Origin of the sequence: Veillonella sp. AF36-20BH (genome assembly GCF_003602765.1) — a bacterium.
GTDB classification, from domain to species: domain Bacteria; phylum Bacillota; class Negativicutes; order Veillonellales; family Veillonellaceae; genus Veillonella; species Veillonella hominis.
In genome coordinates, this window is the sequence record NZ_QTLR01000004.1 from 57672 (window position 1) to 173014 (window position 115343).

Below are 115343 nucleotides of genomic sequence, written 5' to 3' on the forward strand. Positions count from 1 at the left end.
GGCGAAGGTTTGGGTAATAAATTCCTTAGCCATATCCGCCAAGTAGATGCGATTGCACAAGTTATTCGTTGTTTCGATGACCCTAACATCACTCACGTTTCTGGCTCTATTGATCCAATTCGCGACATCGAAATCATTAATACTGAGCTCTGCCTTGCAGACCTTGAGTCCGTAGAAAAACGCAAACAACGTATTGAAAAAATTGCTAAATCTGGCGACAAAGATGCGCGTGCTGAATTACCATTGTTAGAACGCATCATCGAAGGTCTTGGCGAAGCGAAACCTGTTCGTGCACAAGGTCTTGAAGAAGAAGAATTGGAAATGATTAAAGAGTTAACATTGCTTACAGCAAAACCATCTCTTTATGTAGCCAATATTTCTGAAGATGAAGTATCTGATTACTCTTCCAACGAATATGTAAAACGTGTAGAGGAATATGCGAAAAACGAAGGCGCTGGCATCGTTGTTGTGTCCGCTCGTATCGAATCTGAAATTGCAGAGTTATCCGATGAAGAGTCCGCTGCATTCCTTGAAGATCTTGGTCTTGAAGAATCTGGCTTAACAAAACTTATCAAAGCAAGTTATGCCCTCTTAGGTCTTATCAATTACTTCACAGCTGGTGAAATGGAAGCTCGTGCTTGGACAATTGTAAACGGCACAAAAGCGCCTCAAGCGGCTGGTAAAATTCACTCGGATATTGAAAAAGGCTTTATCCGCGCTGAAATTGTCTCCTTCGATGATCTACAAGCTTGCGGCAGCCAAAATGCGGCTAAAGAAAAAGGCCTTGTACGCCTTGAAGGTAAAGACTACGTTATGAAAGATGGAGACGTAACCCACTTCCGCTTTAACGTATAAACAAACTTATATAACAAAAACCAGTAAATCTCAGGATTTACTGGTTTTTTTATTACTAATTATAGCCTTTGTATAATATTATTTATCGTCTTTATGAAGAACATTTTTGACGCCACTAATCGCACCATCTACAGCATCTTTAACATCTTCAGCTGCTTTTTTGAGATCTTCAGCAACATCATGTGCAGCGTCTTTAACTTTTGCAGCTGTATTTTCTACAGCACCTTCTGCTTCCAATTTTTTGTCCCCAGTCAATTTACCTGCATTTTCTTTTAATGCACCTTTAGCTTGGTTTAATTTATCTTCTAATGCCATAATTATGATCCTTTCATGTAAAATCCTTTTAGCTATTTAGCTATATTTTTACAAATAAATTGCAATCATTTCTTCCCGAAGAAAAACGAAACAACAGCAACAACAATTACAGCACCAAGAACAGAAGGAATTAATGCCATGCCAGCTAAGCTAGGACCCCATGTGCCAAATATTGCTTGACCCACAGACGAACCAACTAAACCAGCAACAACATTGGCAATAACGCCCATTGCTCCACCTTTGTTAGTGATGGCTCCTGCCAGAAAACCGATAAAACCACCAACAATAATTGACCATAACATACGATCACTCCTTCCTATTTAATCAATATATTTATAATATCCTACCAAATTATACGGGCTTTATAAATATTATAAATAATCTGTATATTTATAATATAACATTCATTTCTAAAGATTAAATGAAGAAATTCGATATAGTTATAAAAGTCGCAATCGATTAAACTACTGTAACAATTTCATCCATTGTGCGACGTGTTTTATTGCGATGCGGTTCTTCATCGCGATAACCAAAAGCAGCCATAACGGCAATACCAAAATGTTTTGTATCAAAGAGCCCTAGTTCATCACCTAAAAAAGCTGTCATCTTATCTTGATTAAAGCCTTCCAATGCACAGGAATCAAGGCCTTCATAAGCAGCCATAGTCATCATATTAGCCATTACAATATACGCTTGCTTAGAAGACCAATCAAAGGCAGCACGATCAGACTCAAATGTTTTATAGTCTTCAGTTGTGAACTGAGCATATTTTTCTTTATAAATAGCATCGACTTCAGCAGGTAATTGTTTCACCTCTTCTTGAATGTAGCGTACATAAGGGGAATCAAATTCCAAATCCACCTTTTTACGTGTTAAGAACACTACGAAATGACTCGCTTCAAGACCAGCTTGAATACCCCAACCATAAGCTTTCATCTTTTCACGGATTTCAGGATTTTGAATAACTAATAATTGGTAAGCTTCAAAACCTAAAGAGGTGGGAGACAAGCGCGCCGCTGTTAAGATACCTTGCCAATCTTCATCAGAAATTTTTTTAGCGCTATCAAATTTCTTACATGCGTAACGATATGTCATAGCATATTCTAAATCTTTACGATCAAATTTAGGGGCTGTTAATTTTACATTTTCTATTTCATATTTACTCATATATACCTCCATAATTAATATCTGTAATTGATAAAATATATCATGTTTCTATAGTACCACACTCATCGTTCAAGTTATATGAAGATGGACACTAAAGTAAAAAAAGCCTAGACAACGTCTAGACTTTATACGGTACGGCTAGCTCTCCTTTTTCATACCAAAAGAAGCCAGACATACTAATTTTATGTTCTTTTAAAATGGTCTTTACTTGATCCACTATACTTGAGTCTATTGCAATAGATAAACCGCACATATCGTAAAGTTCTGGGGGTGTGGCCATCAACTGATGAGGCACATCTAACTCGGTTAATACTTTATCCGCTTTATCACCAAAATAATAGGATGTAAAAACGACAAGTAATTTTTTATTTTCCAATGCCTCACCTCCTACCAAAGTAGATACGATTAAATGTCTTTCATCTCAATGATTCATTCTAGAAATAAGAAATCTACTTTAAATCAGTAGCTCTAAATCGATATATCAAAATAAAATACTAATATTATAGCTTAACAATATTATCTCCAAGGATTGCATCTGTAATAGCGTACATATTAGTAATACTGCCTACGCCCAGCTTATCTTTTACACCGAAATAATCAAGACAAATGCCACAGGCTGCAATTTCTACACCAAGCTCAGCTAATTTCTTGATATTTTCCAAATGAACCGAATCATTGACTACCATCTTAACACTGCTATTGATGAAATAAATCTTAGAAGGCTTTACGTCAGCTTCAAGCATACATACCCAGAAGGTTTTCATCAAATTTCGGCCAAGCTCTTCACTACCTTCACCAAGATAATCCTTCGTCATCAAAATGACGCGATTTCCATAGTTCATAGGTTCACAACTTACTTCCGTTACCGAATTTGCATTTGGTGTCATAGTAAGATAAAAATCCTTGCCATCTTGGCGAATACCTACACCATAACCACGAGACTTACCAAACTTCTCTACATTATCGCGGCTCACTTCATTATCTACAATTGTAATAATAACAGCATTTGGATTCGCATCACTTACCTTCTTAGTTTCAATAACAGGTTTTGGACACAAGCTACCGCGCACATCTACCGTTAATTCCTTTGTATTGCTCATCATACACCTCTATATACATTATATAATTTGTGAAAGTATCAGCTATCAGCTATCAGCTAATAATAATTTAATTAAATATCTATCCTCAATAGTATAGACCTGATTTTTATAATTTTATTCTGTAACGCGTACCGCTAAACCACTGAAGCTTTCAACAGTACCCACAATAGCAGCACAGTCAATACCCGCCTTATGAAAGGCCTGAACAAGCGGCTCACCTTCGCTAGCAGGAACAGAGAATAGTAACCCACCAGAGGTTTGAGGATCAAATACAATATCCGACCATATAGGATCCAAGTCCTCATCAACTTGTACTTCAGTTATAGCCTTGCGATTACCATAAGATGCAGCCGGAATTAACCCCATTTGAGCCGCCTCGATGACATCATCAAAAAGAGGGATGTCGTAAACTTTAATATGAATCGTCACATTAGAAGCACTCGCCATTTCTACGGAGTGTCCCATGAGGCTAAAGCCTGTAACATCTGTACAAGCATGAACTGTAAAGTTATGCGCCACCTCAGCCGCTACACGATTTAAAGTACTCATACTAGTGACGGCCTGTTCCGTGCCTACAGGGAATAAATCTGCTTTCAACGCATTATTCATAATACCTGTACCAATGCGTTTTGTTAGCACCAACACGTCCCCTACTTGAGCACCTTTATTTTTCCAAATCTGATGGGGATTTACTTGACCAGTCACAGACATCCCAAAGATAGGTTCCTTATTTTCAATGCTGTGTCCACCTACGATGGCTGCACCAGCCTCGGCTACAATCGAACCAGCCCCATTTAACACATCCGTCAAAACACCTTGCTCGACGAGAGGAACCGGAAAGCCTACGATATTCATCGCTGTTAAAGGAGTTCCACCCATAGCATACACATCGCTTAGCGCATTAGCAGCTGCAATTTTACCGAATAAACCAGGATCATTAACCATAGGTGTAAAGAAATCTAAGGTTTGCACCAATGCAAAGGTATCCGAGATTTGATATACACCTGCATCATCGGCACCAGTCATATCTGCGAGAACATGTTCGTTAGTAACGGGTGTTACAGCTTTCAGCACACGGTTTAATATATGAGGCCCAATCTTACACGCGCAGCCTCCACTTGTCACATAATCAGTAAGTCGTACCATAATCCCTCCTTACTCATTTTCCGGCAATCGAGAGATGATTTTCTTAACAGCCTTTTCAAATTTAGGGCGCGGCATCAAGAGTTGATGACCACATCCATTACATACGATGAGAAAGTCTGTACCAATTCGCTTAACTTCCCACTCATCACTGCCGCAAGGATGTGATTTTTTCATCTTCACTACATCGCCTACGTAATATCTAACAAATGCCATAGCGCCTCCTTTAACTTCTGTCAATATTTATATATTTATTATACATAAAATAGTTGATTCTATAAATATATCCTGATTCTATAGTTCAATCGTCTATTACATAACCATAAAATTTTCGCCCTAAATATATAATGTACAGATTTGATATGTCTGCTGTTCTTATAATTAAAACCATAACACAAGAAAAATAGTATTATATAATCACCAAAAGATCACAAAAATGTTTATCTTAATCATTATATTTTATAGGGAAATATTAGTGCATCTAAAGAAATCAACATTAATAACTAAACAATAATGATTTTTCATTTAGTTATCATTCTCAATATCAAAATAAAGATTTTTTATAAATCCCATACTATTCAATCTTTATAAACCCACATTTTTACTACATTGATAATATTTATCATTTAGAAAATTTTCGAAATAAATTTTACAAAAAGACTTGCATTTCTCATTTAATATGTTACAATATAGTCAACAATGATTATTCGTTAAGTATACGGATAACACATTGTATATAAAACTGTTAAGACGGCAAGTGCCGAAACACACAAATAAGTAAGTACTATTTTAAGAGTTAAGCAAGTGTCTATTTAATCTAAGAATAAGTTTTCTTACTAAGGCGAAGTCGCCCTCGAAATTGATAGAATAAGTATTCTATTCCATTGCATTCACAACCAAGTGGTTATGAATATATACGTTAAGTAACAATTTTGAAAATTATCGTAAGTACAAAGGAGTATTAAAATGGCAGAATTAAAAGGTTCTAACACTGAAAAAAATCTTCAAGCAGCATTTGCTGGCGAATCCCAAGCATTCCAAAAATATACATTCTACGCTAGTGCAGCTCGTAAAGCTGGCATGAACGAAATCGCTGACTATTTCGAAGAAACAGCTCACAACGAATCTGCACATGCTAAATTGTGGTTCAAAGCTCTTCATGGTGGCGATATTTCCGCTGATATCGAAGCTAACCTTCGCGATGCAGCAGCTGGTGAAAACTACGAACATACTACAATGTACAAAGAATTCGCTGACGAAGCTGAAAAAGAAGGCTTTGCTAAAATCGCTTTCCAAATGCGCGAAGTTGGTAAAATCGAAGCTCGTCATGAAGCTCGTTACCTTGCATTAGCAGCTCAAGTATCCGGTAACAAAGTATTCCACAATGACGAACCAGTAGCTTGGATCTGTGCTAACTGCGGTTACGTACACGTTGGTGAAGAAGCTCCAAAAGTTTGCCCTGTATGTGCACACCCACAAGCTTTCTTCCACCGTTTCGTTGAATCCATCTAATCTATAAGTACGACACTAACTAGATTAATAACCTGTAAGTACAGATTTTAATAAAACTATACCTGTAAGTACAATCTAAACTTACAGTAAGTACTGACAACTTCCTTAACAAAAAGACGATGACATTTGTCATCGTCTTTTTTTGCATTCTTTTGCTAGATTTTTATTTTATCTACTAAATTTTTAAATTCTTCTGCTGCTTCATATGGATCATCTGCATGAGCAATAGCAGATATTACGGCTACTCCACTGGCACCAGCTTGCAAAACAGGCGTTGCGTTAGCTAACGTAATCCCACCTATACCAACACAAGGTAATGTTAAGCCTTCTGCTCGTAACTCAGTAATACAATCTGGTCCGCATGGCTCTTGTGCATCAGGTTTGCTACTTGTAGCATACATAGGACCTACACCGACACAATCTGCATACACTACATCAGTCTTATGAAGTTCCTCCACAGAATGAATGGATATACCAACAACCTTATTTCCTACAAGATTACGAACGTCTTCTAAACGCATATCCTCTTGTCCTACGTGAACACCATCAGCATTAACAGCCACTGCTAAGTCTACATCGTCATTAATAATATAAAGCACATTATACATAGCACAAATTTCTTTTAACTGCTGAGCTAATTCTAGTTTCTGTTGTCCTTCTAATGTTCCTATGCCCTTCTCTCTAAACTGAAAGCATGTAACGCCACCCCGACAAGCAGCTTCAACAGTGTCCAATAAATGTCTTTCATTAAATCCTACATCCTGTGTACCACTAATAAAATATACCTTTAATTGATCAGGTACAACTACGGGGCGTATTCGATTTTTAGATAAAAGCATCGCATCATCGAATTCATATAAGGCATCCATAAATGCCACACTAAAGATGCCAGGTTTTACACCGCTCACCTTAACCGCACTTTCACCAGCAAGTCCATAGTAAGCCAGTGCATACGCAAGAAACTCACCGATAGACAGGTTATCCATAAATGGATAATAGGAACTAAAGAATGCAGCTAAGACAGCTCCTAATAAACAGCCGGTCCCTGTTACCGCTGTCATGATTGAGTGACCATGAGGAACTGCAAATACGCGAGTTCCATCAGAAACGTAGTCCTCTTCCCCCGTTGCGACGACAGGACAGTTAATTTGGCGTGCAAGACGATACGTTATAATTGCGCTATCCTCAACTTGTTCTCCATCTACACCCTTACCCGAAAGAGAACTATCAATCTTATGATTTGTATTAAGAGCATCATAGATGGCTTTAATTTCACTTTGGTTCCCTCGTAGCAACGAAATAGCACCAGTTTTAATCAAGTCTAAAACAACAGATAATCGATAAGCCCCGGCGTGACAACCCACAGGGTCTAGTATAATGGGTACCTCATGAGCCTTCGCTAATTTAACAGCCTCTTTGTAATAAGTAACCTTATCTGGTGTAACGGTCCCAATATTGATGAGCAGTGCAGAAGCATGAACGATAAGGTCTTTTAAGTCTTCGCTACACTCACTCATCACGGGTGATGCACCGATGGCTAGCAAACCGTTAGCTGTAAAGGTCCGCACCACATCATTGGTAATACAAATAACAAGAGGATTTTTTTTGCGTAGAGACTCTAATATATTCAGTTCGGACCAATTTGAACCATTTATATTTGGATTGTTGTAGGTCATATAACTATCTCCTCTAGTCATTTTTCAAAAGTTCATCCATCGTTTGAGGGCCATTTACCAATAACCCATAAGCCATATGATTAACAGGTCCACAGCCATTTCCAAGTGCTGGATTATGCTTAATCGCAAGGGAAATATAGTTCTTTGCAATGCCAATTGCATCCATTACATCACGCCCTTTGGCGAGCTCTGCCGTAATAACCGCCGAGAAGGTGCAACCCGTACCGTGAGTATGAACAGTATCATATTTAGGACTTGTCCACGTACGCACATCTCCATCTTTGGTGAAAGCATAATCCGTAGCATCATCTCCAATATGGCCGCCTTTTATAATAACCACTCGAGGTCCTAATTCATGTAAAATACGCTTAGCTGCTGTTGTAATGTCACTTTCACAAGAGATAGACATATCCGCTAACACCTCTGCCTCGCTACGATTAGGTGTAATAACTGTAGCGACCGGAATGAGTTTAGATTTTAAGAAATCGACGGCCTCATCCGATACAAGTCGATCACCGCTGGTGGCAATCATAACTGGATCCATCACATAAGGGATGTTCTTACTCACATAAGGATAGATGAGATCCATCATCTCCGGTAAAGCAATCATACCTGTCTTAACGGCTTGAGGAAGAATATCTGAATATACATCGTGTAACTGTTTTTCTATGCTTTCTAGCGATAGGTGTTCTACGTGGTGAACCCCTGTTGTATTTTGGGCTACTACGGAGGTAACCACTGCCATACCATATACATGGCGGCTTTGGAATGATTTTAGATCGGCCATAATGCCAGCGCCACCACTAGGGTCGGTACCGGCAATTGTTAATGCTGTATGTAGTTTCATTATGCCTCCTTATGTAACAAATTACGTCGAGATAAGATTTGTAATACCACGAAGCCAATACAAGCTCCGCTAATAGAACTCATGGAGAAAGAGGTAATCAAGGTCAACAAGGCCAATGGTTTGCCTAGTAGAAAGTTAGCAATTGGATAGCTAATAAAAGCCCCGAGAATACCTGTACCTATGATTTCTCCTAGAGCCGCCGCCCATATGGAATTGTATTTCTTATATAAATAAGCAGATAACCAAGCCCCAATCATGCTACCAGGAAAGGCTAGCGGAGAGCCTAGTGCTAGTACATTACGTAAGCAAGAGGTACTAAAGGCGGCGCCTACGGAGAATCTCGCCCCAACTATAACGGCTAAGATCACATTTATCATATGTTGAAATGGAAAAATTCGGGCCGGGCCAATGGGAATCGACGTAGTCGATAAGACGACACCTAAGGCTACACATATACTAGCAATAATCAGTTTTTTCATAATACCTCCAACTAAATAAAAAATGAGACCACCTCAAATGGAATGGTCTCGTAATAGTTTGGTATTATGTTTCATTCCACTTCCCTACGCCAGTATTATCTGGATCAGGTCTAGGGTTTTGAATGATCAATCTCAGCAAAAGCACCCCTAGTGGCCATATATTTTTATACTCTAGTTATAACATCATTATACAATCTATGCAACAAAAGAATTGACGGTTCTCCCACCACCTCGTATAATGAAGCCATAACGGGGTGCTCACACGAGTGGGCTGAGAGTAAGCTAATGCTTTAACCCATAACCTGATTTGGATAATGCCAACGTAGGGAACATAGAGGATTAAAAGCCGAGTTCCCATGAGCTCGGCTTTTTCTATGACTTCCTGGCAAGGAGGACGTATGAAAGATACACACATTACACAACCACAGTTCGCCATGATATGGTTTGGTGCCGCCCTATCTATAGCGGAGATTATGACCGGCACCTATCTGGCACCCTTAGGCCTCACTCAAGGACTATATGCCATCATCTTAGGCCATATCATCGGCGGTATTCTGCTCTTTGGAGCAGGACTCATCGGTGGCCGTTTGCGGCAAGGCAGTATGAACACGACAGCCTTTAGCTTTGGTCCCTTAGGGGCAAAGGGCTTTGCCTTTTTAAATATGATCCAACTAATCGGTTGGACTAGTATCATGATTTACGATGCTATGCTTGCCTTACAAGAGCTGGCGCCCCTATCTCCTATGATTTGGACTATTGCTATTGGGGCGCTCGTCATTTTATGGCTCTTCATCGGTCTCCACAATACAGGCTATATTCAAGCTATCGTATCTGTTTTATTACTAGGCCTCACACTCTACATGGGAGTTCACATGATTTCTCAATGGCCTAGTGACAGTAGCTTCATGACTAATGGCAATATGAGCTTTATAGCAGCCCTTGAGCTATCAATCGCTATGCCACTGTCTTGGCTACCTCTCATCAGTGATTATACTCGTGAAAGCAAAAGCCCTTTCTCCGCATCACTAACAAGTGCTACCATCTACACCGTAACGAGTGTCGCCATGTACACCTTGGGCCTTAGCGCGGCGATCTTCGGCGGTGGGGACTCTATCATTACTATTATGATGAACGCAGGCCTTGGTCTTGCAGGACTCATCGTCATTATCTTCTCCACTGTAACTACGACCTTCATGGACGCTTACTCAGCTGGCGTATCTAGTACGACTATCTATAATGGAGCATCTAGTAAAGGCGTAGCTGTTATCGTAACCATTGTCGGCGCCATTGCAGCCATCCTATATCCGATGGACGATATTACAGAATTCCTATATCTCATCGGATCCGTCTTTGCTCCAATGATTGCCATCTTGTTGGCAGACTATTTTGTCAATCGCCAACAAGTGCAAACGCTATCGGCTTATCTAGTTCGCGGGTTGATTTGGGCTATAGCCGTAGGTTTATACCATTATATGTTGCATAGTGAAAGCTCCATAGGTGCAACACTACCAGCCTTTACAATAGCATTTATCGTAACATCCATCGTTGGATTCATAAGTAAAACTGCTAACACCTTACTATAAGCCCATCTTCACAGGTCCAGTGCCGATTTCCAACCATTTCGGCTTCGCTTTCATCATGGGTAACCCATACACATGGCACATCCCATTCGCGAATAATGGAAACAAGATCCTCTCGAACATGCTTACGTAAATTCCAGTCTAGTGCAGATAATGGTTCATCAAGAAGCAAGATGGTTGGTTTAGAGTAAAGAGCACGCCCCAATGCAACGCGTTGCTGCTCACCACCAGACAAGCTACCTGCTTTCGTTTTACGATATTTCTCAAGGCCTAAGCGTTTTAATAAGCTGTCACACATCTCTGACGTGCCTCGTTTACTATAGGTAATATTATGTTCCACCGATAAATGTGGAAATACGATATTACCTTGTGGCATATAGCCAACTTGACGTTCTTGAGCAGGTACCCAGATTTTTTTGTCGCGATCAACCCATATAGTTTCATCATATTGAATGCTACCTGTAGTCGGTTTCACAAGACCTGCAATGCACTTAATAAATGTACTTTTACCACTGCCAGATTGGCCTGTTAACACGGTAATACCAGAAGAAAGTACACCATCGGCTTTCACAGTCACAGAAGGTCTAGCTACGGTAAAGGAAAATGTAATCATCGGACCTCCTAATTATTATCAATGTGCCGGAACAAGGACCCCTTTGTGATGAGGTGAATCGCGCTCAACAACGCCAATGTGAGCACACAAATATAGATAACTAATTCAAAGGCATCCATGTACTGCCCTGCCTCTACGTAAGAGTAGATAGCAAGTGGCATGGTGCGCGTTACCTTTGGAATATTACCGGCAATCAAGATTGTGGCACCGAACTCGCCCATAGCTCGACAAAATGCTAAAATACTTCCCGTCAAAATGCCTTTCCAAGCGAGTGGTACAGAAATAGTAAAAAAGATACGTAACTCTGAAGCACCCAATGTGCGCGCTACGTCCTCCATATTATGATCGACAGATTGTAATGCAGAACGCACCGTCTGATAAAATAATGGAAACGCAATAACTGAAGATGCTACTACCGCCCCAGATGCGGCAAACACAACGCTCATACCATGCGTCTCGAGCCATGCACCAAAGGCATAGCCTGGCGTAAACACCATGAGAAGAGCAAAGCCAACAACAACTGGTGGCAATACAAGCGGCAAGGTAATAAGTGCATCAATAATAGCCATGCCACTCCATTTACAGCGATTCATCCAATAACATGCGGCTAAACCACTTAAAATAACTATAATAAGAGCTATACTTGCTACCCATAGTGATAGCCATAATGGACTCATGTCACGCCCCCTTTCTATACAGAATAACTCTACAATATGTGCTATATCCATTAGTCCCAAAATATTTTTAAGCAAATTATATGCCTAAAATCATATCATATGCTAGATTATTTAACAGTCATCACTACAAATGAGCTAGAAATTTCATACAGTTAAAAATAGCATACCCTTAGAAATAATGTTATTAGTAATCCCAATAATGTCTCTATTGTATCATAAGAAAACGCTAGCCCTGAAAGCTAGCGTTTTACTCTTATTTAGAAGTAGAGAAACCGTATTTTTCTAATACTTTTTGGCCTTCTGGGCTCATTACGTATTGGTAGAAGTCTTTTGCCAATGCGTTGTCATATTTTTTGATAATACCAATTGGATAGATAACTGGATCATGTGAGTCAGCCGGTGTTACAGCAGAGATTTCAACTGCATCGCCCGCTGCAATAGCATCAGTTTTGTAGATGAAACCAACATCACCAGCACCTTGGCTAATGGAAGCAGTTACAGCTTTAACGTCTTTCGCATACACTACATTAGGTTCTACTTGTTCCCAAACGCCTAGTTTTGTTAATACCTGTTTACCATAATTACCAGCTGGTACTGTTTCAGGGTTACCTAATACGATACGTTTTACGGAAGCAATTTGATTCAATTCAACTTTAGGTTGGCCTTTTGGAACAACAAGAACAAGTTCGTTAGTCACAAATGGTTTTACATCAGTTACTAAGTCTTTCTCTTGTAACATTTTCATGTTTTTTTCGTCAGCAGAAATGAACAGACTAGCTGGCGCACCTTGTTCGATTTGTTGACGTAATGTACCAGAGCCAGCAAAGTTAATAGCAATTTGATCATCTGCTAAGTTATGGCTTTTTTTGTATGCATCTGCCAATTCGGTAAGAGCACCTTTAAGACTCGCTGCAGCTTGTACAGTAATCTTTTCAGATGTACTTGGTTTAGCCGACTCAGTTGGTTTACTTGCATCATTACCACAGCCAACTAAAAAGGCAAGCATGAAAACACTCATTAACACTAATAAAATTCGTTTCATAATTCCTCCTGTGTATCCCTTAAAACGCCACACTGTAAAAGCTATGGTAACACCTAGAGACACCTCGTGTACTAACAAATTAAAATATACAATATATTCATATTATACTATAAATCGATAGCTAAAGTCGTATATCCAAAAACACATATTGCATAGATATTTCTGATGATTATGATAAGTAATCATAATCAATAATTTTTTAAATCCCAAAAAATACATACTATGGTATGATAATATTATAAAGAATAAGCACATTTCGTAACGCTTATTCACTTTTAACTTATATAAAGTAACTGTATATTTGCTATATAGTTATACGATACATTAAAACTATGCCTTTATATTAATGAGAAACTCTAGGTGAGATGATGAATCTATTCGAATTAGTAGGCCATATCTTTATGAACTCTATGGTACCTATCCTAGTACTTATAGGGGTAGGATTTGTATTAGATAGAAAATTTAAACTCGATCTATATACGCTGAGTAAACTAAACTTTTATATACTGCTGCCTACCTTTATATTTCGAGCAATGTACGAAGCAAAACTTAACTCAGGTACCTTGGAAATTGTATTCTGTGCACTCTGTGTACTCATACTAAACTCAATTCTTTCAAATGTAGTAGGAAAGATACAAGGTTATGATGTGGCTAAGATTGCAACTCTGAAAAACTGCGTCATGTTCAATAATGTTGGGAACATGGGTGTCGCTCTTGCCATCTTTGTATTTACTAACATTCCCTACGTCATCAATGGTGCTACCCCCTATGCTAATCTAGGTTTAGTGAGTGTTGTATCTATCATGATCATCCAAACTATTAGCAGTAATACCTACGGTTTCTACCAAGCGGGAGCAGGACGATTAACCCCTAGGGATGCACTAAAAGTCGTATTTCACATGCCCATGGTATATGCCATTCCACTGGCACTACTTTGCCACCTACTCCCTTTTGATTTACACGGCCTCTTCTTCTTTGCACCGCTCAATATATTTGCCAATGCCTTCGTTGGCGTCGCTATGATTGCCTTGGGTGTTCAAATTAACAGAACACCGCTAAACTTCTTCAAGATGGATGTTATGCTTGCTACTACATTACGACTCATTGTAAGTCCACTCATAGCCGCCGGTATTACCATACTATTCATTATGTTCTACGGCCCTATGCATCCAATAGCGGCACAAACTATCATTATAACCTACAGCGTACCTACCGCTATCAATATGTCTCTTATTGCTATTGAAATGAAGAATAATCCAGAATATGCAACACAAATCGTAATGGGGACTACCATTTTATCCGCTATAACTATGCCACTGTTTATTACTATAGCCTATTATCTATTCCCATTATATTAAAATAAAAAATCATAGTTATAAAAAATCACTCATAGCCATATGACTATGAGTGATTTTTTATGCCTTAGCATTTAGCCTTGTTAAACAAGTTACACAAGCTGTAACAATTATAGCACCAATAATTTCATTCAAGGCTAAATTATGATTAAGAATAACTACATCTAAAGCTAAAGTAACTATTGGTCCCATTGCACTAATAACGGCTGCAAGAGATGCATTAATTCTTTTAAGACCAAAAGACATCAAGTATGAAGGAATGATAGAACAAAAAATGACCAAAAATACTAAATAAATCATAGTATGTGTTTGGAGTGTTGAAAATGTAGTAAAATTTTTGCTATCAATTATAAAGCCGAGAAGTAAAAGTACTGTAGTTATACACATATAAGTACTGGTAAAAATAGTAGGACTGATATTCGAAACAGCCCTCTTACTATAAATAATAAACAACGCCCAAAAAATGGCAGAAAGTAAAACTAGTGAAATACCTATTAAAGTATCTGTAAGGTGGTTATCAACGGTAGGATTAAACATAATTGCTAAGCCTAGCACAGTAGATACAATTAGAACTACTTTTGAAAATGTAATGCGTGATAAATCTGAAGATAACAGAAAAACGTAAATTGGAAATGTAAATAGAACGGCACGTTCTAATGAGGCAGATATATATAATAATCCTATAAAGTCAGCTATAGATGAAGATAAATAAAGAATAGCTCCAAAAAATGAGTATTTAAAAACCTTACTTTTATTCACGCTATTCCAATCAAAACGAATCATTGGTATAAGAAAAAAAGGTAATGATAAAACAGCCCTACACACAAGAACATTCAAGGGGCTCAGTGAATCTAAATAAATTAGTTTTGCCCATATAGATTTTGTTGATAGGAATACAGTAGCTAAAAATACCACTAATATTCCTATATTTTTCATTAACAGATTCACTTTATATACTTCTCCATAATCAAATACAACTCAAATAAAATATATAAAATATAAAAACACATTTCATCCTAAGTAGGACGAAATGTGTTCATTATAAAAAATTTAAATTATTGATGAGCTACGTGTTCCATCCCCATGCGAACTAAACATTCAACATGATCATCGTTTAGAGAATAATATGCTGTTTTCCCATCTTTACGATATGTAACAAGGCGCGCTTGGCGCAATACACGCAATTGATGAGAAATAGCAGATTGTCCCATCTCCATGGTTTCTGCAATGTGATTAACACACATTTCATTTTCTAGTAATAGCTCTACTATTTTAAGGCGTGTAGGATCACCCAAGATTTTAAACAGTTCTGCTAGCTTCAGCAATGATTCTTGTTTGTCGGTCATATAATCCCCCTTTTTTAATCCTATCCATTCTTTTTTGTAGCTCTTCTATGTCACTAATCGATACGTCTTAACGTATAACACCAATATGTATGGCATACATATAGACATTATATCATTTTTAACATAAAAAAGAGACTTTGAGAAACCAAAGTCTCTTTTTTTATCATATCTATATAAGATATAAGATATAAATTATTTAATGATCAATACAGGGCAAGTGGAGTGGCTAGTTACATAGCTACTTACGCTACCCATGAATAAGCCTTTCAAAGGGCCAAGACCACGGCTACCCATTACGATGAGATCAGCATTATATTTTTTTGCCACTGCAAGTAGTGCAGGTCCAGGGGAGCCAACTTCAAATACGCTTTTAACTTTTACGCCTGCAGGAATTTCTTTCACTACATCATTAAGAATTTCCTTACCAGTTTCTTCCATATCCTCAGCAATTTGCTCAGATACATATCCACCAGAAATTGGTGTTTGATCAAAATTGGAAATAGCAGACACAATATTTGCAACGTGAACAACAATCAATTCAGCTTGGTTGCGATCCGCTACAGCGAGAGCATGTTCCAACGCACGTTTAGCATTTTCAGAACCATCAGTAGGTACGACAATAGTTTTGTAGGTAACCATAATAACCCCTCCTATTCCTAATCCCTCAAAGGGGATATGATCAAATATCGTTTAGCCTATACTAATATATTCTAGACCATCAAGGAAAACTCCTCTTTTTTCTGAGGATTTATTACATTATAGCACAAATCGTACAGAATTATACAAATAAAAGAATATTATGCGTATATTAAAGAACCTGAGACGATTGATTTGTATTAAGTGTAGTAGTCAATTTAAAACCATCTAATATATCTATAAGTTCCTGAGTAGCAAGATTGCTAGTGGATGGACCAATCATTCGAGCTACTGCTACATTACCTTCATTGCCAAGAATAATTGTTGCACCAAAGGATACTGGTTCCGCTACAGATGTATCAGATGTATTTGGATTTTTCATATGGCCCGCCAAATAGAACATCACATTACCGTCAATGATATGCGTTTCATAACGAGTAATCGTGGCCTTGTTCACATCAACCAATTGTTTAAGATAATAATCACCAAGCATCTGCTTAGCCATCATAGTTGGCATACCGGAGCTGACAGCTTGTACAGGGATTGTAAAAGACTCAATATCAAGGCGTATATTATGTTTGGTAAAAGCAATCTTGCCCTTTTCATTAAGACGGGTGAAGCCTTTTGGATAAGCAAACTTGATGCCCTCAGCTACACTGATATCGCTTGTGCCGGTTAATATTTTTTTTACCCCTTTAATAGCATTAGAACCGCGCTTATTGATCAATTCAAAGGATGGAATTGTATGCTCCATCAAACCTAGCTCCATAAACTCTGCACGAACAGGTGCATACGTACTAGACAAATTGTACCGATGAGTTGGATCTTTCTCCATGATAAATTCTGCTTCAAATACAGACTGAACCGGCTCTGTAGATGTCATATCTGCATAAGATTTTGGTGTACTCTTATCCCAGCGTGCGGAAACTGCACCTTTCTTAGCAAAGAACCCACCAACAATATCATTATGCTCAAAGTTATTGCTATGTTGGCGCCAGATATTTAAATACTCCTCATTAGACATGCCCTTAATAGGTACACCATACCAAGTTGTATTCCATTCTTTTTGAGATATTCCTTCTTGTGGTGTATTATTGCGCTTAGTAAAAGATACTGTATAGGAATCCTCTTGCGTAGGGCCCGCTAAATTGAAGGAATACCCTTGAATATGTTCGCTTTCACTACGCACGTCCATATCTAACATAACGCCATCAGCTACACGCCAAGGAATCGAGAACATATAACCATTTTTGTAATCCTTCACCACCGTGTTCATCTTAGTAGCATAGGATTTGTATTGTTCTGGCAAAATAGATGCGGAATCCTTCTGAGATTCCACAATAGATAAAGGTATATCAGGCGTCTTCTGTAAACCTTCCGCCATAATAGAAGTCGTTCCCAAAGCCATGACAGCTAAGGTTGCCGCAAATAAACGTAACTTCATAGAACCTCCTATAACATATTATCCAAGAACGCTTTCGTTCTTTCGTTCTGCGGATGACTAAAAATTTGTTCTGGTGTTCCTTCTTCTTGAATAACACCATCAGCCATAAAGATAACACGATCCGATACTTCACGAGCAAAGTTCATTTCATGGGTTACGATAATCATCGTCATGTGATCGTCCGCCAATTGTTTAATCGTCTTAAGGACCTCACCAGTAAGCTCTGGATCGAGAGCAGATGTAGGTTCATCAAATAGCATGATTTCAGGATTCATCGCTAACGCACGAGCAATAGCTACACGCTGTTGCTGACCACCAGACAAGCGAGATGGATACATATTACGTTTTTCCCATAACCCTACTTTATTGAGTAGTTGCTCTGCAATCGGTGAGATTTCATCATCTTTCATACCTTTTACCATACGTGGAGCAATCATAATATTATCTAATACCGTCATATGTGGGAACAAGTTAAAAGATTGGAATACCATCCCCATACGAAGCAATAATTCATGCTGAGTTTGAGGAGAAGCATATTTTACAACCCCATTTTCAGTACTAGCAAGAACCGTACCATCAACGGTAATAGAGCCTCCATCAATTGTTTCTAACTGGCCCAAGCAGCGTAAAAATGTGGATTTACCTGAACCAGAAGGTCCAATAATAGAAACGATTTCTCCTCTATTCATTTTAAGCGACACATCGCGCAATACTGATTGATTATTAAAGCGTTTTTCAATACGCTCCATATTTACAAATGTCATAAGTACCTCTTACGTCGTCATATTAAGTATATAACCAGCACCTCAAGTAAAGATATCGCATCTATAGCATCAAATAAAAGTATCTCACCTATAAAACTAGCTATATCATTATATACGACAAACTATCATAGAATTAGATTAATCTTCGTATACAGCAAATCTTCGTTCTAAGTAGTTGAAGATATTCGTTAAAATAAAGGTAAAGATCAAGTAGAATAATGCTGCCACGAGGAATGCAGAAATATCAAAGTCACGTTGTACGATAGATTTTGTAATACGCAAAATATCATTCATCGCTAATACATATACAAGAGATGTATCTTTCAATAAGTTAATCGTCTCATTCGCAAGAGGAGGCAATACACGTTTAAACATTTGTGGCAAGATGATCTTACGCATAGTTTGTGCATAGGTAAAACCAAGCACTTTCGCCCCTTCGTACTGACCTCGAGAGATAGATTGAATGCCCCCACGGAAAATCTCACATAAATAAGCTGCATAGTTTAATACGAAGGTAAGAACTGCTGCCGTGGCATCATCCATTTGAATGGCACCGTCTGTGATGATTGGTAATGCATAATAGACGAATAAGATTTGTAGCATCAACGGTGTGCCCCGCATTAAATATACGAACGCATCGACAAACTTATCTACTAAAGGCAATTTAGATAGGCGTAACATAGCCATTAAAATGCCACCAGGAATAGATAAAATCCATACAATACAGAATAGCGATACGGTTACCTTTAAACCATCAGCGATAGTTGGGATAATCTGCAATAAATAATCTAACATGAAAGACTCCTTCAAAACACGACTAGAGAAGGGCCATCTGGCCGCTTCTCTAGTGTACATTTCGTTCTTTAATTATCAGTTGTACCTACTGACCATAGTACTATTAGTATATCACGAATTGTACTATTTAGCATCGCTCTTATCTAAGTCTGCGCCTGAGCCTAACCATTTTTCAGCGATTTTATCAGCAGTACCGTCTTTTTTCATTTCAGCTAAGATACCATTAATTTTGTCACGCAAAGCAGTATCATCTTTGCGGAAGCCAACAGCGAAATTATCAACACCGTAGTCAGTACCTTCTACGATTTTGTATTTACCAGGTTCTTTTGTCATGAGATAACGAGCGATTACACCATCAGCAATAACCGCATCAACACGACCAATACCAAGATCCATGAAGGCACTTACAAAATCCGCATAAGATTTTGTCTCTTTAACCGTCTTACCGCTTGGGTCGTTTTGCAATGCTGCTTCACCAGTACTAGCTTGTTGCACGCCTACTACCTTACCAGCTAAATCGGCTTTACCTTTAATGGAATCATCGTCATTACGAACAATGACATATTGTTTATCCTTCATATATGTATTGGAGAACAAAATATTTTTCTCCCGCTCAGGAGAAACTGTTAAGCCATTCCACAACGCATCAATTTTTTTTGATTTTAGTTCCGCTTCTTTACTAGACCAGTCGATAGCTTTGAACTCTACATCCATGCCAGCACGTTTAGCTGCTTCTTTAGCCATGTCGATATCAAAGCCAACGATTTCACCTTTTTCATCTTTAAAGCCCATTGGAGGGAAACTATCATCTAAACCGATAACAACTTTCTTAGGCAATTCTGTATTAGCTTTTTTAGTGTCACCGCCACAACCTGTTACAAATGCCATCATAGACACGGCTACAAGGCCAACGGCCATCATCTTTTTCCAATTCATAACTATCCTCCACGGCGATTATCGCCTATTTACTACTTAATGATATGTTCAATACAGATTTAGATTCCGTACTTAATGATTGTATTATACTTTAGTTCATTAAAGTTGTAAATAGTTAATTCGATGAATTTTATATTTTTTATTTTAGAGACTCTCCACATATATAGTTTATGATTCTAGATTCATTTGCTTTATGTTTCTGTAGTCCTATATTTATATTTCTGTATACCTATATTGTATGACGCTACGTACTTATACTTTATGACTGCGTATGTTTATGAATGGCCTCAATCATCGCCATTTTATCCTTGTACGCCACCTGATGCAGATCAAGTGGTATCACATAAATCCCACCATGACCATTCATTGCTTGCAACTCACGCCATTCCTCAGTGAATCCAATAATATGCTCATAATCAACAAAGACGAAATATTCATCCCCATAGAATAAACTGTGAAAGTATTCTTTCACAGAAAAAGGCCTACGTTTTAACACGAGGCCCTTTTCACAGATAAAAGCTTGACTTTCACCTAATCTATGAAGGGTCCATAATATCACGAGCAACAACAGATAATACCATACACGTTCCGCCCAGTCTGAGGGCATATATTTTACAATCAACGCACACACAACTAGACCGATGATGCGACCGGTCCACTGTATACCGCGATGTATTTCTAAGCTCTGTTGTACAGCACCTGATGAAAAGCGTTCCATCGCCTCTTGTTTCGTCATGGTTTACCTCACAAATTGAAAGTCTACTATATGATTTTATTTACGACACAAGCCCATAGCTTGTTCTACCTTACGGTACATTGCACTTGCTTTAGCATGCGCCTTAGCAGCCCCTTCATCGAGGATTACATCCAGTTCAGGGCTTGTAATCAATTCATTGTAACGTTGTTGAATTGGTTCAAGAGTTGCTACTAAAAGGTCGGCAATATCGGATTTAAATACACCGTAACCTTTACCAGCGTACATTTCTTCGATAGCTTCGTAGCTGTCTTTTGTAATAGCACGGTAAATTCCCATCAAGTTAGAGATGCCAGGTTTATTTTCTTTATCATAGCGAACCGCATTATCAGAATCAGTTTGAGCTCGTTTCAACTTTTTCACGATTAAATCTGGTGCATCCAAAAGACGGATTGTAGCATTTTGGTTATCATCAGATTTACTCATTTTCTTAGTTGGTTCTTGCAAGCTCATAACGCGAGCGCCACCTTCTCCTACCTTGATATCAGGTACTACGAAAGTTTCACCGAATCTACGGTTAAAACGCTCTGCTAAATTACGAGTCAACTCGAGATGTTGCTTTTGATCTTCCCCTACAGGAACATAATTCGTACCATATAGCAAAATATCTGCCGCCATCAACGGTGGATACGTAAGCAATGCAGTTGGAATAGAATCCCCTTGCTTTTGAGACTTATCCTTGTACTGAGTCATACGCTCTAATTCGCCAACATAGCTAATAGATTGCATAACCCAACCGAGCTTAACATGCTCAGGTACTTCAGATTGAACAAACAATGTTACCTTTTTAGGATCAAGGCCAACCGCAAGGTACAATGCAGCCAAATTACGAGTGTTTTGAAATAATTCTTTTGGATCTTGCGGTACCGTAATCGCATGTTGGTTAACGATACAATAGTAACATTCATCAGTATCTTGATAGTCTAAGAAATTACGTAAAGCCCCCAAATAGTTACCAAGTGTTAACTCCCCACTTGGTTGGATGCCGGAAAATATAACTGCCATAATAGTCTCCCTATATTGAAATAAACCAACAGTGCCAAAGCACTGTTGGTTATATATTATTCTACGGTTACAGATTTAGCCAAATTACGTGGTTTATCTACGTCTGCACCGCGTGTAATTGCTGCATAATACGCCAATAGTTGCAATGGTACAACTGCTAAGATTGGAGCGATAAATTTATTCGCACGAGGCACATAAATTGTGTGGTCTACGTGTTTAGATAATTCTTCGTCACCTTTCATGCCAATACCGATTACAATAGCTTCACGAGCTTTTACCTCTCGGATGTTGCTGATCATCTTATCGTAAACATCCTCTTGTGTAGCCAATGCGATAACAGGTACGCCCTCTTCGATAAGAGCCAATGTACCATGTTTCAATTCGCCACCAGCATATGCTTCAGCGTGGATGTAAGAAATTTCTTTCAACTTCAAAGCACCTTCCATCGCTACTGCATAGTCGATAGCACGGCCCAAGAAGAATGCATCAGATTTGAAGCCATAATGTTTAGCAAAGGCTTTCATATCTTCGTCTACTTCAAAGATTTCATGAATCAAGGATGGTAAGTTTTTAACGCCGCTAAGAATTTCTTCGGCTAAGGCTGGATTCAACTTGCCATTCAATTGACCAAGGTATACAGCGAACAATAAGCCCGCTACTAATTGAGTAGTGTACGCTTTTGTGGACGCTACAGAAATTTCAGGGCCAGCCCATGTGTAAACTTTGTTATCTGCTTCACGAGAAATGCTGGAACCAACAACATTGGTAATAGCCAATGATTTGGCACCAAGGCGTTTAGCTTCTTTCAAAGCCGCCAATGTATCGGATGTTTCACCAGATTGACTAATAACAATACATAATGTTTTATCATCAGTCAACGGGTTGCTGTAACGGTATTCAGATGCTATTTCCACATCAACTGGAATACGCGCCAAGTTTTCAATATATTGTTTTGTTACAAGACCTGCATGGTATGCTGTACCACATGCAACGATGAGAATTTTATTGAAAGCTGCCACATCTTCAGCAGTCCAATTCAACTCATTAAAGATTGCTGTCTTACCGTCTTCAGAAATATGTGTACCAAATGTATCGCGTACAGCTTTAGGTTGGTCATGAATTTCTTTCAACATGAAGTGTTCATAACCGCCTTTTTCCGCTGCTTCCGCATTCCAGTTAACATGGAATACCTCTTTATCAACAGGATTACCTTCACGGTCAAATACGGATACATTATCGCGAGTTACGATAGCTAATTCACCATCGCTCAAGATGTATGTATCACGTGTGTAGTTAATGATAGCTGGAATATCGGATGCTACAAAGTTTTCACCTTTGCCAAGACCGATAACCAATGGGTTTTCTTTTTTAGTACAGATAATTTTGTCTGGTTCATCAGAGCAGATGATTTCAAGAGCATACGCACCATCAACACGAGCTAGCATGCGACGTACTGTGCCCACGAAATCGCCATCGTACATATCTTCTAACAAATGAGCTACTACTTCTGTATCAGTTTCAGATTTGAAATGGTATCCCTTTGCAAGGAGCTCTTCTTTCAAAGGCATGTAGTTTTCAATAATGCCGTTGTGTACAACAGCAAATTTACCATCTTCAGATGCATGAGGGTGGGCGTTCATATCGGATGGACGACCATGTGTAGCCCAACGTGTATGACCAATGCCTACAGTTCCTTCATTAGGATCTGCTTTCACAACTGCCTCAAGATTAGCAAGACGGCCAACCTTCTTTTGAATTTTAATTACATTTTCAGGACCGATAACAGCAATACCTGCAGAGTCATAACCACGGTATTCTAACTTTGCCATACCGTCCAACAAGAAATCAGATGCTTGATTAAAGCCAATGTATCCTACGATACCGCACATACGTATATCCTCCTATAACTGGGGGTATTTCTAGCCCCAGCAAAAACTAAGGCTAACTAATTAATGTTCTAGATTAATATTCTATTTAATGTATTAAATATTAGTTCAATACAATCCATTCAGATATACTTTGTCCCCATCGTTACCGATGGGCTTTTTAATACCTGTTACGACATGAATATGCCGGAAGAGCATCCGCTGATGACTCGATCACCCTTCACCTCGTCTACCCTAACGACTGCCTTCGCGGGTACTTGCGCTATTCGCCTTTACGAATTTGGAATTCCTTTCTATGATATACGGCAGAATCAGTACAAAATAAAATATGTACTGACGTATATTATACTAAAAATATCGATAAAAAGTAAACCACCACAGATAATTCAAAAAAAATAGAAAAGATTGATTCTATGCTTCACGTCCTTTTCATTGTAAGAAATTATACTTCTATCATTCTAAATTTTACACAATTAGATTTTGTTGTATTTTCAAAATGTATGTATATAATTTGGGAGATGATAATCATGAATAAAACAACTATAAAGAAGCAACATAAAATTAAAAAGAACAGTTTGTCATATAGAAAATTGCGTCGTTGGGTATTACCTGCAGTCCTTGGTGCAGCTCTGTCGACATTAGCGGTTATCCCAACCTTAGCCGCAGAGACTCAAACTAGTACTAACGTAGCAGTTGTAACCACAACAGAACAAACCAAAACAGCACCATCCGCACAAGGAAGCACATCTCCAAACGGTGCTCCTAATGGTATGGAACCACAAGCCGAAGTAGATCCTAATACTTTCAAAGGCACAACTATCGTTACAGAAAACAAATCTATTGCTCATGAGTCGATGACAAACACAACAGCCGATCAGACTGCTTTTATCGGTAAAAATAAAGCAGTCGTAAACATCGAAAATAGCGTATTTGATAAAACTGGTAACACTACAAGCGATGATAACAGCAATTTTCGTGGTCAAAATGCAGTAGTCCTCAGCATTGACGGCAGTCAAATCAACATCAAGGGTAGCAATATTACATCTAACTCTAAAGGTTCTAATGCAGTCTTTGCCACTGGTGAAAACTCGGTTATCAACGTAGAAAATACTAATATTCACACAAAAAGCGATTCCTCTCGTGGTTTAGATGCTACTTACAAAGGTACTGTAAATGGCAAAAATCTAACTATCACCACTGAAGGGGCTCACTCCGCTACACTTGCTACAGATCGCGGAGAAGGCACTATCACCGCAGAAGCAGCAAAACTCACCACATCTGGCGAAGGCAGTCCTGTTATCTACTCCACGGGTAATATTATGGTAAACAATGTCAACGGCATAGCGAATAACAGTGAAATTGGCGTCGTAGAAGGTAAAAACTCCATAACCCTTACAAACTCCAATGTAACTGGCTACAAAGACAATGGTTTTATGCTATATCAAAGCTTCTCTGGTGATGCTGAAAGCGGTATTGCTCGTCTGAAAGCAGAGAATAACACACTCACAACTCACGCTACAGGTGCGTTCCTCTATGTACACAATACCACTGCTGAAGTAGACCTTTCTAACAATGCAATCTCTATGCCGAACACATCTACCCTAGTGAAAGCAGCTGCTGACTCCCGTTGGGGAAAAACTGGTGAGAACGGCGGTCACCTCACACTCCGCACATCTAATCAAGAACTAAGCGGTAATATTATGGCTGATTCAATCAGTACTATCGCTCTTGACATGACAAATGGATCTAGCCTTGTAGGTGCTGTAAACACAGACAATACGGCTAAAGAAGTAACTGTGAAACTCAGTAAAGACTCCAATTGGATACTCACAGGCGACAGCTATGTAAAATCCTTGAGCAACGAAGACACAACCGGCAGTAACATTCAATTGAATGGATATAAACTTGTTGTGGCTGATAAATAATATCAAAAGCACTACTCTGAATAATTGCAATTCAAAGTAGTGCTTTTAATTTGTTAAACTTACTTGTATATCAGTTTGAATATATAAATCGTCTTTAGATACATCTGCCAATAGTTAACGGATTAAAAATTATGATTTAAACAGTCTATTAAATAGCAACCATATATTGGCCATAGTTTTAGTTCAACTGTAGGTTTAAAGTTTTCATCTTTAATTTTATGTTCCAACAAATTTAGATTTTCTAAATCATCTTCCCAGCTTTTGATATATTCCTGCTTTTCTTCTTCATTATCAAAGTCTTCGTCCATTTTTGCATCTTCAATGCATGTCAATATTTCATTTCGCTGCTTGTCCACTTCACGATGGAACATATCATGTTGATTCATAATCCAAAGACCAAAGTAATAAGGGCCATCACTTAAATCACAGTGCTCTTTAGCCTTTTCACATTCGTCTAAGAATAGGCTGTACTCATCTAATATAAAATAGACGTCAATGATATCAAACTCAAAAACTTCATCGTTACTTAAATGATATGCTACATCACCTCCAAGCTTAATTTGCTTCAAACGATCGAGGGCTTGCTTTTTATTACCTAAATACACATCACAATAAACAATACAAACTAGTAATTTCATTCTATTGGGATAGCTTTTTAATAACTCTTCAAAAATGGCCTTTGCTTTCTCATATTTCTTAAGCTCAAACAAACACACTGCATAGCCAAAGTTCATTTCATAATCGTTGGATACTATTCTTCCCTTTTCAAAGGCACATAAACTTTTCTTCAACTCCTCTATTGAACCCTTATCTGCATAAGAGGAAAAATGATATAAAGCCAGCCCTCTGTAAGTCTCTATATATGGAGAATCTAACTTTACAGCTGCTGATAGATAGTCATATTCTTTTATACTCCCCTCATCGTTATAATAAAAAGCCAAATTAGTGTAAATTCTCGCTTTATCAGTATCACTAAGTTCATTAGTATAAGCTTCAAGGAACCCTTCCAATAGTTCTATTGAATTTTTCTCATCTCTCAACACCTGTTCAACAGTTGCTAAAGTACAGGCCACATCCACATCATTAGAATACTCACACATTAAAGTAATTAAATACGTTCTAAAACGCTCTGCGTATTGCTTTAGCACATCATAATCACTAAATATAGACGCATTATATGTAACTTCATATTCTACTTTAAGATTTTCCCAATACTCTTTTATAGCAAGCTTCATATTACACCTTTACTATCATCGAACATGTTTTAGACCATATGTTTATAATAACATAAGTTATTACTTATATACTTTTGTGCCTATAATAACGCCGCTCATATAAATTCAAACTATACAAAAAGATTTCCTTTAGCCTCTATCTAATTCTAATTGCATAAAAATAACCCTCTATTAAATATTCTAAAAATGAATAAAATATCTAATAGAGAGTTATGTTGCTTGAACAAAATAAAACCTAACTATATTATGCTCTATCAATAGAAATTAAAGCCGCATTTTTTGCATGTATCAATGTAGTATCAAATAAAGGTATATCCGTATCATCTTGTTTAATAAGTAGCCCAATTTCAGTACAGCCTAAGATAACACCTTGTACACCAGATTTTACCAAATCACCAATAATATCTAAATATTGTTGTTTAGATTCATTAGAAATAACACCTAAACACAATTCATTGTATATAATATCATTTACAAGTTCAACTTGATCTTCGTTAGGGATAACAACATGAATCCCCCGATTTTCCAAGATACATTTATAAAAATCTTGTTGCATCGTGTACTTGGTACCAAGTAGACCTACCTTTGTAATACCTGATTTTTCTAACTCTACTGCAGTCATTTCCGCAATATGAAGGAGAGGGATGTGAATATGTCTTTCTATTTCATCCGCTACTTTATGCATTGTATTCGTGCATATAACAATATAATCAGCACCAGCCTTTTCAAGAGATTGAGCCGCATCGGATAAAATTTCAGCGCTTCTATCCCAATCGCCATTTGCCTGGCACTTTTCTATTTCTTCAAAATCAACGCTATATAAAATACATTTTGCCGAATGTAAGCCACCCAAAACTTGCTTAATAGTTTCATTCAAAACTTGGTAATACGTAATCGTACTTTCCCAGCTCATTCCCCCAATTAAGCCTATTGTTTTCATAATATCACCCTCTAAGCTTAGAATAACCCAAAACAAAAAAGTTATTCATTATGATTATTCAATTTAAAATATCACTCATCTCTAAACCTCCTATATCTGTTCCTGTAGCGACTTTACGTAGGACGGAGCAAAGGGACATATATAGGAGGGTATACCTTTGATATAAAAACTGTAGAATGAATTCACAATTATTAAAATCCATAGGATTAATCTCAGTAAAGATGGTTCCTCGCTGTGGATTTTCCTTTCCGAAATCTTACGCTCGGAACAAAGTGATGTGTGGGCTTCATCGTCGCAAGCTCCTCTGCCGCCTCACACCCTACTTTTATTCCGCCAACCCTTGTTCTCTACCGATAATATCAGCGATTTCTTCACATAATGATTGTAATGTTTCTTGGTCTGGACCTTCTGCCATAACGCGAATGAGTGGTTCTGTCCCGGATGCACGTACTAAGACGCGACCTTCGTCACCGAGCTCTCCTTCAGCTGTTACGATAGCAGCTTTGATAAGGTCATTGTCTTCCCAGCCAGTTTTTGTAGCGACCCGAACATTTACAAGAACTTGTGGGTATTTTGTCATAATGCCAGCCAACTCAGAAAGAGGTTTCTTTTTCTCCTTCATAAGAGCCGCCACTTGAACAGCTGTTAACATACCGTCACCAGTGGTGTTGTGATCTAAGAAGATTACGTGACCAGATTGTTCACCACCAATAGAAAGATTATGTTCACGCATGTATTCCAATACATACCGATCACCAACAGCAGTGGAAACCGTTTTCATACCAAGTTCTTCTGCTGCTTTATGGAATCCGATATTACTCATAACGGTACCAACTATGGTATCACCTTTAAGTTTGCCTTCTTCTTTCAACTTAAGAGCGCATAACAACATAATTTGATCGCCATCGAGAACTTGACCTTTTTCATCAACCAATAAACAGCGGTCAGCATCGCCATCATTAGCAATACCAAGGTCTGCATTATGTTGTTGCACAGCTACTTGTAATCCTTCGATATGCGTAGAACCACAGTGATGATTGATGTTCAAGCCATCTGGATTCACATTAATATTGATGACTTTAGCCCCTAGTCCAGACAAAATTTCTGGACCTACACTAGACGCGGCACCATTGGCACCATCATAAACGATAGTCAACCCTTCAAGGGACGTATCAATTGTGTGACGTACAAAGTGAGCATATAAATGAGCCAAGTTACTATTAAACTCAATTTTACCTATACCATCCCCTGTAGGACGTGCTAATTCATTATCTGCACTTTGACGAACATATTTTTCCAATTCATCTTCCACTTCATCAGGTAATTTATAGCCATTGCTATCAAAGAATTTAATGCCATTATCTGGATATGGATTGTGAGATGCAGAAATAACAGCACCCGCATCAAACCCTTGTTGACGTACAAGGTACGCTACTGCTGGAGTTGGGATAACGCCTGCAATCACTACATTACCGCCAACAGAACAAATACCCGCTGCTAATGCACTTTCAAGCATAGAACCAGAAATTCGCGTATCGCGACCAATCAAGAACGTAGGGTGATCCTTTTTCTTACCAAAATGCGTTCCTGCCGCACGACCTAAATGATAGGCTAATTCCGGCGTTAAAAACTCATTAACAACACCACGTACACCATCTGTACCAAATAAACGAGCCATAATTATCCTCCTCTAAGGATTTGTGAAAGTTTCACAAGTCTATATATCTACCGTGTGTATCTTTTCAATAATTACTGTTGTGTATTATATCATAATATAGAAAGCATACCTACTATAAAGTCACATCTATATTACATAAATAGTATGAATCTATACTGTAATTCAATTCATCAGTATAATTCCCACTAATTAGGTTTTGCGTATTTTGCCATACATAAAATGGCCGTTTCCGCGCCATCAAGGGCAGCACTCATAATTCCCCCTGCATAGCCAGCCCCCTCACCCATAGGATAGAAACCTCCTACAGTAGGAGAAATGCGTTCTTCATTGCGTCCCATACGGAGCGGCGCAGAGGTACGTGTTTCAACGCCTGTCATACACACCGCAGGATCATCAAACCCTTGGATGCGACGTCCCCAGTATGGCAAGGCACGCTCTAATACGGATGTGACGAATGATGGCAAGCAATCATGTAAATCGCAATTTACAACACCTGGCTCGTAGCTATATATACTATTTTGTACGCTAGGTGCTTGTGAAAGTCCTAAAAACTGCCCTACAGTTTGTGCAGGCGCATGGAAGTTAGAACCGCCCAACTCATAGGCCTTGCGTTCCCATTCTCGTTGAAATGCGACGCCATCTAATGGATGAGTACCAAAGTCATCTGGACCTACGTTGACTACGATAGCACTATTAGCAACACCGCTATCCCGAGCGTATAAACTCATGCCATTTACGACAACGCCACCCACTTCAGAGGCAGATGCTACTACTTGACCTCCTGGGCACATACAGAAGCTATATGCAGTACGGCCTGATTCTTTATCGTGGTATACGAGAGAATATTCTGCTGCACCGAGACCCAAGCTAGATGGTTCTACACCATATTGGGACTCATCAATTACAGCCTGATCATGCTCAATACGAACACCGATAGCAAATGGTTTGGCCGTCATTTCCACATTGCGTTTATAAAGCATTTCATATGTGTCACGTGCACTATGGCCTACACCAGACAAAACAACAGTCGTATCAATACGCTCACTACCATTAACTTCAACGCCTACGATACGGTCATTTTCAATAAATAAATCTGTTACCTTAGAACCAAAGCGGACTTCACCGCCCCATTTGATGATGCGCTCACGCATGGCTTTTACCATGGTACGCAATTTATCAGTACCTACATGAGGTTTATGTTTATATAAGATTTCTTCAGGCGCACCAAACTCTACAAAGTATTTAGATATTTCATGTAAACGCGGATGAGTAATGCGAGTTGTCAACTTACCATCGGAAAAAGTTCCTGCGCCACCTTCCCCAAATTGTACGTTGGACTCAGGCTTAAATATGCCCTTTTTCCAAAATGTCTCTACATCATGACTACGTGTATCTACATCTTGACCGCGTTCAAGCACGATTGGGCGATAGCCTTCACGAGCTAAGTAAAAGGCTGCCAGCATCCCCGCAGGGCCAAAGCCCATAACAACAGGACGATGTGCTAAGGGTACAGACCCCAAAACGATAGGTTCTGGATCTTCTGCAGCAAATATAGATACATCCTTTTCTTTACCAAGTTTTTTCATGACTTGAGCTTCATTATGAACCTCAATGAATAGGGTATATACAAAAACAATGTTTGGCTTCTTACGGGCATCTACGGCACGTCGAACAACATGAATCGTTTCAATAGCGCCACGCAACGGGGGATATTTCTTTTCTACAATACTTTTGATATCCGACTTAACCGTAACAGCCACGCGGAGATTTATTATTCTAATCATAGCTTTCCTATTAAAGCCTCCCTTTTAGGTGAGCCTACTTCTTTAATCTTTGACCAAAATTCTTTACCACTTGACCAGTAAGAAAATAGTCATACATCTTTATTATACAACACTACTATAAAAGCTAATATATAAATCATAAAAAGGCCCTAATAGAGAAATATTCACTCTATTAGGGTCTTTGTTGCAAGATCTCAAAGCCTCACAAAAAACTAATCATCCATTAAGTACTTTCTTTTGTATTTCTACTTTCACCCGTACCGTTGTGGTATTGCTATTAACCCCATTCGGTAATACTAAATTATAGTTACCCTGTACAGTTTCAGTAGCACCCGATACATCGATAGGTTCCGTTTGTATTTCTGTAACGGAATTAATCATTTCTTCACGACCTGTAACTGTTAATTGCGTTGGTGTAGCAGACGTGGATTTAACTTCATAACCTTCTGCTACTGTACCAACAGTCGGAACAGTAATAGGAACCGCCTTTTCTTTACGTAATAAGTTGAGTTCGTATTGTGCTTGGCCTTGGTTTGGATTAATATGTACATCCAGTACATTACCTGCCGTATCCCAAGCTTCTAAAGTACTAACAGCGCTAAAGTTCTTCGTTTGACCAGCCACATTGACTTTCATCACAACCTTGCTCACTGCATTAACTTGTTGCTTACGACCAGAAACAGTTACCTCTTTCGGCACAATCGTTACCGATTTCAAAGCAATATCATCAGAGAACTTGCCGATTGGAACTATTTCAACAGGAATCGTTTTCTCTGCATATTCATCAACATTGATGGTGATGGTATCTGGTTTAACCTCCACAAGATTCATCCCTGCCGGAGGAGTAAAATTAATAGTTACATTATTTTGACCTGGTTTTACACCAGATGCATCAATATAAGCCCGTAAATTATCTGATTTCATAGACATAATGGTATCACGTGGACCAGCCAGAACAACACGGACCACATCTGGTGCATCTTCTATGATATAGCCAGAATTGAGATTTTGAACCTGTACAGGTATTGTATAGGTTACCTCCATCACAGGATTCTGATCGCGCATAATAAAGAACCACATGACGATAGCTGCTAACAAGGATAATAATTTAGCAGGCCAATTGCGTTTCAAATGAATCATCATTTATTTGCCCTCCATTTCCACATACTAGTAATGGTTTGACGAGGGCGTTCCATAAAGGTGCGCAATGCCTCTTTAATTTGATCCTCTGGTAAATGGCGATAAATATGACCGCCATATGTATAAGAAATGGTCCCTGTTTCCTCACTGACAACGACTACAACAGCGTCAGTTTGCTCAGATAAGCCAATAGCTGCACGGTGACGTGTACCTAGTTCAGTACTCAATGTGCGGTCCTCAGTCAACGGCAACAAACAGCCCGCTGCACGGATTCGCCCATCACGAATAATGAGAGCCCCATCATGAAGAGGTGTGCTGGGAACAAAGATATTTTTAATCAACTCGCGGCTCAATACAGCATCGATAAGAATACCAGTATCTACAAAATCATTGAGACCTACTTCACGTTCAAAAACGATAAGTGCCCCCGTATGTTCACGAGACATAACGCGAGCCGCGGCCATCACTTCATTAATAGCCATATCCATTTCTTCTTCGTTTACATTTTGTGCCTTGCTGAATATTCGTCCACGCCCCAATTGTTCTAGAGCACGACGCAATTCTGGTTGGAATACAACGGGTAACGCAAAGAGAAGAACGGTCATACTTTGTTGCAAAATCCAGTTGATAACGTATAGATTTAACAGATGACTCAATAAATTTAAAATTGCCAACATAACGAGACCTTTTAAAAGAGAAACGGCCCGTGTATCTTTAAGCAATTTATATAAATAGTAAATACCAATAGCAACGATTATGATATCAACGATATCAAGAAGCCTAAAGGTATGTATAAGTGCGTCAATATGCATAAAAATAGCTCCTTATACAAAATAATAAGGTACAATCAATTCTTTGACTGTACCTTATATTTTAACTCATTTTGAGAGTACTGTAAATTTATAAACAAACGCTGAATGAGATTTTTATTAGATGTTTTGTGTTTCAATCCAAACATCCATTTGGCCCCCACAAACCATGCCTTCTTTAACAGCTACGTCATCATCGAGATGAACATCGATACGACGGTGAGCTTCTTTTTTATTCAAAGAGTCCACCGCACTTAGGCGGATTTCATTTTCCGCACGTCCTCCACCGATAGTACCAAAAATAGATCCATCAGGAAATACAACCATAGATGTACCAGCTTTACGAGGTGTGGATCCACAGGTATATAAAATAGTGGCTACTGCTAAGGTTTCGTTTTTACGTTCACTAAGGTATTCAATAAACTCACGATTCATGGATCACTCTACCTTTCCGCAATGAGCCGCCTTTTTTTCCACGCACCACTGCCAAATATTCACTAACGATAGATAATGCAATTTCCTCAGGCGTTTGAGCTCCTAAATCTAGCCCAATAGGCGCATATACCATATCTAACTCATCTTGAGTCCATCCCTGCTCACGCAACACTTCAAAGGCGTGATGGATGCGTTTTTGGCTACCCATAACGCCCATATAGGTAGGCAAGTACCCTCGTAATTGTTCTAAGCATATATTATCGTACTCATGAGCACGTGTCACAATGATAAAACCAGTATATTCATCAAGAGGTAAATCGTTCTTGAAGTTTTCTAAAGGTAAGCATTTACGTATGACACGTTCATCAAAGAATTCAGGAACTACATATTCTGGACGGTCATCTACGACTGTAACACGACATCCAATAAACAACAGCAAATCTGTAATAGCTCGGCTAACATGACCTGCGCCTAATACGAGAACTGACGGATCATTTTCTACAGGTTGTACGAAACACTCCATTTCGCCTACCATGCATAGAGAATTTAGCTTTGCTTTATCTACAGTAAACCCTTCAATAGGAGTTCCGTATAGAACCCTTCCATCTTCAGCATAAATAGTCTTATCCCCTTGACGAGGACCGGATAGAACAGTAACCATCACAGTAGTTTCAGTAACCTGTAGACGATCTTTCATCACATCATAAATTGTTTCCATCTAGATTCCTTTCATAATCCCAAGCGGTAACAGCCTCTAATACACCTCCACCGACAGCAAGGGATTTATCTGAAATACTATAGCAATGAGACTCTTCACAACGAGCATCCACATCAGCCAACTTAAAATGATCTGATACGATGAGCCCACTTTTTAAAATGCCTCGTAGAATACCTGTAATTTTCGCTCTTACTGGTTCTTCATCAACATAACCAATTACTTCATTAGCTTGTACAGAATCCCCAATATGACGTTTTGCTGTAAATAGTCCAGCCTTTGGAGAATGAATAACACGCTCATGAGTGTAGCCACCTACATTTCCAGGGATACCCGTATTAGGTTGAGCTGGTCCATCATAGATACAGCGACCTAATGAATGACCACGCATCGTTTCAATGACTACATCTACATCTTCTCCAGCAATAAATCCAGGGCCCACACCGATAACGAGATCTGCATCATCCCGTTTTGTACCAAGATTCTTTTTACTCAAAATAGCATCGACTACAATCTCTGGTTTTAAAGTGTCCAATAATTCCTCATATGAGCTAGTGACAACGGGGATGATTTCCTGTGCCAATGTATCCTTCACTTCACTAAGAGACACATGACGAGCAACAAAACGTTCCAAAATCATTTCTCCACGATGAACCGCATTACCGTAACATACTTCGCGGCGAATCATGGTAGGAATCGCTATTTCACTAATTACAACGGGATAGCCCGCCCGTCTCAATCTATATACAGCGCCGGAAGCAATGTCTCCGCCTCCACGCATGAGTACCAATGGTTTCATAATGCCTCACTTTCACGATGTTTCAAACGCTCAAAATCATCGGGTGTATCGATATCGTCGCCAATATCATCACTAATCCATAATTTCACGACATGGGCTTTACCATCACCATGAATAATGGTCTTCCCCCCTTGATCCCCTTGAATCTGTTGTAAATAATCAAACCAATGAGAACCAAAGAGAACGGGATTTCCCGAGTGATAATTTGCCCCATAATGTGGAACGACGATAGTTTTCGGATGAAAGTTTTCATTAAACGCACGAATGACCTCGTGTACAACAGCACTCGTCAAAAGTGGTTGATCTCCTACTGAACAGAGAATACCGTCTAGCGGTATAGGCGCCGTATTCACCAAATGATGTACTCCCAACGCTATGGATACGCCTTGCCCCAGTTCAGGATGGTCATTTCGAAGGGCTTCAAAACCATAGCTTGTGACAATAGGTTCTAGTTTCTCATGATCATCACCAGTAACTGCCACAAAAGGTAGCTTACACGATACAGTAGAAGCTACCTGTCCACCCCATCCACCTTGAAGAGCCCCACAGACCGCATCTAGAACAGTCTTGCCACGCCAAGGTAAGAGCTGCTTATTACATCCCATACGCTTGGATTGCCCTCCCACAAGGAGGACAATGCCAATATGCAAAGGATGATGGTCTATGGGGTCTCTCATGGGACTAAAAGCGGTGTTACAATTTGCTTTCACATTAGTCATGAGTACCTACCGACATTGAATAATGCGACGGATTTCACAACTTGCTTTGTATCCATCAGCCAAAATGATAGCCGAAATATCGCTATCAACAATATGATCAATAAAATCATCGATAATGCGATGTTGCACTGTTTCATAACCAGTACAGAATAGTATTTTCTTACCTTTACTGTATTGGAATAAACCTTGCCTATGCAAAACAAGATCAGCCAACATACGAGGAGTTACAATAGCCCCCATATCGCGTTTTACAATATCTTGAACCAGCTCGATATTATGTACGTGTTCATCATCTAACGGGGCCCCTAGCATTTGTAGATTCACGAGGCCAATCGTAGTCTTTGTAAGAGATGGAATGACAGGTTCGGTCGTCTTAGGTGCCTTGAGCCATTTTTCCTTCGCCCCATCTGCTTCTACAACAATTTGCCAATTGGGATGTAACTTGGATAAACCATCGATAAGATCACAATCTAAGGAGTCTACTTTTGTTCCTGTAATTCCAGCGAACCACGCACCACAATAGCCATGTAAAAGTCGGTCAGTACAATACTCATCAGCTTCATTAATATTATGAGTATAAATCGGTTCATAATGAGCCACCTGAGACTCATAAAGTCGAGTCGTAGTCGTAACTACGATGGGCTGACCTTTCAGCCGTCCATATTCTACTAGTTTTGAAAGCACAGTCGTTTTACCGCCTGCCCCAACAAGGGCAACGATTCCCGGCTGAATCAATCGATTCCAATAGGATGTTTGTGATGTCATAGAACCAGGCCTCCTTAGAAAGTAAAAAGAACTAGAAATCTCTATACTTTATATTTCTCGTCCATAGCCATAAATACCTTCTCAGGTGTCATAGGTAATGTACGAATATCCGCACCAACTGCATTTTTAATGGCATGTTGAATAGCAGGGCACCCCGTATTGATGACAACCTCACCAATAGATTTTGCTCCGAAACCACCTGTAGGCTCGTAAGATTCTACAAAGTCTGTATGTAATTCACCAATATCCTGACGGGTTGGGATTTTATAAGTCATAAGATTGTTTGTTTCCAAACGACCATTGTTGGAATAGCGTACATCTTCATATAAAGCCATGCCGATAGCTTGTACCACACCACCCTCAACTTGAACGCGAGCCAATTTAGGGTTGATAACCGTACCACAATCAACACAAGAATAGAAATGAAGAGGAATAACCTTACCTGTTTGTTTATCTACCTTCACCTCAGCAATAGATGCCATAAATGGAGGTGGGGACGTATGACTGCCCCATGTAGCAAAACCAGACAATTGCTCCGCATTAACACCAACTAATAATTTTGGTGCCAATTGATGGATATCCATTGTTTTAGCACCATCTTTTGTGGTAGCTACAACGCCGTCAAAGTCAACGTTTTCAACGTCGGTTTCAAAGAATTGAGCGAATTTAGCAATAATCTTAGTGCGCAATTCTTCTGCTGCCATCTTAGCAGCAGTACCTGTTACATAGGTTGTACTAGATGCGTAGGACCCTGGATCGAATGGTACGATATCTGTATCTGATTCAATAACAGTCATATATTCCATAGAACAGCCGATTACTTCACAGGCCATTTGAGTCAATACGGTATTAGACCCCATGCCCATATCAGAAGACCCAGTATACAATGTATAATTACCATCGTCACCAAGGCGAATTTCAACAGACGCCACATCGATATTTGCGACACCAGAGCCTTGTAATGCTAAAGCCATGCCAAGTCCACCGCGATAGCGCTCATCGATATCCCAAGAATGAGGGCGTTCATCCCAACGAGCCATTTCTTTTACGCGATTTACGGTATCTTGGAAAAGACCAGAATCAAGATATTCATCTGGAGCATATACTAAGCTTTGTTCACCTTCCGCTATTAAGTTCTTCTGACGTAATTCAGCTGGATCAATCCCCATCTTATCAGCTAACTGGTTTACTGCACATTCTAATGGCCACAATGCTTCTGTTGCACCATATCCACGGAAAGCACCACCCGGAGTTTGATTAGTATACACACCCTCTGTACCATAATGAACAGCAGTCGCTTTGTTGTACAAAGGTACAGATTTATGTTCGCCAGCCGTTGTAGTAGTGAAGCAATGAGTTGCATGTGCACCAGCGGCTGTAATGGAGTCCATATCAATAACTTTAATAATGCCATCTTTTGTAGCACCTACAAGGATTTTCCATTCACGAGCATGACGTGTAGTAGAGCAAGTTTGTGCTTCTGTACGATCGTATAAGAGATAACAAGGTTTTTTCAATGTCCACGCTACAAAGGCCGTCATAATTTCTGTACAAGCCGTTTGTTTAGAGCCGAAACCGCCGCCGATACGAGGTTTAATAACACGGACTTTTGTGGCCGGAATACCGAGTGCACGAGCGATGTGACGGCGTACATGGAATACGATTTGCGTAGAGGATACGATAACTACACGACCTAGCGCATCTATATATCCAAAGCTTTGGAATGGTTCCATCGCTGTTTGGCGTGTGGCCTGGTCAAAGTATGTACCTTCTGCCACGTAATCACATTTAGCAAGTTCTGCCTCCACATCTCCTACCCGTTTGTGATAGGATACGCAAATATTGCGTTTGTAATCTTGTCCTACAGGGATATTATTGTGAATATCATCTTCAGGATGTACTATAGTTTCATGGTCGATAGCAGTATGCATATCAAGTACAGGTTTCTGTACTTCGTATTCAACCTTGATAAGCGGCATTGCTTTAAGCGCTGTAGCTTCATCTTTTGCTACGATAAGAGCTACTTCGTCTCCGACATAGCGAACTACAGGGTCCAAGATGAGTGCATCATAAGCGGATGGCTCTGGATATGTTTGACCTGCTAATGTGAATCGCGTATTAGGCACATCTTCATAAGTAAAAATAGCTTCTACGCCAGGAATCAATTTGGCTTTAGATGTATCAATAGATTTGATGCGCGCCTGGGCATGAGGGCTACGAAGAGCCTTAATAACGAGCGCATCTTTGGGAACAAAATCGCCAGTATAAGACGGTTTACCAGACAAAATACCTTTGGAGTCAACTTTGTCATAGGACTTACCAATATGCTTGTTCATCATTATAGGCCTCCTTCTAAGAATTTACGAACTCCTCGAAGTTGTGATTCATAACCAGTACAGCGACATAAGTTACCTATGAGGTATTCGCGAATCTCATCATCGCTAGCCTTTGGATTTTTGCGTTTCAAATTAATAGCACTCATCATCATGCCAGTTGTACAAAAACCACACTGATCTGCGCCTTCACTTGCGATACAAGCCGCTAATAATTCAGCTTCCTCTTGTAAACCTTCTAATGTAGTAATTTTATGTCCTGGCGCACGAAATGTAGGGTAGGCACAGGACAAAATAATTTCGTCATCCACCCATATAGTGCAAAGGCCACAGTTTGTAGTATCACAGCCACAGCGAACACTGTAATAGCCAAGATTACGCAATGTGTCTAGCAACATCTCATCAGTTGGCACATTAACAGTTACATTTTTGTTATTAATATTAAGTACGACTTCCATTATTGTGCCACCTCCTTAGCTAAGCGTTGAACCATTGCTTTTACCATTTCCATGCGATATTCTTTAGACGCATGAGAGTTAGATTGATACACTAGTTCTTCAGATGCCAATTGACCTGCCTCTTTTGTGGCAGATAATCCTTTTTCTGAAAGCAAAGCACTTGCTTTAACAGCTAATTGAGGTACACCAGGTCTTGTACCGATATACAATTCAACCCCTTTTTCATCATGGCGAAGAGCACCTGTCAATAACGGGAAATCACCACGAGAGATGCGAAGAGCTTCAACAGATACAGGTACATCTACTTTAGGGATGCGAATCTCCACGAGAATATCACGTTCTCTATATGTCATATAATCTTGCATGGACATACGACCGCCTTTAAAGGTAACGATGTCTGCATGCACTGCCAATAGCGCAGGGATGATATCAGAGAAGCCAAACTTACTTGCTACAGAACCGCCCATGGTAGCAGTATTTCTAAATTGAACGCCAAGAATCTCCTTAACGCCTTTAACTACGGCACCGCCGCAGAATTGTTGTAAAGGCTCAAAGCGTTCCACATCTCCTTGTGTCGCCATAGCGCCAATTACAAACTCCTTATCTTCTTCACGAACATAACGCAAATCAAGACTCGCCATATCAATCACTGATGGCCAAGTTCGTCGTCCTAGACGCAGCCAACAGCCGCCTGCTAGCATAGGAGCAGTTTTGTTCTTTATGGCTAATTCATAAGCCTCTTCCACCGTCTTCGGTTGTAATACTTTCATAAATGCTAACATAATCTGTCCTCTCAATGGTATACTAATACTAACAGAATTACGGTGCTAACTATAAAAATACAGTTCTCACCAAACTACAAACTTAACAAAAAACTATAGAATCTCGTGCATTTCTTACACTTTTATTTTACCAATTATTTACCACTAAATCTACGATGAAAGATATAAATTTACAGGAAATTTGCAAAGAATTACATATTTATGAATTTGGAATTGCCTCATGGCCACTACCTGAACAGGCCAAAACTATTTTATTTGAAAGCAACCCCTGCCCCTTCACTACGGCAGATGTGGAGGCAAGACTACTAGGAACGACTCAGTTTATGCCCAAAAGTGCCATCGTTTGTCTATTCCCGTACCATGTACAACACAAAGGCCATGCCAATCTATCTCGCTATACATGGTCAACAGATTATCACCTGGTCATTAATGAATATTTAGAACGTCTTATTGAAAGATTACAAATAATTGATGACTCGGCTCAGTTCTCCATTCATTGCGACACCTCTCCTTTAGCAGATCGGTACATGGCCTACTTAGCAGGCCTTGGCTTTTACGGAAAGAACAACTGTTTTATCAGCCCTAAATGGGGTTCTTATGTCGTTATTGGTACGATTTTAACAACACTAGAACTCAAACCAAATACCCCTCTTAAGCAGTCCTGTATAGGATGCAATCGTTGTATTACAGCATGCTTAGGCCAATGTTTGGGCCATGACGAATTTAAATTCGCGACTTGTAAAAGCTACTTAACTCAGAAAAAAGGAGAACTCACCGATGAAGAGGAGCAGATTCTCGCTAAAACACCACTCGTATTTGGTTGTGATGTGTGCCAAGAGGTGTGTCCTCACAACAAAGATATTCCAACTACGCCCATCCCAGAATTCCAACAGATAGAACCGTATATTAATATAGACGAACTAGAAACACTAACGAACAAAGAATTCAAAGCAAAATACGGTCATCGAGCCTTCTCGTGGCGAGGTAAAAAAATACTAATGAGAAATCAAGAGATTATAGATAGAAAAAATAAACTATAATTATTACACGATATGCTGCTAATGGTCACACAAGTAGATTGTCATTAATACTCACATAAGCAAACTGTTACTAATAGGCACATAAGTAGAAGAATCTATAATTACATAAAACTAAAAAAGACGACCTCTGGTCGTCTCTTTTAGTAATTATTTAATTTCGTAATAGTTCAACTCATCCAAACTCTTACCAAGAGCAGGGATATATAATTCAATAAACATATCTACCTCAGGCATATTTAGAGTTTTCAACTTAGCTAAGATAGAATCATGTGCCTCTTTAAACTCATCATTCCCTGCCTTGAGCTCTTTGACGCATTTCATATAGGCTGAAATTGTATCGGCAGCCTTAACGAGAGGCCATTCTGGACTAGTCTCTGCATCAACAAGTATAGGCTTATAAACAGATTGTAACTGGTCTGGCAAGGTTGATAGCATTTTTTCTTGCGCCAAAGTTTCAACCTCACCATACAGTTCACGCAACTTTGGATCAAAATACTTGATTGGTGTCGGCATATCTCCTGTAAAGATTTCACTCACCTCATGATACATGGCTATGACAGCTACCTTATTAATATCTACATTTCCACCGAAGTATTCATTTTTTATAGCTCCCAAATTGTGGGCTACCATAGCCACTTCAAGGCTATGTTCTTGAATATTTTCTATTTCCGTATTTCGCATGAGGCTCCATCGATTGATAAAGCGCATGCGTTTTAAAAATGCAAAAAATGAACTCATATATCCCCCATTACACAATAGGTCCTTAAATTACCCCACGGAGTTTAAAGCCATAATCAAGGAATTGCACCGCTTCATCCCAACGGTTATCATCGTTTAACATGACTACAATCATAGTATGGCCCTTACGTGTGGCAGACGCAATCAAACATTCTCCTGCTGCATTGGTAAAACCTGTTTTCAAACCATTTGCGCCAGGATATTTGTTGCGAATGAAGTGGTTTGTAGTACGAATTGTTTCTGGTGCACGGTTTTGGTACGGCACCTTGTAGTAATCATTAGCAACCTTGTCACGGAACATTTGGTATTTCATACCGTACGCGGCAATCATCGCTAAATCACGAGCCGTAGAATGGTGACCCTTTTGTGTTAATCCATGAGGATTCAAGAACACACTATTCTTTGCCCCCGCTTTTGCAGCAATGCGAGTCATATCCTTAGCAAATTTATCCACAGAACCACTTACATTTTCGGCTACTACAACGGCCGCATCATTACCACTAGCAACCATCATACCTTCAAGAACACCTTCTAATGTAATCTGATCGCCTACGCTAACCCCAAGGTTTGATTCTTCCATGCTCGTTGCATAGCTACTTATAGTAGCTAATTCATCAAGCTGTGTGCCCTTTAATTCTAAGGCAGTTAACAAGGTGACCATTTTTGTAGTACTAGCTGGATGCATCCACTTATCTGGGTTCTTTGCAAATAAAATTTGTTTTGTATCTGCATCAATTAGGACTACGGCCTCACCAACAGTAGAAGGAGGTGCAATGTATGCAGCTTGAGCAACACTAGCACCTATAAATATGATTCCTATAAAAGTTATGGCCAATACCAATTTCTTATAAAACATATGAATATTCGTCGTTAAAAGTGTCATCACTCTCGTTCTACCTTCCAGTATCTTAACTTTCAAGACTATCATCTAGTGCTACATTTGTAGCAGTTGCTTTCTTCTTTGTTCCTTTAATTTCACCTGTCGATGTATCTACATTTTGAATATATACTACACGTTGAGGATATGGAATATCGATGCCATATTTATCAAAGGCATCTTTTACATCAGACATAATGCTATATTGAACATCGAGGAAATCATTCGACTTAACACGAGCATAAGCGGCGATTCGTACAGAATTATCTCCAAATTCAGAAATACCTATTTCCATATTCTTCGGATTAAGGACACGTTTATCTGCTGCAAAAATATTTTTTAAGATTTTTATTGCCTCATGATGATCATTATTATAACCAATGTCAAACGTAAATGGGATAACCCGTTCTGTAGTATAAACAATGTTAGTTACAGCTTGTGATGTAAGAAGAGAGTTAGGTATGTATACATTCTTTTGATCTTTTGTAGTAATAACTGTATACATAAATTGGATTGATTTAACACTGCCGACTACATCACCCACCTGAATAACGTGACCCGCTCTAAAAGGTTTGAAGATAAGAATTAATAAACCAGATGCTAAGTTAGAAAGGTTATTCTGTAAGGCGAGACCAATACCTAAACCAAAAGCACCAAAAGCAGCTATAAAGGATGTTGTAGGAATACCGATTTGGTTTAAGCAAATCAATACTAACCCTACTAGCAAGGCATAATTAATAATTTGAGTGATAAAGCTCATTGCTGCTGAGTCATAGGAAGCTTTTGTCATAATGCGAACGGCAAAAGCTTTTACCCATTTAATAGCATATCGCCCTATCCAAAATAAAATTAATGCTAATAAAATATTTCCAGCTTGTGCAAAAAACCAGTCCCTTATTTGAATTAATATATTAGCGTCTTTAAAAAGAAATTCAGAAACAGCACTTAAGAAATTAGCCATAGTAACCATCCATAATATAAATCTATACAATCACAAATATCTATCACAACATAATAGAAATATAATAACGGTAAATATATATGCTATAATTTTACATATGCATTTGCAATACGATAATAAAGATATTATATCGTTATATTCCATATATAACAATCATAAAACTAGGGAGACTTACATGTTCAAAAATCTATACGAAGCACCCCAAGAGCTCGCTACTGGAGGCTATGTAACTAGAGAGTTACACTCCGTTACGGTACACTTTGACGATATCCACTATTCTCTTTCTAGCGGACAATTAAATGGTGGCTATCACCATACGCTAGCGGTACGCAACCAACAGCTAACATATCAAATCGAAACAGAAAAAGATTTACCCGGTGGCTCTGTAGCCGATTATTTGGCTCAAGAATTTGAACATATTGATACTCCTGTTCATTTTAGTACAGCACTTCTCACGTCTGCCACAATGCATCTACACGCCTATGCCAAAGTTGAAGAACATGATACTATTGTGGAAACTATCGTGACTGCAGGCTATGAAAAAACCGCACATCGCGCAGGTACAGGCTATTGTTACGAAGAGCGTGATGGAGACTTCATAGTGCCAGGCACAATTAATATCCTCGTATTTACAAATAAAGCTTTAACAGATAGCGCTATGGTAAAAGCTATTATGACGATTACCGAGGCAAAAACCGCAGCCCTACAAGATTGGAATGTTGAAAGCGTACGACTCCATCCGTTTATTAATGAAGACATTCCTGACGCAATTACAAAAGAACGCAAAACATCTGCCACAGGAACCTCTACAGATGGTATCATTCTCACCATCGATACAAATGGAGATATCTTAACAGATGCTGGTTCCTTCTCATTATTTGGAGACACCTTAGCCAAGGCTGTCTATATAGGCGTACAAAGAGCACTAGAAAATGCTATCGGCGCTGAATAATCCTATCTTATGATATCAAAAATATCTAGAATGATACCCCCAAAATTATCATTCAATCCCCCACTCATATATGAAAAATATAATACAAATGAAAAACCGCACATCCTAGGCGATCGGAATGTGCGGTTTATTGCATATAAAACTGTTACATATAGTATAATTCTTGAAAATGAATATCAAATTAAAATTTGAGATATTTTCTCAAATTTTTCAAATTAATTATTAGATTCAAAGAACTATTATGTTTCATATGTTCCATGAGTATTATGGGCCTTTAATATTCATGGAAGAATTGTTGTAACTTTTTAAGATTTTTAGTTTTTGTAAGCCCTAGCATCAATAGAATACGAGCTTTTTGTGGACTTAAAGTATCACATACGAGATAGTTTGCCAGTGCATCTTGTGGCACTGCAGATACCATGCCACTACCGGTACGAGAAGCACGTACCGTTGGAAATTTTGTATTCTGTGTGATTTGACGTACATTTTGTGGGATTGTACCATGACCAAGCCCTGTTAAGATCAAACCGTCAGGATTTGTAGCAACTACACTCATAGGCACCATATCATCCATACCACCATAGCAAGTCATTATAACTACACGAGGCAACTCAGCTAATTTACTCACATCAAATACGGAGTCTTGAGTATGGCGTCGAGTAGACGCTTTATAATAGTGGGCAATACCATCTTGTACAATACCAAGATGTCCCACTAATGGACTATCAAAAGTCGCTACATTAGTAGTGTTGCATTTAGATACATCCCTTGCCCCATCAATATAGCCATTTAATACGACTACCACACCTTTACCTACAGACGATGGCGTTCTCGCTACTTGGATTGCTTGTAATAAATTAATTGGCCCGTCTGCACTAATAGCACCTGCAGGTCTCATAGATCCAGTAATAACAATTGGCTTGTCTGTATGAACTGTCAGATTCAGAAAATATGCTGTCTCCTCCATGCTATCTGTGCCGTGAGTAATGACAACACCACCGATATCATCTCGATTAACCAATTTTTGCACCAACTTAGAAAGTTCTAACCAGTGATTTACGGTAATATCGGAGCTTTCAATATTACTAAACTGAGTATATGTATAAGGACCATACGGTTTTGTGCCAGGTACAGAGACTAAGATTTCGTCAAGGCCTAACACCCCTGCCGTATAACCTGTTAAATCCGTATTTGAAGTACCTTTTCCAGCAATAGTTCCTCCAGTACCAATCAAAGCGATTTTTGTCTCCATATTGCCTCCACTATAAATCAAGATTTTCACCCTATCAATTAAAGGTTTGGGTCAAATGACGGCATCAACTCTAATTTATGCTTATTAATTCGATTCAGATAGTCGATTCGCTCTTTTGTTATCTGATCTTCAATTTCCCCAGTTCTAATATAATGATCCAATACAGCATAGGTAAATCCTAATTTATCCTCATCGGACTGACCGCTGAGACCATCACTTGGCACCTTATCAACTAGGTGCAATGGAATATCAAGAAGTTTTCCTATTTGACGAACTTCTTCTACTACGAGTTGTGCGAGAGGGCTAAAATCACCTGCACTATCTCCGTATTTTGTAGAGTATCCTACGTAGTCTTCAGATCCATTACAAGTATTTGCTACACGAGCACCATTTGGTAAATTTTGTCCTACTGCATAAAGAGTTGCCATTCGGAGACGAGGCGGCGTATTAATGGCAGCATCTTTAGATAAATCGGTTCTCCCCGTTACAACATCATACCCCTTAGCCTGAACGATAGCATGAGTTAGCGCCTCATAGGCAGCACCAATATTGACCGTCATGTGCGGAATGCCTAAATGATTTACCACTGCCTGAGCATCATCAATATCCGATTGCACTCCATTTGGCATAAGAACACCAACTACGCGATCTGCACCGAGAGCTTCTTTGCAAAGAGCTGCCACGATAGTCGAGTCCTTACCACCTGAAATACCAACTACAGCACTACAGTTAGGACCATTTTTACCAAAATAATCTCGAATCCATTGAATGAGGGCATCCTTTGTAGCTTGTGGATTTTCTAACATAGGCCCTCCTACTTTTTCCGATAAATACGATTCAATAAATCCATCTTCAATTGATAGTAGCTAGGACTCATATCAAGGTAGTGACGATGTGGATTTTCAAAGCGTTGCTCTTCAGGCCAAATTTCATTAGCTAATTGATCTTGCACATATGCTCGAATTTCCTCTAGTGTTGGTAAGTCCACAACTAACTTACCATCCTTGATAATAAGCTGCTTCATCTCTTTAAAAGTACAATTTTCAAAATATAATTCACGCCAAGGTTGCTCAGGATCGATATAACGATATGGTTCCTCTGTATCGGGCACCTCTCTCAATAATGTTAATAGATCTGCAATCGCACGACCTTTATCATTATAAACACGATATACCTTTTTTAAACCTGGATTAGTAATTTTTTCAACACTTTCAGAAATCTTGATACGAGGTTCCCACATACCATCTTTCTCGATGCTAGCAATTTTATATACCGCACCAAATACGGGGTCACTCTTAGAGGTAATGAGGCGTTCCCCTACACCAAAAATATCAATAGGGCCACCTTGTATGAGCAAAGATGTGATTGTATACTCATCTAGACTATTAGATGCCATGATTTTACAATCTTCTAAGCCTGCATCATCTAGCATACGTCGAGCTTTTTTAGCCAAATACGCAAGGTCACCAGAATCTAGGCGAATTCCTTTTAAGCGTTTCCCCATTGGCTCCAATACATCCTTTGCTACCTTAATAGCATTGGGCACGCCAGAGTTTAACACATCATAGGTATCAACAAGGAATACTGCATTATTTGGATACACTTCGGCATAGGCTTTGAAAGCATCGTATTCAGAGCCATAGTACATGACCCAACTATGCGCCATAGTCCCACTGACAGGAATGCCAAATTGTTGACCTGCCAAAACGGTTGCAGTGGACTGAACACCGCCAATATAAGCGGCTCTTGCACCATATACAGCAGCGTCTACATTATGTGCACGACGAGCACCAAAATCAGCCACAATACGCCCATCCGCAGCGCGAACAATGCGATTAGCTTTTGTGGCGATAAGAGATTGATGGTTCATCATAGTAAGCACTGCAGTTTCTACGATTTGTGCATCTATGAGAGGCGCCACAATTGTAATTACAGGTTCATTAGGATAGATGATAGAACCTTCTGGGAAGGCATATACATCACCGGTGAAAGAGAAATCTTTTAGATATACTAAGAATTCTTCACTAAAAATACCCTGACTCCGTAAATAAGAGATATCACTTTCATCAAAGTGTAAATTTAAAATGTACTCAACGATTTGTTCGAGACCACCAAAAATAGCAAAACCGCCCTTGTCTGGATTACGTCTAAAGAAAACATCAAATGCGACGCGATCCACATTTTTTAATTTTGTAAAGTAGCCATGTGCCATAGTCATCTCATAAAAATCCATAAGCATGCTAATATTGCGGCTTTCATGTTGCATTAGTTCACCAACCTTCTAAGATCTATAGAAATTTAGTTAATTGTTATTCGTTATTCGTATACCCTCATTATACAATATTATTCCTATATAGCTAGCACCTAGCATAAGCTATCCTAATAATCTTTATTGTGATATAACTATATATATACAATAATAATTTATATAGTTCGTATGTATGAAAGGACCTAGTCTAGACTGTAAAACAAGCGACCATTACGCTATAATATTTTATTTTATATTGTTTTAAAAGCTTTCAATAATACATACATGTCTATTTTACATGAGAATGAAAGGTACCATTATGGAAACAATCGTTCAAGCAAAACGCGTATTAGAAATTTTTAAAGAAATGAGCCAAATCCCTCGTGAGTCCGGCAATGAAAAAGGCATCAGCGATTACATCGTGAACTTTGCTAAAAATTTAGGTCTTGAAGTTCATCAAGACGAAATCTTTAATGTAGTTATCAAAAAAGCTGCATCTCCAGGTTATGAAAACCGTCCATCCATCATTTTACAAGGTCATATTGATATGGTTTGTGTTAAAGACCATGACTCTAACCACGACTTCTCTAAAGATCCAATTGCCAATATCATCGAAGGCGAATGGATGCACGCAGACCATACAACGTTAGGTGCCGATAATGGCATGGGTGCTGCTATGATGCTTGCTCTCCTTGAAGATGAAAGCCAACAACATGGACCGATGCAATTATTATTCACTACCAACGAGGAAACTGGTATGGATGGTGCCTTTGCCATTAAAGAAGGTCAAGTAACTGGTGACTACTTACTCAACCTGGATACAGAGGTAGAACATGACTTCACCGTTAGTTGTGCTGGCGGTTGCCACGTACATGTAAAAATTCCATTGTTACGCGATAACAACCAACCAGGCTATGATGCGGGCTTATCCATTACAGTAACCGGCCTTAAAGGGGGACACTCCGGCATCGAAATCAACGAGCAACGAGCTAATGCAAACCAAGTACTAACCCGTGTACTCTATGATATTCAACAACAATATCCTATTAGCTTAGCGTCTTTCGAAGGTGGCGTAAAACATAATGCAATCCCGTCTAAGGCAGTAGCTGTACTATCCGTACGCTCTGAAGATGTGGCAGCCATTAAAACATTGCTCGCATACCAAGAAAAACAATACCAACACGAATATAGCGTACAGGATCCAGGCCTTACATTTGTAGTTAAAGATGTTCCTACTCCTGAAATAGTATATGCAGAAGACACAACAGAAGCACTTATTACATATATCTATCTTGCACAAGATGGGGTTCATTCTGTAAGTAAGTCTATCCCAAACCTTGTAGAAACATCTAATAATATTGCTATCGTACGTGAAAATCAACATACCATTGAAATACTCATTTCTATTCGTAGTTCCAATAGCAATAGTCTTGAATTCTTAACGAAAAAAATGATGCTTCTTGCAAAAGCACTTGGCGTAGCTGCAGAGCGTACAGGTGGATATCCAGCATGGGAATACGACAAAGGCTCAAAATTGGAAGAACAAGCGATTTCCTTGCATAACGAAATGTTCGATACACCAGCTAATGTAAATGCTATTCACGCAGGTCTCGAATGTGGTTTGTTAAAAGGCGTATTGCCAAATACACAAATGATTAGCTTTGGGCCTACTATCGTAAGTCCTCATACACCATCAGAACGCGTTCATTTACCTTCTGTTGAAAATGTATATGTGTACCTCAAAGCATTATTAGCAAAATTACAATAAAATAAATAATTACTATATTTTTGATGTATAATTTGTTATACTATAAGCAAATAACACATCAAGTTACGAGACCCATGTAATAGTGACTCTCCAACCCTCCTACAAGTAATTCAGCCATCTCTCCAACTGAATTATCTTGTAGGAGGGATTTTTTTCATAAAAATTTTTCAACTACATAAATAAATATTTATTCATACAGGAGTATTCTTTCATATATGAACAACATGGAATGCATCGTTTTATTTATAAATAATTATGAATATCAACTACATGTGCCAGTATACTCATATATAGTATATAATCTATAAATTTCAGAGAAGGCTGTTAAACTCTGATAAACTTGCTAGTTTCCATATACCCCATAGAGTATTTTCTGTGTTATCCTATAGGTGTATACTGTGTTTACATTACGCAGGAGGTATATATGATTCCAATAGTTATCATATCCGGATTTCTAGGTTCTGGAAAAACAACATTCTTACAACATATACTAAAAGAACATACATCGAAAGATAAAATTCTTATTATAGAAAACGATTTTGGTGAAACTAGCCTCGATGCTGCTAATCTTGCAAAAACAGGGGCCACAGTCCGTGAAGTAACATCTGGCTGTATTTGCTGTAGCTTACAAGGAAATTTCCAACAAGCACTACTTGATATTCTGCAAAATTACAAAATCGATATGATCTACATCGAGCCATCAGGTGTTAGCAAGCTCAGTGAAATCATCCATACTTGTAACGACGAGGACATTGCAAAATCTGCTTACATTCACGCATCAATAACGACTGTCGATGCTATGCAAGCACCAATGTTTATCAAAAATTTTGGTCTTTTCTTCAAGGATCAAATCACTCATAGTGATGCGATTTTTTTGAGCCATACAGAAGATATTCAACAGACAAGCATTACAAAACGTATGATTCGCGACCTCGCGCCACATACACCAATTCATGAAGAAGCATGGGATACCATTGGTTTGCGTGATTACATCAAGCGCCTGTATCATTGTCATGATGATCAATGCTTACACGATGAACATTTATTTATGAGTCATACCTTTAAGGATTTGCGCACCCTTAGTCTTGCACAATGGAAAACCATTTTAGAAGGCATGCCTGATACAGTGCTTCGTGCCAAAGGGATTGTACCAACCACGGAAGGTCCTCACGAACTCCAATACGGCACTCATTACTGTTCGCTTTCACCTAGTGAAACTAATGACTATAGTTTAGTCGTTATCGGCACAGATTTTAATGTACCAATGGTACATAACGAAGTGTGTCAATCATGATACCAGTTTATATCGTTACAGGGTTTATTGGATCCGGTAAAAGCACGTTCATAAACGAACTATTACAATACCGTAAAAAGCTAGGCGGTACCGCAATAATCAGCGCCGAAGAAGGCAGTGAACCTCTCATCAAAGAGCCCTTACAACTCAATGCGGATGAACTCAGTGCCATTGTTCCTAGCGATATCAAGTCTTACGAATTGATAGCCTGTAAAATCGGGGATTATTTAAAACGACTACAGCCAAAAGAGCTATGGATTGAGTGGAATGGCATGGTAAGCTTTCATCAACTAGAAGCCTTACTATATAGCGATATATTAAGCCACCTATTACAAGTAGAAAAGGTATTGTATATTTGTACCGATCAATTTGTCTCAACCATACTCCCTGGTTTAGGTAATGATGTAATGAGTCAATTGTATAGTGCAGATTGTATTATCACAGAATCCAATACACATCACGCTTTACTACGTACCTACAACGGAGAGGCTAAAATTATAACAGCTCCTACACCAGAAAAAGTAGAACAACTGTGCCGGAATTCCACATGGGGACTCATTCCTAATCTATTAGTTATTGGTATTACAACCTATATACTGTTGGTCACAGCTTTTCGCCATGACATCCCCTATTCCATTCACCAATGCTTCGCCATAATCACGGGCCTCATCATCGAGGCCATTCCATTCCTTTTATTAGGCACGGTAGGCTCAACGATTATTCGCTATTTCGTACCACAACGAGTATTACTAAAACTGTTAGGTGACCATTCTTTGAAAAGCTATGGGGCTGCTATGGTCAGTGGCTTTGCCTTGCCAATTTGTGACTGTGCCATCATCCCCTTATTCAAGGCGCTAATAGATCGAGGCATCCCTTTATCAGTAGCTCTTTTATTTATGCTCGCTAGCCCGATTATCAACCCTATCACCATTCTTTCTACATGGTATGCGTTTCCTGACAATCCCATGCTCTCCGTATGGCGTATCGTTTTAGGACTAGGTGTTGCCTTGTTAGTAGCCCTATCGTTCCGATTTTGGCCTCCAGCCACATCTATTTTGAAAGCAAGAACACCACAGAATCTTAGCTACGAAGAAATCGTTTTAGAAACAACTAAAACTAAACATATCGATAAAAAAAGATTGTTAGTCCATATGGAACGAGAGTTTTCTCAACTCTTATTCTATTTTTCCATGGCGGCAACTGTACTATCTATAGTTCAAGTGTATGGCAAGCCTTGGCTTCTCAACGCAGGATTAACCTTGCCAGAATTTACAGCCATTCCAATTTTGCTGATGTTAGCATTCTTCTTTTCAATCTGCTCTACATCAGATGCCATCATCGGTAAATCCTTGAGCACCTTATTTCCTATTAGTTCCGTAATGGGCTTTCTCATCTTAGGTCCGATGTTAGATATCAAAAACGTATATATATTAAAACAATATATGCCTACCTCATTTATCATACGATTAAGTATAACGATTGCCGTTATGTCCTATATAGCAGCATTAGTATTCAAATTCTTTCTTAGCTAATTTACAAATTTTTATAATCATTATCTCAGTTCTTAATTAATTAAAAGGAGATGATTTCATGACATTAGGACTGAAAGATCGCTTTTCTATCGTGAAAGGTCTATTGTATCTCATCTTAGGTATCTGTTGTATTTACCTCATTGTGACAGGTCGTTATTTGAACTATATTGCACCTCGTTATGAACTTTTACTAGGTATTAGTGGCGTTGCCCTTATTTTAGGCGGTTTAGCGACGATTATTTGGGCTCCGTCAAAATACTACAAACATAACTGGAAATCTATCGTTCCGATTATTATTCCTATTATGTTGCTCATCGTTCCTCCTGTTCTTGTACCATCAACAGGCGTTCATGGTGCCGCTCGTGTAAACGATGATACTAACAATTTTGACTTTACAAACGATGCTATTGGAGAGGTTGTCACCGTTAACAGTGAAAGTAAAGAGCCAGGAATTTCCAAGGACAAAAAAGAAATCGTTTTGAACTCAGACAATTTCTATCAAACCATTGTAAAAGTTGGATCTAATGCGGATCAATATAAAGACTACACAGTTTATATGACAGGCTATGTGAACCGCGAAGATAATACATTAAAATCTAACGAATTTACTATTTCTCGTATGGCTATGGCTTGTTGTATTGCTGACGTTGCCCCTATTGGCATGACAGCCTATAAAACAGATGGTGATAGCTTACAAAATGAACAATGGGTATCGATTGAAGGAAAGGTTTCTACGCGAGACTTCCACGGTCGTAAACAACCATATGTAGAGATTACAAAAATCAAATCTGCAGAACCTATATTAGGCTATGTATACCCTTAAGAATTACATAAAAAACGAGGCTTAACGCCTCGTTTTTAATAGGAATGATTCTGTTAAATAAAATAACCTATATTTTATAATTCAATGTCTATATGAATCTACAACAAATTGATGCCTTATAATAATTATAATAATTATTATACTTATTCTAGTTATTCTAATTATAATAGTTATTAAAACGTTCTATTAGTGCTGTAATTCTTTAATAATTCTCTTGCCAAGAGATGCTGCTACAGCGCACAAGAAAATGTCTGGGCCAACTGGGATTAGGAAGCAAGTAATAATGACAGCTTCCACACCAATCGGCTTACCTAAATACAGATTCATAATAAAGTATAGGTACACCATGCCAAGACCATATACAATAAATAGATTTAATATGGATCCGGCTAGCAAACGTTTGAACGATAGTGTATCCATTGTCTCTGCAATGCGTCCTACTGCATACACACCAACCATAAAGCCAATTAAATAACCAAAGGTAGGTTGCAAAATATAACTAGGACCTCCACCAGATGTAAAAATAGGAACCCCAACAAGGCCTAGTACAATATAAATGCCAACACTAGCGGCACCTAAACGACTACCTAAAACAATGCCCGCTAATGTAGTAAATAAGATTTGCAATGTAAACGGACAATTCGGTAATGGGACCCGTATGAAAGCACCAACCGCGATTAGCGCCACAAAGAGTGCTGTCATCGTTAACTGACGGGTGGTAATGCGAGTTTGTTTTGATACAGTAGAGCTCATGGTATACCTCCATTCATAACAGACCTAAGCAGGAATTTGTGCTATCAATGGAGAATAAAAGTCCAAGATAACACGGAAACAAACTACTAACTATCTAAATTAAAGCACTTGTATTTTTAATTGTCAACTATAATGGTTGACTTTTAGTTTACTATATAGTCTAATACTATATATACTATGTTTTTAGTACTTTTTAATTTTGACTATAGCTAATAGTTATTATCAATAGTTCATAATAACTAAAAGATATACTCATCTTCATACAAAAACCATCTAATTTCACCTTATTTTCATACAACAAGATTAAATTATACATAAGTAGATTGAGTAAAATCTACTTTCACAAAATCGTAACTAAACGAAAATTATAATTTGGTATCAGGAGGCATTGCTTATGAAAAATGTTAAGAAAGTATCCAAAGTACTATGTGCATTTGGCGTTAGTACAGTATTATTAGCAGGTGTAGTTGGTGCAGCTAGCAACCATGGTTACAACAACCATAGCAACTGGAATGGTGTTGGTAGCGTTGCTCCATCCGCACAAGCTAACTATTCTGTTGACTATATGGGCGCTGTTACAGTATTCCAACAACAATTCCCTGGCGCTACTGTAAAATCTATTTCCTATGATGCAAAACATAATCCTTACTATGAAGTAGAAGGTTATTATGGCAACCGTGAAGTAGAGCTTAAAGTAGACGAAGCATCTGGTCAAATCGTTGGTAAAGAAGTAAAAGGTTACTCCAAAGCTTCTAAAACAATTAACGTTCAAAACATCATCATTCCTGAAGTAGCTGAAACAAAAGCTATGGAAAAAGTTGGTTCTGATTTCCAAACTATGGATTGGACTGTTGAACGTGAAAACGGCAGAGTTGTATATGAATTTGATATGACAACTGGCGGCGGTAAAAATGCTGAAGTTAAAGTAGACGCTACATCCGGCAAAGTTATTAGCGCTAAAGTTAAAAACACAAAATACTAAGATTTTCATTTCATCAAGTGAAACCCTATCCTAACCCACTTAGATGACACACTACACATATAACACACATACTATACACACTGTATCCTTTGGATACACTCTCTAACACACTCTCAGAGAGTCCGTAACACTAACCACGGACTCCCTAAATCCTATCTCACACAATAGGAAAACGGTCTGTGCTCACACACCACAGACCAAACGTTACACACACTATACTCCCTTAAAGGCCTTGGATCATTAAATCCAAGGTCTTTTTATGCCCATTCTATCAAGGTTGTATTACACCTACACAACATTTCATTCTTATAAAGACAACACACACTAATAACAAAAAAGCCTCCCAGTGGGAGGCCTTTTGCATAAGTTTTATAGGTTTGATAGTTATGTGTTCTATTTCTTAAGCAAAATTCAGCTTAAGGATGTCATTTGTAAGTTTTGAAGGTTTGATCTATAGTTTTCCAAACAAGAGGTACGAAAATTATGCTTTATCTAAAGCTTGTGCCAAGTCTTCGATGATATCATCGATATTTTCAAGGCCGATGGATACACGGATCATATCTGGTGTTACGCCAGCAGATTTTTGTTGTTCTTCGTTAAGTTGTGCATGTGTTGTGGATGCAGGATGGATAACAAGAGATTTAGCATCTGCTACATTGGCAAGGTTGGAGAAGATTTCCAAGGAGTCAACAAGTTTAATACCTGCTTCTTTACCACCTTTTACACCGAATGTGAATACTGCACCAACACCTTTAGGGAAGTATTTATCAGCTAATGCTTTGTATTTGCTGTCTTCTAATTCTGGATAGCTTACCCATGCTACTTTAGGATGTTTGCTCAAGAAATCTACTACTTTACGAGCATTTTCTACGTGACGTTCTACGCGCAAGGACAATGTTTCAATACCTTGCAATATTTGCCATGCTGCAAGTGGAGTAATGCATGCACCAGTATCGCGAAGTAATTGAGCACGAATTTTTACAGTGAATGGGATTGGCAAATCACCAAATACTAAACCATTGTAGTGTTCGTCACCTTCGGAGAAGCCAGGGTATTTACCAGAACCTTTATAGTCGAATTTACCAGATTCTACAACTACGCCAGCCAATGTTGTACCGTGACCACCAAGGTATTTAGTAGCAGAATGTACAACTACGTCAGCACCATGTTCTAATGGACGGAATAAGTATGGAGATGCAAATGTGTTATCTACGATCAAGATGATATTGTGCTTATGTGCAATATCAGCTATAGCTTGTACATCGATAAGATTAATACCAGGGTTACCAATAGATTCGATATAAACGGCTTTAGTCTTTTCATCGATAGCTGCTTCAAATTCTTCCAAATGATCCGGATTTACGAATTTAGTTTGAATCCCCAAGCGAGGCAATGTAGCAGTAAACAAATTATAAGTACCACCATACAATGTGGATGCAGCAACAATATTATCACCAGCATCTGCTACATTTAAAATAGAGTACGTAACCGCTGCAGAACCAGATGCTACTGCAATACCAGCAGCACCGCCTTCAAGTTCTGCCACTCGAGCATCTAATACATCTGTAGTAGGATTGCCAAGGCGAGAGTAAATACCACCAGGATTAGTCAATGCAAAACGACCTGCGGCTTCCTCAGCATCTTTAAATACGAAAGATGTAGTTTGATAAATCGGTACTGCACGAGAACCTGTTGGATCCACCGTATGACCAGCATGTAATTGTAATGTTTCAAATCTGTATTGTTTACTCATTATAATAACTCCTTTATATTAACTATATTTTAAGTTCGTTCTTTATGCCTAGTATAGTACTATGTTTTAAAAAATATGTCTACTATTTTTTATATTCTTTTCTCCATAACTTTAAACTATGGTGGACAAAGGAGGATAAAAGCTTTTACCAAAACCGCTAAAGCGAACTAAGTCATTTATGAGAAATAAAATCCCCTAATTACTTCCAAAGAACTAGCTCCCTTGAGAGATGTTAGAAGTAATTAGGGGTACATAGTACTATCAATAGATTAGAAATAAGTACTTACATTTAGATGTAAGCGCCTAAATTTTTATCCCGTTCAAATTTCATTTTTTGGATTTGTTCAATAATGTACGGTGTTTCTTGGTATACATAGTAGTTTAACCAGTTTGTAAATAAAAGTGTACTTACAGAGCGCCAGCGCACGATGGGACGTTGTTTCGGATCATTATCTGGGAAGTAGTTTTCAGGAACTGCAATATCCATACCTTTTTTGATATCCCGCACGTACTCACGGTTAAGTGTGTCCCAATCGTATTCGGCATGACCAAATACAAAGATATGTTTATTATCTAAGCTACGAACGATAGCAGCACCTGTTGGTTCAGACCCAGCCAAAAGTTCCAAGTCACGATTTTCCTTAATTTGTTGCAACGAAACTGTGGTGTGACGAGAATGTGGCATCCAAAACTTTTCATCAAATCCACGCATGAGTACTGGTCGATCATTATAAATATCATGTTCGTAAACACCGAATAATTTCTCATCCATAATAGATTTGTTAATACCAAAGTGATGATATAAACCAGCTTGAGCTCCCCAACATATATAGAAGGTCGAATATACATGTTCTTCGCCCCAGTTCATGATTTCTACGAGTTCAGACCAATAGTCTACCTCTTCAAAAGGCATTAACTCTACAGGAGCACCGGTAATAATCATACCATCAAAGAACTGGTCTTTTACCTCATCAAAGGTGCGGTAGAAGGTTTCTAAATATTGTTCATCTGTATTTTTAGCCTTACGAGATGCAGTATGTAACAATGTTAAATTAACTTGCAATGGGCTATTACTGAGAGCACGCAAAATTTGTGTCTCCGTCACTTCTTTAGTAGGCATCAAATTGACTAGCAAAATTTGCAAAGGTCGGATCTGTTGATTCTCCGCCCGTTCAGTATCCATAACGAAAATATTCTCTTGAGCTAATTTCGTAATGGCCGGTAAATTTTTTATTACTTTAATAGGCATAATGTCACCTCTACATATTCTACAATTTGATAACCTAATCTAATTAAAAGCCCTTAGCCTCATAGGCACGGCGCCAAGATTCGAGCCCTTCTTCTAATATTTTACGAGGACAAGCAACATTAATGCGTTCAAAGTCCTCCCCATCGATGCCAAACATAGAACCCGTATCGAGCCATAGCTTGGCATCATTGATGATCCATTCGTCTCGCTCTTTAGGGCTCAGCGACAATTGAGAGCAATCTAGCCACATGAGATATGTCCCTTCAGGACGATATACATGAATCTTTGGCATATATTTTGCTATATAGTCGATGGTAAATTGAATATTATCTTGAATATATTCTTTCAATTCATCAAGCCAAGGAGCCCCCACTTTGTAGGCTCCTTCACAGCCAACGATCCCCATCGTATTCAACTGGCTATAACCAGCACGATCTATTTCTTTGATAAAACGGCGGCGTAAGGAATCATTGGGAATGAAAATATTACTTACTTGTAAGCCTGCAATGTTGAAGGTCTTACTAGGTGCTGTACATACAATACAGTGTTCTGCATAGCTTTCACCAAGGTCCGCAAATACCTTGTGCGTATGCCCTTTCCATACAAAATCCGCATGAATTTCATCGCTCACGATGAGCACATTGTGTTTAATACAAATATCGCCGAGGCGTTTTAACTCGTCTTCAGTCCACACGCGCCCTACTGGATTATGGGGGTTACACAAGAGGAATAATGTTATATTCTCCTCAATGATTGCACGCTCGATGCCTTCAAAATCGATAGTGTATTTTTCTTCGCCTTTGATGAGTGGCACATTGATAAGACGCCGATTGTTGTCATCAATAACCATGCTAAATGGGTAGTACACCGGTTGCTTGATGAGCACACCTTCCCCCTCCTTGGTGAAAGCTCGAACCGCCATCGCCAAAGAAAATACGATACCAGGCGTTTTAACAAGCCATTTTTGTTCTGGAGTCCAATTAAAACGTGTAGTAAACCAATTCTTTAACACATCGAAATACTCATCATCAGATTCGGTATAACCAAATACGCCATGGTTTACGCGGTCCAATAAAATTTGCTTTAATTCAGGGGGAATTTCAAAATCCATATCCGCTACCCAGAATGGTAACACATCAGCTGGTTTACCGCGCTTAACAGCAAAATCATATTTTAAAGATTTCGTGTGCGTTCTATCTAAAATTTGATCAAAGTTATATTGTCCCATAGGAACTCCTTTATTTATTAAAAGCTTGTTCCAAGTCTGCAATCAAGTCTTCTGTATCTTCAATCCCTACAGATAAACGCAACAAACGACGTGTAATACCTTTACGTTCTGCATCTTCAGGTTTTAAATCTGGATGTGTTTGCGTTACAGGATATGTCAACAAGGATTCTGTACCACCAAGACTTTCAGCGAATTGAATAAGCTTAATACCTTCTAATACTTGTTTAGCCGTTTCTTCGCTGTCTACTTCAAAGGATAGCATGCCTCCAAAGCCTGTTGTTTGAGCTTTATTGATTTCATAACCAGGATGTTCTGGAAGGCCTGGGAACAAAACTTTAGTTACTTTTGGTTGTTTTTTTAGCCATTCAGCAAGAGCAATGGCATTCTTTTGATGTTGCTCCATGCGTAGAGCCAATGTTTTTACACCGCGAATAACGAGCCAGCTATCCATAGCAGATAAACATGCACCTACGGTTTTATATGTTAAACGCAATTTTGCAGCGATTTCTTCGTCTTTTACAATAGTAAAACCAGAAATTACATCGTGATGACCACCGATGAATTTTGTACCACTATGAACAACAATATCGGCACCCAAGGTCAATGGTTTTTGGAAGTATGGGCTCAAGAAGGTATTGTCGATGATTACTAGCGCATTGCGTTCGTGAGCCAATGCACAAAGTGCACGAATATCGGTTATCTCCATCATAGGATTTGTTGGTGTTTCAATATATACAGCCTTTGTATTCGGTTTAAAAGCCGCTTTCACCGCATCAAGATCAGAAGTGCCTACATACGTAAACTCGATACCATTTTGCTCGTAAATATTCGTGAACATGCGGATAGAGCCACCATACAAATCATCACCCAAGATGATATGATCCCCAGGGGAGAATAGATGGAATACTGCGTCCACAGCTGCCATACCGGAGGAAAATGCCAATGCATCTGTACCTTCTTCAAGGCCAGCTATCAATTGTTCCAAACGGTCGCGCGTTGGATTAGACTCGCGCGAATATTGATAACCTGTTGTATCCCCCAACTTTGGATGGGAAAATGTACTAGACATATAGATTGCAGGGGAAATGGCACCAGTGCTATCTGGTTTGCCACTGCCGTGAACACATTTTGTATTAAATTTCATTCCTATCAACTCCTCATATTTGTATACAATATATTAATTATAAAAGTAGACAATGATTACGGTCAACAAAAATGGGCACTCATAGGTCTTGAGTGCCCTTAAAAGGTCATATATATTTTGAATGGGTTGTCATAACTATAAGTTAAGTTCACCTAATATTTAGTGCGTTTTGTAATAAGTAATGCCAAAATTATACCTAATGACGAAGTTACCAATTGCGGCCAACTAGATACGAAAAGCATGGTATTTACAATCTTTGGTGGAAATTGGAACAAGGAGAAGAACAAGGAATACCCTCCAAAGAGTACGCCGGCTTTTACCAAAGCAGCCACAATGATAAGCAATGCCTTTGGTTTATGTTGTAACCAGTGAGCTACGAATACATACGCAGTCGTACCAAGAGCCGTAATCAAAATAAATGGTGGCAACGGCAACATACCTTGTAAATGCGCTACTACTGGAGCAATCCAAGCGATGACGAGTCCATTCTTCCAACCATAGCGCCACGTTGCAAGCACAAATGTAGCAGATGTAATGGAACCGATGAGGAACATACTCACCTGGTTTGGAATAAATGGAAACATGAGGCGCAAGCTTTGCGCCAATAAGGCAACGGCCAACAAGAGACCTGTACCTGTAATAGATTTTGTAGACATAAGAACCTCCTACTATACGATATAGATTTTTCAAGAGGTACCTACCTCATATATTAAAACTAAGCTTCTACAAATAATAAACGTGCCCGATCATATACCCAATTATAAACATACGTATAACCTAATATGACTAATGTCATCGTTATATCTGTAACAAAGGCCATCCAAAAGCTCATATGCATCATGTACATAATAATCGGTACTGTAGCAAGCATAAACAAACCTTCAAACAACACCGCATGAACTGTACGGATTACAGGACCTCGTGCTAATCGATCACCTGGTACTAGTTTATCAAATATCCAGTTAAACACAAAATTCCAAACCATAGCCAGTAAGGAAAAAATAACCATCAAAGCAAGAGGCTGACCCTCATGAGGAACAAACTGCATCACCGACCAGCCAATCATAACACAGCCCACCTCATATAAAATCGACTGTACAACACGCTCTGTAGCAGACATAATAATAAACCACCTCCATCAGAAAACCCAAAAAAGATATTTACTATCACGTCAATATTATATTTATTTTTTTAGATTTGTCGAGTATTGCCATTTTAAGATAGAAGAAGCCGCCATATGTCTGTCCAGCGACTTGCCCGCCCGAAGTGAGTTATGCCATTTTCGGATATAAGGAAAGCCCCTCGTAGTGTTCTGTAAGCTCGACTTGCTTTTTCCAAAGTGAGTATTGCCATTTCAGGATAAAAAAGCCGCCATATGTCTGTCCAGCGACTTGCAGCGAATGGAGCGCAGAGAGACATATGGCGGCGGAAAGCTATCCTAAAAGTGGCATTACGAACTGAATCCATGGAATACCCACCACAATGAATATAGCAAGGTAGATAATCCCAAAGATAGCACCTAGTTTCCAAAATTCAGGACCTTTATTATAGCCACTAGCAAACCAAATCGGGCTATGACCAGTACCATAAGGGGTAAGAATCCCCATAATCCCCATTGGTACTAAAAGAATCAACATAACTTGAGCTGGATCAACACCAGGAATCTGAAGAATTAAAGTAGCAAACAAACCTACCATAGCTGTTACATAAGCGGTGCCAGAAGCAAAGAAGTAACGAAGTAAGCAAAATGCTAATAACAAGCCAAGAACAGCCATTGTTGGATCTAAAGAAACTAAAGAACCACCTGCAGATTTAGCAAGCCATTCCAAGAATCCTACATTTTTAAGCCCCGAAGCCATAGGCACAAGTGTGGCAAACCAAGTCAACACATTCCATGCTGGTTTGTTAGCAAGGAAATCTTGCCAAGTCATAATCTTAGTAAAAATCATCAAGATAATAACAATTAAAGCCGTTGTAGTTGGGTTGATTTTAAATGTAGAAGCACCAATCCACAATACGAGAGCCAATACAGAAATCAAGGCCATGAAGATTTCACTGCGTGTCATGGAGCCTAATTTCTTATATTCATCCTTTGCCCATGCTGCAATTTCAGGGGAACCTTTTACCTCTGGTTTGCAGAATACATACGTCAACAATGGTGTAATGATAAATAGAATAATACCTACTGGCAAGAATGCTAAGAACCATGTACCCCAGTTGGCAGCTACGATACCCGACTTAGCAGACAATTCAAGAGCCAATGGATTTGGCGCCGCACCAGTCAAGAAAATAGAACTAGATACACAAGTTGTTGCCAATGCTACCCAGTTCAAATAGGAACCAATTTTACGAGGATTCTTGTCGGGGTAAGAATCGAACATCGGACAAATACTAGATACAATTGGATAAATCGTACCACCAGAACGAGCCGCATTACTTGGAATAAATGGAGCCAACACAAGGTCAGTAATAGCAATAGCATACCCAAGGCCTAAAGAGGACTTTCCAAGCTTGGCTACGAGGAACAATGCAATACGTCGACCAAGACCAGAATTTTCATAACCGATACCGATCATAAATGCTGCGAATATCAACCACACGATAGCATTAGAGAAACCGCTAAGTCCCCAGCTGATAGCTTGGGCATCCGTAATAGCCTTTGCTACACCAGTTGCTTTGTCTATAATAGGTGCTGGACCAACCTTAAATAACATAGATACGGTAACAGCAATGATACCGATGAAAGCTGGTGGCATTGGTTCTAAAATCAACCCCACCACAAGGCCTGCAAAAATACTTACATAAATCCAAGAATTTGCGCTAAGACCTTCAGGAGCACCGATGAGCCATACAAGAATAGCTACTACAAGCGGTGCAAATAATTTCCAATTCAACTTCATTAAGAACACTCCTTACTAAAAATAAAACTGCAAAATTGCTAATACAGTATAGCAGAATTTTTTTAGTGAGAATATAATATTCGTCATAATACTTATTGATTAATACTAAACTTTTAGTAATAGTTTTTACTAGATATTTTTGGTTTTATACAATACAATATAAATATCGAAAATTATTAATTTAACTAAAATTACTGAAAGGATTTAAATGAAACCTTTTATACGCTATATAAAATCTTTATGGTTTCCAGTCATTATCGTATCAATTCTTTCGTTACTCACCGTGGCAGGCACATTATATATACCAACCTTAACGGCCACAATCATCAACGATGGCGTAGATATTCGCGACGTATCTCGTGAAAGCTTACACAACACGGTAGGCATGGTACTGCAAGATACTTGGATTTTTACCGGCACTATCACAGAACAAGGAACACACCACGAACTCATCAAACGCGGTGGTCACTATGCGGTGGTCACTATAAAGAACTATACGAAAACTATGTGGCAGGAATAAGTATATAAAATTCAGGATTGCCATTAACATCAATGTGAAGGGTTCCATATCCATCATTGATATCTTTCGTCATTTCATATATAGTAACCATAGAAGCAGAATTACTGGTCTGACTACCTGTACCTTTATGTACAGCAGCAGCAGTAATTCTGCTTTTTATTATAATATATAATTTCATATAAATTAAAATCATTAGGTGAAACCCTTATTTTATTCAAACCTTGTTCCGTAGTTAACCTAATAGCACCTAAATCAAACAAATCAAAATCATGTGACGACCCATGACACGCAGCTTGATAGTACTGATAATTATATTGTTTTTGAAGCTTGTCTAAATCTTTTTCGTTTAGTATACTATTGTTAATCATAAACTGATTAACACTCATTTGTCCGCTTGATTGGACGTTATTGACTGTTAATTGGTTTATTTTTTGTATTACCATACAATAGAATTATAGGAAAAAAGAACCACCGATAAGCTGCAACTTATCGGTGGTTCTCTTATTTATTCACCTTTTGGTACAAACCATAAACCGTTATTATTTTTTTCCATGTAATCCTTAAATTCTTGAGAATGATAAGCTGCTACAATGTCTTTTGCCCATTGAGCCTCTTTGTTTTTCTCGTTTACTACAAGTTGTAATAACCATTGTGGCAATACATCTTCATTTGCCAATGCAGATTTAGGATCAATTTTTGCATTATAAATAATAGCTCCTGTAATAACAATATAATCAAAATCAGTACGTACAGAAGGAATTGTAAGGGACTTCATTTCTGTAAATTTAAGATGTTTAGGATTTTCAATAATATCTGCTTGTGTGACTGTCGCTAAGTCTTTATTAGGATCAAGTTTAATCCAACCGATTTTTTGCAACAACGCATAGGCACGAGCCATGTTAGACGCATCATTAGGAACTGCAATAGTATCGCCATCAGCTACTTGATCTAAAGATGTCTTAGAACCACTAAAGATACCAGCTGGCACTGTTGGAATTGGGGTCAATGCTACAAGATGACCATTTTGTTTTTCGTTGAAGTTTTTCATGTATGCTGTATGTTGTTCAACATTAAAATCAACTTCACCATCACTCAATACTTGGTCTGCTTGTACCAAGTCAGACATATCTACACCTTTGAAGGTATAGCCTTGTTTTTCTAAAATTGGTTTTACACCTTTTTCAAACAATTCAGAATAAGGGCCTTGAGATTTACTATAGGTTAATTCTTTTTTAGCACCATTATCGCTATTATTAGAGCCGCAACCTGCGATAAAAGCTACGCTAAATACTAATGCCATACCAAGGGCAAGGAATTTTTTAAATTTCATAGTACATTCTCCTATACTTTCACAATCCATATAACTAAAATCTATTTCATCAAATTAGGAACGACGCGCACGACGTGCAAAGTAGTTACCTATTGTTTGAATAATTTGAACAAAAATAATTAAAATAACAACGGTAAATAGCATCAATGGGAAGTTCAACCGTTCATAACCATAGGTAAGAGCCAAGTCACCTACACCACCTGCACCAATGGCACCAGCCATAGCAGTAGCACCGATAAGACCTATAGTACCTGTTGTAATGGATAAGATAAGCGATCCCTTTGCCTCTGGTAAAAGGAAATGCCAAATCACCTCAAAATGAGAGGCCCCCATAGACTGTGCAGCCTCAATAATGCCTTTATTGACCTCTAAAATAGAGTTTTCAAAGAGTCGAGCAAGATACGGCGCAATGAATATAACAAGCGGTACAATAGCCGCCGTTGTGCCCACACGAGTACCAACAATCATCTTAGTCAACGGTAAGATAAACACCATCAAGATGATAAATGGTACGGAACGCACGATATTAACAATTGTATTTGTAATGGTATAAACAACACTATTTTTAACAATCCCATTAGGATTTGTTACCACCAGTGTAACTGCAATAATTAACCCTAGTATTGTACCAATGAATAGAGATAGGAACACCATATATAATGTTTGTTCTGCAGCTAGTAATAACTGCGAACCGGGAACGCCAAGTTCTTGCATAAAGAAATTCATTATAGTGCCACCTCCTGCCATTCAATGCCTTGTGTCACAAGATACTCTTTTACCTTGCCCACTTCAAGATCATCACCAATGAACTGAACGATGAAAATTCCAAGTACCGTATGCTCTAACTCTGTTACCGTAGCAAACAACACACTCGTTTCTAAATCAAAAGTTTTATTAATATGATATAGCACATTATCAGTTGTATTATTTCCTAAGAAGTGCATTTTAAGTATTGTGTAAGGCCTTTTATCACAAGCCAAGGTATGTTTAACTGTAGATGGGATTTCATCAGGAATAACAGTCCTAACAAATCGTTTTGTTGTTTCATGCTTAGGTTTACTAAACACCTCAAGTACAGAACCTCTCTCGATAAGCTTCCCATGTTCCATAACTACAACGCGATTACATATCTTTTGGATTACATCTATCTCATGAGTTACGATAACGACTGTTACCCCTAGTTCACGATTAACGCGTTCTAATAATTGAAGAATAGACTCTGTTGTATCTGGATCAAGAGCACTTGTTGCTTCATCGCAAAGCAGAATTGATGGATCTGTAGCCAACGCACGAGCAATACCAACGCGCTGCTTTTGACCACCAGATAATTCTCCTGGATAGGCATTTGCTTTATCACCTAAATCAACAAAGTCTAACAAGGTTTTAACCTTATTATCAATCTCTGATTTAGGAACTTTATTTAGAATTAATGGAATCGCCACATTATCATACACAGATTTAGCATTCAATAAATTGAACTGTTGAAACACCATGCCGATGCGCTTACGAACCTTTCTGAGCTCGTTAAAACTTAAACCATTGATATTCACACCATCTATTTCAACATGACCAGAGGTAGGTACCTCTAAAGCATTAATCATGCGTAACAGTGTAGATTTACCGGCTCCACTAAAGCCAATAATGCCAAATATGTCGCCTTTTTCTATGGTAAAGTTTACATCAGATAATGCAGTAACCTTTTGCTTATTAACATCAAACTCTTTCGTTACATTTCGTATAGCAATCACTGTACCACCTCTTTTCCTACAATTCAGTAGGAATTAATTTTAAATTTAAAACATATCTATAAGGTATGATTTAATTATGTACTTAGATTACTACAATTTATAAGGACTGTCAAACCAAAAAAGAACCTCACCAGTTAAAAGGTTGAGGTTCTTTTATTATATAGCTCTTATCTTATAAGGGTTCACATCCCTATTTATCTAATTTTATTTTTTTACATCAAGCTGAACCAATTCAAACACTAACAAAAATTAATTATCTATATCGATTAAAGAGATATAGGGATCCTAAAATGACAGGCGCCCCTATATAGAGACCCATATTAGGTATTTCCCCCAATAAGAAGGCTGCTACAATAGCTGCCACTATAGGCGAGATATACATAAAATTAGTTACATCAGAAACCTTTTCAGCATGTTCCAAGGCATAGCTCCAGAATACAAAGCCTAACGCACTAGATAGGAATGCTAAATAGGCCATAGCAAATTTTGCACTAATCGGTGCCACCACAATCAATTCAATAGCATGTTCCGCAAAGGGCAATGCCATAATAGCCCCCGTAAACATAGACCACATGGCGATAGTGATAGGCTTATGTCCCTTTAAACTAAGTCCACGATTTAGAATATTATACACTGCAAAGAGTATCATCCCTAACAAAGTCCACAAGGCTCCTACAGGAATAGTAAGGGCGGAATTCCATAGAATAATTATGGCTACACCTATAAATGCAGTTATGGTAAATAGCCATCCTATAGGTCGTATTGTATCCTTATAAATAATCGTGGCCATCAGTGCTGTCGTCATCGGAGTCAAGGCCATAATAATACTGGATGTGGCCGCTGGAATTGTGCGCAAGCCTTCATTAAATACAACTTGGTAAAGAAAATTCCCTGTAGCACCTAACAGAATATATAGTCCCCACTCACGCCATGTTGTCGGTATATGTAGCCCTTTTACAACACCGATTACCAGCATAAGTAAAGCGCCACCCATGACCCTTGCCACAGACAATGTCAATGAATCTACTGACTGTAATGCTATTTTACTGAAAGGAAATGCAGTAGCCCACACCGCAATAGTAGCAGAAGCACCTAAAAGTGCTTTCTTTCGATTTGTCATTAACATCCACCTTTCAATAGCATTCGCCTATACAATCTTATAATCCACTTTGATTAACGTATATTCTATCCAAATTATTTCTATCTTGATTCATTCTACCAAGATCATGTTATCTACATGTTTTATAGCTTAATAACACTATCTCAATAGTACCATAATATACCCCTAACACTACAATAAATTAAATCATATTTTTTATTCCTATGAAGGGGATGCTTTGTTCCTTATGGGACCTACAAAATGTGTAACAAAGTCGTTAGAAAAAGTAATAACGCTTTATGAAAACTATGTAGCAGATATGTCTATGTAGTTAATACAACTATTCACTTAACTTGACTATTGTAAGTTCACTATTGATTCCATTAATTTCAATTTGATTTTCTGATTCAGACACAGAAAAATCGTCTACAAAATGTCCACGATCTTCAAAGAGCAATTTAGTACGAATACCTTTTTTCACCGCTTTGAAAGCATACTCGTGAGGGACATGCAGCCGAGATTTCGCCGATATCTGATTCACATCAATTCGCCCCGTATAATCCGCTACATATATCTCCATTGGAGAGTTGTTATCCAGCTCTATATGACTGTTACCGCCGGCAATATAAATTTCTTTAACCGCTCCGTCTAGCTCAAACTTTTCACTAATAATATCAAATAGCTCTAGTTTTTCACAATGGGTCGCTAGCTCCGTATCTCCCATATATTTTTCAGGCAAATTTATAAAAATCCACAAATGTTCTTTTACAAGCTCTTCAGATAAGGATTTGGAACGATTTACATCCACATCGATACGCCTTTTGATATCATCGATTTTTACTTTCACCAGTTCCGTCAAATTTTCAATAGTATCACTGACCAATTGAACCTTTATCTTCTCACCCTCTCCAGCTCTCATTTTTACGCAATTAACAGAACCCAGTTTAATATCGAAATGTTTTATCTCATCGATATCATATTCTACGATGCTTTCATAAGGATATCGAGGTTTAACCGCTTCTTCTGAAAGCAATTCATCCACAGAGACATTGAATACACCTGAAAGGGCCTTTAAATTTGAAATATCCGGCATTCCATTGCCCGATTCCCACTTTGTTATGGCCTGTCTCGACACATTAAGTGTTTCTGCTAATTTCCCCTGAGATAATCCAGATTGTGTTCTATACTCCCGTAATTTTTCATTAAAATCCATAATGTGACCTCCTATTTTAAGCAATATCAGTTACTCTTCAACAAGAGCTGCTCAGAGTATAGTATATAGTGTCAGTGAAGAAAAGAAACGCTTGTTTTCCTGGCTGGCAACGTTCCGTAGCATTACAATATACATGCATTTATAAAGACTTGCAGGCTGATTCTGTACAAGATATAAACGGCCTCCGAACAGTACACAAATATAAACTATCCAATCATACTATTGAATAATCCGCCTTCATCCTCTTTAATAAAATTTTTATTTCCTTTATTAATATTGATATGCAATTTCATATTATTATATATACATTAAATGAAATTGCAAAAAGCAAAATCCCATATAAGCCTATATATACTGGTGTATTTAAACAATTTAGCTTATGGAAATTTATGAGATACTTCACAAAATTGCATAGTACGTATTGAAAATCTATATCATCTATTCATTGTAGAATTGCTACAAACATTGTACACTATAGGCATAGAAATCTATAGTTATATCCTTTTATGGAGGTGCAAAATGCAACATACTGCATGGAAAGATTTTAACACAGGTGTGTGGGATAAAGCCGTTGATGTACGCGACTTTATTCAAAGAAACTATATCCCCTATGAAGGGGACGATTCCTTCCTTGCTGGTCCTACAGAACGAACAACAAAATTGTGGGAACAAGTAATGAAGCTTTATGAAGAAGAACGTGAAAAAGGCGGCATGCTCGATGCTGATACTTCCGTGGCCACACACATTACTGCCCATGCGCCAGGATATATCGACAAAGAACTTGAAACGATCGTTGGTTTGCAAACTGACAAACCTTTAAAACGCGCTATGTTCCCATATGGTGGCTTGCGCACAGCAAAATCCGCTATTGAAGAATACGGCTTCAAAATGGATCCGCAAACAGAGGACTTCTTTAAGAAACATCGCAAAACTCACAATGATGGCGTATTTGATGTATATACTCCAGAAATGCGAGCTGCACGTACAGCTCACATTGTAACTGGTTTACCAGATGCGTATAGCCGTGGTCGTATTATCGGTGACTATCGTCGTATCGCTCTTTACGGTGTTGATTATCTCATTGAAGATAAAAAAGAACAATTTAGCATTACAATGGGTGACATGCTAGAAGATGTTATTCGCGACCGTGAGGAAATACAAGATCAAATCCGCTCTTTGAAAGAATTGAAAGAGATGGCAGCATCCTATGGCTATGATATTTCCAAACCAGCTAAGGATGTTCGTGAAGCTATGCAATGGATTTACTTCGGCTATCTTGGTGCTATTAAAGAGCAAAACGGTGCTGCTATGTCCATTGGTCGTAACTCCACATTCCTCGATATCTATGCGGAACGAGACCTTCGCAACGGCACATACACAGAGGAACAAATCCAAGAATTCGTAGACCATTTCATTATGAAATTGCGCATGGTTCGCTTCGCACGTATCCACGAATACAACAATTTGTTCACAGGTGACCCTGTTTGGACCACTGAATCCATCGGTGGTATGGGTACTGACGGCCGTACATTGGTTTCTAAGATGTCCTTCCGTTACCTACATACATTGACTAACCTTGGCCCTGCTCCAGAGCCAAACCTCACTGTATTATGGTCCCCTCGCATGCCTATCGGTTTCCGCCGTTTCTGTGCGAAATTATCCATTGAAACATCTTCCATTCAATACGAAAATGACGAATTGATGCGTCCTAACTCTGGTGATGACTACGCCATCGCATGTTGCGTATCCCCAATGCGTATCGGTAAAGAAATGCAATTCTTCGGTGCTCGTTCCAACTTGGCGAAATGCTTGCTTTACGCTATCAACGGTGGCGTTGACGAAAAGTTGAAGAAACAAATTGGTCCTAAATACCGCCCTATCACTTCCGAATACTTAGAATTTGACGAAGTATGGGAAAAATTCGACGACATGATGGAATGGTTGGCAGGCGTATATGTAAATGCCTTGAACATCATTCACTACATGCACGATAAATATGCTTATGAAAAACTAGAAATGGCATTGCATGACCGCAAGGTAACTCGTTGGTTTGCAACTGGTATCGCTGGTTTATCCGTAGTAGCAGACTCCTTATCCGCTATTAAATATGCTAAGGTAAAACCTATCCGTGACGAAAATGGCATCGCTGTTGATTTCGAAATCGAAGGTGACTTCCCTAAATATGGTAACGATGATGACCGTGTAGATAGCTTGGCAGCAAAGGTTGTTTCCACATTTATGAACAAGATTCGTAAACATCCTACATATCGTCAATCCGTTCCAACTATGAGCTTGTTAACAATTACTTCCAACGTAGTATATGGTACTGCTACAGGTTCTACTCCAGACGGCCGTAAAGCTGGCGAAGCTTTCGCTCCTGGCGCGAACCCAATGCACGGTCGTGATTCTCACGGTGCTGTATCCTCGTTGGCATCCGTAGCTAAAATGCCATGGCGTGATTGCTCCGATGGTATTTCTAATACCTTCTCTATCATTCCGGACGCATTAGGTAAATCTGGTGAAACATTTGTTTCCGTCAGCGATTTTGATATTGAGTTAGACCCTTCTCAATTGCCTAACAGCAATACAAACTTCGCATGCAGCGAACCAAATGTTACTATAAAGGAAGATAAATAAAATCTTCCACAGTATCGGACTGCTTTCACCGGCACCGATACGAGTGTTAGTCTTGGTTGAAAGGAGGTTATACCCATGAGCAACCAACAAGTTGATAACTTGGTAGAGTTATTGGATGGTTATTCCCAAAAGGGCGGCCATCATTTGAACGTTAACGTGTTTACTCGTGAAACATTGTTAGACGCTCAAAAACATCCTGAGTTGTACCCTCAATTGACGATTCGTGTATCCGGTTATGCGGTGCACTTCAACAAATTGACAAAACAACAACAGGACGAAGTTATTTCCCGTACATTCCATCAACGTATCTAATCGAGGTTTCCTATGACTGGACGTATTCATTCGGTTGAAACGATGGGTACGGTTGATGGTCCAGGCATGCGCATGGTGGTATTTCTTCAAGGATGCCCCATGCGCTGTGCTTATTGCCATAATCCTGATACATGGGATGAAACTAGCGATAATGCTAAATTCATGACCGTAAAGGAATTATGGGACCAGTACGAACGTAACCGCCAATTTTATACTAATGGTGGTATCACCGTCACAGGTGGGGAAGCTCTTATGCAAATCGACTTTGTTATTGAGCTTTTCACATATTTCCGTGAAAGAAACGTCCATACCTGTTTAGATACAAGTGGAATTTGTTTTGACCCCCACCAAGAGGTGGCATACCGTAAATTACTCAGTGTAACTAGTCTCGTCATCCTAGACATTAAGGAAATCGATCCAGCCAAGCATTTATGGTTAACGGGTAAACCGTTAGAGCCCATTCTCGGGTTTGCTCGATTGACGGCAGACGTGGAAGTTCCGATTTGGGTTCGTCACGTAGTAGTCCCTACGATTACAGATAATGCCGATCGTCACTATCGTCTAGGCTTTTTCCTAGGATCTCTGAAAAATTTACAAGCCGTTGACTGCTTACCTTATCACGTTATGGGTATTGCTAAATATAAGGAGTTAGGTATTCCCTATCGCCTAGAGGGCATCCCAGCTGCAACGAAAGATATTGCAGCTAAAGCGACAAGAACCGTGGTGGAAGGCATCAAGGCCTATAGACGCCATTGGTGGAGTCCCATCAAAACACAACATCAATCATAATCAAGTTTGAGGATAACTACCTCCCTTGATATATATAAATATATATACCAAGACTTGATCTATGATAGCCCTAATCAATAGAGCCGCCCCCATACAACCGGGGACGGCTCTTATTGCATTTAAATAAACTTTCTATCATACAAACGGGCAGCGATGAGGACCACTAAACAAGATCCCACATTATGCACTAATGCACCTGTAGTAGGCGTCAAAACCTCAAGCAATGAGAGAATAATAGCGATACAATTAATGACCATTGATAAAGCAATACTAAATTTTATAGTTTTAATCGTAGCATCTGATAATCGTTTAATATAAGGAATTTTACTAAGGTCATCACTCATCAAAGCAATGTCTGCTGTTTCTATGGCAATATCACTACCAATAGTCCCCATTGCAATACTCACATCAGCAGTCTTCATAGCCGGTGCATCGTTAATTCCATCGCCAACCATACAAACCTTATGATGTTTCCCTTGCAATGATTCGATAATACTTACTTTTTCTCCTGGTAAAAGCTCCGCATGTATTTCGGAAACGCCAGATTTCTTTCCAATATATGTAGCTGCTTCTTTACTATCACCAGTAAGTAATACTGTTGTCATATCTAAGCTTGAGATAGCAGATATCATATTTATCGCATCATTTCGCATTGTATCAGATAATGTAATGATACCTATAATATGCTCTTTATCTGCAATAATGACAGATACCTTTCCTTCACTTCGATATACATTAATGGCTTTTTGAATAGAATCACATACAATAATATTATGCTCTTCAAGAAATCGTTCATTTCCACAATATAATTCCCGACCTTTTATTACGGCTATAATCCCTTTACCTACAGACATCGTAAATGAAGTAGTATCAAGTATTTCTAAATCTTGCTCTATGGCATGAGAAACGATAGCCTTGCCAATAGGATGTTCGCTCTTAGCCTCTACAGATGCAGCTAATTGAAGAATATCAATCTCACTATAATCTGTATCAACGGCTAAAATAGATTGAACTGATAACTGACCACGTGTTAATGTGCCGGTTTTATCAAATGCCATGGTATCTACTTTTCCCATAGTTTCAAGAATTTCACCAGATTTAATAATAACGCCATGTTTAGTAGCTTGACCAATAGCGGCCATAACCGCAGTAGGTGTAGCAAGCACCAATGCACAAGGACAAAACACAACCAACACAGTAACACCGACGATGATATTTCCAGTTACTAGATAGCCTATACATGCAATCATCAATGCAATAGGCACCAATCGACTAGCAACAGTATCAGCTATGCGCTGAATCGGAGCCTGTTTCTGTTCTGCATTTCGAATAAGCTGAATCATTTTTTGAATAGAACTATCTTCGCCCACTTTAGTAGCTATAATATCTATGGCACCAAAACAGTTAATAGTTCCACCAAATACATCATCATCAATTGTTTTATCAACAGGTATAGACTCTCCTGTCATAATGGATTGATCTACCGTTGTTTCACCGTTAATGATTCGCCCATCTACAGGTATCGTTTCGCCCGGAAGGATTCGTAAGTAATCACCACGGTGTATAGACTCTACGGAAATCATTATTTCTTTGTTATCTTGTATTTTACGACCCTTAACAGGTGCTAACGAAATTAACTTTTTTAACCCTTTTTTTGCTCGCTCCGTAGTTGATTCTTCAAGGAGAGCGCCTAAAGCCATAATAAACGCTACCTCACCAGCCGCAAATATATCTCCGATGGCAACGGCTGCAAACATAGCCATGGAAATCAATAGAGCTGATGAGATTTTACTAATTCCCTTATTATATACGATCCTTCGAATAGATAAATACACAAGAGGAAAACCACAAATAATAACGGTAACCCAAGAAGGCTCAAAAGGGAATATATTTTGAAACGGACTCTGTCCACCAAACTCCTCTATCAAATGCGGAATCCCATCAAGCAGTAAAAATAGCCCTGCTAAAATCGTCATATATAAACCAGATAATATATCATGTATTCGATGTACCATACAGCAATCCCCTTATCAGACTTTCACTATCAATATGAATTGAATTATAACTATACTTACAGTACAATAATTACGATAGCGAACACTTTGTTCACTTTAATTGTATCAACCTATGGTTTTAATACAATATATAAAACATCATATATGTTCATTACGGAACATATATGATGTTTTGTACTAAAAGTATGACAGGAGTTAATATGGATCGTAGACAGAAAAGGACTCGTAAAGCCATATTTATAGCTTTTAACGACTTATTATCTAATAAGGCATATGACAAAATCACCGTTCAGGAAATCATTAGTGCTGCAGATATTGGACGCACCACATTTTATGCTCATTTCGACACAAAAGAGGCATTACTAGAAGCCCTCTGCGAAGACTTGTTTTTACATATAAAAGATAGTATTAATCATTTACCTCATGCTCATGGTCTTTATCAACAAAGTGTTTACCCCGTCTCAGTATTTGGTCATTTATTACAACATTTACAGCAAAATGAAAATAAAATCCTCGAACTACTAGCTAGTGATAATAACGAAATCTTTTTGCGCTATTTTAGAGATCATCTAAATGAGTTGATGCAAGGATATTTCATCAATCAAGACCGTAAAGCAAATACAAATCTACCGGATGACTTTATTATTAATCATATTTCAGGTAGCTTTGTGGAAATGGTGTTATGGTGGGTAAAAAACGGCATGAAAGAATCGCCTACAGAATTAGACAATTACTTCCATGCCGTTATAGAACCTATTATATAATTATTTAAAATTTATCAAGATACAACATTGATTGGTTCACCCTTAAAGAAGGCTTGTACATTGTCACGAATGATTCCTACCAAGCGTTGACGTGTTTCAAGGCCCTTCCAACCCATGTGTGGAGTAATGATAACATTATCTAGGGTATAAAGAGGGCTATCCTCAACTGGTGGTTCTACCTCTTGTACATCGAGACCGGCCCCAGCGATACGTTTAGCGGCTAATGCTTCACAAAGATCCCTTTCATTAATGAGAAGTCCACGGCCCGTATTCACAATGACCGCATTAGGCTTCATCTTACCGATTGTTTTTTTATTAATAAGATGTTTAGTTTGGTCATTTAGCGGGCAATGTAAGGAAATATAGTCACTATTTTCTAGCAGTTCATCAAGGCTCACATAACGAATGCCATCACCATCAGCCTTTGGTGTACGTGTATGCACTAAGATGTTCATGCCTAGCGCTTTTGCAACTTTGATGACTTCCATACCGATGTGACCAGCTCCGACAACACCTAATGTTTTACCATTCACTTCTGTATGGCTCACTTGAAGGTATTTCGTGAAATTGCTGCGATCACCTTTAACAAGCATACCAATTTGTTGCTGCATGGTAGAAGCAAAATTGAGGATCATCATGATCACTGTATGTGCTACACGCTCTGTGCTATACGCAGGAATATTGCACACAGTGATGCCCTTTTTCTTTGCTGCATCAAGGTCAATATTATTATAGCCAGTACCTGCTTCTACGATAAGCTCTACAGTATCAGGAAATTGTGAAAGCAATTCGGCACTTACAGGCAATTCTTTTGTAACCACAACACGAGCACCTTGAATCCGTTCAATAAGCTCAGCATTCGTACTATCTTCGTAGACCTGCACATCATTAGATAATATGGAGAAATCCAATGCATGGTCATAATTCATTTTACCTGCATTTACCACTACTACACGTTCACTCATGAGAACCTCCTAAATTGAATAGCCTAAAACATAGGTAATACCACTTCTATATAAATTATACATAAATTATACTATTATTTATATAATTTTATACTAAAATAACTTCTATTATATATCAACTACCTATACCAATTAATATACTTTCACAACTAATTAGTATACTTTCACAATAATTGTATATAATATATGTATAAATCCTATAAAATTCAAAGTAAAACTCATTTTTCTGTATATAACTTTCACAAAAGTATTGTGTAATTCCCCAAAAGTTATAAAATAAAAGTAATGTTATATAGAATTGAGGAATACAATGAGACCTACCTATTTGACCATAAATACAAGTCTCGTTCGCGAGAATTTGCGTAAAATTAAAGATAGTTTACCTGAATGGAGTACGTCTACAGCTGTCATCAAGGCCAATGGCTACGGCCACGGCAGTGTTATGATGGGTCGTATTGCCGTGGAGGAAGGTTACGAATCCTTAGCCGTTGCTATTCCAGAGGAGTCCGTACCACTTCGCAATGCAGGTATTATGGTACCTATTTATTTATTAGGACTCACAAGGCCACAATCCTTTGAACTTGTGGCAGACACTAATTCGATTCCTGCCGTTTGTGAATCTACCGACTTGGAATCACTCAATAAAGTAGCTGATAATCACGACATGATTATTCGCGTTGCTGTTGCCGTTGATACAGGCATGCATCGCATCGGTATCAAGCCTGAGGATGCCATTGAGTTTATCAAACGCATTGAGTCCTACGAAAATTTGGAAATAGACGGATTCTTCTCCCACATGAGCAATGCTGATGCAGCGGATCAATCACACGCCCATAGCCAAACGCAAAAATTTCATCGCATGGTAGATGAAATACGGGAATTCCGTCCAGAAGCAGATTACCGCTTCTCTCTCGCCAACAGTGCAGGTCTCTTATCTGTCAAAGACAGCTTATTTACGGATGCTCGCCCTGGTATTATTCAATACGGTATCATGCCATCCCTTGATGTACCAAATCGATTGGGCTTAAAGCCAGTTTTATCCTTCCATAGTGAAGTTGTTCATGTGCAACATATCCCTGCTGGCGAAGGTATCGGATATGGGTCTACCTATATCACAACTGAGCCAATGACGATTGCTACTATCCCGGTAGGCTATGCGGATGGTTATCCTCGGAGTTTATCCAATCGAGGTACCGTACTGATTCATGGTACGCGTTGCCCTGTAGTAGGTCGCATTTGTATGGACCAATTCATGGTCGCCGTTCCAGATACAATTACCGTAAAGCCAGGCGATAAGGTGGTTCTTCTAGGTTCCCAAGGTCATGAAAGTATTTCTGCACTAGAAATTGCAGCCCTTGCTTCTACTATTCCATACGAAATATTCTGTGGATTCTCAGAACGAGTACCGCGACAATATATATAAATAAAACAACCATGTTAGATCTCATAAGAGTCTATATTCATAACAAAAGAGCAGATGCTTCCTATAACATCTGCTCTTTTTACCTTTACTAAAAACTTATAATCTTATATCTACCATTTGATATAAAGAAATTTTCTTACAAAAAAAGCCCGTATCACATGCAGCGGTCTACATGTGATACGGGCTTTCTTGCTCTCCTATACCCAGCGTGCTGTAAAGCAGTTACGTTCTTATTGTGAGAGAGAGTATATATACCAAGTATATAATCTTATGATTCGGAGGGAACCACAATTCATAAGGGGCCCTCTGAACGACAGACGGCATAGGAGAGAGTCAATGTTTGTCTATCCAATCCAGAGGGCTGTGTGTAATTGTTTATTGTGTGTGTTGTTTATTGTGTGTGTTTTTGTGTGTTTTATGTGTTGTGTATGTGTGTGTAAGTGTACTTATGTTATGTGTGTATAGTTTTGAGTGCTTAGTGTTCGTTTTTGAAAGGGTTTGCTTTACAGCGCTATAGAATAGGAGATCAACTTATTTTGCTACCGTCCCTGTTTTAGCATCCAATACAACGGATATCGGTTTATTTTGTGCATCATGGAACTCTATGGTATATAGTGATTTTCCATTTTGATTAGCAAGAGACCACGCATTAATACCAGTCGCTACCTTGCCAGACTGTACGAAAGCTGCATTAATTGCCACATGTGGAGGTATTACTGTTCCGGCATCAATAGCACTAGCTTCCATGGATGCATCGTATGCTTTAGGAGTACCATCAGTTACATTACCAGTAGCCACATCTAGAGTCATAGAATGAGCACCACTAGTATTAAAACCAACTACTTCATAGATGGCAGTTTTACCTTGAGTTTTGAAAGATACATTTGTAATTTTGGAGTTTCCAAATTTGCTTTCGAATTGGTCAATTAAATAATTAGCACCAACTACGAAAATACTATTTTGGTCTACTACGCCTTCTTGCTGGTTGGTTGTGCTAGGTTGTGATTTTCTACTTTTAGAGTTTTTTTTTCCTCTTTAGTAGGCTCTTCTTTATCAGCTTTTTTTTCGTCTTTCACAACTTTTACTTTAGGCGCTTTATCTACTGCAGCTTTTTTAGTATTTTTAACTTCTTTACCATGCTTCGCTACAGAATCAGATTTTTTATCACCACTGCGTACTACTCTTGGTTCACTAGGAGCTTTAGCTACAGATGCAGTTTCAATAGAAGGGACCGCTGCTGCAGGATTTTCTGTACTAGGCACTACAGTTTCTTGAGCTACTGGTGTTTTAACATCTTGTGTAGCTGTTGGAACTGGTGTAGTATTACGAACTGCTGTACCTACTTGATTAGCTTCTGCTACAGGAGCTACCGGAGTTTTAGGTGCAACTGCAGTAGTAGCCACATCTGGAGCCACCGCTACAGTAGGAACTACTGGATCAGTAACTGGTTGTGCTGGAGTCGCTGTACTCGCTGTTTCTTGCGTAACAGGCATTGGAGTTACTGGTTCAGCTGCTGTTACAGCTACAGTGGCACCAAATACGCCAGCCACTGCTAAAGCAATACTACTTTTTAAAATAGATTTTTTCATATTGTCCTCCTTATTAATTCATATACATGCAACTTTACGCATGTATATTTCCAGTCAACTCAATGTCATCATGTAAGTTCCAAAACATATATCTAGCATGGACTTGTAGATATATAGCTTGGAAATTTCAGATATACTTGAGTTTGTCTTTCGACTGGTACACATACTATCGACAGTCTATGAAGTCAAAATGTAGAAGCACTGTTAAAAGCTTATTTTATAGTGAGTTTAGAATGAATTTATATATAATTCCTATGAAATCCTATGGGATTTACTTTATACTTAAAAATTCCATGAAAAACATATCAAAAGCCGTTTATCCCATATATAAGGGATAAACGGCTTCAAAATATACGTATCGATATCTAAAATTTCACATTCATGAGCAAACTTTCACAAAAAATGCCTCAATACTAGTTATTTTTTTAAGAAAAATAGTATTAAGGCATTTAATTATTATATTCAGAATAAAATAACTAGGCACTATTAAGATATAATAACTAGTCAATCATATATTAATCGTCAAATTTAACAGATAGCAATTTACCGTTCATTGCATCCATACGCACATGTACCTCTTTATTATCTGCTGTACCAAAGCTAACTTTGTAGACAATTTTACCTTTATCATAGCGCACAGCCCATTCATTAAGGCTCACAGCTTTACCTTTTGTTTGGGCGTAAGCAAAGTTCACCACAGCTGCAGGCGGTAAGATTTCCCGAGGATCAAACGATTTTTTCTTTAGTGATTTATGGAAGTCCCCTTCGCGCTTTTCAAAGATTTGATTAGTAGCATAGATATACGTTAACTCATACTTACCAGATTCATCAAAACCTTCAACATCATACTTAATTTGACCTCCATCTGCATCAAAGGCGATTTCCGTAATTCCTGCATTTGGATGATTTTGGATAAAAGCATTTAATAAACCATTAGCACCTACAATCGCCGCATGGTTGCCATCAACAACTGCCACAGTTGGCTCTACAGCTACTAAAGGGGCTGCACTTGCATTTGGCATGCCAAATGCCGCTGCCAAGGCCAATACAAGGCTACCTTTTACAAAAAATGATCTCATTGGTTCCTCCATATCTCAAACAGTTATCATAACAATATATATACAATTATACACTAAATCAACGCGGTTTATAATCTTTATTTATATAATTAGTGCATATACCTACGCCCTATGATACAATGCACATAGATTCATTTTTGTAACTACATGTGAGCTAACTATGATTTCAATTTACCCCACTATATATCACGCATTTCAATGCAAGGCCGATCAATGCGAAAATACATGTTGTCAGCTGTGGACCATCGATATAGATGAGCCTACTGCTGAACGTTATCATTCCATGACAGGTTCTCTTGGTAAAAGCTTACGCCAAGCCATCACTGTTGATGATGAAGGCAGTCATTTTATCTTTTCTAAAGCACAACCTATGTGTCCCTTACTCAATGAAAAAGGTCTATGCAAAGTAGTTCTTGAATTGGGAGAAGAAGGACTTTGTGATACCTGTCATATGCATCCACGCTTTTATAAATACATTGAAGACTTAGAACTATGTGGCGTTGGATTATCTTGTGAAGCTTCGGTTGAACTATTGGCCCGACAAGAACCAATGGACTTACTCCTTTTTACAATTGAAGATGACCATAATGAATTCAATTCTGAGGAGCGATTAACACTCCACAATGTTTTTGAATTATTAGCCTTTGATTTAGATCCTAATCTATTCAAATATACGCCAAAGCCCTCAAAACAGTCTTTCAAAGAACTATTAGACCTATATAAACAAACGGAACCCATCGATGAGAATTGGACAGCACAAGTTAATACATTATCTAGTAAACTAGACCAACTCATCACATCCGTACAGACCTATATACAGCAAGAGGATATGAGCCTATTTAACAAAGTGTACCAATATATATTGTATCGCCAAATCGATATGCTATCAGACTATTCCTTGGAATCTATCTTAGCTTATGCAAAGGATGGTACTGACTATATACTTATAGCCAGCGCATTAGAGGGACAACCCTTAAAGCAAGTTGCAAGATGGTCACAACAAATCGAATACGACGAAAATAATGTAGAACTATTGTTACAACATTACGAAGCTCAACTGGGTTAATGAGCAAAAAACCGCAAGATATTTATCTTGCGGTTTTTAATTCTTATGACAATATATTATTTAAATAATGTATGAACAAAACGAATCCATTGAGGCAATACGGAGACAGATAATAATGCCACAACAAACATAACAATATAAGTTTTAACGATACCTAGTTCAACATAACGTCTCATTAATTGGGCTGCAATGAACACAGCATAATACTGGCTGAACATCGTAATAAGATAGGCCATATCCCCTACATATTTTTGAAGAGACAAAGAGAAAAAAATAATCCCTAGTATATGAATTAATACTAAGACAACCGTGCGAAGTGCATTTGTATAAGCTAATCCATATATATAATTGCGCAATACCCCACCATAAGTACCACGACCACCTAATAAAACAAGTAAGCGCCATATAACAAATGAACCGATGATAATTTGAAAAATTAAAAATACAGAACTTGCTAAAATACTAATTACATCAAAATGAGTTAACCCAGTAATCCGTTTAATTCCGAGCATTGGAGATATAACTTTCACCATAAACGGTAAGCTATAGGTCATTATATATAATACAATAGTAGATACGACTAGATTCAGAATGGCTCTTGTATGAGATCCATAATTGATAATATTCTGAAAAGATTGTTCGCTAAGCCTGGTAAATAAATGCAATATATCCTTATTCCATGTCATAAATGCTCCTTTTAGTTTAAAACTAGTAAAAAAGGACGAGCTATGTCTCGTCCTAGATATATCATATGTATTTTATCGAGTCAACATATAAATCCATTCAAACACGTGTGCTACCAAAAGAGCAATCAACATTAGAATCAAACCTTCATAAGGGGTCCCATTAATACATGCTCCCACAATACGTCCAATAGTTTGTAACAATAATACGGTACTTAAAACACATAGCACAATCATACAGAAGCCAATGATTGCTTGCAGTATTAATGGTACCGAAGTTAAAATCAGCATAATCCCTGCTGTAAAAGTAATCAATGCCACAACAAGTTGAGCAAATGACATGATATGCAAAATACCAGTTGTAACAGTTCGAACATAAAATTTACGCTGTTGAGCAACCGCATAAACTATAATGATACATGCCATGAAAATAACTTTTCCGATTACCCATGCAAAGCGACCCATATTCCAAAATTCTCTAGGACTACCCATCTGTTCCAAAAAAAGTTGTATTTCATGTTGACCTACTGGAAGAGATAGCGATTCCCACCTTACTAATAACGAAGAATTGCGTATAAACACACGTATAGCATCTAAATATACGCCTTCACCTACAATAGTAAATTGATAACATATGAGTGTTAATAGCAGCATTCCTATGAGTTGCCCATAGGCAATATCAAAGTGATACATACGAGGATTATTCTCTTCAATAGGGTTTAATAAACGATAGATAAACTGCATTAAACCCACCATCATAGGTATCACCACCTTTTACACAATATACATACACAACATTTAAGTTTGAATACTATAACATACAACACACAATAAGGAACTATAAAAAATAGTTCCTTTTCATTTTCCGTTCATCATTATAGCACAAAACACATATCTTTTCATACTTTAATTATCCCAATGTAATGGGTCTTTCAAGCCTTTTTCCTTATAAAATACAGAGAAAAGCTATTAGAAGATTATATATAATCAGCTAATAGCTTTTTAGTAGAAAAGGGCTGTTTTATTACAGCCCCTTTCATATTTTTCATGTTATGTAATTATCTGGAACTAGCAAGTACTACCATACCAATCAAGATACCTAAAATGATTACAGGAATTAAACTCGTAATAATAGAAATGCCAAAAGTTGCTAAATGGGATTTATTAATTTGGCGACTCAATAATGTTAAGCATACCCAGAATGTATAGACTGCAAAAGCTATCGTTGCGAATATAATAATAGTTATCCATACAATACTACCTACTGTAGAATCAGGATGAGAGCCTAGTAGCAGCAAAAATGGCAATGATAGTAATAGGAAGCCAATGAAATATACTAAGCCCATAATCTGATTATAAGCTTGTTCGTACCACATGATTTTTAACACAGACTCATATGTAGTATGGGCATCAAATTTATTGGCGACCCAAGAGAAAATCGCAGAATAAATAGCAATACCAATAAAAGCAAATAGCAAGCCAACCGCTAGGCCTAATATACCGGCCCCAGAAAGAGCCGCCGCACCAGTAAGTGCAACACTAAGTTTATCCACAAATATCATACTCAAAAAAGTAGGTAGAATATTTGAAAATACGAATGCCACCAATGCCAAAGCTACTGTAGCATAGAACCCTTTTCGACAAGATCCATGCTCTACAATCTGTGGAATACCGCGTTTAAAGGGAGCTACCACAAGCTGCCAAATATCTGAATACCATTTTGTTTCCATAAAACCTCCAAAACACCTATATTTCTTTAATTGTAACACAAACTATATTTAAACCGTCATGGACAACATTATACCTCCCACACCAAAGATGAAGGATATTATGTAAAAAGAAATTCCCGTTATCCAAAGATTTAGACCAAATTGCTTATAGGTAACTTGCCCCTTCAAAATAATAACTATGGTCAAGCCCTTTCATCAGCAACCCCTGATTTATTAATGATAACCATATTAGGTTTCCTTTTTATTTCATCTATTAATATATTATACTATATAATTCAAATTTTAAGACATTATTCTAACCTATTATAACGCAAAAAAGCAGCCCCACTAGGGGCCGCCTTTTCGTTTATCTTATTGCAAAGATGCTGCAATTTTTGTAAGGTTTTCATCCATACGTTCTAAGTATGTTTTATTATCTTCGTTGCTTTCGATAGTATAAATAGTTTCTACCTTAGCACCTACTTCTTGTGCCAAAGTTTTGGATACTTCTGGGCTAGCCATTTCTTCTGCAAAGATAGTAGTAATATGGTTTTCTTTAGCGTATTCGATGAGTTTAGCCAATTGTGCTGCATTAGGTTCACCTTCAGCAAATACATCTTCCACACTGTTTTGTTCTAAACCAAAATCACGGCATAGGTACGCAAATGCTGCATGGCCTGTAACAAAGTTTTTATGCGGAGCTTTAGCGAATTGCTCTTCATATTTTTTAATCATTGCATCTAATTTAGCAACGTATTCAGTATAATTCTTTTCATAATAATCCTTGTTTGCTGGGTCAACTTTTACAAGGGCATCCTTGATATTTTTCACTTCAATTTTAGCATTTTTCAAAGATAACCATGCATGAGGATCTTCTGCACCATGTTCTTTAATTTCTTCTGGGTCAGTATTTTTAATAGCTTCAACACCTTCAGTAGCTACAACAGATACGAGTTTATCATTTTTAGCTGCTTCGATAGCTTGTTTTGCCCAAGGCTCCATACCAAAACCGTTATACACAAATACTTGAGCTGTTGCCAATTGTTTCATATTTTCAGGCTTCAATTCGAAATCATGTGGTTCTACGCCATCTGGTATAATAGTAGATACCTCTACCTTGTCACCACCAATAGCCTTAGTAAACTCAGCCATTGCATTAAAGCTTGTTACCACTTGGATTTTTTTACTTGCTTGTTCCTTCTGTGCATTCGGTGCATCGTTGCCACAACCTGCAAATAAAGCAGCCATCATAATACCTACAACTAACAAAATCAGTTTCTTGATCATCGTAGTCCTCCTTTGTAAAAACCTGATCGCTATGCCTATACAGAATATAAACCATTCTTTAGTTGCAGTTGCGACTCAGTTGCATTTGTAATATAGTTATAGTATAAACTTACTTAGAATTTTGTCAATCAGAAATGTGGTTTTCATATGTTATCAATAGAACATCTTTATTTTTCCTATCAAGGTCAACCGCCTTATGTGTTAAATGACCTTAATTTACATATTCACAGTGGTGATTATATATCCATCGTTGGGGATAATGGGTGTGGTAAAAGTACCTTGCTCCGTCTCATTTTAGGTTTTCTTACCCCTGTAAAAGGCTCTATCAAGCGAAGCACCAATAATATTCGGTATGTGTCTCAAAAAAATGACTTCTCTCACGCAGGCTTTCCTATTACGGTAAAAGAAATCCTCGATTCCTACCGTAAACTTTTAAAGATTAAGGATAAACAGGAAGTCAATCGCGTATTAGAGCTTACCCATATGACGGAATTTAAAGACCGTCTCATCAGCAAACTTTCAGGTGGACAAGCTCAGCGTGTATCTATCGCCCGCGCCCTCATCGGTAAGCCTGACCTCATCATCCTCGATGAGCCTTCAACAGGTATCGATAGAAAAAGCCAAGAGGGCATCTATGCTCTACTTCGAAATTTGAACCAAGAGCACCATATTACGATTATCTCTGTTGAGCACAATATCGAAATGGCTCTCGCCAACTCTACCAATATCTACCATATTGCAAATGGTCAAGGTCACCTTTGCTCCCCTGAGCAATATGCTAGTGAAATCATGCACAGTACAGGTCGCAATCCAATAGATCACAAAAACTGCTCCTGTTTCACAGATGTAACAACAGAGTCTCAGGCTCAGGCCGATGATACCACAATTGAGGAGGTGCACCATGTTTAATTATGATTTCATGCAAAATGCCTTCTTCGTAGCGATTTGTATTTCTCTTTTATGTCCATGTATTGGTATCTTCATGGTGCTACGCCGTTCCAGTATGATTGGGGACACCATGAGTCATGCATCTCTAGCAGGTATTACGCTAGGTTTATTGACGAATACTAATCCAATTTTAGGGGCTTTTATCTTTACTGCTATCTGCGGTGCACTCATCGAGTTCTTGCGAAAATATTTTTCACACCATCTCGATTTGATTCTTACTATAATCTTATCCCTCAGCATTGGTACAGCTATTACGCTTATTAGCTCAGGCAAACTAAAGGCTAACGCAAATGTATTCTTTTTTGGTAGCATCCTAACGGTAAACGCAACTGATATGATTAGTATTGCTGTGCTTACAATCTTATCTGTACTCACCTTATATTTCCTATACAACTCACTTCTTTACATCGCCTATGATGAAGAGGCCGCTCGTGTAGCAGGTGTTAAGGTAGATTTTATTAACTATATCTTTGCCATCTTAATGGCTGCAGCCGTATCAATTTCTATTAAAATTGTTGGTGTCCTCGTATTGAGTGCCATGATTGCGTTACCTGTAGCATCTGCATTACAATTAGAAAAAGGATTTAAAATAACTTTATTATGCTCCATTGGATTTAGCTTGCTCGCTATGATCATTGGACTCTTTGGATCCTACTTCCTTAACGTAGCACCTGGTGGCTTCGTGTCCCTAACGTCGGTAGGTATTTTACTGGTAGTGTTAGTCATTAAAAATATTCGCACCATCATACGACGCTTTCAGTTTAGTAGATAAGCTAAAACAATAATTTATATATTTAGGCATAAATATTATAGCTAGTTAGAGTAATATAACTAGTTAGAGTCAAATAATACAGCTAGTAGATTAAAAAATATAACTAGTTAAATATAAAAATATATCTAACCAAATGCGATAGCATATTTGATATTCTATTAGCCATATAAGTCATTTAACTATACAGGTGTATAGCATGTTTAGTATTAAAATAGAATCGAAAGAGAGCTATGAATACAACAACTTGGCCAGAAGGCATAAAAAAGACCAAACAGCGCGAAGCCATTTGGTCTGTATTAACAACTACAGATAAACCCATTACAGCCCTTGAAATCGCAGAACGCTTAGGTGACGGTAGCACTACTTGGATGTCTACTATCTACCGTACACTTGAACTATTAGAAACTAAGGGTATCGTTACACGTACCACGCTCATGGGTAGTGATATGGCATATTATGAAATCACCCCTCATACACACCGCCACTATGCTGTATGTACGAGCTGTGGTGCTATGATACCACTCCATACCTGTCCTGTCGTAGAAATGCCTAAAGAACTCAGCAAAGCAGGATTTACTGTGACGGAACATCACTTAGAGATTGCTGGAATCTGTAGAAACTGTAAGGATAAAAATAAATAACAAAAAGGACGTAACACTGTAGTTACGTCCTTTAACGTTTTAGCGTATACTTTGGAATTAACCGTATTTAGCTTTCACCAATTACAGCATCAACGGAGCCACTAAGAAACCGAGTGCTACGGAGATGGCAATAGCAAGTACGCCAGGTATGAAGAACGGATGGTTAAATACGAGTTTACCAATTCGTGTAGAGCCCGTATCGTCCATTTGTACAGCCCCCAAAAGTGTTGGATATGTAGGCAATACAAAGAGTGCAGATACAGCTGCAAAGGATGCGATAATAATATAAACGGATCCTGTGTTCTCTGGTGTAATACCGAGAGCTAGAATTACAGCTGGTACCAAAGCTTGCGTAGTTGCCGCTTGACTATACAACAATGTACTTGCAAAGAAGAACGCTACCGCCAATAGGAACGGATATGCTGTTACCATGCTAGAAGCGAGCGCTTTGATTTCAGGGATATGACCTTTTACAAAGGTATCACCCAACCATGCTACGCCTAGTACACAGACACAAGCGGATAAGCCGGATTTGAATGTACTTGTATTAACAAGTTCTGCTGTATCAAGCTTACAGAAGAATGTGATAGCAGCCGCAATAATCATCATAAAGCCGATGATAGCATCATTTCGACCAAAGATAACTGGTTTAATAATACCAATGTTTTTGGAAATTGCTGTTGCGTAGAATACGATACAAATGATACCAATCAAGAAAATCAATACTGAAGTTTTTGCACCAGGTTTTAAGTGGAAATCAGTGCTTTTTTCACGAGGTGGCGCCACGTGACCTGCCGCCAAACGTTCTTGATACACTGGATCAGAAGATAAATCATTATTCGCAAAGGTAGACATGATAAATGCCGTAATCATAACCCCTACAAATGTTGTGGAAATACAGATGGCGAGCAATGTAGGATAGTTAACACCATATGGCTCAAGGAACCCACTCATAGCAACTACTGCTGCCGATACAGGACTCGCTGTGATACCAATTTGGCTTGCTACAACGGCGATAGATAATGGCACAGATGGCTTAATGTTTTCACTTTTCGCCACCTCTACGATTACTGGAATCATAGAGAATGCTGTATGACCAGTACCCGCTAGAATAGTTAAGAAATACGTAACAGTTGGTGCCAAATAGTTGATATGCTTAGGATTTTTACGCAAAATACTTTCAGCAATGCGCACCAAATAATCAAGACCGCCGGCTAACTGTAAGGCACAGATGGCTGCGATAGCAGACATGATAATCAGAATTACATCCCATGGAATCTGTCCCGGAAACATCCCCATACCAAGGCTTAACAACACAACCCCAAGGCCGCCAGCGTAACCGATGCCCATGCCACCTAGGCGAACACCGAGGAAGATGGCACCAAATAAAATAATAACTTGCATAATTACATAAATGTCCATACGATGACCTCCTTTATACATATATAGTATCATAGATATGCTAAATAATCATCGAATTTTGGCAATGTATAGTCTATAGTTTAAAATATGACGAAATTTCGATATGTTATGCAAAAAAACTACACCCCATTGCCTTAAACTACTAACAAAAGACAATAGGTGTAGCTTTTCAATAATTAATTTAGCATTATAAAATAATTGGGCGCATATCTTCAAGTATCCCCTCTTCCTCAGTTGCACGTTGGATACTTTCACCTACAATACGAACCATGTCCTCTAATTGTTCCACAGTCGATGCCAATGGAGGCATAAGGATAACCACGTCGCCAATAGGGCGGCAAATAAGACCTTGTTCACGGGCAAGGATTGCCACCTTAGCACCTACCGCATCATTTGGGCGATACGCTTCGTGGGTGGACACATCTTTTTCAAGTTCAATACCTACGATGAGACCCCGCTGACGAACCTCTTTCACATGCTTCAAAGATTTAATAGGTTCTAAGGCCTTTGTGAAAGCTTCTACTTTAGCAGGCAATTGTTCAATTACCTTTTCATCACGGAATACTTTCAAAGAAGCCAACGCAACGGCACAGGCCAAGGCATTACCAGTATAGGAGTGACCATGATAGAATGTTTTCTTTTCCTCAAAGGTGCCGAGGAATGCATCGAATACGCGTTGTGTAGTCAATGTTGCTGCTAATGGAAGGTACCCACCAGTGATGCCTTTGGATAAGGTCATAAAATCTGGAGATACTCCTTCATGTTCGCAAGCAAAGAATTTGCCAGTTCGGCCAAAGCCAGTAGCTACTTCGTCAACGATGAGGAATACATCGTGTTGTTCTGTTAACTCACGAACCCGTTTCAAATAACCGTGAGGCATTACGAGCATGCCTGCCGCTGCTTGCACCAATGGTTCCATAACAAGAGCTGTAATTTCATCGCCTTCTTTGTTAAGGATGCGTTCCAATTCAGTCAACGACTCTTCAAAAGCTTTATCTCGATCTGCCAAATCTCTATACACACCAGGGCTTGGCAATGTTAATGGTTTAAATAATAGATTATGGAATACTTGGTGAAATAATTGAATACCACCTACGGATACGGTACCTAATGTATCCCCATGATAGCCTGCATTGAGGGCAATGAACTTAGTCTTTTTCGTTTGCCCTACTTGTTGACGGTATTGGTACGCCATTTTAATAGCCACTTCGATAGCTGTACTGCCATCATCAGAGAGGAATACTTTATCTAAGCCTTCTGGAGCAAGCTCTACAAGTTCTTTACACAATTGTGCAGACGGAGGACTTACGAGGCCTAATAACGTGCTATGCGCAATTTTATCGATTTGATCCTTCAATGCTTGGTTCAATACAGGATGGTTGTGACCATGAATATTAACCCACAAAGAGGATACACCATCGTAATACTTTTTACCGTTCTCATCGATGAGGTATACCCCCTCACCGCGTTCAATTACTACTGGTTCTTGTGCTAGCCAATCTTGCATTTGTGTAAATGGATGCCATACAAACTCGTGGTCCCATTGTGCTGCTTGTGAAAGCTGTTTCTCTGCCATTTCGTCACCTCATACTTACTAAGTTTACAAACTATAACTCTCTATCACATATACCTTATATAAACTAAATTAAGTTGCCCAATCTAAGGTATGCTAAATCACAAATTTAATACGTCTCAAAATTACTGTTAATATGTACTCAATATCACTTCTAACATATATTAACTTGCTATAGCTAATATAAAATCAGCCAATTATTATTTATAGACCTAATACTGTGTTCCATAATTCCTTAGAATCAATAAAAGATCGAGCCCAACCAAGTTGAACCTTTTGAATATCCGGACCTTGGTATGGCGGCACTACAGCTACTACAGGAACACCTGTGTAACGCTCCATATCTGCCACATTTGTTTTCAACAAAAACAGATCTACAGCTGTTGTATCATTTACGATAATAGCTTTCACCTCGATACCATGCAACTTAGCATATTCGCAAGTCAAAACGGCGCGATTAATAGATCCAAGACGACCATCTGCTACAACAATAGCTGGTAATTTGATATCTTTCATAAAATCCGTGAAAGTTTTATCTCCATAGAGAGGGGTCGTGATACCGCCTGCACCTTCTACAAAGGTTATGTCATAGCGACTCACTACATCTAATGTATGTTCTACAAGGCCATCATAGTCAATCTCGATACCAGCCAATTCCGCTGCAAGGCGAGGAGAGAAATCACCGGCTATAGCATAAGGATTCACTTCATGACGACGAGATTCAGGAATACCTGCGGAGCGCATCAAATGTGTTGCATCTTTACTCTCAAGGCCAATATTATAATTATCCTCATCCATCGTCACACATTCAGGGAAAGGAACTGCACTAGAAGACACAGGTTTCACCATACCAACAGCAAAGCCATCGTCTACAGCCATCGCCCCCAATAACCCTGTCACAAACGTCTTACCTACATCTGTATCTGTACCAATTATAGAAATACCTAACTGCTTCATACAAAGCTCCTCTCAAGCGAATACTTACTGCCGCATAGGTTAACTAATTTATATGATTAAGTTTACAATCTAATTACAATATACAGCGAAAAGGAATATATAGTCAACCTATTATTACGCTTAAGGTTTACCATAATAGGACTATATGGGGCCCGAATACATTAGTGAGACCCTAGTTAAAAATCACAGAACCTAGCTCATCGCTCCAAAGCGAGCTAAGTCGCGCTTTACTAGGTTCTGTGATTTTTATGGCTGTACTTATGTAATAGTCCCATATAGTCCTACCATCAACCTTAAATGCGAAAATAATAGGTTGGCTATATAGAGAGCAAGAAAAGAGAATGGCTAAGCCATTCCCTTTCTCTGTTCACTCTTGATGCGGCAAAATTACGCTAACTCGTTAATAGACATTCAGATTTGATGGGACTAATTCATAGGTACAGTTAGAAAAAGGGCGATAACTAACCGACTAGCGACTTAGCTCGCTTTGGAGCGTAGAGGTTAGTTATCGTTCTTTTTCACCTAAATGTACAAATCAACTTGGGCCCCATCAAATCTTAGCCTAGATTTCGAGGTAGCGAAATTCACCTGTATCAGGATCCATCATACCTCCATAGAACCCCATTCCTTTTGGAAATAGTGGATGGTGGCGTAGGAAGTTAACTGTATAAATTACATTGTCTTCAGAGATATGGAATCGATCCATCCAGTCGATAAGGCCCGGTTCAATCATGCGAATAGCATCTTCACTAATACCTTTCGCTTTCATAGATTCCATGAATGTTGTAGCAGAAAAATCAATCATACCGCAGTTTTCATGACCGATGATTAGCACATCTTCAATTTCCATACCATAGGTAGCAACGAGCAAGCTTTGCACAATGTTATCGATAGGTTGTGTTACACTATTTCCTGCAGTTTTGATGACAATTATCTCACCTCGATTAAAGCCTAGTGCTTCTTCTAGCATACCTACTAAGCGGGTATCCATACAAGTTACGATGCCTAACTTTTTTGTAGGATGGCTTGTTAGCCCCGCCTTTGGTAGCTCAGGGTGTTGTTTCACATATTCTTTATTGGTTTCAATTATTTTTGTAATATCAATCATAAGGGTCCTCACTTTATATACTCTATTTCCACCTGAAATAGATTCTATTCATTATATACACCTTATTCATCACAAAACAAGTTTAAATTTCAACTTATAAATTATTATTATGAATTTTACGATTATACAAAATCTTTAACTCAATAATATTAACTCCTATCTTATAATTTGTTTTTATTTATATTAATCATATAAAAACTTCAAAAATGCGATGAATATTCTGTATAATTCTGACATATATAGTAGATTTAAAAACCCTTCCTATGGTACTATTAACACTATAGAAAGCAAACGCCACATGATACCGCATATGACGTGAACTGTATGTACAGTAAGGAGGTTTTATAATGGGTATCAATCAAAAAACGTTGCCAGGCATTTTGCTCTGTGCCATTCTCGCTATTCCTTGTTGGCTACTAGGACAGCAATTTCATCTAGTAGGTAGTCCAATCTTTGCCATCATTTTAGGTATAATTATCGGTTCTATCTTCACCTCTTGGAAACGGGAAAAAACAGGTGCTGGCATTGGATTTACATCCAAAAAGATTTTACAGTGGGCCGTTATTTTGTTGGGCTTTGGTCTTAACATTACACAGATTCTACATGTAGGTTGGATTTCTTTACCTGTCATCATTTCTACCATCGCTACATCGTTAATCGTATCCTATGTTATTTATCGATTAACCCATATTGACTCTAACTCAGCAGTCCTCATTGGTGTTGGTTCATCCATTTGTGGTGGTTCCGCTATTGCTGCAGCGGCACCAGTTATTAAAGCAGAGGATCATGATATTGCACAAGCAATCTCTGTTGTATTCTTCTTCAATGTGGTAGCCGCCTTCGTATTCCCTCAATTAGGCGACGCCATTGGGCTCTCTAACATGGGCTTTGGATTGTTCGCTGGTACTGCAGTTAACGATACTTCTTCTGTAACAGCAACAGCTGCTGTATGGGATAGTATGAAAGGTACGGGCACTCAAGTTTTGGAATATGCTACTATCGTAAAGCTAACACGTACCCTAGCTATTATTCCTATATGTTTAGGCCTCGCTAGTTATCAAGTATACAAAGCCAAGAAAAATGCCTCTCAGACAGATGGTGCAAACGTTAGTATTGCTAAGATTTTCCCAAGATTCGTTTTATACTTTGTACTTTGCTCCCTTATCACAACAGCATTATCCTATGCTAATGTAGATATTCAATTCTTGAGTATCTTCAAAACAATTTCCAAATACTTTATTACAATGGCCATGGTAGCAATCGGCCTTAATACAAATATTGTAAAATTATTAAAATCCGGCGGCTCTGCTCTAGCCTTAGGTGCTTGTTGCTGGATTGCTATTTCTGTCGTAAGCCTTATGGCACAACATATGATAGGTTTATGGTAGAAAATATACATATATTGTATATTATGTTATAATTATATATGAATAGAATAGTAAGGACCCCTCCAGTAATGGAGGGGTTTCGTGCTACTATTCACCTTATTAGTACTTTATCATACCATAGTCAGGAGGGTTAATATGTACTTCTTACAAGGACTTCTTGTCGGCCTCGCTACGTTTGCCCCTGTTGGCATGCAAAACCTCTTCATTATTAATACGGCCTTGGTGCAACCTGTCCGTCGCATTATATTGACGCTAATCATACTAGCGTTTTTTGACATGAGTTTAAGTGCTGCCGCCTTCTATGGTATTGGTGCCGTTCTTGAAATGTGGCCACTCACAAAGCTCATAGTTCTACTCTTTGGGGGCCTCCTCATTGTTTATATGGGCTTTAATATATTTAAAACTGAACCAGACATGCGCAATGTGGACACACATATTCCGATTAGAAAAATTATTGTCTCAGCCATTGCGGTATCATGGGGCAATCCTCAAGCCATTCTAGATGCGACAATGATGCTCGGTGCTTTTCAAGCTAATATTCCAAAAGAAAGCATCTACCACTTTTTCGCTGGTTTCTTAGTTATGACACCAATTTGGTTTGGTTCTCTAGCTACTACAATGCATCTACTAGCTAAAAAAATTAAAATTACTCATATGGCATGGATTAACCGTTTCTGTGGTTCGGTTCTCGTCATTTACGGTATCAAACTATGTATTGATGGCTTCATGATGTTAAGAGACTTTTTGTAAGGTTATAGTCATAGATACAAAGAGAAGTCTAAATCACTAATACCATCATAACTATATAAGAAAAATACAAATAGATGATGTACAAAAAAGAAAAAAGTCGTTAGCAAGTTGCTAACGACTTTTTCATTTATAATCTCATTTATAATTCTTCAAGTACCTGCCGGAACATATCTCTAAGAGCTACAATATACGAATTATTTTGATTTCGTTGCGATATAAAGTAGTAGTGGCGTTCCATAGGTTTACTATGATTCGTCAACACCTTACGTTCGATACCTGGCATAGGATCTGTTAAGTATTTAAAACAATCTAATAGTAATAGCCCTTGCTGCCCTGCAACCAGGTATCGTGCTTCTTCTAACGTACGAGCATAAGCGAAGGCACCATTATAACCTATGGCCTTACGATAGTGTTCCTCTTCAGACAAGGTATATTTCCCGCGACACAATAAAATAAGTGGTAAATCATCGATATGCTTTAGTTCTACACAATCTTCATTAGTATATCCTTGTGGTACCTCTATAAATGTAGTGGCTTTATCAATTAAATGACTTTCAAAATCATCAGACAAAATTTGCCATTGATCATTAAATACTACATCTACACGACGATCGCTGAGCATGCCATATAGCTCTTCATGACTGCCGCTGTACATACGAATATCTAAATTTTTATAACGCTTTGCCATGCGAATCACAGTTTGCTGCATAGCAATCCCACTATAACGGTTCAAATAGCCAATGCGCAAACTCACCCGTGCATCTGTACCAATGCGCGTCGTTTCTACCTTAATATCATGGAACCGTTCTAATAACTTCTTACCAGATCGATATAAATATTGTCCTGCTGGTGTTAGATAAAAACTTCGTTTCTCTCGAACCATTAATTCAACACCAAGGCTATTTTCAAGAGCTTTGATTTGCTGAGATATAGCAGATTGAGATACATATTGCTCTGTTGCAGCTTGTGTAAAACTATTATTATCTACTACACATACAAAATACTCTAATTGTTTTAATAACATAACGATGCACTCTCATCTCTCTTACGGATTAGACAAATCAATACCTTTGAAACATTTCGCAACATACAGCCCCATATTGGAGTTTGCTATACGTTTTCTCTACATAGTATCTTACATAGAATCTATAGTATCTATCGATTCTCTACATAGTACTAAATATATTTAACTATGTCTAAAACGGTGAAAGCAGATCAGCTATGATGATTAACTTTCACTGGGAATAACTAAACTACGATAAATAAACAGTGCCGCTACAAAGAATATAGCTGCTGTAGACCAAAATACTGCCCCGTACCCAAAGGCACGAGCAATCATGCCACTAAGGACAGGCCCCAATACATTTCCCATCATGGCTACACTGGACACTGCACCAAACACGATACCTCGGCGCTCAATAGGAACAGCCTTGGATATGAGCGTATTCGCAATCGGTGTAATAAAGCCCATGAAGAATCCTGCAATGGCACGGAATATACCAAGTCCCCATATGCTAGGCATTATATATTGAAGTATAAACAAAGTCCCTACAGCCCATGTAGCAGTAAAAACAATACGAGGCATGGTTAAACGTTCTGTTATCTTGCCAATGGAGATTGAAGCTAAAGCACTAAACAAACCGGCGCCAAAGATGATTATACCAACAATAGTGGCTACAAACTCATCATTCATATGCATATAGTGCTTAATGTATAGTGGTAAAATGGGGCCAATACCGGTAATACCAAAATTACATAGAAACAATAGCCCTACCAAGAGGCGAACACGAGGTATGACCAAAAAGGATTTAATTAGAGACAGCTGCGACTCTCTAGCATCTACCTTATGCTCAAACTGTAGATTAGGCATGAATAGATAAATCCCTAACATACAAAGCCCTGTTAAGGCTGAGAACATAATAAATGGTGCGCGATAACCTAATAAGTCCGCCGCCAAACCACCCATGAGTGGTCCAAATACGAGACCCATAACCATGGAGGCTTGATATAAACCCATTGCCCAAGGTACCTTATCCTCAGGAGTTACGAGAATAATAATAGCCAATCCTATTGGAACATAGCCCCCTACCACACCTTGCAAGATACGTAACATCAATAACTGCCATGGTGTTTGTGTAAAAGCACAGGCGCCAACAGTCACCATCAGGGTAAACAAGATGAACATCATTACCTTACGTGGACCAAGCTGATTTGCCTTACGCGACCAATAGGGAGCACTCAGTGCCACCATACAAGGCGTTACACCTGATACAAGACCTGCCCACATGGCCGCTTCCCCTGGATCATGCAGGCCTAGCTCAGCTAAAAATAACGGAAGGAAGGATAATACACCGATAATTGTTATACCCCCACCAACCTGTATAGTACAGATTAGGTATATAATTCGTTTCCAAGAAGAATCCATAATATCCTTCTTTCTTATTTGAAATTACCTATAAAGGTAGTAATATACATATCGATATGAGCTAAAGAATACTATAATACAAAAGAAATGTTTATAGAACAGATTTTTATTCTTACCTCAAAAGAATGCAACAGCATATATTTACATAAATCCATAGAATATATACTTATAATTCTATTGTATCGCAAACAACCTAAAAAGACCATCGCTTATACCCATAAGGGTCAGCGATGGTCTTTTTTATCGTGTGATTCTCCTACTTTTACCAAAGAAAGAGATGCCTACGATATATTATTTTTGTTTGAACATCCAATAAATATAGTAAATAACAAGCGCATAAGTCACTACGTCAAATACAGGTAAGAATGGCACCATTTTAGATAAACGTCCAAATCCATGAACATGGATATTTGCCGCAATAATAGCAACAAGATTCAAGCGATGAATCCAGATTGCTTTTTTACGAGATACAGATTTTGCCATATTCCCTATCCAAGGTGTTAAGTATAATACCGCAAAGATAAGAGCAATAAACATAGCCACAAGGGAGATATAACCTCCCCAGAAGCCTAAGAAGGATTTCAAAGCTTTCAAAAAGTATACATACCAGTGTGCACATACGAGAACCACACTAACAATACCTACGATGCGATGAATTTCAAACATTTCTTTTGGATTGTATCGTTTGATAAACCATTTTGGTTTTGTTGCAATGTATGTTAATACAAGCCATGCCACATAAGGAATAAGGCCTAAGTGAACCTTCCAATTGCCGAATGGTCTACCACCTGTTACATAACCATATTCCACCATCCCCATAAATATTAAGGATAAAACTGCAATCCAAATTAAAATATGGTATTTACTCTTAAACTGTTTTTTTACAACTTCTGCCATAATAAACCTCTCTATGTCTTATATATACAATCTACAACTATACATCTAGTTTGGCCTAATGTAGCATGCTAATAAAACACTCTCACCCTATAGCATTCTACTTAGAACTAATTACTGATTAAATTAGAATTTAAAGTTAAGATCCGCACGATAGTAATCATTTACGCGATTACCCTCTTGTGTTTTAGCATTGAAACCGTAGTATGCATTAATGCCGATATTTTTCTCTGGTGCGTAGGATGCACCTAATTGCCATGCTTTATAACCTTCATACCGTGTTTTCTTTAATAAATCATTAGATTCATATTTTTGTGTTTTAAATACAGGTGCATTCTTAGCTTGATCAAAGTAATCTAATCGGATAGCCCAAGAGTTCTTCTTATTAATTTTATAGTCGCCCCATTTAACGCCAACGTTCCAAATATCGGAATCACTCAAGCCAGATGCTTTTACCCACTCACCATCAATACCAAATTTACCAATATTATACTTAGCATTAAATCCATATACATTATCGAATTCGTTATTTTTCTTGCCATTACCCATACGTACATTCGTTGTACCTACATGAGCAAACATACCACCAAAACCAAAGCGATCATTAACAGCTACATTAGCATTGATAAGACCTACATCACCATTATCAGCTTTACTAGTCTTAGCAAAACGACCTGCTGTCATGTAACCATAAGCGCCATTTAATGTAACTTTATCACCAAGCTTAGCTGTAGCGCCTACCCCATCAAAGTTAGAGCTATAAATCAAGCCACCACCAAATTTTTGAGTATAGCGACCCGCATCGACCACAACATTTTTACCGAATTTGTGCTCTACATATGCTAAATCCCAATTAGCTTGTGCCTCTTTAGAGCTATCACCTAGTTCAATAGAGCCTGTTGTAATACGTGCTTTAACAGATGTATTTTTATTAACCTTTGCATCAAGACCTAAACGTACACGAGCTGTGATTTTATCTTCGTAATCATAACCATCGATACCCTCTTTACCGATATAATTGATACGAGCATCACCAGTAACTTTGACATTGCCTACTTGATCTTCCAATTTAGCTACACGCACACCGAGTGTATTCAATTCATTGGAAAACTCATCAGCTAAGCGATTCAACATAGCTTGTTGTTCTGCATTAGCACGGTCTTGGTTAGCCATACCTTTTGCAATCATTTGGGCCATTTCATAACGAGTAATGTTATTTTGACCTTTGAAAGTACCATCTGGATAACCATTGATAATACCCGCTGTAGCTAATTGATCTACAGCTTGATAAGCCCAGCTATCGGACGGAACATCGGAAAATGGGTTAACAGCAAAGGCTGTAGCCACACCCATCATGGCTGCTACTGCAAAAGCACTAGTCATTTTACGTTTAATCATGATAAACCTCACACAATAAAATAAGAAAGAATAAAATGAGTAGACAATGAATATATGAAGTTCATTATCATTATCACATGTAACATAAAGATAATAACAACTTTCATTAATTGAGTAAAGAGAAAATGTATATCAATCTCACAATTATATATACCTTTGACTAATAATATGCCCTATTTAATTTCCTAAATAATAAAAATATAACGAGAAAATCCCTTCTGTTTAACACAGAAGGGATTTGTATGTATCTTATTATCTCTTTTTAAACATCAAGTAGATACAGTAGATAACAAGGCCGTACGTGATAATATCAAATACTTGTAAGAATGGTACCATTTTGGAAATACGATTAAAACCATGAATATGGATATCTGCAGCAACTAATGCTACAAGATTTAAGCGATGAAGCCAAATGCCCACATTACGACCAGAAGCTGTAACTTTTCTAAGTTTTGGAGTTAAGAACGCAAGGCCAGAAATTGTGCCAATACCAAAGGAAGTAAGTGCCACATAGCCACCCCACCAACCGAGGATGGATTTAGCTGCTTTACCAAAATAGAGATATAAATGAAACCCAATAACAGCTACAGATGCAATACCTAGTGCACGGTGAATCTTGAACATTTCACCCAAATTATAACGGCTTGTAAACCATTTAGGTCTAGTTGCCAAATAAGTCATAACAATCCATGCACACCAAGGTACAAGACCTGTATAGACTTTATAGTTACCAAAGGCACGACCACCCACGATATAGCCCCACTCTAGTAAACCGATCATAATTAAAGAAAATACAGCAATCCATATAAAGATATGGTAAATACTCTTATACTGTTTCGTTTCCACTTGATTCATTGTAAACCTCTCTAAAATAATACCTATAAAATATCTAATTTACTTAATATATTTTATCATTTAAATCGAAATCTGTAGATTACTTATATTAGATAAATAGCATTTATTATAAGAATAATTCTAAATTAGAATACTATTCGACTTTAATTATAATACTATATACAGCACCCCCATATATTATCATTAGTATTTTGATTTAGCTTAGAACAAAAAAATAACATACTCAAACAAAAAGCCCCTTGTACTAGTCAGCATAAGCTTTCACCAATACAAGGGGCAAAGGATTAATTTGTCATATTATAAAGAGCATGCAAATCAATCATTATCCTAATTATTTTTCATCTCGTTTACGATATACAATGAACGGACGTGTTAAGTAGTTGAGTGGAACACTCAAGCAGTGTACCAAACGGCTGAATGGGAAGATAATAGCAACCACCATCCATGCCAACATGTGGAATTTAAACATGAATGGTACGCCTTCCATCAAGGATGGATCAGGCATAAAGGATAGTAAGCTACGGAACCATGGGCCGATGGATACACGGTAGTCAAAGAAGCCAGATGCATTAAGCAATGTACCAGCCATACCACTAAAGATAGCTAATGTTAAGAATAAATATAACCATTTATCAAGGCCAGATGTATTTACTTTCATAGCAGGTACAGTAAAGCGACGTTTCATCAAGAGCAAGAAACCAACGATGAAGATGATACCCGCTACAGCACCCATATATAATGCACCTTCATGGTACATATGGTCATTGATACCCAAAGCTGCAGTCCAAGCTTTAGGTACTAATACACCTACTACGTGACCGCCGATAACGCATAGCAAACCAAAGTGGAACAATGGATTGGCAATACGTAATTGTTTTTTCTCTAAAAATTCACTTGATTTTGTAGTCCAGTTTCTTTCAAAGTAGAAGAAACGAACAAGTGTGCCTACGATTAAGAAGGTAAACGCAATATATGGCAAAGCGCCCCATAAAAATAGATTCATCGTGCACCGTCCTCCAATCCATTTGCAACCGACAATATGATATCAAATAAGAATGCATAGGTCAGTTTTGCTTCGATCAATCGATCCCTAATATATTCTAGCTTTGGTTTACAATAATCATACACTTCACGAGCCTTTTCAGGTTCGATAACAGCGCATAACTCTAGAATAGCTGGAATATAGTCAGGCATCTCCTTTGGTAAATCATAGCCATTTTCTAGGAAGAAGGCTTTATATTTAACGAGTTCCTCTGCTTGTTCCCCTGTACCTTGCAATTCATAAGTTGATAAGTACATTGTTGTATTACGACTGAAGTCAAAGATACGTACGTATTGGTCTTCAAAGGCCTTACGATCCGTTTCTTCAATGTAATCAAAGAACTCTAACAATCCTTGGCGAAGTTGAGGATGCTCAACAGAGCGAGTATCCTCTTTCCATTCACCAAGTTCATTGTACCAAGATTCATCTGGATACCGAAGCAAAAAAGAAGCAATGAGAGCTATTTTTTGTGCATCATCCATTATGGCAACCCCCTGTCGGGCATGCAAAACCACGATTGTGTTGCATTTCTAAGCGACCTTCGCGAGATACATTAACATCGGATGGGATAACAAAACGATCATTATATTTAGACAAGGCTAACAATTTGTACATAGCATACATTTGCTCTTCTGTAAGATCTACTTCATGAGCGATTGCTTCATCACCTGTTTCACGGCGACGCATGTATTCACGCATATCGAGAATGCGTTGTAATACACGAGCTAAAATATCTGTATTACCAGCAGTAAACATATTAGCTAAGTATTGTACAGGCACGCGCATTTCATGTGCATCTGGCAAGTATACATCAGATGTAACACGTTGTAAAATTGGGCTGAGCGGTGGCACATACCAAACCATTGGCAATGTGCGATACTCTGGATGCAATGGCAATGCAACGCCCCATTCTTTTACAAGCTTGTAAACAGGAGATTTTTTAGCTGCTTTCAAGAATGCTTCAGAGATACCTGCTTCGCGAGCGGCTTTAATAACCTCTGGATCATTAGGGTCCAAGATTAAATCTACTGTATTTTGGTAGATGTCTTGTTCATCCTTCGTAGCTGCCATTTCTTGAACTTTGTCCATATCGTATAAGACTACACCAACATAGCGCATACGACCTACACATGTTTCAGCGCATATTTGAGGCAGACCATTTTCCAAACGAGGATAACAGAATACACATTTTTCAGCTTTATTCGTTTCCCAGTTATAGAAGATTTTTTTGTATGGGCAAGATGGAACGCAATGTCTCCAACCGCGGCATACATCTTGAGAAACAAGTACAACACCATCTTCATCACGCTTGTAGATAGCACCGGATGGGCATGCTGCTACACATGCAGGATTCAAACAGTGGTTACAAAGACGTGGTAAATAACGCATGAATACTTCTTCGTAGTCAAATACGATATCATCACCCATCTTAGCCAAGTTCACATCTTCCCGTGCATGATGACCACCAGCCAAATCATCATCCCAGTTAGGGCCCCATGTTACTTCCATTTTTTGCTTTGTTAACAAAGAACGAGGACGTGCTACAGGTTGATTATTTTTACGACCGGTATGAATCAATGTTTCATAATCGTATGTCCAAGGTTCAAAGTAATCCGTAATTTCTGGTTGTTCTGGATGATAGAACAACTTCATCAATCGAGAGCCTTTAGAGCCTGTGGAAAGCGCCAAATTACCGCTTTTATCGAGAGTCCAGCCACCCTTCCATTTCTCTTGGTTTTCCCAATTACGTGGGTAACCTACGCCAGGGCGGGTTTCCACGTTATTAAAGTACATATATTCCGCGCCTTCGCGGTTCGTCCATGTATTTTTACAAGTAATAGAGCATGTATGACAGCCTAAACACTTGTCCAAATTTAGGACCATGGATACTTGAGCTTTAATCTTCAAGCCAATCCACCTCCTTCAATTTACGAGCCACAATTGTCATATCACGTTGGTTACCAGTTGGGCCATAGTAGTTAAAGCCATAGCTCAATTGACCATAACCGCCGATCATGTGTGTCGGCTTCATGTGAATATGTGTTGGCGCATTGTGTGTACCACCGCGACGATCTTTCTTAACTTGCGTACCAGGAACGTTGATGTGACGGTCTTGGGAGTGATGCATATAAGAAATGCCACGAGGAATACGTGGAGATACAACTGCACGAGCTGCAACTACACCATTTTTATTGAAAGCTTCTACCCAGTCATTATCTTGAACACCAATTTCTGCTGCATCATCTTCGTTAAGCCAAATTGTTTGGCCTCCGCGGAATAATGTTAACATTTGTTGGCTATCAAAGTACATACTATGTGTAGACCACTTATTATGTGGTGTTAAGTATTTCAACGTAATTTCTGGAATACCTTCTTGTTTATAATCACCTTGTACTGGTTTATATGACAATACAGGTTTGTACAATGCCATAGCTTCGCCATAGTCGCGCATCATTTCATGATCACAATAGAACGATTGACGACCTGTTACAGTACGGAATGGTACCTTATCTTCTGTAGATGTTGTAAATGGGGAATAACGACGGTTTTTATCGTTCTTACCTGTACTTGTTACAGAGCTAATGATAAAGCGTGGTTGACGAACCATGTCATCGAAAGTAATCTTTTCTTGTTCGCGACCTTTTGCATTCTTTTCAAGCCCAGAAAGACCTGTTTTTTCTTCCATCGCTTTCCAAGAACGAACCGCTAATTTACCATTTGTACAAGAAGATAATGTTAATACAACATTACAAGCTTCCTTACATTCGTAAATGCTTGGACGGCCATGAGAAATGAAGTCTGGATTATCAATCGTACCATTTTGACCATACAATGTTTGATATTCGTCAGATACATCCCACGCCAAACCGTGAGCACCCATTTTATTTTCGATATTAGGTCCTAAAGCAATGTATTTTTCAAAGATTTGACTGTAATCGCGTTTTACATGAACGAGGTTCGGCATTGTTTTACCAGGGATTGGTTCACATTCGCCTTTACTCCAATCAAGAACTTTACCTTCTGGTTGCGCTACTTCGCCTGGGCTATCATGGCCAAGTGGAGTAGCTACAATATCTTCATATTCTGTAAAGCCAGATTCTTTTGCTACGCGAGATACTGTTTCTGCAAGAGTGCGGAATGTATCCCAGTCGGATTTAGTTTCCCATGCGCAATCAACAGCTGCTTGGAATACATGTACATATGGATGCATGTCCGTAGAAGACAAGTCTTCTTTTTCATACCATGTAGCTGCGGGGAACACGATATCAGAATATAAACCTGTAGACGCCATACGGAAGTCGATATCAATTAAGAGATCAAGCTTACCCGCACCATCTGCTTCACGCCATTTAATTTCTTCTGGGCGTGTAGGAGCATCATCATCTTCCAATACGGCATTTTTTGTGCCTAATAAATGTTTCAAGAAGTATTCGTGGCCTTTAGAAGAAGAACCGATAAGGTTCGCACGCCATACAAACAAGTTACGTGGATGGTTTTCTTTAGCTGCTGGATCCTCTACACAGAATTGTAAATCTTTATTTTTCAAGGCTTGTGCCACATATTGGTTGATTTCCGCTTCTGTACTAGCACCGGCTGCACGAGCATCATTAATCAATTCTTGGCTACCTTTATTGAAAGTAGGATAGGATGGCAACCAACCTAAACGAGCTGCTAAGACGTTGTAATCCCCAGGATGGCGATAGCGAGGTTTAGCCAATTTAGATACGCGGTCTGCCAAGTCGATGCAGTCAGAACGATATTGTTCTGTAGCAAAGTAGAACCAAGATGTACCATTTTGCAAACGAGGAGCCTTACTCCAGTCATTGGCAGTCATGATACCACCCCAACCTTCAACAGGACGAAGCTTTTCTTGACCTACGTAGTGGGCCCAACCACCGCCGTTAACGCCTTCTGTACCACAGAACATGATAAGGTTCAAAATAGTACGGTAAATAACATCGGCATGGTACCAGTGGTTGATACCACCGCCCATGATAATCATGGAACGACCTTTCGTTTTTTCAGCATTATCTGCAAATTCACGTGCTGTAGCAATAGCAATGTCCGCTTTTACGCCAGTGATTTTTTCTTGCCATGTAGGTGTGTATGGAGTGTCATCAGTATAGCTTGTAGCCACTTCACCACCGATACCACGGTCAATACCGTAGTTAGCAAGAATGAGGTCATACACTGTAGTTACTTTCACAGGACCATCTGCAGTTTGTACCGTAATAGTAGGAATAGCACGTTCAATAACACCTTCGTGCTCTTCATCACCAAAGTACGGCAATTTAACAATCGTCACATCTTCCCGTTGATCAAACACGGATAAGCGAGGATCAATTTTAGCTCCTGTGTCGCGATTTTCAAGTCGTAAATTCCATTTTTGTGGGTTCGTGTGACGTTCACCCATTGTACCATTAGGTACAACGATTTCATTTGTTAATTCATCAATCAATACCATTTGGAAGTCAGCGCCTTCCTCTTGGCGACCTAAGTCCTTAGCATTCAAGAAACGGCCTGGTTGAACTGTGCCGTTGATATCTTCAACGCGTACAAGGAATGGCATATCTGTGAACTCTTTTGCATACTCTTTGAAGTATGGAGTTTCTTTGTCGATGTAATATTCTTTTAGGATAACGTGACCCATTGCCATTGCAAGAGCCGCATCGGTACCAGCTTTTACATTGAGCCATGCATCGGAAGAAGTTGTAGATTCCGCATAGTCAGGAGACACGGATACTACTTTAGTACCTTTATAACGAACCTCTGTCAAGAAGTGAGCATCTGGCGTACGGGTCAACGGTACGTTAGAACCCCACGTCATGATGTAACCAGCATTATACCAGTCACCAGATTCAGGTGTATCAGTTTGTTCACCCCAAACTTGAGGGCTGGAAGGTGGCAAATCGGCATACCAGTCATAGAAGGACAATGGTGTGCCACCCATCAAGTTAAGGAAACGAGCCCCTGCTGCATAGGACAACATGGACATCGCAGGAATTACAGAGAAGCCTGCGTTGCGGTCAGGGCCATATGTTTTTGCTGTATATAGTAAGGATGCTGCAGTAATTTCTGTTGCTTCATCCCATGTGGAGCGCACAAAGCCACCCATACCACGGGCTGACTTATATTTTTTCGCTTTTTCAGGATCTTCTACGATAGATTTCCAAGCTTCGATTGGATTCTTAGCATGCTTCTTCGCTTCTCTCCAAAGCTCGACCAATTCGCCACGTACATAAGGATATTTTACGCGCAAAGGGCTATAAAGATACCAAGAGAATGTTGCACCACGAGGGCACCCACGTGGTTCATAATCTGGCATATCATCTGGTGTTTCAGGGTAGTCAATTGCTTGATTTTCCCAGGCTACAACACCGTTTTTGACATAAATATTCCAGCTACAAGAACCAGTACAGTTTACGCCATGCGTTGTGCGGACAACTTTATCGTAAGACCAACGGTCACGATAATAATTTTCCCATTCACGACCTCCATCTTCTGTGATTTGATGGCCGTTTGGAGATACTTCCTTCTTGCGAAGAAACTTAAACTTTTGAGACAACAAGCTCATCTCATGTCCTCCTTCAAAACTACAAAAAAATCCCTTGTGCTAGATGTGCTAACACAAGGGAGAAAATCCTGTTATTCGATATTACTAATATTAGGGTCAATACTATCAACCTCTAAATCAAGTAATCCGATTAAAGCGTCAAAATCACAGATTACTAGATGGTGTTTGTCATAGGCTACATAGCCTAACTTACGTAACTCACTTAACATGCGATTTAAACTTTCTCTTGATGTGGCAGCAAACTCAGCCAATTCTTGATTTGTTAGGGCAATATCAATAAAGATACCATCCTCGCGCTTTACACCATAACTATTGGCTAAGCGCAACAAGGTAGAATAGAATGCTCCCTTCTTGCCGTAAAGTAGCAAGTCCCGGTATTTTGCCTGTTGACGACGCATATGTAAAGTGTAGATTTTCATCATTGCAATAGCCAATGAATGGTCTTTTGCAATAGCCCCTTCCAACACATCATAGCGTATACAATAAACAGAGCAATCCTCCCGAGCAATGGCGTTGAACACATATGTTCTAGTGTTCTCCTCATACAACGGAACCTCACCAATTACATTATTCGGCCCTACTAAACGCAACGCAAAAATGTGCCCGCTAGCTTCGAACTTCTTAATGCTCATTCTACCTTTTACTACTACGTAAAAGTATTCTGCCTTGTCCCCCTCACGGAAGAGAAAATCACCTTTTTTAAGATGTAGTTCCTCACCCGGCAAAGCAAGCAATTGGTTAATTAATTTTTGATCCATACCATTATCACTCCACAGTACTTTTATAACAAAATCCATTAGTTATACTAATCTATTTATAGTAAAAGTACGTATACTATATACTTTTTCGTATATATATGATTATTATAACTTATTAATTTCAGAATATGTGTGTTTTACATCACATTCACAAAAAAAATTACACTATATAATATATCTGTGATGTAAGACATTGAAAAATATTAATGCTACAATAATTATAACGCAGTTTTGTAAGTAAATCGAATGCTTTCTATGGAAATTCTTTAGATTTTACTATTATATATATATATTATATATAATCTTATATATTTTTCTTGTCTACGTGTATAGTTGTTACAGTAAGGAGAAGTTCAAAATGAACGAACTAAAAATGCCTCAAGTAGGTGCAAGCCGCAGCGAAATCGTGGCTAATTGGCAACCGGAGAATCCGGAATTTTGGGAAAAGTTTGGCAAAAAAATTGCTAAACAAAACCTCGTTATATCCACTATTGCCTTAACACTTTCATTCTGTGTTTGGTACTTATGGGCAACCATTGCGGCTCAGCTAAATAGCGCTGGATTTAACTTTACTACTGATCAATTATTTACATTGGCTGCCTTACCAGGCCTAGTAGGTGCCACATTGCGATTTGTATACACATACATGCCAGCACTGTTAGGCGGTAAAAACTGGACATTTATTTCCACAATTATCTTATTAGTTCCTGTTGTGTGGCTCGGCTTTGCTGTACAAGATACAACAACTTCTTATGCGACATTTATGATTTTAACAGCCCTTATCGGTTTAGCAGGTGCCAACTTCTCATCCTCTATGGCATACATTGGTAACTTCTTCCCTAAATCTGAAAAAGGCACAGCTCTTGGTATCAACGGTGGAGTTGGTAATCTTGGCATTTCTGTAATCTACTTCCTAGCTCCATTTGCTATGGGATCTGCGGCTTTAGGTAGTGTATTTGGTGTAACGCCAACAATTATTAAGGGCAACGCAGTATATCTAGCTAATGCAGCTTTCATGTGGGTTGTACCTCTTGTTGTTATCCTTGCATTGATGACTCGCTTCATGGATAACCTACCTCTAGAAAAACCAAATCCTAAAAACCTCGTACAAATCTTTGGTAACAAGCACACATGGGCGTTAACATTGCTCTATACATGTTCTTTCGGTGCATTCTCTGGTTACGCAGCAGCACTTGGTCTATTAGTAGGCAAAGAATTCCCTGAAATTCCATTTGCTTCTATCGCATTTGTAGGTCCACTCGTAGCAGGTGCCCTTCGTCCTGTGGGTGGTTGGTTAGCAGATAAAATCAATAGTGGTACAAAAGTTACCTTTATTAGTCTTATCGGATTATGTGCATCAACCGCATTAATTGCAGTTGGTGTAGATATGCACAACTTCCCATTCTTCTTTGCAATGTCCGTATTAACCTTTGTATGCTGTGGTTTTGCTACCGGCGCAACATTCCGTATGATTCCACACGTATTTGGCAATCCATTGCTCTCCTCTTTAATTACAGGTTTCGTAGCCGCTGTAGCTGCATATGGTGCCTTCATTACTCCTAAAATCTTCGGCTTTGTATATTCCATGTTCGGCAATATTCACCCAGCCTTTGCTGTATTACTTGCGTTCAACCTTGTAACTGTATCTGTGTGCTACTGGTTCTATGTGCGTAAAGGTGCAAATATGAACGTATAATTTTCTGGAAACAGAAAATTTACGTTCACTCGACGGTACTACAAAATATAATTCACTTTTCTATACTAAGTGATAAAAGAAACCCCGCATCTTTCCTCCATACTTATCAGGTCTGCGGCCTAGGGCCTTGACCTCGTAAGTCAGATAGATGCGGGGTTCTCTTTTATAAAAATATAGTTATAAATAAGATACTCAGACATAGTGAATTATATTTTACGCAGTACAGTAAAAAAGAATACAAAAATTTTTTATTCAAAATTATAGCCTTCATTTTGAGGGGAGAAAAAAGGGACTGCCAAGCAGTCCCTTTTATTATCCAAAGATTTCTTCTAGTAGTGCGTCGTCGATGATGGTACCAACATAGAAGTCGCTGAAGATACCATATTTTGCACTGGCTACTTCAAAGCGCATATCGTATACGATTTTTTTGAATTGGATGTCGTCGTTGCTGAAAATGGTAATGCCCCATTCCCAGTCGTCTAGACCACAGCCACCAGTAGTGAATTCAGATAATACATCCAAGTATGTTTTACCAAGTTCACCGTGAGCTTTCATCAAAGCACCGCGCTCTTGCGGTGGTAACATGAACCAATTGTCATCACCTTCGCGTTTTTTACTCATATTATAAAAACAGATATATTTATCGCGAGGTACATGAGGATATAATTTTTGGTTAACTTCCTCTGTATCTAACTTGGCCTTAACATAGGTGCTTACTTCTGTTACAGAAGTATAAGAATAAGTTTGCACCAACACGCTTGCAATAGCTAAACGACGGAATTTACGTTCTACTTGAGCCAAGTATTCAAGGGATGGACCGAGAATCCATAAGATTAAATCCCCTTTTGCTCCATTACAATCATAGAATGCATAGCTACCTTCTTTAGCTTGATGTTTAGCTTCAAGGTCGACTAAGAATGCTTTTAATTCATTGCGCGCTGCTGCTTTTTCATCCTCTGTGAAGCAGTTCCATGCGCTGAAATCCATGGCAAATACCATGTGTTGGCTATGCCAACCTTCTACTGTAGGGATTGCTTTTCCCATTATGATCACTCCTATCTATGGTGATTATATCAAAATAATAATGTATATCTATAATTACGGAAATCAAAAGACTCCACTTACTATTATAGCATATAGAGTCTTTTCAATTTAGTTTCTATTGAGATTTTTTATTAGTATATTCTTTAGTTAAGACTAAATTACTGCCTTTAGGCTGAGATAATCCTATGTCGCTTAATACTATACTAACTCTTTTAAGCAAGTCACTATCTTACTTGTCATTCACAAGTTTTTCTACGAGTTCTTTTGCTTGTTTTACACCATCAGGAATACCAATGCCATCAAATGGCGTACCGATGAGGTGTAAATTTGGATAATGTTCCGCCACATGTTCACGGACTGCTTTAATCCCTGCACGATGGCCTACATTATATTGCGGCATGCAGTGAATGAGACGATTGATACGTACCCATTCAGGTTTGACAGAAAAACCCATGATATGTTGAATTTCTTTGACTGCCAATTCTGAAAGTTCCTCTTCGCTGAGTCGTTCTACCACATCATTACCAGGCTTACCGATGAAGACGCGCAACACTACCTTATCATCAGGCGTAGTTTGTGGCCATTTTTGATTAAGAATGGTACACGCTGTGAGAGGTGTATTCGTGTTACGAGTAATGAGAAGACCTGATCCCTTTAAATCACCATCAAAGGTGCTTTTATCAAAAGACATGATAGCAATGGCGCAACTAGATTGCTCCATGGAACGCAAGAAATCAAAACCCGCATCATCCTTGAACCATTGAGTATATGTTGCCGGCGGTGTAGTGATAATCACATGGTCTGCCGTAGATTGACAGCCACAAGAATCGTTACACGACTTCACTACATCGATTGCATATACACCATCAATATATCGAATATCAGAAACTAGCGCACCTGTATGCAAGTGTACATTACTAGGCATAGCCTTGACAATAGCAGTAATCACGCTTTCAAGTCCACCTGTCAATTGACGGAACATGCCAGATTGAGCAGCAGTACCCTTTCGACTTTCCATATCCGCTTGTGTCTTAGCAGACTGATGATTAGAACTAGTCTTTGTCATTTGACTAGAATTGTTTACACTATTACCAGCAGAAGTATCTTGACTAGTCTTAGCTTCGTGACTTTCAAATTGACGGTCCGTCATAGTGCCTTTACCAGCTCGAGGGACATCACCTTCAGTAACAGCCCCTTTGGCGGCCTTAGAGACACCTGCTTTGGAGTGACTCATCTTAGCGGCCATCATACCTTTTACCATGTTCCCATATTTTTGTTCTACTTGAATAAAATGAGGGAATGTCGACAATAGGCTAATTTTATAAATATCGCCACCATAGATGCCAGCTAATAGGGGCTCGATGAGTTTATCCATCATTTCTTGTCCTAAGTGGTATTTGAAGAAATGACCAATGGATACATCCCCATTTTCATCGAGTTGGTATGGTTTCTTAAAATAATCTAAGCCTGCACGCAATTTACCAGGCCAGGAAATGAGCGTTGCTTTCACAAAGGGCATCATTTCCGTAGGAATGCCCATGATGGAACCGCCTGGAATTGGGTGGATAGAGCCCTTATCATATACAAAGGCTTGACCTGTTTCATTAGACACAAGGGTATCACCTAGTCCAAGATCATGCACGAGATCTGTCATTTCGGTTTTACGACCCAAATAGGAGTCAGGACCGAGTTCCACTACGAAGTCATCCACACGTTGCGTTTGTATTTTCCCACCAAATCGTGGTGCTTGTTCGTAAAGAGTAATGGTCCATTCCGGCTTTGCATGACCTAGATAATAAGCCGCTGTTAGCCCTGTTAAGCCACCGCCCACAATTGTTACGTTCACGAATGAATCCTTTCTATTATTGCACTCGCCATTGCTTGTAAAAATGTTTCATTACAATTTGGCATGGGTGCACGCATATATGTTGCGCCCTTTGCTTCAACGAGTTCTTTACACTCCACATCATTATCGTACAGTACCTCAACGTGATTGCTTACAAATCCAAATGGTACAAAAGCAATGCGAGTAGCACCAGTTTGTAAAGCTTCATTGATTGCATCCTCTACAGTAGGGCCCAACCATTGGCCATGAGGAGCCGCACTTTGCCATGCCACAGACCAATTCGGTAATTTACAATATTCAGCAATCTCTTTAGCACTTTCCTCTAAAGCTAACGCATACGAATCGCCACCATGATTATTGATAAGAGGTATACTGTGCGCACTAAAAATAACGAATACATCTTTAGCATTATGCACACACTCTGAAAGTGCTTTTACCCAGTATTCCTTGAAAGTTGGTTGGTCCCACCAGGAACGGATAAAGTCAAATGTCACATTATCATAGTTTGAAATGGCTGCTTGCACTTGTTTTTCATAAGCTCCAGTACCGAGAGCGGTGAAGAATGGAGCCGTTACAATAGCGATAATATGCTCCACTCCTTGCTGGACTAAGGAGTCAACCGCATCTGCAATGGATGGTTTCATGTGTAAAAAACCAATAGCGGAAGGCATAGTCGGCAACAGAGTAAGCAATGCTTTATATTGGCACTCTGCCATAGTTTGAAGCTCAATATTTTCCCATTGACCGATTGTATCATAACGCTTAGTGAGATTTGTAATCTCTGCTTCCGTTGGTACACGGCCACGACGAATGCTCGTCATATAGGGTACTAAATCATCCTTACTTAAAGGGCTACCATAAGACAGGAATAATAATCCTTTTTTTTCTACTTTCACTAATTTACCTCTCTTGAGCCCAAATCTCACGACTACGTTCATGCACATAGTCCGTTAGCCAATGGAGTTTTTGAGGATCTGCCTCTGGGAATACGCCATGACCTAAATTAAAGATATGGCGCCCATAGCGAACGCCGTCGAGCAAGATGCGATCGACTTCGCGGGCCAATGTTTTTTCGTCTCCGAACAAATACGCCGGATCCAAGTTACCTTGTACCGTTTGTGTTACGCCACGCTCGTTTGCCATAACGATGGAACTACGCCAATCAAGGGCAATGACATCTAAAGGCAAGTGAGACCAAATAGACACCAAATGATCCGTACCAACACCATTCATGGCCATTGGCAAATGAGGATATTGAGCTTTCACAGTCTTTATGATCCGCTCCATATGAGGGTAAATTCCTTGTTTATACTGGTCTACATTAACAGCACCTACCCAAGAGTCAAAGATTTGAAGTGCATTAGCACCCGCTTCGGCTTGCATGGACAAGTACGCAATGGACATGTCCGCTAGTTTTGTCATCAGTGCATTCCACATATCTGGAGCACCGATGAGCATACCGCGAGTCTTATTGTAATTCTTTGTTGGGCCCCCCTCGATAAGGTAGGACGCAATAGTAAACGGTGCCCCGCAGAAACCAATGAGAGGCACGTCAAGCATACCAGAAGTTAATAATGTAATCGTTTTCGCGATATAATCTACCTTTGTAGGATCAAAGGTTTCTAATTTATCCACATCAGCCATAGAGCGGATAGGTGTGCTAAACACAGGTCCTACACCAGCCTTGAGCTCTACATTTACATTCATAGCCACCATGGGGCTCATAATATCTTTGTAGAGAATCGCCGCATCGACGCCATATTCCTTAACAGGTAATTCCGTAACGCGAGCACATAGCTCAGGCTCTTTTGTAATTTCAAATAAAGTATATTTTTCTTTGATTTTGCGGTATTCCGCTTGACTACGACCAGCTTGTCGCATATACCACACAGGCGTCACACCAGGGTTCTTCCCCTGGATCATGTCCAAATAAGCTGTGTTCAAGTACTCAACCCCTTTCGTTCTAAATGTATACTAACACACTATGGTAACCAAAACAGTTACTTTAGTTACAATCACTTACATTATTTATTCTTTAATAATCCCTAATAATCCCTGTGAAAGCATATGCCTCCACAGGGATTA

Annotated in this window: 108 protein-coding genes, 1 pseudogene and 2 riboswitches (1 of these 111 only partly in view); of the genes and pseudogenes, 25 read left to right on the top strand and 84 right to left on the bottom strand. The window is 38.7% G+C overall.

What is annotated here, in order from left to right; all coding sequences use genetic code 11:
• A protein-coding gene (ychF, locus tag DW000_RS06065; RefSeq protein WP_008715419.1) for a redox-regulated ATPase YchF crosses the window boundary here: on the top strand, positions 1-855 show its 3' portion. The gene continues 252 nt to the left of window position 1, outside the view; only the last 855 of its 1107 coding nucleotides appear in the window; its start codon lies beyond the left edge, outside the window; its stop codon occupies positions 853-855.
• Positions 856-933: 78 nt separating this feature from the next.
• On the opposite strand, the gene DW000_RS06070 is transcribed toward ychF, so the two are convergent.
• The 7 genes from DW000_RS06070 to DW000_RS06100 form a co-directional block, all read right to left on the bottom strand.
• The gene (locus DW000_RS06070) at positions 934-1170 is read right to left on the bottom strand and encodes a CsbD family protein (RefSeq protein ID WP_004693815.1); all 237 of its coding nucleotides are present in this window, start codon (positions 1168-1170) and stop codon (positions 934-936) included.
• Positions 1171-1235: 65 nt separating this feature from the next.
• A complete protein-coding gene (locus DW000_RS06075) occupies positions 1236-1472 on the bottom strand; it encodes a GlsB/YeaQ/YmgE family stress response membrane protein (protein WP_008602888.1) in 237 nt (78 codons plus the stop codon).
• A 157-nt stretch (positions 1473-1629) separates the two neighbouring features.
• Positions 1630-2337, bottom strand: coding sequence for an NAD(P)H-dependent oxidoreductase (locus DW000_RS06080; RefSeq protein WP_120055592.1), 708 nt, complete (start codon positions 2335-2337; stop codon positions 1630-1632).
• A gap of 118 nt (positions 2338-2455) precedes the next feature.
• Complete coding sequence (locus DW000_RS06085; protein ID WP_004697984.1) at positions 2456-2713, bottom strand: DUF3343 domain-containing protein; 258 nt, start codon at positions 2711-2713, stop codon at positions 2456-2458.
• 124 nt (positions 2714-2837) lie between these two features.
• Positions 2838-3440, bottom strand: coding sequence for a sulfurtransferase-like selenium metabolism protein YedF (gene yedF, locus DW000_RS06090; RefSeq protein WP_008715410.1), 603 nt, complete (start codon positions 3438-3440; stop codon positions 2838-2840).
• Positions 3441-3551: 111 nt separating this feature from the next.
• Positions 3552-4583 carry a selenide, water dikinase SelD gene (gene selD, locus DW000_RS06095; protein ID WP_004697987.1) on the bottom strand — a complete coding sequence of 344 codons (1032 nt, stop codon included), beginning with the start codon at positions 4581-4583 and terminating at the stop codon, positions 3552-3554.
• A gap of 9 nt (positions 4584-4592) precedes the next feature.
• Entirely contained in the window at positions 4593-4796 is a 204-nt protein-coding gene (locus DW000_RS06100; protein WP_005387793.1) for a DUF951 domain-containing protein, read from the bottom strand.
• Positions 4797-5546: 750 nt separating this feature from the next.
• Between DW000_RS06100 and rbr the strand changes: the two genes are divergently transcribed.
• Entirely contained in the window at positions 5547-6092 is a 546-nt protein-coding gene (gene rbr / locus DW000_RS06105) for a rubrerythrin (RefSeq protein ID WP_004693830.1), read from the top strand.
• A 155-nt stretch (positions 6093-6247) separates the two neighbouring features.
• Here the strand turns inward: rbr and thiM are convergent, their stop codons facing one another.
• The 3 genes from thiM to thiW are packed head-to-tail and all read right to left on the bottom strand — an operon-like array spanning position 6248 to position 9094.
• Complete coding sequence (gene thiM / locus DW000_RS06110) at positions 6248-7768, bottom strand: hydroxyethylthiazole kinase (RefSeq protein WP_120055594.1); 1521 nt, start codon at positions 7766-7768, stop codon at positions 6248-6250.
• A gap of 13 nt (positions 7769-7781) precedes the next feature.
• The gene (thiD, locus tag DW000_RS06115) at positions 7782-8615 is read right to left on the bottom strand and encodes a bifunctional hydroxymethylpyrimidine kinase/phosphomethylpyrimidine kinase (RefSeq protein WP_004697995.1); all 834 of its coding nucleotides are present in this window, start codon (positions 8613-8615) and stop codon (positions 7782-7784) included.
• Positions 8615-9094, bottom strand: coding sequence for an energy coupling factor transporter S component ThiW (gene thiW, locus DW000_RS06120; RefSeq protein ID WP_004698006.1), 480 nt, complete (start codon positions 9092-9094; stop codon positions 8615-8617). Before thiW ends, thiD begins: the two co-directional genes overlap by 1 nt.
• A gap of 64 nt (positions 9095-9158) precedes the next feature.
• A riboswitch (TPP riboswitch) is annotated at positions 9159-9253 on the bottom strand.
• Between the two features lie 81 nt (positions 9254-9334).
• Positions 9335-9440: riboswitch (TPP riboswitch) on the top strand.
• Positions 9441-9492: 52 nt separating this feature from the next.
• Between thiW and cytX the strand changes: the two genes are divergently transcribed.
• Positions 9493-10677 (top strand): putative hydroxymethylpyrimidine transporter CytX, encoded by a 1185-nt coding sequence (gene cytX / locus DW000_RS06125; protein ID WP_120055596.1) that lies wholly within the window; start codon positions 9493-9495, stop codon positions 10675-10677.
• On the opposite strand, the gene DW000_RS06130 is transcribed toward cytX, so the two are convergent.
• The 3 genes from DW000_RS06130 to modA all read right to left on the bottom strand — a co-directional run bounded on the left by DW000_RS06130 (position 10661) and on the right by modA (position 13006).
• Positions 10661-11287 carry an ATP-binding cassette domain-containing protein gene (locus DW000_RS06130; protein WP_120055598.1) on the bottom strand — a complete coding sequence of 209 codons (627 nt, stop codon included), beginning with the start codon at positions 11285-11287 and terminating at the stop codon, positions 10661-10663. The genes cytX and DW000_RS06130 overlap by 17 nt on opposite strands.
• A gap of 8 nt (positions 11288-11295) precedes the next feature.
• Entirely contained in the window at positions 11296-11964 is a 669-nt protein-coding gene (gene modB / locus DW000_RS06135; protein WP_120055600.1) for a molybdate ABC transporter permease subunit, read from the bottom strand.
• A gap of 253 nt (positions 11965-12217) precedes the next feature.
• A complete protein-coding gene (gene modA, locus DW000_RS06140) occupies positions 12218-13006 on the bottom strand; it encodes a molybdate ABC transporter substrate-binding protein (protein ID WP_120055602.1) in 789 nt (262 codons plus the stop codon).
• A 368-nt stretch (positions 13007-13374) separates the two neighbouring features.
• On the opposite strand from modA, the gene DW000_RS06145 reads away from it, so the two are divergent.
• Positions 13375-14364 (top strand): AEC family transporter, encoded by a 990-nt coding sequence (locus DW000_RS06145; RefSeq protein WP_120055604.1) that lies wholly within the window; start codon positions 13375-13377, stop codon positions 14362-14364.
• A gap of 57 nt (positions 14365-14421) precedes the next feature.
• Here DW000_RS06145 and DW000_RS06150 read toward each other — a convergent pair whose 3' ends face one another.
• The 10 genes from DW000_RS06150 to glmS form a co-directional block, all read right to left on the bottom strand.
• Positions 14422-15297 (bottom strand): DMT family transporter, encoded by an 876-nt coding sequence (locus DW000_RS06150; protein WP_222617511.1) that lies wholly within the window; start codon positions 15295-15297, stop codon positions 14422-14424.
• 119 nt (positions 15298-15416) lie between these two features.
• Positions 15417-15707 carry a metalloregulator ArsR/SmtB family transcription factor gene (locus DW000_RS06155; protein ID WP_004693850.1) on the bottom strand — a complete coding sequence of 97 codons (291 nt, stop codon included), beginning with the start codon at positions 15705-15707 and terminating at the stop codon, positions 15417-15419.
• Between the two features lie 192 nt (positions 15708-15899).
• Positions 15900-16346 carry a universal stress protein gene (locus DW000_RS06160; RefSeq protein WP_004693853.1) on the bottom strand — a complete coding sequence of 149 codons (447 nt, stop codon included), beginning with the start codon at positions 16344-16346 and terminating at the stop codon, positions 15900-15902.
• Positions 16347-16515: 169 nt separating this feature from the next.
• On the bottom strand, positions 16516-17787 hold the full coding sequence (locus DW000_RS06165) for a hypothetical protein (RefSeq protein WP_004697729.1): 1272 nt from the start codon (positions 17785-17787) through the stop codon (positions 16516-16518).
• A gap of 8 nt (positions 17788-17795) precedes the next feature.
• Positions 17796-18551, bottom strand: coding sequence for an amino acid ABC transporter ATP-binding protein (locus tag DW000_RS06170; protein ID WP_004697945.1), 756 nt, complete (start codon positions 18549-18551; stop codon positions 17796-17798).
• 138 nt (positions 18552-18689) lie between these two features.
• Positions 18690-19346, bottom strand: a complete 657-nt coding sequence (locus tag DW000_RS06175) for an amino acid ABC transporter permease (RefSeq protein WP_012863877.1) — start codon at positions 19344-19346, stop codon at positions 18690-18692.
• Between the two features lie 123 nt (positions 19347-19469).
• Positions 19470-20282 (bottom strand): amino acid ABC transporter substrate-binding protein, encoded by an 813-nt coding sequence (locus DW000_RS06180; RefSeq protein WP_120055608.1) that lies wholly within the window; start codon positions 20280-20282, stop codon positions 19470-19472.
• A gap of 259 nt (positions 20283-20541) precedes the next feature.
• A complete protein-coding gene (locus tag DW000_RS06185; RefSeq protein WP_077708070.1) occupies positions 20542-21018 on the bottom strand; it encodes a hypothetical protein in 477 nt (158 codons plus the stop codon).
• 36 nt (positions 21019-21054) lie between these two features.
• On the bottom strand, positions 21055-22041 hold the full coding sequence (gene trpS, locus DW000_RS06190) for a tryptophan--tRNA ligase (RefSeq protein ID WP_008715380.1): 987 nt from the start codon (positions 22039-22041) through the stop codon (positions 21055-21057).
• Between the two features lie 56 nt (positions 22042-22097).
• Positions 22098-23930, bottom strand: coding sequence for a glutamine--fructose-6-phosphate transaminase (isomerizing) (gene glmS / locus DW000_RS06195; protein ID WP_120055610.1), 1833 nt, complete (start codon positions 23928-23930; stop codon positions 22098-22100).
• 524 nt (positions 23931-24454) lie between these two features.
• On the opposite strand from glmS, the gene DW000_RS06200 reads away from it, so the two are divergent.
• Complete coding sequence (locus tag DW000_RS06200) at positions 24455-25852, top strand: hypothetical protein (RefSeq protein ID WP_120055612.1); 1398 nt, start codon at positions 24455-24457, stop codon at positions 25850-25852.
• A gap of 122 nt (positions 25853-25974) precedes the next feature.
• Here the strand turns inward: DW000_RS06200 and DW000_RS06205 are convergent, their stop codons facing one another.
• From DW000_RS06205 to DW000_RS06270, 14 genes are all read right to left on the bottom strand, one after another.
• A complete protein-coding gene (locus DW000_RS06205; RefSeq protein ID WP_120055614.1) occupies positions 25975-27087 on the bottom strand; it encodes a tetratricopeptide repeat protein in 1113 nt (370 codons plus the stop codon).
• A 244-nt stretch (positions 27088-27331) separates the two neighbouring features.
• Entirely contained in the window at positions 27332-28027 is a 696-nt protein-coding gene (locus DW000_RS06210) for an aspartate/glutamate racemase family protein (RefSeq protein ID WP_120055616.1), read from the bottom strand.
• Positions 28028-28352: 325 nt separating this feature from the next.
• On the bottom strand, positions 28353-29705 hold the full coding sequence (glmM, locus tag DW000_RS06215; protein WP_120055618.1) for a phosphoglucosamine mutase: 1353 nt from the start codon (positions 29703-29705) through the stop codon (positions 28353-28355).
• A 185-nt stretch (positions 29706-29890) separates the two neighbouring features.
• Positions 29891-31489: an FAD-dependent protein gene (locus DW000_RS06220; protein ID WP_120055620.1), complete on the bottom strand. Its 1599-nt coding sequence runs from the start codon at positions 31487-31489 to the stop codon at positions 29891-29893.
• Positions 31490-31705: 216 nt separating this feature from the next.
• The gene (locus DW000_RS06225) at positions 31706-32632 is read right to left on the bottom strand and encodes a CdaR family protein (RefSeq protein ID WP_004697845.1); all 927 of its coding nucleotides are present in this window, start codon (positions 32630-32632) and stop codon (positions 31706-31708) included.
• Positions 32629-33441: a diadenylate cyclase CdaA gene (cdaA, locus tag DW000_RS06230; RefSeq protein ID WP_004697909.1), complete on the bottom strand. Its 813-nt coding sequence runs from the start codon at positions 33439-33441 to the stop codon at positions 32629-32631. The genes DW000_RS06225 and cdaA overlap by 4 nt, the downstream gene beginning before the upstream one ends.
• 117 nt (positions 33442-33558) lie before the next feature.
• Positions 33559-33873 carry an XdhC family protein gene (locus DW000_RS06235; RefSeq protein WP_004693881.1) on the bottom strand — a complete coding sequence of 105 codons (315 nt, stop codon included), beginning with the start codon at positions 33871-33873 and terminating at the stop codon, positions 33559-33561.
• Entirely contained in the window at positions 33863-34591 is a 729-nt protein-coding gene (locus DW000_RS06240) for an XdhC family protein (protein ID WP_008602931.1), read from the bottom strand. Before DW000_RS06240 ends, DW000_RS06235 begins: the two co-directional genes overlap by 11 nt.
• Entirely contained in the window at positions 34575-35387 is an 813-nt protein-coding gene (gene yqeB / locus DW000_RS06245; RefSeq protein WP_008602932.1) for a selenium-dependent molybdenum cofactor biosynthesis protein YqeB, read from the bottom strand. Before yqeB ends, DW000_RS06240 begins: the two co-directional genes overlap by 17 nt.
• Positions 35384-36106, bottom strand: a complete 723-nt coding sequence (locus tag DW000_RS06250; RefSeq protein ID WP_060919407.1) for a nucleotidyltransferase family protein — start codon at positions 36104-36106, stop codon at positions 35384-35386. Before DW000_RS06250 ends, yqeB begins: the two co-directional genes overlap by 4 nt.
• A gap of 6 nt (positions 36107-36112) precedes the next feature.
• Positions 36113-36871 (bottom strand): selenium cofactor biosynthesis protein YqeC, encoded by a 759-nt coding sequence (gene yqeC / locus DW000_RS06255; protein ID WP_060919406.1) that lies wholly within the window; start codon positions 36869-36871, stop codon positions 36113-36115.
• A gap of 41 nt (positions 36872-36912) precedes the next feature.
• The gene (locus DW000_RS06260) at positions 36913-39210 is read right to left on the bottom strand and encodes a molybdopterin cofactor-binding domain-containing protein (RefSeq protein WP_120055622.1); all 2298 of its coding nucleotides are present in this window, start codon (positions 39208-39210) and stop codon (positions 36913-36915) included.
• On the bottom strand, positions 39210-39662 hold the full coding sequence (locus DW000_RS06265; protein WP_120055624.1) for a 2Fe-2S iron-sulfur cluster-binding protein: 453 nt from the start codon (positions 39660-39662) through the stop codon (positions 39210-39212). The genes DW000_RS06260 and DW000_RS06265 overlap by 1 nt, the downstream gene beginning before the upstream one ends.
• Positions 39662-40444: an FAD binding domain-containing protein gene (locus DW000_RS06270; RefSeq protein ID WP_120055626.1), complete on the bottom strand. Its 783-nt coding sequence runs from the start codon at positions 40442-40444 to the stop codon at positions 39662-39664. The genes DW000_RS06265 and DW000_RS06270 overlap by 1 nt, the downstream gene beginning before the upstream one ends.
• Before the next feature lie 155 nt (positions 40445-40599).
• Here DW000_RS06270 and DW000_RS06275 point away from each other — a divergent pair, with 155 nt between their 5' ends.
• Complete coding sequence (locus tag DW000_RS06275) at positions 40600-41484, top strand: QueG-associated DUF1730 domain-containing protein (RefSeq protein WP_120055628.1); 885 nt, start codon at positions 40600-40602, stop codon at positions 41482-41484.
• Positions 41485-41631: 147 nt separating this feature from the next.
• On the opposite strand, the gene yfbR is transcribed toward DW000_RS06275, so the two are convergent.
• The 3 genes from yfbR to DW000_RS06290 are packed head-to-tail and all read right to left on the bottom strand — an operon-like array spanning position 41632 to position 44060.
• Positions 41632-42222 carry a 5'-deoxynucleotidase gene (yfbR, locus tag DW000_RS06280; RefSeq protein WP_120055630.1) on the bottom strand — a complete coding sequence of 197 codons (591 nt, stop codon included), beginning with the start codon at positions 42220-42222 and terminating at the stop codon, positions 41632-41634.
• 25 nt (positions 42223-42247) lie between these two features.
• Positions 42248-43105: a D-alanyl-D-alanine carboxypeptidase family protein gene (locus DW000_RS06285; RefSeq protein ID WP_120055632.1), complete on the bottom strand. Its 858-nt coding sequence runs from the start codon at positions 43103-43105 to the stop codon at positions 42248-42250.
• A gap of 25 nt (positions 43106-43130) precedes the next feature.
• Complete coding sequence (locus DW000_RS06290; RefSeq protein ID WP_004697944.1) at positions 43131-44060, bottom strand: mechanosensitive ion channel family protein; 930 nt, start codon at positions 44058-44060, stop codon at positions 43131-43133.
• Between the two features lie 175 nt (positions 44061-44235).
• Between DW000_RS06290 and DW000_RS06295 the strand changes: the two genes are divergently transcribed.
• Entirely contained in the window at positions 44236-45012 is a 777-nt protein-coding gene (locus DW000_RS06295) for an adenosylcobinamide amidohydrolase (protein WP_120055634.1), read from the top strand.
• A 274-nt stretch (positions 45013-45286) separates the two neighbouring features.
• Here the strand turns inward: DW000_RS06295 and DW000_RS06300 are convergent, their stop codons facing one another.
• From DW000_RS06300 to DW000_RS06310, 3 genes are read right to left on the bottom strand one after another with little or no spacing between them, the layout of a single operon-like run.
• Positions 45287-46264 carry an asparaginase gene (locus tag DW000_RS06300; protein ID WP_120055636.1) on the bottom strand — a complete coding sequence of 326 codons (978 nt, stop codon included), beginning with the start codon at positions 46262-46264 and terminating at the stop codon, positions 45287-45289.
• Positions 46265-46302: 38 nt separating this feature from the next.
• Complete coding sequence (gene nadE, locus DW000_RS06305; protein ID WP_120055638.1) at positions 46303-47070, bottom strand: NAD(+) synthase; 768 nt, start codon at positions 47068-47070, stop codon at positions 46303-46305.
• Positions 47071-47078: 8 nt separating this feature from the next.
• The gene (locus tag DW000_RS06310; RefSeq protein WP_120055640.1) at positions 47079-48530 is read right to left on the bottom strand and encodes a nicotinate phosphoribosyltransferase; all 1452 of its coding nucleotides are present in this window, start codon (positions 48528-48530) and stop codon (positions 47079-47081) included.
• Positions 48531-48831: 301 nt separating this feature from the next.
• On the opposite strand from DW000_RS06310, the gene DW000_RS06315 reads away from it, so the two are divergent.
• The 4 genes from DW000_RS06315 (at position 48832) to DW000_RS06330 (ending at position 53929) form a co-directional block, all read left to right on the top strand.
• Positions 48832-50280, top strand: a complete 1449-nt coding sequence (locus DW000_RS06315; protein WP_120055642.1) for an aminoacyl-histidine dipeptidase — start codon at positions 48832-48834, stop codon at positions 50278-50280.
• A 424-nt stretch (positions 50281-50704) separates the two neighbouring features.
• Positions 50705-51574 carry a GTP-binding protein gene (locus DW000_RS06320; RefSeq protein WP_120055644.1) on the top strand — a complete coding sequence of 290 codons (870 nt, stop codon included), beginning with the start codon at positions 50705-50707 and terminating at the stop codon, positions 51572-51574.
• Entirely contained in the window at positions 51571-53106 is a 1536-nt protein-coding gene (locus DW000_RS06325) for a permease (protein WP_120055646.1), read from the top strand. The genes DW000_RS06320 and DW000_RS06325 overlap by 4 nt, the downstream gene beginning before the upstream one ends.
• Positions 53107-53164: 58 nt before the next feature.
• Positions 53165-53929: a TIGR03943 family protein gene (locus tag DW000_RS06330; RefSeq protein ID WP_008602964.1), complete on the top strand. Its 765-nt coding sequence runs from the start codon at positions 53165-53167 to the stop codon at positions 53927-53929.
• A 186-nt stretch (positions 53930-54115) separates the two neighbouring features.
• Here DW000_RS06330 and DW000_RS06335 read toward each other — a convergent pair whose 3' ends face one another.
• Positions 54116-54682, bottom strand: a complete 567-nt coding sequence (locus DW000_RS06335; RefSeq protein ID WP_120055648.1) for a biotin transporter BioY — start codon at positions 54680-54682, stop codon at positions 54116-54118.
• A gap of 394 nt (positions 54683-55076) precedes the next feature.
• Between DW000_RS06335 and DW000_RS06340 the strand changes: the two genes are divergently transcribed.
• Positions 55077-55664 carry a PepSY domain-containing protein gene (locus DW000_RS06340; RefSeq protein ID WP_008602968.1) on the top strand — a complete coding sequence of 196 codons (588 nt, stop codon included), beginning with the start codon at positions 55077-55079 and terminating at the stop codon, positions 55662-55664.
• A 481-nt stretch (positions 55665-56145) separates the two neighbouring features.
• Here the strand turns inward: DW000_RS06340 and DW000_RS06345 are convergent, their stop codons facing one another.
• The 7 genes from DW000_RS06345 to DW000_RS06375 form a co-directional block, all read right to left on the bottom strand.
• On the bottom strand, positions 56146-57417 hold the full coding sequence (locus DW000_RS06345; protein WP_008715345.1) for an O-acetylhomoserine aminocarboxypropyltransferase/cysteine synthase family protein: 1272 nt from the start codon (positions 57415-57417) through the stop codon (positions 56146-56148).
• Between the two features lie 289 nt (positions 57418-57706).
• The gene (metA, locus tag DW000_RS06350; RefSeq protein WP_004697897.1) at positions 57707-58666 is read right to left on the bottom strand and encodes a homoserine O-succinyltransferase; all 960 of its coding nucleotides are present in this window, start codon (positions 58664-58666) and stop codon (positions 57707-57709) included.
• Between the two features lie 43 nt (positions 58667-58709).
• Positions 58710-59894: a MalY/PatB family protein gene (locus DW000_RS06355; RefSeq protein WP_120055650.1), complete on the bottom strand. Its 1185-nt coding sequence runs from the start codon at positions 59892-59894 to the stop codon at positions 58710-58712.
• 10 nt (positions 59895-59904) lie between these two features.
• On the bottom strand, positions 59905-61038 hold the full coding sequence (locus DW000_RS06360; RefSeq protein ID WP_038125772.1) for a PLP-dependent aspartate aminotransferase family protein: 1134 nt from the start codon (positions 61036-61038) through the stop codon (positions 59905-59907).
• A 152-nt stretch (positions 61039-61190) separates the two neighbouring features.
• Complete coding sequence (locus DW000_RS06365) at positions 61191-61694, bottom strand: hypothetical protein (protein WP_008602979.1); 504 nt, start codon at positions 61692-61694, stop codon at positions 61191-61193.
• A 59-nt stretch (positions 61695-61753) separates the two neighbouring features.
• Positions 61754-62158, bottom strand: a complete 405-nt coding sequence (locus tag DW000_RS06370) for a PACE efflux transporter (RefSeq protein ID WP_008715339.1) — start codon at positions 62156-62158, stop codon at positions 61754-61756.
• Positions 62159-62471: 313 nt separating this feature from the next.
• Positions 62472-63938 carry a DASS family sodium-coupled anion symporter gene (locus tag DW000_RS06375; protein WP_120055652.1) on the bottom strand — a complete coding sequence of 489 codons (1467 nt, stop codon included), beginning with the start codon at positions 63936-63938 and terminating at the stop codon, positions 62472-62474.
• 208 nt (positions 63939-64146) lie between these two features.
• On the opposite strand from DW000_RS06375, the pseudogene DW000_RS09895 reads away from it, so the two are divergent.
• A pseudogene (locus tag DW000_RS09895) lies at positions 64147-64368 on the top strand (hypothetical protein); the annotation flags it as partial.
• A 73-nt stretch (positions 64369-64441) separates the two neighbouring features.
• On the opposite strand, the gene DW000_RS06385 reads toward DW000_RS09895, so the two are convergent.
• The 6 genes from DW000_RS06385 to DW000_RS06410 form a co-directional block, all read right to left on the bottom strand.
• Complete coding sequence (locus DW000_RS06385; RefSeq protein WP_012863840.1) at positions 64442-64651, bottom strand: hypothetical protein; 210 nt, start codon at positions 64649-64651, stop codon at positions 64442-64444.
• Between the two features lie 312 nt (positions 64652-64963).
• Entirely contained in the window at positions 64964-65788 is an 825-nt protein-coding gene (locus DW000_RS06390; protein WP_008602988.1) for a MetQ/NlpA family ABC transporter substrate-binding protein, read from the bottom strand.
• A gap of 54 nt (positions 65789-65842) precedes the next feature.
• Positions 65843-66514, bottom strand: a complete 672-nt coding sequence (locus DW000_RS06395; RefSeq protein ID WP_120055654.1) for a methionine ABC transporter permease — start codon at positions 66512-66514, stop codon at positions 65843-65845.
• Entirely contained in the window at positions 66514-67536 is a 1023-nt protein-coding gene (locus tag DW000_RS06400; RefSeq protein WP_118091044.1) for an ATP-binding cassette domain-containing protein, read from the bottom strand. Before DW000_RS06400 ends, DW000_RS06395 begins: the two co-directional genes overlap by 1 nt.
• 253 nt (positions 67537-67789) lie before the next feature.
• Positions 67790-68656 carry an EamA family transporter gene (locus DW000_RS06405; protein WP_039965380.1) on the bottom strand — a complete coding sequence of 289 codons (867 nt, stop codon included), beginning with the start codon at positions 68654-68656 and terminating at the stop codon, positions 67790-67792.
• A gap of 319 nt (positions 68657-68975) precedes the next feature.
• Positions 68976-69848, bottom strand: a complete 873-nt coding sequence (locus DW000_RS06410) for a helix-turn-helix transcriptional regulator (protein ID WP_120055656.1) — start codon at positions 69846-69848, stop codon at positions 68976-68978.
• A 519-nt stretch (positions 69849-70367) separates the two neighbouring features.
• Between DW000_RS06410 and pflB the strand changes: the two genes are divergently transcribed.
• The 3 genes from pflB (at position 70368) to pflA (ending at position 73586) form a co-directional block, all read left to right on the top strand.
• Positions 70368-72485: a formate C-acetyltransferase gene (pflB, locus tag DW000_RS06415; protein ID WP_060919388.1), complete on the top strand. Its 2118-nt coding sequence runs from the start codon at positions 70368-70370 to the stop codon at positions 72483-72485.
• 75 nt (positions 72486-72560) lie between these two features.
• The gene (grcA3, locus tag DW000_RS06420; RefSeq protein ID WP_004693956.1) at positions 72561-72797 is read left to right on the top strand and encodes an autonomous glycyl radical cofactor GrcA3; all 237 of its coding nucleotides are present in this window, start codon (positions 72561-72563) and stop codon (positions 72795-72797) included.
• 12 nt (positions 72798-72809) lie between these two features.
• On the top strand, positions 72810-73586 hold the full coding sequence (gene pflA, locus DW000_RS06425) for a pyruvate formate-lyase-activating protein (protein ID WP_004693958.1): 777 nt from the start codon (positions 72810-72812) through the stop codon (positions 73584-73586).
• A gap of 119 nt (positions 73587-73705) precedes the next feature.
• Here the strand turns inward: pflA and DW000_RS06430 are convergent, their stop codons facing one another.
• Complete coding sequence (locus tag DW000_RS06430) at positions 73706-75601, bottom strand: cation-translocating P-type ATPase (RefSeq protein WP_024061717.1); 1896 nt, start codon at positions 75599-75601, stop codon at positions 73706-73708.
• A gap of 200 nt (positions 75602-75801) precedes the next feature.
• Between DW000_RS06430 and DW000_RS06435 the strand changes: the two genes are divergently transcribed.
• Positions 75802-76365 (top strand): TetR/AcrR family transcriptional regulator, encoded by a 564-nt coding sequence (locus tag DW000_RS06435; RefSeq protein WP_120055658.1) that lies wholly within the window; start codon positions 75802-75804, stop codon positions 76363-76365.
• A 14-nt stretch (positions 76366-76379) separates the two neighbouring features.
• Here the strand turns inward: DW000_RS06435 and DW000_RS06440 are convergent, their stop codons facing one another.
• Entirely contained in the window at positions 76380-77330 is a 951-nt protein-coding gene (locus DW000_RS06440; protein ID WP_120055660.1) for an NAD(P)-dependent oxidoreductase, read from the bottom strand.
• A 310-nt stretch (positions 77331-77640) separates the two neighbouring features.
• Between DW000_RS06440 and alr the strand changes: the two genes are divergently transcribed.
• The gene (gene alr / locus DW000_RS06445) at positions 77641-78753 is read left to right on the top strand and encodes an alanine racemase (protein WP_120055662.1); all 1113 of its coding nucleotides are present in this window, start codon (positions 77641-77643) and stop codon (positions 78751-78753) included.
• A 531-nt stretch (positions 78754-79284) separates the two neighbouring features.
• On the opposite strand, the gene DW000_RS06450 is transcribed toward alr, so the two are convergent.
• The 3 genes from DW000_RS06450 to DW000_RS06460 form a co-directional block, all read right to left on the bottom strand.
• Positions 79285-79563: a hypothetical protein gene (locus tag DW000_RS06450; protein ID WP_004693966.1), complete on the bottom strand. Its 279-nt coding sequence runs from the start codon at positions 79561-79563 to the stop codon at positions 79285-79287.
• Between the two features lie 158 nt (positions 79564-79721).
• Complete coding sequence (locus DW000_RS06455) at positions 79722-80342, bottom strand: hypothetical protein (protein WP_004693968.1); 621 nt, start codon at positions 80340-80342, stop codon at positions 79722-79724.
• 515 nt (positions 80343-80857) lie between these two features.
• Positions 80858-81421, bottom strand: coding sequence for a PepSY domain-containing protein (locus DW000_RS06460; protein WP_004693970.1), 564 nt, complete (start codon positions 81419-81421; stop codon positions 80858-80860).
• A 160-nt stretch (positions 81422-81581) separates the two neighbouring features.
• Between DW000_RS06460 and fliB the strand changes: the two genes are divergently transcribed.
• On the top strand, positions 81582-82487 hold the full coding sequence (gene fliB, locus DW000_RS06465; protein ID WP_120055664.1) for a flagellin lysine-N-methylase: 906 nt from the start codon (positions 81582-81584) through the stop codon (positions 82485-82487).
• Between the two features lie 56 nt (positions 82488-82543).
• Here the strand turns inward: fliB and DW000_RS06470 are convergent, their stop codons facing one another.
• The 4 genes from DW000_RS06470 to DW000_RS06485 all read right to left on the bottom strand — a co-directional run bounded on the left by DW000_RS06470 (position 82544) and on the right by DW000_RS06485 (position 86166).
• A complete protein-coding gene (locus tag DW000_RS06470) occupies positions 82544-83173 on the bottom strand; it encodes a hypothetical protein (RefSeq protein ID WP_120055666.1) in 630 nt (209 codons plus the stop codon).
• A gap of 72 nt (positions 83174-83245) precedes the next feature.
• Positions 83246-83929 carry a hypothetical protein gene (locus tag DW000_RS06475; RefSeq protein ID WP_120055668.1) on the bottom strand — a complete coding sequence of 228 codons (684 nt, stop codon included), beginning with the start codon at positions 83927-83929 and terminating at the stop codon, positions 83246-83248.
• Between the two features lie 299 nt (positions 83930-84228).
• Positions 84229-84900, bottom strand: a complete 672-nt coding sequence (locus DW000_RS06480) for a hypothetical protein (RefSeq protein ID WP_021147682.1) — start codon at positions 84898-84900, stop codon at positions 84229-84231.
• Between the two features lie 351 nt (positions 84901-85251).
• Positions 85252-86166 (bottom strand): metal ABC transporter substrate-binding protein, encoded by a 915-nt coding sequence (locus DW000_RS06485; protein ID WP_004693983.1) that lies wholly within the window; start codon positions 86164-86166, stop codon positions 85252-85254.
• A gap of 147 nt (positions 86167-86313) precedes the next feature.
• Between DW000_RS06485 and DW000_RS06490 the strand changes: the two genes are divergently transcribed.
• The 3 genes from DW000_RS06490 to DW000_RS06500 all read left to right on the top strand — a co-directional run bounded on the left by DW000_RS06490 (position 86314) and on the right by DW000_RS06500 (position 88527).
• Positions 86314-87075 carry a metal ABC transporter ATP-binding protein gene (locus tag DW000_RS06490; RefSeq protein ID WP_118091053.1) on the top strand — a complete coding sequence of 254 codons (762 nt, stop codon included), beginning with the start codon at positions 86314-86316 and terminating at the stop codon, positions 87073-87075.
• On the top strand, positions 87068-87886 hold the full coding sequence (locus DW000_RS06495; RefSeq protein ID WP_120055670.1) for a metal ABC transporter permease: 819 nt from the start codon (positions 87068-87070) through the stop codon (positions 87884-87886). The genes DW000_RS06490 and DW000_RS06495 overlap by 8 nt, the downstream gene beginning before the upstream one ends.
• A 230-nt stretch (positions 87887-88116) precedes the next feature.
• Positions 88117-88527: a Fur family transcriptional regulator gene (locus DW000_RS06500; RefSeq protein ID WP_008603029.1), complete on the top strand. Its 411-nt coding sequence runs from the start codon at positions 88117-88119 to the stop codon at positions 88525-88527.
• Positions 88528-88608: 81 nt separating this feature from the next.
• Here DW000_RS06500 and DW000_RS06505 read toward each other — a convergent pair whose 3' ends face one another.
• The 4 genes from DW000_RS06505 to DW000_RS06520 all read right to left on the bottom strand — a co-directional run bounded on the left by DW000_RS06505 (position 88609) and on the right by DW000_RS06520 (position 93587).
• Positions 88609-89949, bottom strand: a complete 1341-nt coding sequence (locus DW000_RS06505; RefSeq protein ID WP_008603031.1) for an anaerobic C4-dicarboxylate transporter — start codon at positions 89947-89949, stop codon at positions 88609-88611.
• Between the two features lie 187 nt (positions 89950-90136).
• The gene (gene bioA, locus DW000_RS06510) at positions 90137-91525 is read right to left on the bottom strand and encodes an adenosylmethionine--8-amino-7-oxononanoate transaminase (RefSeq protein WP_120055672.1); all 1389 of its coding nucleotides are present in this window, start codon (positions 91523-91525) and stop codon (positions 90137-90139) included.
• 201 nt (positions 91526-91726) lie between these two features.
• Positions 91727-92479 (bottom strand): dethiobiotin synthase, encoded by a 753-nt coding sequence (bioD, locus tag DW000_RS06515; RefSeq protein WP_008603035.1) that lies wholly within the window; start codon positions 92477-92479, stop codon positions 91727-91729.
• 562 nt (positions 92480-93041) lie between these two features.
• Complete coding sequence (locus DW000_RS06520; RefSeq protein ID WP_012863820.1) at positions 93042-93587, bottom strand: carbonic anhydrase; 546 nt, start codon at positions 93585-93587, stop codon at positions 93042-93044.
• A 347-nt stretch (positions 93588-93934) separates the two neighbouring features.
• On the opposite strand from DW000_RS06520, the gene DW000_RS06525 reads away from it, so the two are divergent.
• Positions 93935-94975 carry a YeiH family protein gene (locus DW000_RS06525; RefSeq protein WP_024061052.1) on the top strand — a complete coding sequence of 347 codons (1041 nt, stop codon included), beginning with the start codon at positions 93935-93937 and terminating at the stop codon, positions 94973-94975.
• Between the two features lie 135 nt (positions 94976-95110).
• Complete coding sequence (locus DW000_RS06530; protein ID WP_004694005.1) at positions 95111-95725, top strand: LysE family transporter; 615 nt, start codon at positions 95111-95113, stop codon at positions 95723-95725.
• A gap of 139 nt (positions 95726-95864) precedes the next feature.
• Here DW000_RS06530 and DW000_RS06535 read toward each other — a convergent pair whose 3' ends face one another.
• From DW000_RS06535 to DW000_RS06580, 10 genes are all read right to left on the bottom strand, one after another.
• The gene (locus DW000_RS06535) at positions 95865-96749 is read right to left on the bottom strand and encodes a LysR family transcriptional regulator (protein ID WP_120055674.1); all 885 of its coding nucleotides are present in this window, start codon (positions 96747-96749) and stop codon (positions 95865-95867) included.
• 204 nt (positions 96750-96953) lie between these two features.
• Positions 96954-98150, bottom strand: coding sequence for an MFS transporter (locus DW000_RS06540; protein WP_120055676.1), 1197 nt, complete (start codon positions 98148-98150; stop codon positions 96954-96956).
• A 291-nt stretch (positions 98151-98441) separates the two neighbouring features.
• Positions 98442-99047 carry a hypothetical protein gene (locus tag DW000_RS06545; RefSeq protein ID WP_120055678.1) on the bottom strand — a complete coding sequence of 202 codons (606 nt, stop codon included), beginning with the start codon at positions 99045-99047 and terminating at the stop codon, positions 98442-98444.
• A gap of 123 nt (positions 99048-99170) precedes the next feature.
• Complete coding sequence (locus DW000_RS06550) at positions 99171-100442, bottom strand: putative porin (protein ID WP_120055680.1); 1272 nt, start codon at positions 100440-100442, stop codon at positions 99171-99173.
• 252 nt (positions 100443-100694) lie between these two features.
• A complete protein-coding gene (locus DW000_RS06555; RefSeq protein ID WP_120055682.1) occupies positions 100695-101297 on the bottom strand; it encodes a hypothetical protein in 603 nt (200 codons plus the stop codon).
• Between the two features lie 331 nt (positions 101298-101628).
• Positions 101629-102300: a respiratory nitrate reductase subunit gamma gene (narI, locus tag DW000_RS06560; RefSeq protein WP_120055684.1), complete on the bottom strand. Its 672-nt coding sequence runs from the start codon at positions 102298-102300 to the stop codon at positions 101629-101631.
• Positions 102297-102821 carry a nitrate reductase molybdenum cofactor assembly chaperone gene (gene narJ / locus DW000_RS06565; RefSeq protein ID WP_004697895.1) on the bottom strand — a complete coding sequence of 175 codons (525 nt, stop codon included), beginning with the start codon at positions 102819-102821 and terminating at the stop codon, positions 102297-102299. The genes narI and narJ overlap by 4 nt, the downstream gene beginning before the upstream one ends.
• Positions 102814-104247 carry a nitrate reductase subunit beta gene (narH, locus tag DW000_RS06570; protein WP_012863815.1) on the bottom strand — a complete coding sequence of 478 codons (1434 nt, stop codon included), beginning with the start codon at positions 104245-104247 and terminating at the stop codon, positions 102814-102816. The genes narJ and narH overlap by 8 nt, the downstream gene beginning before the upstream one ends.
• On the bottom strand, positions 104237-107914 hold the full coding sequence (locus DW000_RS06575; RefSeq protein WP_120055686.1) for a nitrate reductase subunit alpha: 3678 nt from the start codon (positions 107912-107914) through the stop codon (positions 104237-104239). Before DW000_RS06575 ends, narH begins: the two co-directional genes overlap by 11 nt.
• A gap of 71 nt (positions 107915-107985) precedes the next feature.
• A complete protein-coding gene (locus DW000_RS06580) occupies positions 107986-108672 on the bottom strand; it encodes a Crp/Fnr family transcriptional regulator (protein ID WP_012863813.1) in 687 nt (228 codons plus the stop codon).
• A gap of 358 nt (positions 108673-109030) precedes the next feature.
• Between DW000_RS06580 and DW000_RS06585 the strand changes: the two genes are divergently transcribed.
• On the top strand, positions 109031-110368 hold the full coding sequence (locus DW000_RS06585) for an MFS transporter (protein ID WP_004697837.1): 1338 nt from the start codon (positions 109031-109033) through the stop codon (positions 110366-110368).
• A 312-nt stretch (positions 110369-110680) separates the two neighbouring features.
• Here the strand turns inward: DW000_RS06585 and hemQ are convergent, their stop codons facing one another.
• The 4 genes from hemQ to hemE all read right to left on the bottom strand — a co-directional run bounded on the left by hemQ (position 110681) and on the right by hemE (position 115202).
• The gene (gene hemQ, locus DW000_RS06590; protein WP_120055688.1) at positions 110681-111412 is read right to left on the bottom strand and encodes a hydrogen peroxide-dependent heme synthase; all 732 of its coding nucleotides are present in this window, start codon (positions 111410-111412) and stop codon (positions 110681-110683) included.
• Between the two features lie 229 nt (positions 111413-111641).
• On the bottom strand, positions 111642-113258 hold the full coding sequence (gene hemG, locus DW000_RS06595) for a protoporphyrinogen oxidase (protein WP_120055690.1): 1617 nt from the start codon (positions 113256-113258) through the stop codon (positions 111642-111644).
• A complete protein-coding gene (gene hemH / locus DW000_RS06600) occupies positions 113255-114154 on the bottom strand; it encodes a ferrochelatase (protein ID WP_120055692.1) in 900 nt (299 codons plus the stop codon). Before hemH ends, hemG begins: the two co-directional genes overlap by 4 nt.
• Before the next feature lie 4 nt (positions 114155-114158).
• Positions 114159-115202, bottom strand: a complete 1044-nt coding sequence (gene hemE / locus DW000_RS06605; RefSeq protein ID WP_004697838.1) for a uroporphyrinogen decarboxylase — start codon at positions 115200-115202, stop codon at positions 114159-114161.
• Between the last annotated feature and the right edge of the window lie 141 nt (positions 115203-115343).

Excerpts from the sequence above, each read along its gene's own strand:
- hemQ (WP_120055688.1), bottom strand. The coding sequence starts at position 111,412 with ATGGGAAAAGCAATCCCTACAGTAGAAGGTTGGCATAGCCAACACATG.
- DW000_RS06555 (WP_120055682.1), bottom strand. The coding sequence starts at position 101,297 with ATGAATCAAGTGGAAACGAAACAGTATAAGAGTATTTACCATATCTTT.
- alr (WP_120055662.1), top strand. The coding sequence starts at position 77,641 with ATGAGACCTACCTATTTGACCATAAATACAAGTCTCGTTCGCGAGAAT.
- DW000_RS06180 (WP_120055608.1), bottom strand. The coding sequence starts at position 20,282 with ATGAATTGGAAAAAGATGATGGCCGTTGGCCTTGTAGCCGTGTCTATG.
- DW000_RS06410 (WP_120055656.1), bottom strand. The coding sequence starts at position 69,848 with ATGGATTTTAATGAAAAATTACGGGAGTATAGAACACAATCTGGATTA.
- narJ (WP_004697895.1), bottom strand. The coding sequence starts at position 102,821 with ATGGATGATGCACAAAAAATAGCTCTCATTGCTTCTTTTTTGCTTCGG.
- DW000_RS06175 (WP_012863877.1), bottom strand. The coding sequence starts at position 19,346 with ATGTTAGATTATTTATTGCAGATTATCCCAACTATCGCTGATGGTTTA.
- DW000_RS06530 (WP_004694005.1), top strand. The coding sequence starts at position 95,111 with ATGTACTTCTTACAAGGACTTCTTGTCGGCCTCGCTACGTTTGCCCCT.
- thiM (WP_120055594.1), bottom strand. The coding sequence starts at position 7,768 with ATGACCTACAACAATCCAAATATAAATGGTTCAAATTGGTCCGAACTG.
- DW000_RS06475 (WP_120055668.1), bottom strand. The coding sequence starts at position 83,929 with ATGATGGTGGGTTTAATGCAGTTTATCTATCGTTTATTAAACCCTATT.
- bioD (WP_008603035.1), bottom strand. The coding sequence starts at position 92,479 with ATGAAGCAGTTAGGTATTTCTATAATTGGTACAGATACAGATGTAGGT.
- DW000_RS06390 (WP_008602988.1), bottom strand. The coding sequence starts at position 65,788 with ATGAAATTTAAAAAATTCCTTGCCCTTGGTATGGCATTAGTATTTAGC.
- DW000_RS06325 (WP_120055646.1), top strand. The coding sequence starts at position 51,571 with ATGATACCAGTTTATATCGTTACAGGGTTTATTGGATCCGGTAAAAGC.
- DW000_RS06185 (WP_077708070.1), bottom strand. The coding sequence starts at position 21,018 with ATGACGAAACAAGAGGCGATGGAACGCTTTTCATCAGGTGCTGTACAA.
- modA (WP_120055602.1), bottom strand. The coding sequence starts at position 13,006 with ATGAAACGAATTTTATTAGTGTTAATGAGTGTTTTCATGCTTGCCTTT.
- DW000_RS06225 (WP_004697845.1), bottom strand. The coding sequence starts at position 32,632 with ATGATGATTCATTTGAAACGCAATTGGCCTGCTAAATTATTATCCTTG.
- DW000_RS06495 (WP_120055670.1), top strand. The coding sequence starts at position 87,068 with ATGTTTAATTATGATTTCATGCAAAATGCCTTCTTCGTAGCGATTTGT.
- DW000_RS06265 (WP_120055624.1), bottom strand. The coding sequence starts at position 39,662 with ATGGAAGTCGTACTTAATATTAATAACAAAAATGTAACTGTTAATGTG.
- DW000_RS06210 (WP_120055616.1), bottom strand. The coding sequence starts at position 28,027 with ATGAAAACAATAGGCTTAATTGGGGGAATGAGCTGGGAAAGTACGATT.
- DW000_RS06170 (WP_004697945.1), bottom strand. The coding sequence starts at position 18,551 with ATGACATTTGTAAATATGGAGCGTATTGAAAAACGCTTTAATAATCAA.
- DW000_RS06250 (WP_060919407.1), bottom strand. The coding sequence starts at position 36,106 with ATGACTAATGTGAAAGCAAATTGTAACACCGCTTTTAGTCCCATGAGA.
- thiW (WP_004698006.1), bottom strand. The coding sequence starts at position 9,094 with ATGAAAAAACTGATTATTGCTAGTATATGTGTAGCCTTAGGTGTCGTC.
- DW000_RS06200 (WP_120055612.1), top strand. The coding sequence starts at position 24,455 with ATGAATAAAACAACTATAAAGAAGCAACATAAAATTAAAAAGAACAGT.
- yfbR (WP_120055630.1), bottom strand. The coding sequence starts at position 42,222 with ATGAGTTCATTTTTTGCATTTTTAAAACGCATGCGCTTTATCAATCGA.
- grcA3 (WP_004693956.1), top strand. The coding sequence starts at position 72,561 with ATGAGCAACCAACAAGTTGATAACTTGGTAGAGTTATTGGATGGTTAT.
- DW000_RS06275 (WP_120055628.1), top strand. The coding sequence starts at position 40,600 with ATGAAAGATATAAATTTACAGGAAATTTGCAAAGAATTACATATTTAT.
- thiD (WP_004697995.1), bottom strand. The coding sequence starts at position 8,615 with ATGAAACTACATACAGCATTAACAATTGCCGGTACCGACCCTAGTGGT.
- glmM (WP_120055618.1), bottom strand. The coding sequence starts at position 29,705 with ATGGCTCGTTTATTTGGTACAGATGGTGTACGTGGTGTTGTTAATGAG.
- DW000_RS06395 (WP_120055654.1), bottom strand. The coding sequence starts at position 66,514 with ATGAATTTCTTTATGCAAGAACTTGGCGTTCCCGGTTCGCAGTTATTA.
- DW000_RS06295 (WP_120055634.1), top strand. The coding sequence starts at position 44,236 with ATGTTCAAAAATCTATACGAAGCACCCCAAGAGCTCGCTACTGGAGGC.
- pflA (WP_004693958.1), top strand. The coding sequence starts at position 72,810 with ATGACTGGACGTATTCATTCGGTTGAAACGATGGGTACGGTTGATGGT.
- DW000_RS06335 (WP_120055648.1), bottom strand. The coding sequence starts at position 54,682 with ATGAGCTCTACTGTATCAAAACAAACTCGCATTACCACCCGTCAGTTA.
- DW000_RS06575 (WP_120055686.1), bottom strand. The coding sequence starts at position 107,914 with ATGAGCTTGTTGTCTCAAAAGTTTAAGTTTCTTCGCAAGAAGGAAGTA.
- DW000_RS06240 (WP_008602931.1), bottom strand. The coding sequence starts at position 34,591 with ATGGAAACAATTTATGATGTGATGAAAGATCGTCTACAGGTTACTGAA.
- DW000_RS06155 (WP_004693850.1), bottom strand. The coding sequence starts at position 15,707 with ATGACCGACAAACAAGAATCATTGCTGAAGCTAGCAGAACTGTTTAAA.
- DW000_RS06385 (WP_012863840.1), bottom strand. The coding sequence starts at position 64,651 with ATGATTTTAATTTATATGAAATTATATATTATAATAAAAAGCAGAATT.
- DW000_RS06345 (WP_008715345.1), bottom strand. The coding sequence starts at position 57,417 with ATGAGTAAACAATACAGATTTGAAACATTACAATTACATGCTGGTCAT.
- narI (WP_120055684.1), bottom strand. The coding sequence starts at position 102,300 with ATGAATCTATTTTTATGGGGCGCTTTGCCATATATTGCGTTTACCTTC.
- DW000_RS06480 (WP_021147682.1), bottom strand. The coding sequence starts at position 84,900 with ATGGAAACAAAATGGTATTCAGATATTTGGCAGCTTGTGGTAGCTCCC.
- DW000_RS06435 (WP_120055658.1), top strand. The coding sequence starts at position 75,802 with ATGGATCGTAGACAGAAAAGGACTCGTAAAGCCATATTTATAGCTTTT.
- pflB (WP_060919388.1), top strand. The coding sequence starts at position 70,368 with ATGCAACATACTGCATGGAAAGATTTTAACACAGGTGTGTGGGATAAA.
- modB (WP_120055600.1), bottom strand. The coding sequence starts at position 11,964 with ATGAGTCCATTATGGCTATCACTATGGGTAGCAAGTATAGCTCTTATT.
- DW000_RS06100 (WP_005387793.1), bottom strand. The coding sequence starts at position 4,796 with ATGGCATTTGTTAGATATTACGTAGGCGATGTAGTGAAGATGAAAAAA.
- DW000_RS06355 (WP_120055650.1), bottom strand. The coding sequence starts at position 59,894 with ATGGGACAATATAACTTTGATCAAATTTTAGATAGAACGCACACGAAA.
- DW000_RS06160 (WP_004693853.1), bottom strand. The coding sequence starts at position 16,346 with ATGGTTACCTACAAAACTATTGTCGTACCTACTGATGGTTCTGAAAAT.
- DW000_RS06270 (WP_120055626.1), bottom strand. The coding sequence starts at position 40,444 with ATGTTAGCATTTATGAAAGTATTACAACCGAAGACGGTGGAAGAGGCT.
- DW000_RS06080 (WP_120055592.1), bottom strand. The coding sequence starts at position 2,337 with ATGAGTAAATATGAAATAGAAAATGTAAAATTAACAGCCCCTAAATTT.
- DW000_RS06525 (WP_024061052.1), top strand. The coding sequence starts at position 93,935 with ATGGGTATCAATCAAAAAACGTTGCCAGGCATTTTGCTCTGTGCCATT.
- DW000_RS06340 (WP_008602968.1), top strand. The coding sequence starts at position 55,077 with ATGAAAAATGTTAAGAAAGTATCCAAAGTACTATGTGCATTTGGCGTT.
- DW000_RS06485 (WP_004693983.1), bottom strand. The coding sequence starts at position 86,166 with ATGATCAAGAAACTGATTTTGTTAGTTGTAGGTATTATGATGGCTGCT.
- DW000_RS06460 (WP_004693970.1), bottom strand. The coding sequence starts at position 81,421 with ATGAGATCATTTTTTGTAAAAGGTAGCCTTGTATTGGCCTTGGCAGCG.
- bioA (WP_120055672.1), bottom strand. The coding sequence starts at position 91,525 with ATGGCAGAGAAACAGCTTTCACAAGCAGCACAATGGGACCACGAGTTT.
- yedF (WP_008715410.1), bottom strand. The coding sequence starts at position 3,440 with ATGATGAGCAATACAAAGGAATTAACGGTAGATGTGCGCGGTAGCTTG.
- DW000_RS06585 (WP_004697837.1), top strand. The coding sequence starts at position 109,031 with ATGAACGAACTAAAAATGCCTCAAGTAGGTGCAAGCCGCAGCGAAATC.
- selD (WP_004697987.1), bottom strand. The coding sequence starts at position 4,583 with ATGGTACGACTTACTGATTATGTGACAAGTGGAGGCTGCGCGTGTAAG.
- DW000_RS06520 (WP_012863820.1), bottom strand. The coding sequence starts at position 93,587 with ATGATTGATATTACAAAAATAATTGAAACCAATAAAGAATATGTGAAA.
- DW000_RS06285 (WP_120055632.1), bottom strand. The coding sequence starts at position 43,105 with ATGACACTTTTAACGACGAATATTCATATGTTTTATAAGAAATTGGTA.
- DW000_RS06205 (WP_120055614.1), bottom strand. The coding sequence starts at position 27,087 with ATGAAGCTTGCTATAAAAGAGTATTGGGAAAATCTTAAAGTAGAATAT.
- trpS (WP_008715380.1), bottom strand. The coding sequence starts at position 22,041 with ATGGCAGTTATATTTTCCGGCATCCAACCAAGTGGGGAGTTAACACTT.
- DW000_RS06370 (WP_008715339.1), bottom strand. The coding sequence starts at position 62,158 with ATGTCTGCTACAGAGCGTGTTGTACAGTCGATTTTATATGAGGTGGGC.
- DW000_RS06310 (WP_120055640.1), bottom strand. The coding sequence starts at position 48,530 with ATGCAACATGAAAGCCGCAATATTAGCATGCTTATGGATTTTTATGAG.
- DW000_RS06430 (WP_024061717.1), bottom strand. The coding sequence starts at position 75,601 with ATGGTACATCGAATACATGATATATTATCTGGTTTATATATGACGATT.
- DW000_RS06470 (WP_120055666.1), bottom strand. The coding sequence starts at position 83,173 with ATGACATGGAATAAGGATATATTGCATTTATTTACCAGGCTTAGCGAA.
- DW000_RS06360 (WP_038125772.1), bottom strand. The coding sequence starts at position 61,038 with ATGAAATTTAATACAAAATGTGTTCACGGCAGTGGCAAACCAGATAGC.
- DW000_RS06235 (WP_004693881.1), bottom strand. The coding sequence starts at position 33,873 with ATGAATCGTGAGTTTATTGAATACCTTAGTGAACGTAAAAACGAAACC.
- metA (WP_004697897.1), bottom strand. The coding sequence starts at position 58,666 with ATGCCTATTAAAGTAATAAAAAATTTACCGGCCATTACGAAATTAGCT.
- DW000_RS06145 (WP_120055604.1), top strand. The coding sequence starts at position 13,375 with ATGAATCTATTCGAATTAGTAGGCCATATCTTTATGAACTCTATGGTA.
- yqeC (WP_060919406.1), bottom strand. The coding sequence starts at position 36,871 with ATGACATCACAAACATCCTATTGGAATCGATTGATTCAGCCGGGAATC.
- DW000_RS06545 (WP_120055678.1), bottom strand. The coding sequence starts at position 99,047 with ATGGCAGAAGTTGTAAAAAAACAGTTTAAGAGTAAATACCATATTTTA.
- DW000_RS06440 (WP_120055660.1), bottom strand. The coding sequence starts at position 77,330 with ATGAGTGAACGTGTAGTAGTGGTAAATGCAGGTAAAATGAATTATGAC.
- DW000_RS06165 (WP_004697729.1), bottom strand. The coding sequence starts at position 17,787 with ATGAAGTTACGTTTATTTGCGGCAACCTTAGCTGTCATGGCTTTGGGA.
- DW000_RS06455 (WP_004693968.1), bottom strand. The coding sequence starts at position 80,342 with ATGAAAAAATCTATTTTAAAAAGTAGTATTGCTTTAGCAGTGGCTGGC.
- DW000_RS06405 (WP_039965380.1), bottom strand. The coding sequence starts at position 68,656 with ATGACAAATCGAAAGAAAGCACTTTTAGGTGCTTCTGCTACTATTGCG.
- DW000_RS06490 (WP_118091053.1), top strand. The coding sequence starts at position 86,314 with ATGTTATCAATAGAACATCTTTATTTTTCCTATCAAGGTCAACCGCCT.
- DW000_RS06220 (WP_120055620.1), bottom strand. The coding sequence starts at position 31,489 with ATGATTAGAATAATAAATCTCCGCGTGGCTGTTACGGTTAAGTCGGAT.
- DW000_RS06540 (WP_120055676.1), bottom strand. The coding sequence starts at position 98,150 with ATGGATTCTTCTTGGAAACGAATTATATACCTAATCTGTACTATACAG.
- DW000_RS06550 (WP_120055680.1), bottom strand. The coding sequence starts at position 100,442 with ATGATTAAACGTAAAATGACTAGTGCTTTTGCAGTAGCAGCCATGATG.
- rbr (WP_004693830.1), top strand. The coding sequence starts at position 5,547 with ATGGCAGAATTAAAAGGTTCTAACACTGAAAAAAATCTTCAAGCAGCA.
- cytX (WP_120055596.1), top strand. The coding sequence starts at position 9,493 with ATGAAAGATACACACATTACACAACCACAGTTCGCCATGATATGGTTT.
- fliB (WP_120055664.1), top strand. The coding sequence starts at position 81,582 with ATGATTTCAATTTACCCCACTATATATCACGCATTTCAATGCAAGGCC.
- DW000_RS06130 (WP_120055598.1), bottom strand. The coding sequence starts at position 11,287 with ATGATTACATTTTCCTTTACCGTAGCTAGACCTTCTGTGACTGTGAAA.
- DW000_RS06535 (WP_120055674.1), bottom strand. The coding sequence starts at position 96,749 with ATGTTATTAAAACAATTAGAGTATTTTGTATGTGTAGTAGATAATAAT.
- DW000_RS06260 (WP_120055622.1), bottom strand. The coding sequence starts at position 39,210 with ATGATGAACAAGCATATTGGTAAGTCCTATGACAAAGTTGACTCCAAA.
- DW000_RS06150 (WP_222617511.1), bottom strand. The coding sequence starts at position 15,297 with ATGAAAAATATAGGAATATTAGTGGTATTTTTAGCTACTGTATTCCTA.
- DW000_RS06320 (WP_120055644.1), top strand. The coding sequence starts at position 50,705 with ATGATTCCAATAGTTATCATATCCGGATTTCTAGGTTCTGGAAAAACA.
- DW000_RS06450 (WP_004693966.1), bottom strand. The coding sequence starts at position 79,563 with ATGACTCTAGATGTGGCTACTGGTAATGTAACTGATGGTACTCCTAAA.
- DW000_RS06505 (WP_008603031.1), bottom strand. The coding sequence starts at position 89,949 with ATGGACATTTATGTAATTATGCAAGTTATTATTTTATTTGGTGCCATC.
- DW000_RS06315 (WP_120055642.1), top strand. The coding sequence starts at position 48,832 with ATGGAAACAATCGTTCAAGCAAAACGCGTATTAGAAATTTTTAAAGAA.
- DW000_RS06070 (WP_004693815.1), bottom strand. The coding sequence starts at position 1,170 with ATGGCATTAGAAGATAAATTAAACCAAGCTAAAGGTGCATTAAAAGAA.
- DW000_RS06290 (WP_004697944.1), bottom strand. The coding sequence starts at position 44,060 with ATGGCTAATTTCTTAAGTGCTGTTTCTGAATTTCTTTTTAAAGACGCT.
- yqeB (WP_008602932.1), bottom strand. The coding sequence starts at position 35,387 with ATGAAACCATTGGTACTCATGCGTGGAGGCGGAGACATTGCTTCCGGC.
- DW000_RS06075 (WP_008602888.1), bottom strand. The coding sequence starts at position 1,472 with ATGTTATGGTCAATTATTGTTGGTGGTTTTATCGGTTTTCTGGCAGGA.
- DW000_RS06365 (WP_008602979.1), bottom strand. The coding sequence starts at position 61,694 with ATGTCTACAAAATCTATTACAGGTACAGGTCTCTTGTTGGCCGTTGCC.
- DW000_RS06300 (WP_120055636.1), bottom strand. The coding sequence starts at position 46,264 with ATGGAGACAAAAATCGCTTTGATTGGTACTGGAGGAACTATTGCTGGA.
- cdaA (WP_004697909.1), bottom strand. The coding sequence starts at position 33,441 with ATGCATATTGACGCACTTATACATACCTTTAGGCTTCTTGATATCGTT.
- nadE (WP_120055638.1), bottom strand. The coding sequence starts at position 47,070 with ATGTTAGAAAATCCACAAGCTACAAAGGATGCCCTCATTCAATGGATT.
- DW000_RS06375 (WP_120055652.1), bottom strand. The coding sequence starts at position 63,938 with ATGAAGTTGAATTGGAAATTATTTGCACCGCTTGTAGTAGCTATTCTT.
- DW000_RS06500 (WP_008603029.1), top strand. The coding sequence starts at position 88,117 with ATGAATACAACAACTTGGCCAGAAGGCATAAAAAAGACCAAACAGCGC.
- DW000_RS06580 (WP_012863813.1), bottom strand. The coding sequence starts at position 108,672 with ATGGATCAAAAATTAATTAACCAATTGCTTGCTTTGCCGGGTGAGGAA.
- glmS (WP_120055610.1), bottom strand. The coding sequence starts at position 23,930 with ATGTGCGGTATCGTAGGATACATTGGCTTTAATCAAGCATCTGATTTC.
- DW000_RS06330 (WP_008602964.1), top strand. The coding sequence starts at position 53,165 with ATGACATTAGGACTGAAAGATCGCTTTTCTATCGTGAAAGGTCTATTG.